We start from the raw sequence: 115343 nt of genomic DNA on the forward strand, positions 1-115343 counted from the left end.
GCCATCGGATCACGCATCGGCCCCATGCCCGCAAGCAACAGAGACTTGTCATCGGGGGTGAATCGCAGCGCAAAGATTCCGCCCAGGTAGCAGTGGCTTTTTATAATTCCCCAACTGGTGAAGTCAGCTGTCGAAATGGTTGAGATGCAATCGCCACTGTGTATGTCAAAGATGCGTACTTCACCCATCAAGTTGCCAGCGGCTACCAAGCGGCCATCGTTGCTGAATGCTACCGCTTGAACGGAAGGGACATGCGGTAGCCTGTGAACGACATCGCCAGTTTCGCAATCGCCAATGACGACGGACGGTTCAATTTCTTCGGCAGGCTCGTACTTGTATCCTCCGGCGATGTATTGCCCTGTGACCGAAGCATATCGATGGCGATCAGGCGAAATCGCAGCATCCCAGCTCCAGAATTGATGAAGCTTCTGGTGTCGGTTTTCTTCGCCAGAATCGAGTCGAAACCAACGTGCTTGGCCGTCATACCCTGTTGAGAATAGTTCGTTCGAAGATAGCCAAAATGCAGTCCTCGCATAGCTTTCGTGGGTGTAGTGCTTCTTGCGAACTCCCGATTGAAGATCCAGCGTATACACACCATCCATACAAGCCGCGGCAATCATTTCCCCGTCAGCGGAAAGTTCTCCGCCGAGAATTGCCATGGGCATCCGTTTGTCGTCTGTTCTTTCCAACTTGACATCCATTAGACGAGCACCTCTTTAATTGGGTGGGCATCCTCTTCGACGCGAAAAAATGTCGGCAGGCCAGGTAGGTCGTAGTCTTCGTGAGGATCAATGCCGAGCGCGGTAAAGATGGTGGCGAACAAGTTTCGATTATCGACCTTTCCATCGGTGACTTCGAATCCTTCAGCATCAGTAGCACCATGGACCACACCGCCTTTGATGCCGCCACCGGCCATCGCCAAGCTCCATGCTTTGGGATAGTGGTCGCGTCCGCGTGCGTCATTCAGCCAAGGTGTTCTGCCGAATTCACCCATGGCGATGACCAGCGTATCGTCTAGCATTCCACGCTGTTCCAAATCAGAAATCAATTGATACAGCACATTGTCGAGTTCTGGGACAAGCATCTGGTGCATTTCGTGCTGGAACACGTGGTTGTCCCAAGGCATCCCGTTGGCGACCATCACAAATGTCGATCCGTTTTCGATCAAGTGTCTGGCCTGCAAAGCATGCTGAGCGAATGCCCCTCCGCCATAGCGTTCCCGGTCTGATTGTGGAAGCGATTCCATATCAAACAGTGGCGCGCAGCTCATCAGCCCTTTAACTCGTTCAAAGGCCGCGTTGTGTGACGCCGCTGCGGCACTGCGGCGATCGTTTTCATATTTCTTGCTAAAGAATTTTCGTAGTGATTCACGATCCGAATGGTCTGCCTGACTGATCGAATCGAGCTGTTTGATGTTTGGGATGCCATAGTCCCCGCCGGCCCTGACCGGTCCGTATTGGGCTCCCAGCCACCCGGCCCAGTTGCCCGCTTTGAAAGCCTTGAATTCGTTGCCTTCGGGGCAAGGATCAAGCAAGACGAACTGCGGAACCGGACTGTCCAGTTGACCGAGCTGTTCCGCGATGACGGAGCCCAGGATTGGACGAGTAAACGGCGGACGAGGCATGTCGCCACGGGTGAGCGCGTCAATCCCTTGAAAGTGCTCGCTCGGCTTGGTGCTCATGCTTCGAATCACGGCAAGCTTGTCCATGATCGTTGCACACTTAGGCATCAATGAACTGATGTGGACGCCGGGAAGGTTTGTTGGAATGGCCGAAAAGGGGCCACCGGTCGCGGTGCCGGGTTTGGGGTCCCAGGTTTCGAATTGGCTGGGTGCACCGCAAAGCCAAAGCAGAATGCATTTTTTCCCATGCCGCTTCGTTTCCTCTGCCAACAGGGGAACGGAGAAAAGACCGTTGAAGCTGGCGACCGAAGCGGTGCTGGCTGCCATTGTGCCTTGTAGGAACAGGCGGCGGTGGATGGTGTGTTCATCACTACCGCATGAACTGCGACGCTTGGGCTGATTCATGTTCAAGCAAAAAGTGTTCTTGAGGACGAATGAACGCGTAAGTTTAAAACAGGTTCGAAATCACTAGGCTTTTGGGATGGCGACGATGTATTGCGTTCAATGATTGAATCGAAATTCGGCGCTGGTCAGAAGCGACCAAGCGACTTGCGAGATGCCCAATTGTCGCCGATCAGATCGTTGATTGAGGTAGTCCACGATCGCGTCAATTTCGGATGCTTCGGCTGGTCGTCCATAAATGGTTTTGATCAACAGTTCGGCTTGTTGATTCGGTTGCGCCAGCTGGGCAGCTTGCCAGACAAGATGATTCGGCGACGTACTTTGTTCGATGAACGCATTCAGCTTTTCGTTATTGCTGAAGTACAACGCGTCGGCCACTGTGATCTCAATCGCGTCGGGTAAAACGTCCAGGATCTGCTGTCGCAGTGCCTTAACCACATCAGCGTTGTTGTCAAAACCGCCTCGCATGACGAGCTGGATTGATCTGGCCAATTGCTCGGCGGTCAGAGGCCGTTCGATATACCAAGCGAACACATCTGGCGAAACTGACTCGCTACTTTTGATCGAACTGAGTTGATAAGCATCAGAGAGAACGATGCTACGGACCAGACGGCGAATATCAAATTGATGAGTCGCAAAATCATCCGCGAGCCAGTCCAGCAGCCGAGGGTGACTTGGATCATGCATGCTGTCGATTTCGTCGTGTGGGTGGACGATGCCTCGCCCCATCAGAATGGCCCAAATTCGGTTGACCATCGCACGCGGGACCATGGGATGCCCGTCAAGCACTTGGTTGACGAATTTTGCACGTCTTGAAAATAAAGGTTCGCGAGGATCACCGTTTACATCTGCAGAGACATAAAGCGTGTCGGAGTCTTCTTGCTTTGATCCTGCTTCGGGACGAGCTTCTGAAATGGTTCTCGAATCAAAAAAGGTGAGCAGATTGGGTGAGCTGGAACCTTCTAGATTTGCAAAGTCTGAAAAGCCACCAATTGCCGATTCGGAGATTCGCGGTCCGTTATCCGTTTGCGAGTTTTTGCCACGGTTAAAGAAAGCAACCAAGCCCCAGTAGTGTGCCTGTTCGATTTCGGTCGCCATCATGTGATCGTGACATTGGGCGCATTCGATTCGCATACCGAAAAAGGCTGGCGCGACGGCTTCCGCGATCGCTTGGTAGTTGTCTTTACGCTCATACAAGAACCAAACCGATCCATCCTTGTTTGGGTCTTCCGGGCGGGCGAGAAGTATTTCGCGGGTGACTTCGTCCCACGGACGGTTTTCACGAAACACCGTTTCCAAATAACTTCGCCAGCCATGTCGAACACGTTGGTCATAGACGTGTTCGTCTTTACGTCCCATCAAAATCGCATCGAAGAGGTCGGCGAAATGTTGAGCGTAGTCCTCGCTTTGTAGCAACCGATCTACAAGTTGCTGACGCCGATTCGAGTCCTCGATCGCAAGAAATGCTTTCGCTTCTTCTGCGGTGGGGACTCGACCAGCCAAGTCCAGATAGATACGGCGAACGAACGTTTGATCGCTACACGGTTCGGCAGGTGAAACTTTGCTGGTTTCCCATTTCGATGAGATCTCAGCATTGATCTGTTTTGTCGGATCGGCAGCCTGGAGGCCAACAGATAGCCCCATAAGGGCAATGGCGAAAATCAAATTTCGCATGATTGAATTGACAATAGGCGGGAAACTTGGCGGGATGGAAGGCCAAGTATAACCGATTTCCTTATCGTCAACGAAGGTCGGAGGCGAGAGATCTATTGGCAGCCGCCTGCAGATCTATTCCGCGATGTAGATGGTTGACGGAAATGCTCAGGTGAGTGTTTTGCATCCAGTGAGCTGCCGCAAACGCATCCGGGATAGGTTCTGCTACTGCCCGGTCAAGCGTCCGAGCGAATCTGGGTCAACAGTGCTTGTACGCCGTCTGATAAGGCCGTGCTTTGGCGTTCGAGATCATCGGATGCGTCACGCAGTTTTTCTGTTGCGGCGTCCGTCTGTGTTGCAGCACCGGAAACACCGAGGATATTTTCGTTGACCGATTCGGTGCACTTCATTGCCTGTTCGACGTTGCTGGTGATCTCTTCGGTTGCGAGCTTTTGGTCATGAACTAAATGAGTGACAGACTCGCTGGTTTTGCTCAAATCTTCGATCGCTTCACCAAACCGACCGATCGATTTGGCCGCATCGTCTGCGTTGCTCTGAACCCGTTGGATTTCTTCCTTGACCTGTTGCGTTGCCAAACGAGTCCGCTCGGCAAGGCTTCGTACTTCGGCTGCAACGACCGCAAAGCCGGCGCCTGCGGTCCCGGATCGTGCCGCTTCGATGGCAGCGTTAAATGAAAGTAGATGAGTTTGTCTGGCGACGTCTTCGATCGTTTCAACAACTTTGTCGATACTGGCCGAGGATCGCCCCAGTTCCTTCATGACAGCCATTGCGTTGGCTACCTCTTCGACGACTCGCTTGACTCGGTCGGAGGTCTCTTGCATTTCGACGTCGATTTCGTCCATCGACTTCTGCATTTGTTCGGTCGCGCTGGTGACCTCACGAACGTTTTCGACCGACCGGTTAGCGGTTTCCAGCGCGTTCTTGGATCGATTCGATGTTTGCTTTGCGGTGGTCGATAGCTCTGTCGAAATGGAATGCAGTTCGTGGGTTGCTTCCAGCAAAGAATCGGTAATCCCTTTGACGGTGACTTCGAACGAATCCGCCATTTCAAGGCGAGCATTTTTGGCGTTGGTCAGCGCGTCAGATTTCGCCTTCATTTGTTCCGAAGCGACATTGATCAGTTCGGACGCATGGCGAAAGGTTCCGTTCATCCCGCCCAATAAAACTCGGCGAAAGTACTTTCCTTCGGCAGCATAGCCCAATGCGGCCTTTGCTTCGCGAATAAACGATTCGGTATAGTCCAGCAGCGAATTGATCCCGTGATGCACCGCGTACAGTTCATCGTCTTGGTCGGTCAATTCGTCAAAACCAAGGATGCGCACCTCGAGATTGCCTTGTGAGGCTTGGTTGCAAATGCGAGCGACTTCGGAAAAGAATTGATGCTTGCGTTGATCATCAATCGCCAGTTGCGAATCGTTATCGGCTGTTTCGACTGGATCATCGGTAGGTTTTTCAAGCGTTACTTGTGTCACTGGAAAGACCTTCGGTTAGAGAGAAAAAACGAATTCGTCGTACTGCATTCCTGCTTCGTCCAAATGCTTCAAAAGCATTTCGGTTGAGGCTTGCATTCCTTGTCGCCAGTCTGAGTGACTGTTTTCACATTCCAGCAATGCCTGATAGATCGGGACCACTTTGGCAACCTTAGCTGGGTCGGGTACACGTCGGCTGGAGTGATAGCTGATGATATTCCCAGAACTATCGAAGCTAGGTGTGACGTGGGCGAGTACCCAATAGTGGTCACCGTTTTTGCAAAGGTTCACCACGTAGGCAAAGATCTCGTTTCCTTCAGAGATAACGTCCCACAGCAATTTAAAGACACAACGAGGCATTTCGGGGTGTCGAATGATGTTGTGTGGGCGGCCGAGTAGTTCCGCTTCGCGATAACCTGAAACTCGTGTGAAAACATGATTGGCGTACGTAATGATGCCTTTCAAGTCCGTCTTGCTAACGATGATTTCGGACTCTGCAAACGTTCGTTCACGGCCGGTTGGACGAATGGTGGTTTGAATCAATGTCTTTACGATCACCTCAAAAGCAGACGCCTAGTGGTTGAATTCCAAATGCCGAAGCAGATTGGCGTCCTGCCGCTTTAAATTGCGTGCCATGACGGCACACGATGTCGCCTTCGCATCCAGTCAAGTGAACATGTACGCTGGCAAGTCAAAGCGGCAGACCGGGTTAAGCATTCGATAGGGTTAAGAATCAACCATGATGTTGTCGGCGCATGTCGGACTTACCCCCTTGCACAATTGGCAATCAGTGACGATTAATCATCTCAAATCGATGACGCGCTGTTTCGACATTTTTGCTCATGGTGGTGATGTCATCGCGATGGTAAATTCCGTGCACTTACGCACTCTATAACCAGGAATAATGCGACCCATGGCCGATACTTTTCGTCAACGTCTTTCAATGGGGCATCCAGCGATCAGTCGTGGGACGCGCGATCAATTGTTTCGGCCATCTTTGTTCGGACGCTGCTTGTTCAGTCTTAACGCAATGTTCATGTTGTTCTGTTTTGGCGGCAATGTGGTCGCTCACGAGGGACACGCCGACCATCACCACGTGGAACCACCGAAACCTGCAGATGTTTATCTGCCTACCGCCATTCCAGATCGCGTCATTCTGACCTGGAATGGTGATCCTTCATCGACACAGGCCGTTACCTGGCGGACATCGAAGGGGGTAGCACAGTCGGTCGGCGAAATCGCGCTCGCATCGGCGGACCCAAAATTCACCACTCAGGCAGAACAGGTCCACGGAACGAAACAGACATTGCAATCGGATCTCAGTGAGGCCAATTATCACAGCGTTGTGTTTACGGGGCTGACTCCAGATACCAAGTACGCCTATCGCGTTGGCGATGGGGAAACCTGGAGCGAATGGTTCCACTTCCGGACAGCAAGTGAAGGATCGAAACCGTTCTCGTTCATCTACTTTGGCGATGCTCAGAATGATTTGCGTTCGATGTGGTCGCGTGTCATTCGTGAAGCCCACTCAGATGCTCCGAAGTCAGCATTCTTCTTACACGCTGGTGATTTGGTCAATCGCGCAGAATCGGATGCCGAATGGGGTGAATGGTTTTTCGCGGGAGGCTTCCTAAACGGAATGATTCCGAGCATCCCGGTCCCTGGCAATCATGAACAAGCGAAAGTCGATGATCAGAAAAGGTTGTCACACCATTGGCGCCCGACCTTCGAATTGCCAACCAATGGTCCTAGTGGGTTGGAAGAGTCTTGCTACACATTGATCTATCAGGGCGTTCGCTTCATCGGGCTCAACAGCAACACCATGCTTGAGGAGCAAGCGGAATGGCTTGATGGTGTTTTGTCTGAAAACGAGTGTCCCTGGGTGATTTGCACATTCCATCATCCGGTGTTCTCGACGGGGAAAGGTCGCGACAACGAGGCGCTACGCAAGCTGTGGAAACCTGTGTTGGACAAGCACAAAGTCGACTTGGTATTGCAAGGCCATGACCATACTTACGGTCGGACAGGCCTGGAAACGCCTTCAGAGTCAAACGTCTCTGCGGGCATCAACAAACGCGATACCGAAACGGGAACCGTCTACGTGGTTTCAGTCAGTGGGCCTAAAATGTACGACTTACAAGAGCAGGATTTCATGGTTCGCCAAAAGGCCGACACGCAGCTGTATCAGATCATTTCCATCGATGGAAATGAACTGAAATATGAAGCTCGTACCGCGGTCGGGGAGGTCTATGACGCCTTCAAACTGTCCAAAAAAGAAGGTGCGGTGAACACACTCACCGAACTGATTCCGCTGGAACAGTAGGTACCCTTGGCGGAATCGACGCCTTTCTCTGTCGACTTTGCACCAATCATTGGTGCGTTTGTGCAACGGCGTTGTGGAGTTTTGGCAACGCATCGGATCACGATGTTGCGATTCTCGCGTGAATTTGCCGATTAGCAACGCTGGCACACTCCGTGCTTTGCATCGAGATGACAACTTGCGGACATCTCGATCAACGGAAACTGCTAATGAACCGACTCGCTATCGCCGACCTCGCAGCTACCTTGGCAAGCCACGGCGAATCGCTCGCCAAAAGTCAACGACGTGTTTCGTCGGAGACGATCATGAACTACTGGACGGCATTCCGGACTCGCCACCAACAGTGGCATAAGTCCATGGCGGGGTACCGAACGGCCAAGAACTCGGGCGAATTCCCACAGCTACACCGTTGGTGGGAAGAAAACGAAGGCGTCCTGGATGACATTTTGGTTTCTGAACTGCTGACACGCGTGATCGCGACTTTGGGCAGCGTTACCGAAGCGACGCACGTCGGCGAATGCAACGATCGATTGGCTGCGGTGACGCACGGTGTCTTTCATTCTCAGCTTGAAGCCAGCTACCGCGTTGGGCAGATTCTTTTGGAAGCCACCGGGGCTCCATTGGCGATGACCGTCCGATTAAATCGGCTGCGTTTGGGAGTCGAACGTTGGTCCGACTGGTTGGTTGCACGCGTCAGCATCGATCCACAGCTACACATTGATTATTGCGTTGATCGGCAACGTGCGCACACGTTTCGAATGGAACTGCGAGAGTGTGCCAATGACCGAGATCGTTCGATGACTGGTTGGCTGATGATTGCGTCGATGCGAGACATGATTCATCGCAGGACGTCGGCAGTGGAAGGATTGGAAGACGCGAATGCACAACTGTTGTCTGCATCACTCGCACTATTCCGGCCGGACCTGTTTGATGATTATGGGATTCCAAAGTCGAATTGGCTGATGGGGCTTGGAATCGAATGGCCTGGACCAAAAGCACCTGCCCATCCGGTCTTCGGCGTCTGATTAGGTATCAATCGAATCACTGTTGCCATGCGTTCTTCGCGATCTGCTTCAGATCGGAAGAACGCTCGGTCGAATGACCCAATGTGCAATTGCGAGGTTGCCAAGTCTCTCGACTAGCGGTTCCAGCTAGCAAGAGACTTACATTCTTTGCGGGACCGTCTGCTTTAGGATGCACTATTGCATCGCGTATCGCTCGAAATCTCCGAGGTCCAAACTGTCTTTCATTTCCCGCTGAAGTTTGGCTAGCTCTCCAAACAGCGACTCCGCTGTCTCTTTCATTGCTGGGTCTTGACTCAAATCCTTCATTTCCAAAGGATCTGCCGCGACATCGTACAGGCGAATCGCGGGGGCGGCCGGATAGACGATCAGTTTATATTGATCGGTGCGAATACTGCGTTGTCGATCAAGGTACGCACCATAAATTGATTCGTACTTGCTTTCTTCACCTTTCAGGATCGGCAACAGACTGTTGAACTGAACGTGGTCAGGCTTGTCAACATTCGCAAGCTGCAATGTTGATGGCATGATGTCTTGCAAATAGACAGGCTCGGCAATCTTGTTCCCGGCGGCGACATCCGGACCGACAACAATCAAAGGAACTCGGACACTGTGGTCGTAGAGATTCTGCTTGCCCATTAACCCGTGTTGTCCGCAAGCCAAACCGTGATCAGCGGTGAAGAAAATCCACGTGTTTTCCTCTTTGCCGGACTCGGCAAGTGCATCCAAAATTCGTCCAATCATCACGTCCATGTGTGTGATGATCGCAAAGTACTCCTGCCGATTTGTCTTGATCGCCAATTCAGTTCTTGGGAACGGAGCAAGTCTTTCATCGCGTAGTCCTTTGCCAGCAGCCATCGCTTCTGCATAGGGGTACTCGGGCTGAAAGTTTGCCGGGACGGCGACGCTATCAAGAGGATACTTAGCGACGTATTCGGCTGGTGATTGCCGTGGATCATGTGGCGCATTAAAGGCCAGATACATGAAGAACGGATCATCGTTTGATTTGGCCTCTTCCAGAAAATCACAGGAGTGATTCGCGACGACTTCGCTCCAGTGGGTGCCACCCTTCCAATAGCCACCAAACTTTGGATCGCTTGGTGACCATGGATCGATCACTTCACCCGACTTTTCATCGATGCGAGGTCGGTTGTATCCGTCCTGGGTTTGCTGAGGCATTCCGCCACGAACATCACGCACGATGTCAAATGACTTTTCGGCACTCGCGCGGCAGTGCCATTTGCCGGTCATGTAGGTTTGGTAACCAGCGTCCTTCATGTATTCGCCCCACCATCGTCCTGCCTGGCGTTCTTTTTCCGCGTCTTTGTAAAGAGGTTCGGCATCCCATACAAATCGTCCGGAGTTCAGCATCATGCGACTGGAAACACAAACGGCCCCACTCCACGACCCCATGTTGTAGGCATGAGTAAACACGGTGCCACGACGCACCAGCCGATCCAAATTAGGCGTTTCGACTTCCTGATTGCCCAACGCCGCAATCGTGTCGAAGCACTGGTCATCGGCAAAGATAAAAAGGATATTGGGCTTTCCGTCAGCGTGCGTTGTCAGCGAGACGAGGCTCGCGATGAAGAAAGCGACGACGGAGAAGAACTGTCGATAGAGTTGGTTCATACTGATTTGCGGCGGGACGATTGGGTGGGAAAGGTGACCACATCAGTTTATCAGAACCAAGGTCGGCTTTGTGCAGATCGTTTTGACACAGCTCGCTGCGGCGTACCTCTGCCAGCTGGTGGGAAGGTGCGTCTGTGTTTGCAAAGTTCGTATTTCGGGTACCACCGTCTGCTTGTAGCCACCAAAAATGTGAAGTGATCTGGATCAACGATGAAACTTGACGTCTCTGATTTGTTTGATCGTTTCTACGATGTTGCCAACATCGCACGGAGCCAGTTCGATTTTTTGCAAACTAAAGAGGGCGATACAGAATCGAGGGATTGGGATTCGTTCTGTGAAACGCTTAGCGACAACTTGTTCCTGCCAGCTTGCATGGGTCGCGCATTCAACGTCACGCACATACGGATGGATGCCAGCGATGTGAAGTCTCGCCTCATCGCAGAACGCCGATCAGAGAATGGAGCCAAAATCAAGTTTTGTCGCTACCTTCGTCCTTGTTTCGGTCTTCTTCCTTGCTTTTACGCGGTCGCTGATCTTGATGAACCAGGGTCTGCGTTAACGTTTCGTCGCCCTACTGACAGGCTGAAGTTGTGGCTTGGTAAAATACCACCTAGCGAATTGAAACTCGATCCACCGGAATACCCAACGGAATTAATTGCACCGACCCGCTACTTCGCTCGCCAATCAATCGGATTCGTCTCACGAAGTCCCCGGACGGATTATTACGAATTCCATGGGGAATGGCTTCTCCGTCAAGTCGAACAATGTGACGCGTCTTTTGTCCGCCGCGAGGTGGGTGGGCAATTTCGACAAATGGAAGGACTGATAGAGATATCAAACAAACTATTCGAAACCATGTGGGTTTCGGCTGGCGAATCAGAATCACCCGATGGTCCGTGGTAGCAATTTCAAAAGCTTGGCAGAGGTTATGCGAGGAGACTCTTCAACATTCTGCTGCTACACAAGTAAAGTAACCGCTGATGGAGCACTACGATTTTATCTGCAAAGAAGGCCTTTCTTCACTGCGTTTACTACAACGGAACCCGTGCGAATTGGGGCAGCCGATTGAAGGGCTTCGCGTCCATATTCGAAGCTCCGATTGTGTTGCCGCGACCAATGTGGATGCTGACAACTGGTCCGGTTTCGTTCGACTCTTTTCCCATGACTACAAATCGTGCGGTGCCGCCGCATGGATTTCGCCAGCTGGAGAATGGACTCTTCGAATCGAACAAAATGACGATGGAACGTATGTCTTCACCAGCGTGCTTGACTCTCTTTTGGAGCATCATCGCTGGGTTGTTCAGACTCAGTTCGAAATGACGGCCGATCAGTTTCAGAAAACTGCCAACAGCGTGCTGCAGTTTCTTGGCGCGTGGGACTGAGTCGTTCCACTGAAAGAATGCCCAGCAATTGAATCGATGCAGCGCATAAAAAAAGGGCCATTGCTGGCCCTTTGGACGTTTAGCGGTTGTTCGATTCAGGCACTAAATCGATCGAGTGAACTGTGGCGTGTAGCGAATCTTCCACCCGGTGCTGATGACTGCCGGATCGCTGTCCGAATCACTTTCCGATGCATCGCCATTGGCAGGGCCGAGCAATTCTTCGGGGGCCGCTTGGGCGTCTTCGTCTTCAGTCGACTTGGGTGCTGGAAGAACCGATTCGAAGCTTTTCATTCCCGTTTGCGGCTCGTCGTTGAAGGATTCCGCAGGTTTTAAGCTCATTTGTTCCTCGGTTTCGGGCTCCAACTCTGGCTGGGCAATGACTTCGGAGTCCGCCGAGTCGCTACTGGAAACCGGTTCGGATTCCAAGGTGCTGTAACCGCTAAGGATCGCTGGGCTGTAGGGATCGTAGTAAGTCATCGGAACTCGCTGAACTACCTGGCGAGGAACCGAGATCGTGGTCGTGTAGGGTTCCATGACTTCGCGAACAACAGGCTTTCGCACCGTTTGTTGGACGGCTTCGTATTCGGTGTAACGAACCGTGTGTGGCACCTTTTTTGTGACGTAGTTCACACGCGTTTGTTGAACAGGAATTTTGCGAACGCGTTCTTCGGTGACCCATTGCTGGGTTGTGACTGGGATACGGCGTGTTTTCGTTTCGGTTACTGGTCGCTGAACGATGTAGGGAACCTTGCGGACCATGGTTGTCGGAACCATTCGAGTCGATTGCACCGGAACCTTTTGCGTCACAACTTCGGTTTCCATTCGGGTTCGCTGAACGGGAACGTTCTGAGTTACCGTTTCGGTTTGCATCCGCTGAACCTGGATCGGAACTTGGACCTGTTCAGTGACAGGCACGTAAGACGTTTGCGCGACTTGTTGTTGGACGTAATTAGGGCGATAGACGTACTGCGTTTGAGCTGTTGGCGGTGTGTAGTATGGTGCGACAACGTTGCCGCCACGAACTCGTGCGAACAGTCCAAGAGGTCCGGGGGTAGCGTAAAGGTCACGTTTGTATTGCAGTGCGTAACCTGATGTCCCCGGTGTCACGGTTGTTTGCGGCACGTAACCACCCGCGTCCACGGTTTGGTTGACCATCGTGGTTTGGGGACGCATCGTGGTGTATTGCTGCGTCTGCATCTGGGTTTCGACAACGGGCCGCTGCACCGAGTATTGCTGCTGCACGTAGGCCGTTTCCGTTACCGGACGTTGGACGGTGTACTGCTGCTGATAGTACGAGGTCTCGGTGACCGGCTTGAAGGTGGTGTATTGCTCTTCACGCTCAGCGGTTTCCGAAACGTATTTCGTTTCTTGATACGTTTCGTCACGATACTCGGTCTTGGTGACCGGTTTCCAAACGGTGTATCGCTCTTCGCGGAAGCTGGTCTCGACCGTGTTGACCGGCACAGTCACTTCGCGCATTTCGGTGCGTTCACGAACGACGGGACGGTATCGAGTGACTTCCTCTTCAACCATTTCCGTTCGCATCACGGGCCTCATTCGAGTCACCGTTTGCTCTTCGTAAATCGTCGTCGGACGATACCGGTAGGTTTGTGGGAAGCAGTAATTCTGCGCAAGCGCCGCAGTCGATGCGGAGGCGAGCGAAGTTGCGAATGCGGATATAAGTAATGTTTTCAAGCGAGGCATCGTAAGAATACCGTCGGGTAGTCAAGCTGAAGAAAGTCTAGATCGTTTCCCACGCTGATTGCGATGCGCAGGCACCTATAAAAGGTACGCAGGGCATTAGCGAAAAGCGAAAAAAAGCCCGGAAAAAGTGGCGTTTTGAGCTGAACTTGCCGCGCCAGCTTTACCAATTTGCCTGATCCTTTGCCCAGGTTGTCCAAGCATCGCGGCATTCACACTGGGACAATTTGCGGGATAATCCGACTATAGGGATTGGACAGCCCTCCGCTGGGGAGTGTCCGCGTGCGGTTACCAGAAACCTCGCTGGTGCATTCGAAACTGTTTTTGCGAGTTTGGCGGACGGTTCTGAAAAGTCACTGTCCAAGTTCACCGCCCAGCTTCACTGTCCAGGTTCGCTCGGATAATCCTCGATGCTAGTTTCGTCACCGGATGCCGAGTCGAACGTCTTCTCGATCTCTTGGTAGTTGGTCTGCATCAGATCAAGTTGCTCTTTGAGACGCTGCAAATCTTTACCGTTGTCAAGCGATTCTGACAGGATCGGGCGCAACCATTCTTGCATCAGGTGGAACTGCCCCTTGATCAAGTCGGCCAGCACGCGCGGAACCTTGTGCTGGACAAGCACTTTTTGTTCTGGCAGTTCAGCGGTGGCTTGCTGGTGATTGATTTTTTCCAGTTGTTCGCCGGTGGACCGAAGCGTTTGAGCGACTTGGTCAGCGGACGCCGACAGACTTTGTCGAAGCAAATCCATACGTGCATCCATGCGTTCTTCACGACCCTGTCCCGATGCCGCGATCGCTTTGGAGATCACCTGACGAATCGATTCAAGACCGTCACGCATTGATGCCAGTTGCCGCATCAATTGACCGGCCTGGTCTTCGCTATCGAGCCCCTGCATTCGGACACTTTCGACAAAGGCATATTTAATGCTGTCCCAACGCTCTTGGTCTTCAGGCGAAAGGATACCCATCAGTTCTTTGAACTTCAGGACGTTTGCTTCGTTGTCCGTGGTCAGCGTCTGCGAGTCTTGTTCGTAGGTTGCGACAATCAACGTTTGCAATTCTTGGTCGTTCATCACCGCCGCCACTTTTTCGGCGATGCGGTTCATGTTCCGATAACTTCCCTGCAGCTTGAATGGAGGCTCAGTACGATAGGCATCGGCCTGAGCAGCACTGCGAATGTACGCACGGTTCACACGCAAGACGACATCGCGAACCCGAAGCAATTTGCGCATTACTTCGAACATGTCGCGAGTTTGGTCGCTGGACAGATTACTTTGCAATTCGATGCCTTCGATGCTGTCACGCTCGGCAGCCCGAATGATCGCACGAGCGTCTTCGGGTGCTGCGGTGGACAGTGGAGCCAGAGTCGAATTGCTGGTTAAACAGTTTTCCAGGTAGCTCATTTCGAACGCTTCGGCAGAATCCCCGATGATTTCGCCAAGGTTGTAAACGTCTGCCCGGTTGGAAAGCATGTCGGGAACTTGGAACCGTTCGCCGCTTTCGGTGTAGGGGTTACCAGCCATGACAACGGCAACCCGTCGTCCGCGAAGATCGTATGTCCGCGTCTTGCCGTTGCTGACGCCTTCGATCTTTCTTGTCGCGTCACAGAGCGAGATGAACTTTTGCAAGAACTCCGGATGTGTGTGTTGGATGTCATCGACATACAGCATCACGTTGTCGCCCATCTCTAGTGCGAGATTCAGCCGCTCGACTTCTTCTTTGGCTGCCGCGTTGGGAGCTTCTGCCGGATCAAGTGAGGTGACTTGATGGCCAATCGCAGGGCCGTTGATCTTCATGAAGACTAAGCCAAGGCGATTTGCGACGTATTCCATCAATGTCGTCTTGCCGTAGCCTGGCGGTGAAATGAGCAGCAGCAAACCCATTCGGTCGGTACGTTTGTTTTCACCCGCCGATCCCATCTGTTTTGCGAGGTTGTCGCCGATCAGCGGCAAGTAGACTTCGTCCAACAACCGGTTTCGTACAAAGCTTGTCAGGACTCGCGGTTTGAACTCATCCAATCGCATATCATCACGGGCTTCGTCCACAAGACGACTTTTTGTTTGGTTGAGCATCCGATAACGAGGAACGACATCACCGATGTAGTTGCGAACTCGCCGTAAAAGCTCGTGGTAATGAACGACCAAGCTGCCGCTGGCAATGTTGTCGTGGCTGCCAACGAGGCCTTCGACCGACTGAGAAACCGGTGCCTCCGTTATCTGAAACTTTTCGGCACCGCCATTGAGAATGAGCCAAGCAAGTTCGTTGCGGTAAAAGCTTGCCGGATCAATGTTATTCTCTGTCGATACTCCCGTAAGAAATGCGTCGGCCCAGTTCCGCGCTAGAACAAAGGAGCGTACCGGATCAGCTTTGTTGCTCTTCAGTGCGGTCGCGAGAAGTTTTTCACGATCAATTTCTGGGACCGAATCACAGAACTTCTGCATCAAGTCTGATGCTCGTCCGCTGGCGATTGGCTTTTCTGGCGAAAACGTCAATTGGTCGAATAGATAGTACGCGATCGCTTGCGGACTGACATCGGCTGGGAACAACGGTCCCCAAATCGATTGGTCGTCTGTTGCCAATTGCGAAAGTTTGGCTCGAAACTGTTCAGCGGGTTTGGCATGTGGATAGGCCTTGGCGAGATTCGCGAAGCCCTCGATCCAATCCATCATGCCGCGACGCGTTTCGGGATCTAATAATTTGTCGAACCAGAACAGCGAGGCCGATCGAACGTCGGGCGCATGCGATAGTAGGCCGATTTGCTGATCGATCTCAACAACCGCCTTTAGGATCAGAGCCGCATCATGATCGTGAACACCTTTGGCGTAACCTTCGTCAAAACGCCCACCGATTTTTGATTGAACCCACGCCGCCGTAATTTCGTCGAGCTCAGGTGCGGCTTCACGCTGATCGTTCAACTTGTCAAACAGTTCGACCGCCAAAAATTCGGCGCGATAGACATGTCGGTTTTCACTGATCAGCTCTTGATGCCAAAGGTCGCGAGCCGCTTCTAGGGCTTCGTTTTCCAAGGCACGAAAATATTGCGTACCGGTGAGGTGCAAACACAACGCGTCGTTTCGGAGAACGGTTGTCAAATCGAGCGGTTGCGTGTTCACGGCAAATCGCTGGTTGCCCAGTCGGATGATGTCGCCGCCATCTTCGTAAAGGTCTTGGCGATCTTTTAGTTGCCGTACCGAGTCCTCGCGAATCGTCTTCAGACGGCTCTGCAGATCTTCGACGCGGACTGCATCATCAAGCTCTTGCAGTTGGCCGATGATGTCACGAACCTTTTCGACCATCAAGTCACCAGCGAAGTATGCAGCGATATCGTCTGCAGACTCCATTGATCGGACGCGATTGTCGATTCCTTTTAAGATACGGTCGGCAGCCGATGACAGTGATTCGGCACGACGGTTGCGTTTTTCAACGAGTTGAACTTTGCGAGATTCGAACGCCGCGTAAACTTCCTCGCGTCGAACGGCAAGCTGCTCGATAAAGTCATCGAACTCGGCGAATTTGCCTTCCAGTTCTTCGAGCTGCACCATGACTTTCGTCAAGTACTCGTCGCACCGTTCAGGGCTATCGCAAACATCGAGGTAGCCAGATGTCGTTTGCTCAAGCAATTTCAATTGAGAGGCGAATTCCGCTCGACCTTCAACGCCGACAAGCTCTTTTGTACGGGCCTTTAACGCACTGCGGACACGGTTAACCGATGCGAAAACGTCACCGATCGCATCGATGATTTCGGTCCGTTTCGTTGCGTCATCGATTCGTAGGTTACTAACCGTTTCGGTCAGCATCTCCAGCTGAGCCGCTGCGGCGTCAATCTTTTCGGCCAGCTCTTTCGATTCGGTGACCGTTTTGACTTCGTCGACTTGAGCTTTCGCCGATTCGATTCGCTCGATGTAAGGATCCAGCGATCCAGGCGTTAGCAGGAAGTCCACACAGCGTCGGCTGAGTCGTTCGCTGCGTTCGGCCGTTGTCTGTTCCAGTTTTTCGACAAGCTCGGAGTCGACATAACGCAGCTCTTTAAGCCCAAGGGCGTGGCCACGTTGGGACCGAAGCTCTGCTAACGCATCGACAAAGTGATCGATCGAATCGAACCGTTGGCGTTCGATCTTCTTGACCAAAGCCTCGATGTCGGACTCGACTTTATTGGTCCGTTCGTTTGTTTGTTTTCGGACCCGGACGACCTTTTCAAATTCTTCGACAGCTGCCGAAGCGGCTTCGCGGATTTTGGCGAGCGGTTCGTTTAAATGGTGCGTTTCCTCTTTGTCGATCCAGAAATAGCTATCGAGGATGTCGTTCGATTTTTTATTCAGGTCGACGTACAGGCCTTCGTAGCTGTCATCCTTATCGATCAACTGCAGCAGTTCGCTGCACTCGGCCATGCCGCGGACGATTTCTTTGTTTCCGATTTTGAATAGCAGCGAATCCGTTTGATTATCCGGGACGAAGTTGGGGCCGGTAAACGGAGTCTGCCAAATCTGGATCGCGTGGTGTTTTTGAGCTTCCTCGTGCGTCCGGAAGCAAACCATTTCGCCGCGTTCGAAGAAGGTTTGCCCGTGGCAGATCAACGGCGTGTCAACCGATTGGCGAATCAAGTTGTATCGCAGTTGGACGTAGGTGCCCGACTGAGGTGAATAGAACAAGTAGAGGAAATCTTCACCGTTGGACGAAGCGATGGTGCGCTGAAAACGCATGTCGCTAAGGCCCGTTTCAAAGCGTTTGTACTCACCGGTTTGTAGGTAGTAACCCCCAGGGAAGATCAAACCCTGGTCGCCGGGGAGCATGACGCAGGCTTCTGCGATCTCGTCGACTCGGACAACTTGCTGAATCTTGGAGTTGTAAACCAGATAGCGAGTCGTGTCTTCCTGATACGGCTTCATCCTTAGCAAGACCAAGTGCCCCAAGATGACGTAGTGGATTTCTGCGTCATCGAGCTTTTGATCAGGATTGTCGACCGGTTCGGCATAGATGCCTTCACCGCTGCCGGTATTGTTTTCGACCTTGATCGTTAAATCGCCACCGACAGTTTCGACAAAGACGATGTCGTCGATCGAAATGTGCGGGTGTTCGCCGTAGCGATGTTGGTCTCGGTTTGTCTTTGTCCAGCGGAATTCGTGTTGTGGCGGGTTCTTGACCTCATGTTCGCTGCGATTGTCAATGTACTCCAAGCGATCCGGGGAGACTCGCCATTTGAAGGACTTGATATCTCGTTCCGTTTTGCCGACTTGGAAAACCATGTGTAGCATCGGTCCGACACGAAAGAAACGCGAAAACGACGTGCCTTTATAGAATCGGTACAGTTCCGCGAAGTCATTTAAAAACCTCGCATCGCTGATAACATCGAGTGGCTTCTCGTGGAACTGGCCATCGGAAAATTGATACGCGGAGAATACGTCTGCGAGTTCAATTTCGGTCTTTAAACCGAACTGAACGTTGTATCCGAAAAGGAACTGGTCGCCGACGGAAACAAGGTCACGCGGAATGCAATTGTGTTCCGTCGTGACACGCTCGGTCGCGAGCAATTTCGTTTCGATATTACCGAAAACTTCCGCCCGTGATTCGTTAAGCGATGCCAATCGAGTCCGAAGATCGTTGGCGGCGTCGCGAAGTCGGTTTCGCAGGACTTCATAAGTACCTGCGGCCAGTTGGGAGTCGGTCATGATCGGGCTCCCGTCACCTATTCGAATGCATGGAAGTCTGGGAAGGTCACAAACAGAGGAGTGATCGGCGGATCAATCAACGATCGCAGAGGTAGCCAAAGCAGTGCTAACCAAAACTGAGCAATCGATTGATCCGCCGATGCGGGGCAGGCTTTCGCCTTATGCCTTTTTGCCGCTGTTGCTGGTCGCGGTAGCGTTCAGTACGCGACCTGCCTTGTGGTCGGCGATGTTTGCGGTTCCGGCCATACCTAGCAAACTGGTCAGTTGCGACCGAACATCTTCGGTTCCCGCCATGCCCATCATTTTGGCGATGAGGGCAGCAATTGACAGATCTTTCACGCCATCGGTGTCCAAATTGAACTGGCTGATCAAGCTGCTAAGTTGGTCTTTGAAGTACTCCGCATTTCCATCAAAGAACGTGTCTTTAATGTCCGTCGCCACTCGGCTGTTATAGACAAAGCGGTCGATCGCTTTGCCGCCCTTGACGGCTGAGGTGATCTGTTCGAAGAACTCTCCGTCGCCACCGACGATATCGATTCGGGCAGCCTTGAGTGCTTCGCCGACAACACCGGCTTGGCTTTCGGCGATCCCGCGTTGGGCATCGATCGCGGCGATCTCGACATCCTTTTCCTTGTTGAGACGCAGCTTGAATTCTTCGTGGTCTTTCCCGACGCTGTCGAGGACTTTCATCGCTTCGGCTTTCTCGGTGATACCGGTCGCTTCGGCACGATACTTTTCCAAGTCGACGTTGGCTTCGGCCATACCTTGCTTTTCGACGGCGGTCGCTTTGGCTTCGATGCCCTTGGCTTCGGCAACGGCTTTGCGTTCCAGGACGGTCGCTTCGGCGCAACCTTCTTTTTCCAAGCTGACGGCTTTGGCTTCTTGCACGCGAGCTTCGGCCAAGCCCTTGGCTGCCGATTGTGCGGCTTCGCCTTCGGCTAGCATCTTTGCAGCGGCGGTTTCTTTCTCCGCCGCATCGCGACGTGCTTCCGCTTCGATGCGAACCTTTTCGGCCAGCAATTCGCTGGATTCTTTTTCCGCCTGCGCAAGCTTGGTTTGACGGATTAGTTCTTCCTCGGCTTTCATTTCGGCCGCGGTGATTTGAACCTTCTTTGCACGTTCTGCTTTGGCGATTTCTTCGGTGTCTTTGATCCGCTCTTGTTCTTCGACAACGGCTCGTTCGACGGCCACACGTTCGCGAATGACTTCTTGAATGTTGCGGCGTTCGGTTTCGATCGCCTTTTCTTTTTCGACTTCGGCGACACCGACGACACGCAATCGTTCCGTCGCTTCCAGGTCACGATCGCGGTTGACACGTTCCAGTTCGACAGCGTCGGTCTTTTCTTTGTTTCGCTGGGCAACCAGGACCTGTCGATCTTTGTTTTGTGTCGCGACGCCGATTTCTTCTTCGGTCGCGATACGTGCACGTTCGGATTCCAAACGTTGCTCTTCCTGTACTTTCTTCGCAGATGCTTGTTCGCGAGCGGTGATTTCAGAGATCTCGCGTTTTTGTTTTTCGACGGCTTCGACGCGTTGACGTTCAAGGGCAAGGATCGTTTCTTCCGCTTCGACGTCTTGTTTCTTGAGTGTTTTTTCTTTGTCGCGAGTGAACTGGTTTTCTTTAACCTTTTCGGCCGCGGTCAGCTCGGTAATCTTCTTGATACCTTCGGCGTCAAGAATGTTGTTCGGCGACAACATGCTTAGCGGCGTTTGTTCCAGATAGTCGATCGCCGCGTCATCGAGGCAGTAACCGTTCAAGTCGGTGCCGATGACTTTCAAGATTTCAGCTTTGAATTTATCTCGTTCTTCGTACAGCTCGACAAAGTCAAACTGTTTACCGACCGTTTTCAATGCTTCGGAAAACTTTGCATCGAACAGTTCACGCAGTGTGTCGATTTCTGAACAGCGTTTGGCACCGATCGATGCGGCGACTTCTTTGATCTGTTCGATCGAACTGTCAACGCGAATGAAGAATGCGACTTTGATGTCCGCGCGGATGTTGTCGCGGCAGATCAAACCTTCACTTCCCTGTCGGCTGATTTCAAAGCTTTTCAGCGACAGATCCATCAACTCATAGCGATGGATGACTGGGAAAACCATCATCCCTTCGCCGGTCGCCACACGCATGGCGCCTCGTCCGGTCCGAACAATCGCTTTGTCGGGACCCACGACCATGAAACACTTTTTGAAGGTCGCGATGGCGGCAATGAACACCACGACGATCAAGCCGATCACAAATAGCGTCGGCTCCAGCCAGCCTTCGGCTAAGATCAAGATCCCTGGTTGGGTGATGGTCACGTTTGGTTCTCCGGTTTGATTTCAGTGACGGTGTAAATGCGTCGTGAAGGATCAAAGTCTACAATCCGTACCACCGTTCCTTTCGGAATCTCTGCTCCGGTTGTACGGACATTTAGCAGCAAAGGCGCAGCATTCGTCCGAAACTTAGCTTGCCCAAACGACGTGGTTGCCGTTAATGAGGAAATTTCACAACTCCCTCCCAACAGCCGGTCTTTGTCATATCCCGGTTGGGGATCAAATTTGCCAACCAAAGGCTCCGTCGCCAATTTCGTTGCGACGATCGCGATCACACCATTGCGGATCGTGAACAGCAACGTCGGTAGCAATGTCGGGGCATACTTGGCCGAATCGAGTCCATACCAAAGCCCGTATGAGACTGCCCAAAAGACGATCGTGAAGACGCCAAACCAGATGACCAATGGGACGCGACCGAAGTTGGTCAGACGTAACGTCATCGCCCCAACGCCTGTCATCAACCCGGTCAAACCGCCTTGTGTGATTTCAAAGTCACCCAAGTCGACGTCGCCTCCGGGAGCGTCCATATCGATGCCATCTAAATCCGGCGCAACATCCAGATCAGGGCCGGCATCGAACGATCCGTCCATGTCGACATCGCCATCGAGACCCAAATCGATCAGGCCGATCACTGCGACGAGTGCGTAAAGCACGAGCAGACAGACCATTACCGACGCAGGCCAAACGGGACCGACGAACATCCGATCTAAAAATTCTTTGAATGCCTCTTCCACAGCAATCACGCCTTTAGGAGTCATACGAGTCAGATACCGACTCGTTAGCGTAGGGCATCATTGCACGACAGTTGGGGCGCGACTCGGTCGTCGGAAAGAAAATTCCCCAGACTATTGTCTCTGAGAATCACTGACTATTGACTCAGCGAATTGCCGTTCCGCTGGGTTCTGGCGGATGATCCATCCGACGCGGGCGATCTGCCGACGGTCAGTTCTGGATTGATGATGGATCAAATCAACGGAATCGGTTCGCCCGCTTCGGAAGTCGAAGAATCGCCATCGTGAGGATCTTGCAAGCCAAGCCGATCTTGGACCGAATCTAGATCCAGCAGACCGAGAAGACGTCCATCAAAATCGGTGACTGGGAATTGGCGATAACGGGGCGGAAGCGTCGGAACGAGTGAATCCAGGGCTTCGTACGGTGGCAGTACCGGGATGTCATGTCTGGCCAATTCGCCACACGTCGTTGCCGGGTCAAGATTACGCCTTCGGGCATCCACGACATCCGAGATCGTTATCATACCGACGGTAAAGTTGGCTTCGTCAACAACCGGGATACAGCGTGTGACCGATCGCTTTGTCCATTCGATCAACTGTTCCAATGGCATCGAGGCCAACAAGGTTGGCGGTTCGACGATCATGCCTTCAGCGACGCTGTAGCCACGTAACGGTTCGACAACGTCTACATGGCGAGCTTCGGTAATTCCCGCATAACAAATGAATATTGCAACGAGGCCAGCCGGATAGGCTTGGTATTGAATGGCAAAGATGGCCATCAACACGGCGCAGACGATTCCGATGTTGGATGCGATCCTTGTCGCTTTTCGGTATTCCAACAACATCGCTAGGACGCTTCGCAAAACCCGTCCGCCATCCATGGGAAACGCGGGAATCATGTTGAAGAGAATCAGCACCGAATTGACCATGATCATCGCGATCATGTAGCCCTTCCACGACAGCGAGTTGAAGGCTTCGGCAAATTGCGCCTCGGCGACTTCGCTGGAAAAGATCAGCCACGGCGAAGGCAGCACCGTGTCGGGCAACAAAATCCAGATCGTGAATAAGACGACAAGGATCGCAACGTTGACCGCCGGTCCCGCAACCGCAACCAGAAACTCTTGCCATGGCACACGAGGAATTTTCATCAGGCGGGCGACACCGCCAATTGGGAACAGCGTGATGTCCAGCGTTTCAATGCCGAACCGCCGCGCCATCAGGGCATGACCGTACTCATGTAGCGTCACGCAAAAAAACATCCCCAGCAAAACCGCAATACTAAACAGCGTTCCGACCAAGCCATCTTGAAACCCTGCGTAGCCAATGTAGGCAACCAGCAGTGCAAACGACCAATGCACATGGACGCCGATGCGAAAGTATGTTCCCAGGTTAAGTCGTTGGTGCCACACGGCGACCGGCCTATACGGGTATGATCGGAATTGTTGAGACCGTTCGAACTCGATCAAGTTTGGATTCTGTCCCACCGGAGGGACGGTCGTTCGATGCACTCAGACGGTCTGTGAATACGGAATCCTGAATAGCACTCCATTATGTTACGCCACAAACTGATTCACCCCCAGATCTCTTCCATTTTGGCAGCCTCTGGCCATCACAGCACCATTTTGATCGCCGATGGCAACTACCCTGCGGCCAGCAAGCGGGGCCCCCGGGCGGAACTCGTTAGCTTGAATCTGATGCCCGGCGTTCCCACCTGCAATCAAGTGTTGGAAGCGGTGATCTCGGCGATTCCTGTTGAAAAAATCGAGACGATGAAAACGGAAACCGAAGGGCCGTACGCACTTGATGGCGATCCGCCGGTTTGGGACGACTATCGCGAAACCATCCGAGCCGAAGGTCTAGGATTGGACCTGCAGCCCATCGAGAAGTGGGATTTCTACAATGCGGTCAGTACCGATGACCATGTCCTGACCATTCAGACAGCGGACCAACAGCGATATGCCAATATCCTGCTGACCGTCGGAGTGCGAATGTAGGCAAGAAACTTGACGCGATTTTAGTAGCGACCGATTCGACCTTCGATCGGTGTAAAGCTCGTCTTCTAGCGCCAGAGCCAGTCGCGGAATCCCTCGACAACCTGCTGGCGTTCGGAGATCGCGCGAAACGCGGCGTAGCCTGCCATTCCGAGTGCGACCAATAGCATTGTCGCACCGCGAGTCGGTGTGGGTCTGGGCGTGACCGCGGCCTTCTGACGAAGATGCCCCAACAGGGTTTCCCAGAACGCCGAATTGATGATCGGCTCAAAGGATTCAACCGTGGAGGAATCGACAGCCTTGTTTCCGGCGGCGCGAAGGTGGATCTTCAGACGTGGAAGAAAGACCTGCATCAGTTGTTCATCGCAGCTTGCATCGGGATCCAGTTCGCGCGCCGCAGCGAGCAACGGTTCTAAAATCTGTTCTGGTGTTCGGCCATAGACAACCAGGCGCGGCCGAGTCGTCAACGCGATCAAGGTGACGATTAAGGCGTAGAAGGACGAAAGCGCGACCCAAACCCAGGGGCCAAATGTTGCCGCGGCTGCTTTCGGGAAAAACAGCTCCCCAGGCCCAACGGCGACCAAACCGCAAATTGCGAAGCCCATCGCGGCGATGTCACGCCCCCCCGTGGTCACCAGCACTCGCCCGCTCAGCCGAATGGATGCCAGCAGCAGCAGGTAGGCGATCAGCGGAAGCCAAGCGATCAACAGAAAAAAAGGCTCCAGCGGCATCAGACCTTAATCGCAAAGTGGTTAGCGGTGGATGTGTGACCAAATCAGCCGATCATCAGTACTTTTCGGCGACGTTCAGATTTTTTGTGACGCCGGTCGATTGAGCTCAGTTCGTTGCTTGGGCATCACGTTCTGTTTCGGCGAAGCACAATCGTCCTGCGTTTCAGCCCAACAAGATCTGTGAAACAAGAATCGGATTCGAACCGTACCTGTCGTGATCGCTTGCGTACATAATAGGGTTGGTGCGATCATTCGCGAGGGGAGGAGATGCGAATGACCGGTGCAATCGGACTATCTGACAGATTGAGGGTTTCTCGTCCGCCACGCAACCATGCTTCGCAAAGCGTTCCCCGCAATCAGACGCAAACCTTGTCTACGGACATGATTGTCCTCGGCCCAATCAAGGATTCCGTCACAATTTTGCACTGCGTCTCCGCATGAGTCATTCCAATCCAACGACGTTGAGCCAACCAGAAGTGTCCGCCTTTGAACCGAATTCCGCTGACACTCGACATCTGGTGGATCGAATCGATTGTGCATTGGCGGAAGTCGGCGAGCAAATTGAGCAGATCGACAAGCCGCAGTACGCGTTCGAAATCAGCATCATTGTTCCCGTCTACAATGAACGGCAAACCCTTCCTAAAGTGCTAGAACGCATCGAAGAAGTCATGCCGGCATCGACCGAAACGATCATCGTCGATGACGCCAGCACCGACGGTACGACGGTCTGGTTGGCCGCCTTGCCGCCACGAGACAATCGGCGAGTCGTCCGACGAATTCGAAATCACGGCAAAGGTTCGGCCGTCCGGCTCGGCATTCGACACAGTCGCGGGCGTGTCGTTGCGATTCAAGACGCCGACACTGAATACGATCCTAAAGACCTTTTGCAAGTCATCGAGCCCGTTCTTCAAGGCGATGCCGATGTCGTTTACGGCTCAAGGTATCTTGGCGAAATCGAAGACCCTTCCTGGGTTCATCGCCTTGGCAATTGGGCTTTGACGGCCGCGAGCAATTGCATGACAGGACAGCGTTTGACCGATATGGAAACCTGCCACAAAGCTTTCCGTGGCGATTTGGTGCGATCGATTTCGATCCGAGAATGTCGCTTCGGGTTCGAGCCCGAAATCACCAGTAAAGTCGCCGCCCGGGGCGTCAAGATCGACGAGGTCCCGACCGGCTATCAGTATCGCAGCTACGACGAAGGAAAGAAAATCACTTGGAAAGATGGTGTGGCTGCTTTCGCCTGCATGTGGCGATATCGAAATCCCGGATGGGTCGGACGTGGGTTCCAGGGCTTGGGGCGTCTTGCCAAACGATTGGTCGGATCGAGTCGAAAAACCAATTGAGTCTCTGGCAAAGCCAATATTAAAACCGGCACCTCAGTAAGGGCTTATTCCGGCAGGTGTCGCTGATAGCGAGGTGTTTCGGCGGGAGGCAACGGAACGCCGCGTTCTTCTTGGTACCGACGTCGCTCGACCGCACTGGCGTAGTAACGAAGCCAAGTTTCGGTGTCTTCAACACACATCCACTCGACAGCTTTGCCTGGCACATCGACCATTTTCTCGCAACATGGCAGGATGTCGCGATAGATGATCATGTACAGTTCGCGATCGCAAAGGTGATCGGTGTACCTCAGCACGATGTTCTTGCTGTAAAGCTGCTCGATCGTTTCGGTCAGCAAGGTTGCAAGTTGTGCATCGCTTAGCGAATCAGGAGCGTGCAATTCCAGCGGAGGATCGAACCACTGAGCGATCGGCAGTGCTGGTGCCCGTTCCCAAGCCAACATGGATGCCAAGTACTCGTTTTCCGCATGCAGGGGCATCCGATGGATCGTCCCATCAATCGATTCATCGCGATAGGGTTCCAGCTCGTCCCGTAGCCGTGCATTGGCCAGCAACAAATCGACTTCGTCGATCGTTTGTCGTCGGGTTTCTCGCATGTCCATTAGGGCGACAGGATCCAATCTTACGCGGATAGAGCTAACGTCAAACCGACAGCGGCTTCGCTGTGGCGTGCCAGCACCAATCGCGGCATTCACCAAAGTGCTGGCCCGATTGACGCTTTGATGTTATCTGTCCGCCCCCGCTACTCAACTTTGAACTGAAGTAAAACCAAGGTTTCATTTCATTTTCGCAGACCATCGCTTCGCGTGATCGTTACGAACGGAATGCCTTATCAGGGGTTGCCGTCAAAATTGGAGAATACGGTCAAGTCTGACGGGGGCCGCTTTTACGATGCCGCCAATCACTATCTGAAAACGATCCATCGCCAGCGGATCACGCCCGGATCGACTTCGGGGCGTCCGCCTGCTGAACGTTGGCGATCGGCACCAAATGGGAACTGGCCGACCGCAACCCGCTCATCGAAAGCCCTACGCCAGCTCGTTTCGCTTGGCTAAAAGCGTTTGATACAGCTCGCTGTGTTTGGCGACCATTCGCGACACCGAAAACTCAGTCGCGATACGATCCTTGGCTGATGCCGCAAGTGTTTTCGCTTGTTCCGGATCATCGAGCAATTCGATCGAATGGCGAGCGAAATCGGCGCGGTCACCCAGCGGGGCTAAGCGGCCGGTTTGCCGATCAATCACCAGGTCTCGATTCCCGGGAATGTCCGATGCGATGACGGGAACGGAGGACTGCATCGCTTCAATAATCGCGTTGCTTTGCCCTTCGTATTCGCTGCCATTCCAGAACAGGTCGGCGTGCGGCAGCAAGTCAGCAACATCATCTCGCCGCCCCACAAACGCAACGTGTTTAGGGGTTGTGACGGCATCGCGAAATCGTAGCAGCTCGGCTCGCTGAGGCCCGTCGCCGATGATGATCAATGTTGTGTCGTGCCGAGTCGCCGCGATCAATTCACCCGACCAAACCAAGTCTCGATAGCGTTTCTGTGGCCACAATCGACCGATCGCCAGAATCAGTTTGTTCGCGGGATCAACGCCCAATCTCGCAAACGCTTCGGCTCGATCGATGGATGAATCTTGTCGTGGCGGGATGCCATTGTTGATCACGTGAAATAGATCAGCGGGAATACCATGCGACTGATAAAAGTCGCGGATGCCGACGCTGTTGGTCGTGATCGCGTCAGAACGTTTGGCGAGCAATCGATCGATTTTGAAGTGCCACCAACTTTTCCACGGGTCCACACAGCGTTCGCTTCCGATCACCACGGGGACTTTTGCCGATAATGCAGCCGCACGGCCGAATGCGTTTGCCGCAAAGATCCATGTATGCGCAATATGGGGCGCAAAGTTTTGCAGTGCCGTGCGAAGCCGAAAGAACGCCGACGGATCGGCTTTGAATCGCTTTCCGATCACTGTGTAGGGCACGTTCTGTTGCTTCAGCATTTCGCTTCGCGGGCCCTCGCGCGTCAGCAGGAACACATGCACGTCAAATTGATCTTTGGGCAGCCCGGTGGCCAACAAAGCGAGCTGCTTTTCGGCGCCCCCGCAATCCATTGTCGGAATGATCAATGCGATTTTGATCTTCATGTTCCATCCTGAACGTCTAGTTGTCGATCACCTGCGGCTGCTTTGAATTGATCGACAAGCCTGCGAAATAGCTGCATGTATTGTCGCAACGAATCGTCTTCATTGCGAAGGCCTTGCATATGTTTTCTCAGCAGCACTGCCTGGCGTTTGGCCGCTTCGGGATCATCCAAGATTGACTCAATCGCCAACCGCAGCGATCGAGGACGCTCGGGATTGAACCACCGAATCGGCGAATCGAAATCGGCACTGGTTAGCTGTTGTTGGACTTCGGCGGATGACACGGCGAAGAATTCTCGGGCCACTTCGGTGTTGGCAATCACCAGAGGAATTTCCATTTGGATCGCTCGAGGCACATGACTTTGGTAGCCATCATCGCCGGTGTGAACCATCAAGTCCGACGCACCGAAGACGTCATCCATGATGCCGAACGATCCTGGCATCGCCATCGCTTGCCGAAGCCCTTCGCCTTTGAGGTGTGAGAAAATCGCATCTCGTTTTGGACCGTCGCCAATGAACCAGTACTGCAAACCGGAGATTCGTTCACTGAGAATCCTTGCGGTCTGCACCAGCGTGGATATCCCTGAACTGGTCTGCATCCGTTCGACCGAAAGGACCACCGACATGCCCTCGAACAAATGCAGGTCGCCGTTAATCCTAGCCAATGCGGTCCGTAACAGTGTTTTGTCCTGTAGGGGCGACTGGATCGCTTGGCCGATGCCGATGGGAATGCGGCATGTCTTTGCGTCTCCAAAACCATCGATGATCAACCGTCGCTGGATCGTGGCGTTGTTGACAACAATCGCATCGGCTTTCATTGCTGTAGAGACGCAATGCTTGACGTTTCGGCGACCCTGGGAATCACTTAGGTCGCTTGACGTTCCCATTCCGGCGATACGAACGACGGCCGGAACCTGTAAATGTTTTGCGGCTTGAACGGCCGCAATGCACTCTTCCTGTGCCGAATCACAGTAGATCAAGTCACAATCGCGTTGGGTCTGGCAAAGCCATTCTCGAAGCGACTTGATATACTTGGTTGCCGAACGATCGCCTCGTCCCGACCATCCTGTACGAAACATTCGCAGTGGTCGGTGGACATCAAATTCACGAAATTGAAACTTCTCGGAACAGGAATTTGCTTGGCGTGGAACGACGACTTCGACATGCTGTCCGAGCGAATGCAGGTTCGATGCCAACTGGATCAGGTGCCCAGCTGCATCGAAAGAACCATGGGGCCAAAAATGACGGCCTACCAGGACTAATCGAAGACGGCGATCCGAACGGCTCACTGCTTTGACTTGTGCTCGGTCGCTGCGATTTCTTCGGGTTCAAGGACGGCGAGGTACGGCAAGTTGCGATACATATCCATGTAATCCAAGCCGTACCCAACAACAAACTCATCGGGGATCTCGAAAGCGACGAAATCTGGACGCAGCGAGACTTCGTGTTGCCGGTGCTTGTGCAGCAGCACTGCCGACTTCACCGATTTCGCGCCGCGATCTTTGATCACGCCCGTCAAACGGTCCAGGGTCTTGCCTGTGTCAAAGATATCGTCGACCAGCAAAACGTCCCGGTCGGCAACGTCGATCAGCATGTCGCATGAGACGTCCAATTGGCCCGATTCGGTGCCGCCGCGATAGCTTGATGCCTGGATAACGCCGACCCGTTGGGGCATCGACAGTCGGCGGATCAAATCGGCAAACAGCACAATGCTGCCTGTCATGACTGCGATCACCGTCAGTGGCCGGTCGGAGCCATAAAATCGGTCAATTTCCGTCGCCAGACGTTCGACTCCGGCCTGCAATTGTTCTTCGTCTAGCAAAATTCGCATCGCGATACTGAGCCCTTCAGTTCAGTCCTGGATATTAAGTCAATTGTTGTGTTTTTCAGAAAAATCAGCTGCGGAGCCACATCTGCCCATGGTCTTCGCGAGACGGCATTCTGACTGAAACTCGTGCAATTCTCAGCCCAGATTGCCAATGATTTTTCGTGGAAAGATAGGCGATTTGGGTTCAGCTTGCGATCACCGAGCGGCAAAAGCGAAGCCTTCGGCAGCTTTAACCGATGAACGATACACCGACACGCATTGAAACACGAGTGTAGGAACACCGAACTCGGGGGCCATACCGAGTCGTAGAAACTCCCGCTGCAAGACGCACCGAATGACCAATTCCCAACGCCTAGCAACCGTACGCGACCACTTGCGCAGGTGGATCCAGTCCACCTATGCCGATGCCGTGAATGCGGACCAAGAGGAAAACTCTGTGGGAGAGGCCGGGATCGCTTCGGAGTCGATTTTGATTCGCGAAGGCTACTATGTCGGTCGCACATTCATCATCGCGACGGGGGAAGAGGAACTGCGGGCGACTTGGTTCATGGAACCAGACGAGCTTAAAATTCGCGACCTCGAAGGCTCGATTGTCGCCGTCTTTGCAGGCGAAGAAATCTATGCCCTCGAAGCAGAGGAAACTCAGCAAGTCACCGTGGAAGCTGATTCGCCAGCCGTCGCAGCAGACGAAGACGATTCTCCGGTTTCGATCCCAATGATCGCCGCACACAATGGTCAACAGGACGAAGAACAACAGGACGAAGCGGAAGCCGAATGCTCCGAAGCGGCAGCCGAAGCGAGCGAACCTGATGAGAATGAAGGGATCTCTAGAGCAGCGTAGTGACAGACCGGTTTTCTGTTTACTAATTCGATGCTAAGCTATCGCATGTTCAGCGCAAGCGAAGTCGCGGTGATCCCGGCAAGACTGGGGATTCAAAAGGTGACGGTCAATTGCGTGGCGACAAAACGTTGCCGATGAACGTATGAAATTAATGCCGGATGGGTGGCCGAGTGGACGAAGGCACTGGTCTTGAAAACCAGCGTAGGGAAACCTACCGTGGGTTCGAATCCCACCCCATCCGCTTCTTGAGGCAGCTCTTGCCGACGACCAACCTGAGCGTTCTTTCTGGTCTCGGCGATTCTTGAATTGATGCAGCAGTGGGCGGCGGGTATCGATTGATCCCGAACCATTCTTTCAGCTTCGGACGTCCCCATCGTTTTTCTGACGCGACTGATCAGGCCTTTAGCATCTTGCACCAATATGCTCGCATCGGCTTGTCTTCGGCGACTAACCGTCCTTGATATGAGCAGATGACAACCGTGTGAAAACTGCTGTTTCACTGACATGGAGGGGGGTGCTATCCTCCGCCCGTGCGGATTCAAGTTCTTAGCGGGTGAAACAAATGCGAAAACTAATGGTGGCGACGGTCCTGTCCACGCTCGTGTTCTCTGGAATGCTTCTTTCCGGTGCTCGTGCGGAAACTCAGGCTAAAAATGAAAAAGAGCTTCTCATCGTCAAGGTATACAAACTGAATGGCCTTCCGGTCTTTACCGAGGACAAGCAGTTTTCGCCTGACTTGTTGATGAAGTTAATTCAGTCGACCGTCTCACCGAGCAAATGGGAAGCGGCGGGTGGCACTGCGACGATGGCTCCATATCCGCAGAACACTTCATTGGTCATTTCTGCAAATGGCAAAACCCACGACAAAATTGTTGATCTGATCGAAGGCTTTCGAAAGTAAAACGCGGGAAGTGTTTTTGTAGCCAGTGGGTAGGGGTTTTTGAGCCAATTGATCAAAAACCCCTTTCTCCTTTCTTCAGCGATCGCGCGATTCAGGCTTTACTGCCACCCGCCGGTGGAGTGTGACGTAGCCTTGCCAATGTAGCAGCTTGCTAACGGTTTGCAGTTCATGCGGCCGGCGTTTTGCAACGAATTGGCTTTTCTAGATGCGCATCAACAACATCGTCCATGTGATCCCGGCTGCGATTCTGTTCGTAGTGGCAATGACTTCCGCAGTGTCTTCGGCGTCGGAGTCTGGCGATCAACCGGTTTCGCATAACATTGGAGACAACGCTGCAGAATCCAACCGGGGACTCTCCCAGCCGGACCCTTCCGCTGAAAATTCAGAGTCTGTGGATTTGGGCGAAGTTGATAGTGCAACTGCCAGCCCACTGGATAAGATCCTGCGCGAGTATTTCAAACGCATCAATCAATTCAATGGAACTCCCGATGTTCCTTACAGCGATGAACTTGCAGCACGCCATCTGCGATCAGCTGCGGGCCAGGGCTACGCATGGGCTCAAGTGATCACCGGGTGGTTGCATGTCAGGGGACAAGGTGTCGACCAAGATGACAAAGAGGCTGTGAATTGGTTTCGTCTCGCGGCAGAACAAGGTGACGCCGCTGGGCAAAATTGGTTGGGGTTCATGCTTCTAAAGGGATACGGTGTCGATCGAGATCCCGTGGCTGCGGTGATGCTATTTCAAGAAGCCGCCGACCAAGGACTTCCTGACGCACAGTTCAATCTCGGGCGAGCCTTTCGCCACGGTATTGGCATCAGTCAAGACTATTACCGAGCCGTTGAGTACTTAAGGCCGGCCGCGGAATCAGGTCATCCTAGAGCCCAATTCGATATGGGCTGGATGTGTGATCATCAGTTCGGCGAAGCAGGCGACGATGCGGATGCTGTCCGGTGGTATCGTCTGGCGGCAGACAATGGTTCAGCTGTCGCTCAATTCAATCTTGGGTTGATGCATGAGCAGGGCCGCGGAGTCACGGCAGACCTTGATCAAGCGATTTCGCTTTATCGTAAAGCAGCCATGCAAGATTACGTTCACGCCCAGCGGGCTTTGGGGATCAAGTACAGAGATGGCAAGGGTGTGCCGCAAAGTGATCAAATCGCGGTGGAATGGTTTCGAAAGTCTGCTGAGCAGGGCTATTCATTCGCACAAGGATCGTTGGGATGGATGTACTTGGAAGGCCGCGGTGTCGAGCAAAGCGACGAGGAAGCCGCCAGATGGTTTCGTGCCGCCGCGGTTCAAGGCAACACTTGGTCGACGACGCAGCTAGCGTGGATGTACCTTGTAGGACGTGGCCTGCCCAAGGATATCAATGCCGGGGTGGTTTGGCTCAAGCGAGCCGCACGGGACGGCGACGTTTGGTCTCAACGCGAGCTTGGTCGGCTGTACTTTTGGGGAACGATCATTCAACAGGACGATGCGGAATCGCTGAAGTGGTATCGACAAGCCGCCGAGCAAGGTGACCCCGAGTGTGAATACATGGTGGGCTTGCTGTATGCGGAAGGGCGCAGTGTTGAAGTCGATGACGAAGAAGCCATCAAGTGGTATCGCTTGGCCGCAGACCAAGACCTTCCCGCGGCACAAAACAATCTAGGGATGATGTACCAAGAGGGACGCGGTGTGCCGAAGGATGATTCCGTCGCAGCGCGATGGTATCGCAAAGCAGCGGATCAGCAGTTCGTGCTCGGCCAGACGAACTTGGGGCTGATGTATTTGTATGGCAAAGGAATCGCTCCCGACGAAGTACGTGCGATCGAGTTACTGCAAAACGCAGCAGACGCCGGTGAGCAGAATGCTGCGTTGGCATTACAACGGCATTCAGAGGCGAAAAAATCGGAAGCCCATCGGCGATTTTCGATGTTAGCATTAGCGGGGTCATTTATCGGATTGATCTATATGGTAGGCCGCCGTTTTTAGAATCCCCATTCCCCGCAGGCGCCAGCGTGCGGTTATCCCAGCACGTTCCAGCAACATCGCAACTTCATCAGCCGCGCAGCGCCAGCGTGTGGTTGTCTCCGGATCCGCAGATCTGCCTGCACAGGAACCGCGAGCTAACGCTCAGCGGCTGATGGAGGTTGGGCGGTCCCATCAGCCGCTACGCGCCAGCGTGCGGTTGTCCCGGGAATCGCAGATCTGCCTGCACAGGAACCGTGAGCTAACGCTCAGCGGCTGATGGAGGTTGGGCGGTCACATCAGCCGCTACGCGCCAGCGTGCGGTTATCCCCCGGAACCGCGGATCCGCCTGTGCAGGAACCGCGAGCTAACGCTCTGCGGCTGATCGAGGTTGGACAATCACATCAGCCGCTACGCGCCAGCGTGCGGTTACCACCGAATCTTCCTTGCCGGAAACATTCGTGAATCTCAGCACTGCTTACGATCCCAACACCGCGGCTGTTTGCAGCGTTCATACCGGCAGCCGTAACCTCAATGTTCTGGTCCGCCTACGTCGCTTTACGATCGTTGGCAATTGCGTTTGCCAGAATTTCTCGAAAAACGAATGTGACCTCTCTCCCAGATCGAACACAGCAAATCAACAAACATTCGGTGTCGTTGTGGTCAGCCCGCAGGGACGTCGATCGGCTGTCGATCTTCGCACCTGCTAACCGGGGCGTATGTTTCTCTCGAGGGTCAACAGAATCTGTGAGCTTCTCGGGAAACCGATGCAGAGAAATGACCAGATGACGGCGTCGCCCTCGAACAACATTTTCCCACCGATACCGTTATCCGTTCACGCAATACCATGCGAAATTTTCTCGGCTTTGAGACAAATCGATTCGCAGCGACAAAACATCCAGTCCCCGAATCAGCAGCGCACCAAACTACAGAGCAAGCTCAGCTGAAACTTCGAAAATCAGTTCGGCACGTCTTTCTAACACAGTTGACAATCAAGTTGCTGCGAGCCGCCGGTGTCTTGCTATGCCTGATTGGTGTGTTGAAAGGAGGCTACAATCTGTACTTCGAAAACGGAAAAGTTGGAATAGAGGGGACCGTTGTCGATCTTGTAGGGGCTAAAGCGAATCTCCCGAGCGTTGAATTTGTTGCGGGCGAATCAATTCGTACTGTCAGTGGATCAATGCCGATCTCGAAATTTTCGTATTCAATCGGCGACCAAGTCGGTGTGTTGTACGACCCCGCTGCACCAGACAAAGCACAGATCAACACATTTCGCGAGCGGTGGTTGTTCGCGGCGCTACTTGTCTTCGTTGGCTTCAATTTCCTTTGTCTTAGCTTTATCGCGCCGGTCGTACAGCAGATCGTTACCAACGTTGTGCTGAAAGGTTATCCAAAAGAGACCGAAGCGCTGTAACTCTCGGTTGCATCAGACGCAGGCACTAGCGTGCGGTTGTCTCGCAAACTGTGGATCTGCCTGTGTAGGAACCGCGAGTTGGCGCTCAGCGGCTGATGGAGTTTGGGTTGTCATATCAGCGGCAGGCGCGTTTAGCGTGCGGTTGTCCCCGGAACCACAGATCCGCCTGCATTGGAACCGCGAGCTTGCGCTCAGCGGCTGATGGAGGTTGGGCGGTCATATCAGCGGCAGGCGCGTTAGCGTCCGGTTGTCACAGAAACTGTGGGTCTGCTTGTGTAGGAACCGCGAGCTTGCGCTCTGCGGCTGATGGAGTTTGGGTTGTCATATCAGCTGCAGGCGCGTTAGCGTGCGGTTGTCCCCGGAACCACTGATCCGCCTGCATAGGAACCGCGAGCTTGCGCTCAGCGGCTGATGGAGGTTGGGCCGTTACATCAGCCGCTACGCACCAGCGTGCGGTTATCCCCGGAACCGCAGATTCTCCTGCATAGAAACCGCGAGCTTGCGCTCAGCGGCTGATGGAGGTTGGGCCGTTACATCAGCCGCTACGCGCCAGCGTGCGGTTATCCCCGGAACCGCAGATCCGCCTACGCAGGAACCCTGAGCTAACGCTCTGCGGCTGATGGAGGTTGGGGAGTCACACGCTCGACATCATTTTCTAAGAATTCACTTGACTTCAACTTTGAGAACCTAGAAGATGAAGACAGACAAGCTGTCTTTTTTCTTCCCAAATGGAGACTGTTGTGAATCAGCTCACAGATTCCGAAATGGAACTGTTAGAAAAGTTGTGGGAACTGGGACCGGCCACGATCCGTGCTCTGTCACGAAGCGTCTATCAATCGGAATCAGATTCCAAGACCGCGTCAGTACAGAAGTTGCTCGGACGCATGATGGACAAACACTATGTGGTTTGCGATTCCGGTAAGCGACCGAAAGAGTACACCGCCGCAATAAGTCGCGATGAGTTCTTGCAGCGGCAGCTCGAAAACCTTGCCACGCGACACTGCGGTGGCAAGCTGATGCCGTTAGCGACCGCGCTTGTTCAGACCAAAGGGTTTAACAAACGCCAACGCCAGCAACTGCGAAAGATGATTGACGAGCTCTTCCCTCCTGATCAGGAGAAGTAGCGAGTATGATCGATAGCTTCTTTTCAACGCTCTCTGGCGCAACTGCATCGGATATTTGGATCTGGGGACTCGGCAGCCTACCGATAACAGCATTGATCGCTGGATGTATTTGGGGATTTAGCCGAGTCTTTCGTCATCCCGCATTCTGGCACGCCGCTTGGCTTCTGCTATGTGTCAAGTTGCTTGTCCCGATCGCTTGGAATCTTCCACTTCCTAGTGTTCCGGAAATTCGATTCGATTCAACACGCATTTCCAGGGGTGACAACTGGTCGAGCGCAGGTAGGAACCCTGCCATTTCTCTTCGGCAAAATACAGACATCGGGACGGCGGAAACCGCAGGTGGCTCTTCCCAAAATGATGCGACTCGTCGACGTCTTGCCGAAGACAGCATGCACCATCGGCGACCTTTCTCGTCATTAAGTCTTGCTGCGATTTTGCTGAGCCTATGGGGAGTTGGGACTGCCGTGCTGTTTGCTTCATTCTTGCTGCGGTTGTTCCGGCTCCGACAGGTACTATGTAAGCATAGCGTACGCGCGGATGTGGAAACCTATCAGGCGTTTGACAAGGTCGCCAGCAAAATGGGGTGTCGCCGCCGCGTCGAAATAAGGTTCGGCAAGGTGTCTTTGCCGCCAATGCTTAGTTCAATTGGCTACTCAACAAAGTTGTATTTGCCGATCGAGCTTTGGGCGGATCTAGATCACACCCAGCGTGATTTGGTGCTGGCGCACGAGATCGCTCACCTTCGTCGTCGAGACGACCAAACCCGATGGGTCGTCGCATTGACTTGCATATTGTTCTGGTGGAACCCGATCGTCTGGCTGGCTTGTAGAGAGCTACGCCAACTGGAAGAGCACGCGTCCGATGCGGCGGTCGCGATGCAGAACGCGAGTCATCTCCGAAACTACGCCAAAGCGTTGATGCACACGATTGAATTTCTGTCTTGCGACACGAGTCCGGCGAAAGCCAACCGACCTTCTCTATCTCGAGTTCTCACACCGGCGGTCACCATGGCCGACGAACGCTCTTTTCAGCACCTTTCAAGGAGACTTGCTTTGTTATCCAAACCTGCAAATCTGAAATGGAGACCCATCCATTTGCTGGCGATCAGTCTGTTTTTCGTTGTACCGACGGGGACTGCGGCTAACAAGCGTCGCGATGGCGGAATCACCGCAAGCGAACAGCGAACAGGGTGAGAAGAAAGTCGCGACCGTAAAAGGAAAGCTGACTGACAAAAATGGCCAGCCAATCGCTGAGGCGACTGTAACGCTCGCCACACCCGAAGCTGACCTTCGCTATGTTTACCGACTTGGCGCTGAAACGATGCTGAAGCGAACCAAGACCGATTCGTCAGGTGAGTATGAACTTGAGGTCCCTGTGACGGGGCAAACGACATCTGCATCGATTGACTTTTCAAAGCCGGGATTTAAGCGTCTCGTCGGGACACCGATGTCCGTTGGTGATCCGAATCGAATAGATCTATCAGTTGGCAAGACAGCTATTTTTGACGCCCAGTTATCCCCGGCCTGGTATGTCGCTGGGACGGTGGTAAACACTTCGGGTGATCCAATGCCTGAAACGCTGGTTCATGCCTCTTTGAGAGGCAAAACATTCAGTGCAGGTGTTGCCTGGGTAGAGACAGATATAGATGGCAAGTTCGAAATCTTTGGATATCAAGACGAGTTGTTCGAGTTATTTTCGGGAGGTGATAAAGATTCAAAGGATAGTCTGACTGCAGACCTAGGGTTCCACAAACGAGGCTTTATCGACGGACACATGGAAAGCATCCATCTGTTGCCTAAGAGTGAACGATCAAATCTGAAATTTGTTCTGAAGGAAGGTTTGACCTATGAAGGCCAACTGTTGACACCGGAAGGGGAACCCGCGGCAGGGCGACTGGTCTCATTCCAAAATGAAGACAGCTATCAGTACAACGGCGTTTATTGCGACGACGACGGCCGATTTCGGATGATCGGTTTGAGTCCTGGGAAGCATTCTGTCACGGTGCGCGACGTGCCCCACTCCTCCTCGTTAAAGACCGAGCTGCAAATCGAACGTAGCGAAGATCAAAAAACGTTGAAGCTATCGAAGGTGACCGCGGCTATCCCTGACGTGATTGAATTTGCCGGGTTGAAAATTGGTAACGTCACACCAGAGATCAAGGAAGCGTATTTCATACCTTCTTCGGTGAATGGCGCCATTGTCTTGGATCAAGGCCCCAACTTGGAGTCCTTCAAGATCGGCAAACTTGCACCTGGCAATGTGCTGTATATGGTTGGCAATGAACGTGTGGACGGCGTTGAGGGTTTCATCCACACACTTCTCGCCGAATCTCTCAAACCCACAGTTCCTCTGGGAAAGCCTGGGAATACCACCGCATTTGCGTTGCCCGAAGGCGGGATGGCAGTTCGAGTCGTCTATACGTTTGCCGATGAGAACAGCTCGGGAACCAGTACTCGGTACATAAATTTGACCACGGCTCAGATTGATGAACTGGGAGAACTGTCGGCGAAGCTGAAATCGAAACGCTAAGACTGAAGCCCCAATGGCAGACACCGACAACAATTTCCGCGTGTTTCCTCGGAGACTTTATTCGTCGGAATGTTGATCGGTGGGGGCACCGCAACTGGAAAATGGCAAGTTCGTTTACACGATTGGGTTTGGCCTTGGACTATTCGGCTTTCAGATCGCGATGTCCTTTGTGCCCACTTCGGTGTGACGGCAAAGAGAATCTCGAAAGATGCCAGTTCAATGCCAAGATTGCCAATCGGTTAGCGAATGGACCAGATCATCGGTGAACTAAAATTCAAAACGATAATCTGCAAAATGCCAAAAGTGAATCTGATTGGGCTACTTCTATCTCAACTTTGCTTCCTAGTCGGATGTGGTGAGGAGGCGTCGCCGATCGGTGAACCTGTCGGGCGAATGACGGATCGGAAACTGGGATTTGGAATCACCGAAGGAAACATTGGCTACGAACTTGCATTTGCATCGGCGAAGAACGCCGGCATCCAGTTCATCGAATTGCCGCAGCAGTGGGATGAAGTTGAACTGGCTGACGGGGACTACCAAAGCCAATTTGTTGCCATGGCAAATGAAGTTTACCCGCAGCTGGAAACCTCGCTCGTCCTGTCGATGAATCCGATCGACACGGCGGCGAACCGAGTTCCGAAACACTTGCTGGATGCTGACTGGGATTCTCACGAACGAATCGATGCGTTCAATCGATGGTTTGATTGGACCATCGCTCAGCTATCAGACGCTCAGATTGTCGCTGTCAGTGTCGGAAACGAAGTTGATGCCTATTTCACATCACATCCCGATGAGATCGAAGCGTACGCCCGATTCTACGAACAGGTCGCCGGCCACATTCGCGAACAGATTCCCAATGCAGTCGTCGGATGCAAGATGACATTCCCAGGGCGGACGGGAAGTATCGAGAGTGCACTCGCGTCGATCGATTCGCACTCAGACGCAATCATGTTGACGTACTATCCGTTGAACGACCAGTTTCAGGTGCGTGATCCCAGCGAAGTGTCCCGCGACTTTGAGAAAATGGTCAGCCTGACTGATCAGCCGGTCTACCTGCTGGAAACAGGCTATCCCAGCGGTGCGAAGTGTCAGAGTTCCCAAGCGAGGCAAGCCGAGTTCGTTGATGCACTTTTCGAAGCCTGGGATAAGCAAGTCAATGAAGTTCCCGTCGTGAATCTAGTTTGGACCTGCGACCTGCCGAAGTCGCAAGTCGATTCGATGGTTCAGTACTATGCTGTCCAGCAACTGGCCTATCGCGAGTATCTCCAAACGCTGGGTTTACGTACCGCGGACGGCACCAATAAAGCCGCATTCGAAAGGGTCCGCGAAAACGTTCGGGAACGAGTGCAGTCGAGATGAAGCCGATTCAACGTAGTCCATTTCTTACCGTCCTGATTGGGCTACTGAATAGTTGAACGACCTATAGGCGTGTCGAGTGGTTGGAGTTCAGGGGGGGGATTGGATAGCTGCGTGGTGCGCGGGCAAAATTGGTTCTTTGATTCGGCGGTGTCTATCTCGCTGCTATGATGCCAAGACGAAACACCTCGCCAGCTTTCTTTCCGAATCCAAACTGAACACCATGATTCGCTACTGCCTTGCCCCACTCTGGTTGGCTCTACTGCTTAACTTGTCACATGCTGATGAGTGGACCGTTCCGCTTGCGGGCAATGCGTTTCAGACGGCGACTGATTTCAACGATCGTGGGATTCGTCGAGACGGTTCGCTCAACTTGAAAGATCCGAAGGTGGTCTATTCGGCATTCTTTCACGTCGATCGACCTGCCAGTTTGGATTTGAAAATCACCGCAAGCAGCAAAGCTGCGGGCGTGAAAATGATCACATCAGTTGGTGGAAAGCGGTTCGAAACCGAAGTTGGGCCAACACAGGAAATCTATCCAATCGGCAACGTCGATGTGGATCATGCTGGATATGTGCGAGTTGATTTCCAGCTCGCTGATGTGGCCGGACCATCGGCGCTGGAACTCGGCGATCTGATGGTTGCGTCGGACACGACAGGATTGGAAGTTGACTTTGTCAAGAACAACGACGGCAACATGTTTTACTGGGGACGTCGTGGGCCTTCGGTGCACCTGCGCTACGTGGTGCCGAAAGATCGCAACCTGCAGTACGCCTATTCAGAAGTCACCGTTCCAGTGGGGCAGGATACGTTGGGATCGTATTTCATGGCGAACGGTTTTGGTGAAGGCTATTTTGGATTCCAAGTAAATGGTTCGAATGAACGTCGCGTCTTATTTTCGGTTTGGAGCCCTTTCAAAACGGATCGTCCGAGCGACATCCCGGAAGACCAGCGAGTGAAGCTGCTCGCTCGTGGCGATGGCGTTCGAGTTGGCGAGTTTGGCAACGAGGGATCAGGTGGGCAGAGCTATCTGATTGAGCCATGGAAGTCGGGCGTCACCTATTGCTTTTTGACCGAGGTGAAACCCGATGGAAATGGCAGTACCGTCTACACGTCTTGGTTTTGTGAGAAGGAAAAGCCATGGCGTTTGATCGCGAGTTTTAGCCGTCCAAAGACGGACACGACACTACGAGGCTTTCACTCGTTCTTGGAAAATTTTATGCCGGCGACCGGGTTCATCGAACGCCGCGGGTTGTATGGCAACACCTGGGTATGCGACGAAAGCGGACAGTGGCACGAATGCACCAGCGCGATATTTAGTGTCGATGCCACCGGCGCCGGGAAGCACCGCCTTGATTTCGATGGCGGCGCCGAAGGCAGTCACTTTTTTATGCGGAACTGTGGATTCTTTGACCGAACAGGTCGGCCAGGGAAAACGTTCAAGCGAGAATCCACCAGCGATCAGAAACCGAATATCGAATTTGCAGAGCTGCCCCTGAATTCGTCCGAGTAAGGCGCAATTGACCGAGTAATACTCGGAACCTTCCAAGCAATAACGCGATCGCGTTTTACTTGGGACTGGCAATATCGATGTCCAGCGACAGAATCCCGACGGTGGTTTGATCGTGCTGCGGCACAAGTTGTAGCCTCAGTCGATCTGTGACGGTGGTTGTTGCCGGATGAATTGTGTTGTAGTTATCCGGCAACACGCTGTACTGGTCGGTGTTGTAGATCGGCATCGTATTCCAGTTCTCTCCGTCGGGAAGTTGAACGACCCAAGATTTGGGAACTTGGACACCGCCTTGGTCATCATAAAAATAGACGCCGACACTGCGGATCTGCATCGGCCTTTCCAGTTGAACTTCCACCCATTGCTCCTTGCCCTTTTCTGGCCAACTGGTCCAGCGTGGGATCGAAGTGTCAGCTGATGACTTTGGTGTATGTTTCATTCTCACTGCGTCGACGTTGTCTTGGGCAAACGTGTGAGAGGCTTTGACGGCAGCAAACCGTAGGTTGTCTGGAGAAGTCAGGTCGGGGGTCGCCAACGCCTCGGATTCTGGAAACCAAACTTGCATTGAACTGCGATCACGATTGCTCCAAGCGAAGTAGGGCAACAACCGCAGTTCTCGATCAGTCGCAGCAGCTTCCAGCTTTCGCTCTTTCGCTGGCACAACCAACTCAGGCCATCCTTTATCGGTAGCCACTTCTTTTACGTGTTCGGATCGAAAATCGGGAACGAAAAAACGCTGCACGGCGCCTTCGTTATCAATTCCTTCTGCACAGTAGACGATCGGTCCGCGTGAAAAACAAAACCTTCCACGGTTCGCTTCGACTTCATCAATGCATCGATTTTTGCGCACTGGCATCGGAAGGATCAGCTGCACTTGGTCGCCAGCATTCCATTGTCGTTCCAGGGTGACGAATCCCTCGACTGCCTCAGTCTGAATCGCTTGACCGTTGACTTTGACTTCCCACTTTGGTGCCGCATTCGCAAACGAATACAGCTCGCCGGGAACCAGTTGGCTTCCGGCCCAGGTCGGGATCCGCAGTCGCAGTGGAAACGCAATCGTTGACTTCGGATTGACATCGATTTTGATGCTTCCTGACCAAGGGTAGTCAGTTGTTTGCCGCAATTGCACGTGCGTGTTATCAATCGAGATTGTCGTTGAATTGCTGCCGTACAGCACGCAGTCGACGCTTTGATTGTCACTAGCGTACATGTAGCCGGATACCTGCGGGATCAGTCGAGCGATGTTTGACGGGCAGCAGGCCGTGCCGAACCAACCGCTACGTGGTTGATGCCTTTGATCGGCTTCCAGCGGATTGGGGTAAAAGAACGTGGTGCCGTCTTCGCCCATTCCGGCAAGGCAATTGTTTAGCAGTGCGATCTCCGCGACGTCGACATATTTAGCGTCCCGGTATTTAAGAAACATCCGCATGTTGAAAAACACATTGCCGACGGCCGCACAGGTTTCCAGGTAGGTGTCTTTGTTTGGCAGAACGTAGTCGGGACCGAAGCCTTCGATGCCATGGACAGCACCCAAACCGCCGGTGATGTGCATCTTTCGGTCGACAATGTCATGCCAGATATGATCCAAGGCTTCTGAATAGTCATCCGAATTTCGAAGGCTGTCGACTTCAGCCATCGCGGCGTACTGATAGGTCGCTCGGACCGCGTGTCCGGTGGCTGACTTTTGCTTTGCAACCGGAAGATGTTGTTGAGCGTAGGTTGCCGAGTTGACTCCATCTCCATCGGGAACGAATGTCACGCCGCGGATGTCCAGAAATCGCTTTGCCATTTGCAAGTAAAGTTCCTTGCCAGTGTAGGCGTACAACTTCAGCAAGCCGATTTCGATTTCCTGGTGACCTGGCGCCTGCATGATCGGCTTGCCATCGTTGTAGTTTGGGTCGCCATCAAAAATCGCTCGCTGCACATGAGCGGCGTTCTTTTCAGCGACTTCCAGTAGCTTGGTCTTACCGGTGGCCTGAGCGTAGGCAACAGCGGCTTCGTAGAGATGGCCAACGTTGTACAGTTCGTGACTGTGAATCAAGAAGCTGTAGGGGCGATCGCCCATTTCATTCTTGTAGATTGAACCTGTGATATGTGGAACATACAGGTAGCCATCAGAAGCTTGGGCTCGAGCGATGATGTGAATGATGTGGTCCATCATCGCTTCGATATCATCGTTGGGTTCTGACTGAATCATCAGAGCCGCACCTTCCATCACCTTATAAAGATCCGAGGTGTTGAAGCGATGCGGTTCGGGCTTTTCAGATTGACCTCCACTTTCCAACCATTCTGCACAAAGCCGAAGTCGACGCTGAGCGACTTCGGTGTTCTTGAAGGCGTGCGGTAACGTGTTGTTGACCAGCAGGCGAATCCGTGGCTGCCATATTTGATCGTCCATCTGGACCTGATCAAACGACACGAAACGCATCGGAGCTGTCGTTGGTTCATCCTGTGCATCGCTAATCGCACAGGTGCTGACTGCCAGCAGGCAAGCCGCTACAAAAGCCTTCAATCGAACAGGCATTGAGATTCTTTCTGGGAGAGCAGATATAGATTTCGGTTTCGGTGCTGTCGCACGCACAGGCTATATAAAGAGGCCTGGAAGTTCGATTGGATTCTCTGCGAAGGCAGGCGATGTTGCAAGAAGCAACGGCACAACCTGCTAGGAAAGGGGGAAGCGGTTTTACGCTGAATGCGTTTGTAACCTCGTTCCCCTGTCTTGGACTTTCCCCTTTGGTTGACTAGGCGTCGATGGTGGCAGTTTCGTCGATGTCGGGTTGGATAACGTTTTCCGCGAAAGAGGCATAAGCCTCGCCAATATCTTTTGCCATCGAATCAGGGAAGGCGTGGAACTGGCCACTTTGCAGAGCTTCGACGATCGCATCGGCAACCAGGCTGGGCGGCTCGGCGATTTCTTCGAGCCCAGCGGCTGATGCCATGTCTGTCGCGATCGGTCCCGGATGAACGCTGACCACGGCGATCCCCTGCGGATCCAGTTGAGCTTTCAGTCCTTGGGTGATCGAATAGGACGCCGCTTTGGATGCCGAATAGGTCGCGAAGTCGGCGAAGTTCTTTAGTGATGCGACCGAGTTGAGTTGCACCAAGGCACCACCGCCGTTGGATTTCAAAACCGGTGCGAATGCTTGTGCGACGCGGATCAATCCATAGACATTGATGTCCATCTCGAACTGCAGTGCGTCGATCGCTCCAGGATCCATTGCCGGAGCGTTCTTTAAGACCCCTGCGTTGTTGATCACCAACGTGACGTCGCTGGCTTTTTTAGCTGCCGCAACGATCGTTTCTGGACGCGACAGGTCGGTCTCGATCGCAACGACTTTATCGCCGTAGGTTTTGATCAAAGGTTCCACCGACTTGATGTCTCGCACGGCGGCGTAAACCTTTGCAGCACCACGTTCAAGTAAGCCTTCAAGGATTGCTTTGCCAATGCCACGATTTGCACCGGTGACCAGTGCAACGGAACCTTCCACTTGAAAAGACATTTTGATTCTCCAGTCTGAATTGATCGGTAGACGATCGAGAAGTTGCTTGACGCTGTATTGATTACTCGGCCCTGAGCATACCCTTTCAGCGCGGACCCTTTCAGCCGATGAGATTTTTTCCTGACGCATCGATATGCCAAATAAAACTCACCCCTTCTTTTTAACTGGAACGGAAGTTGCTCGGGTCATTGAGCAACAAATCGATTTGTGACCCAAGTTTGTGAGCGAGGCAATGGAGTTTTTGAAGCGAGTTTTCGGACAGTTTTCGAGCGACAACTGTTCAACATTGGCGGCGGCATTGGCCTATTACACGGCGTTTGCGTTGCCACCGCTATTGTTCCTGCTGCTCACCGTACTGACATTTGGCATGTCGACGGTGTACGAATCCGAGCAGGCGCAGCAGAAGGCTCAGCAGACGATCGAAAATCAAGCAGCCGCGATGATTGGCAATCAACAGATCAGTGATGAAATTTCCAGTATTCTGCAATCGAACCGAGATAGCGGCGGAAAGTGGTGGAAAACGATCATCAGCTTTGTTGGTATTTTGATCGGTGCTACCGGGGTCGTCGCTGCTCTACAGGCTGCCCTGAATCAGGTTTGGGAGGTGAAGCCGGATCCTGAAAAGTCGGGCGCGATGGACTTCGTTTGGAAACGGGTGTTCTCCTTGGGGATGATTCTTGGGCTCGCGTTTTTGCTGCTCGTGTCGCTTGTTGTTTCGACAGTGCTAACCGGAATAGGCGACCAGGTCGGGTCGTTGATCGGAATGGGCGGCTTCGCTGCTGAGGTCATCAACTTCACTGTGCAAGCGATTGTGGTCATGGTGGTTTTCGCAGCCATTTTCAAATTCATGCCCGACGCAGAAGTCGAATGGCGTGACGTCGCAGTCGGTGCGGCCATCACGACGGTGCTGTTCTTGGTTGGCCGATACTTGTTGCAGGTGTATTTTCAGTTTTCGGAGCCCGGTGCGCAGCTCGGTTCCGCAGCGGCCTCGCTCGCGGTCCTATTGGTTTGGATCTATTACACCGGAATGATCGTCTTACTTGGGGCTGAAGCGACTCAGGTTTACGCCAGCATGTATGGCGAAGGCATTCGTCCCGAGCCAAATGCGGTCCGTGTGAAAGAGTCCTATCAACGGCCTGATGCAAGAAAGGCGACACATGCGTAGCGCCTGATAGGCCTCCATTTTCAATCTTTTGAATCTCGATGCCTGGCCGCTCATTTGGGTGGTCAGGCATCTTTCTTTGGGCAGTGCAGTATTAATTGCCTTAACAGAGCGTTAGGATCTTGGTTCTTTCACCATGCAATCCTATCCGCATCGCTTGCCCACCATGCGTTTTTGCCCCTCAGGTTCGCGCCGGCTTTCTTGTGCTTCTATCGCGGCGTTTGTGTTTGCCGTGGTCATCTATTTGCCGTCGTTGGCGACAGCTCAGTCGGGTGAGTCGGCAGGAAAGCCTAACGTCTTGGTCGCACCGTCGGTTGTCCAGCGAGCTTCGGATAGTCGCTGGACACCACTGACAGCCGTCGGAGCGAACCGAACCGACAAAGATCGCGAAGAAATTGTTTCGGTCTATCTGGACGGAAACGCTGATATCCAATTCGCGACGAAGTTTTGGATCCCGGCGAATAGCCGGCGACAAGCTTGGATTCCGCTTTTGGTACCTCCCCAAGACGACTTTGACCGCGTCAACATTCCGTTGACAACCATGTCGATCGAATCCGGTCCCGATGGAGAGACGCTACGTCCCGATTGGACGGACTCGGCGACGGTTGATCGTTCGCTTCTGCTGACTCAGTTCGAAATCAACACGGGGCTGTTGATGGAGGCACCTGAGATCGACTTGGATGGAAAGCAAGTCGCCAGGATGCAGGAGCTGATGTCGCTGATCAACGCTGGACGATCGACTGCGATTCAACAGTCGATGGAGCTTCCGAACATTGCGTTCGCGTCAAACTTTTTACCTGATACCCAAGGCGGTCTGGATCAGTTGGATCAGATCGTCATAGCGGGCAACGCTTTGAAACAGGACAGCGCCGGTCTGTTGGCGGTGCGACGATGGCTGCGTCGTGGTGGTCGACTGTGGATCATGCTTGATTTGACAGATGCCGATTTGGTTCGATCGCTATTGGGTGACGATGCGGAATTTGACATCGCCGACAGGACCACTCTGAATCAGTTCACTTTAGAAACTGCTGATGTTGTCGCCACGCAAGCATTTGCGAGTGAAGAATGGGAATCAGAAACTCCGGTTGACTTTGTCCGAGTTTACACGGCGTCCAAAGATGTGACTTGTAATGTGAATGGGTGGCCAGCTGCGTTCTGGCAGTCAGTCGGCGACGGCGAAGTGCTTTTCACGACTTTGGGACACGCAGGATGGCTGACGGCAGAGTCAGCTCCTACGGTGGCACTGGGGCAATTATCACGAAGATTGTTCGAACCGCGAGCGAAACCGTTTGAATCCGTCACGGCAATGGTGCCGGTTGTGAATGATCAAATCGGCTATTCGATCCCATCTCGATCGATCGCCGCATCGTTGATGGGAGCCAACACTTTGTTGATTGCGCTCGGCGGCCTGTGGTGGATGAAACGCAAACGGCTTGAAATGCTTGCCGTGTTAATTCCTGCAGTCGCTCTTTTGACAAGCGCGGTCATGCTGTGGGTCGGAAATCAAAATTCTGGATCGATTCCCACAACGATCGCTTCGGGGCAATTGGTGGTAATCAATGACGCTACCGAAGAAGCCGATATCCAATCCACCTATGCGGTGTATTGCCAAGAAGAAACGCCGATCGAGTTGACGTCCGCACCAGACACATTCGTGCAGCCACTGGATTGGTCTGGAAGTCGGACGAAACGTGTTCAGTGGGGAGACAGCGGAATCAACCGATGGATTCAACCGGACCAGCCACCGGGAACGGTTGAAAACTGGTATTCCGATACGTCTATGTTTGTACGCTCCGCCAGCACCAAAGACTCATCTAAGCAGTCGTCTGCAATCGTTCGTTCGGTTGTCGGCACATTTGACGAATCAGGGTTTGTCGGTCGTTTTCCGACTGCGGGTGAAAGTCAGGTCGAGGATGCGTTCCTAGCCGGTTTTCCATCGCCAAGTTCGGCTGTTTCAATAAACCCAGCTGGCGGTGAAGTCGAGGTCCGAATCGGTCCATCGGACGTTCTTGCGAAAGATCAATTCGTCGCTGACACATTGCTGGATGATGAGCAATCCAAACGACAAGTCGTTCTACGTCGGCTTTTCGAAACCGCAGAGAAGAGTTTCTTAGTCAACGGTCCACAGTTGCTATTTTGGAGTGATCCGCAGTCGGTTGGCCTTAGCGTCGCCGACTCGTTTACTCGCAAAGGTACTTCGCTGATCTCGGTGCCCGTAAGGCTTGTTCCTCCAGAATCAGGAAGTCGAATCATAATACCCTCGACATTCATTCAGACCGAATCCTTTGCCAAGTATCGTGGGATCTCTTCGCTGTTCAATCCACGAAACGGGCAGTGGTTGACCGACGTGACGAAGTCGACCGAGACAGATTTATTATTCAAGTTCCCTGATGCTGTCGGACAAATCGAATTGGAACGTGTCAATGTGAAATTGAAAATCAACGCTCCCGAACGAAAGCTGACGATCAGCGCGGTTCACGGTGATGACAGTACCACGGTGTTTGAACAACAAAGTCCAACGGGAACGATTCAATTCGCGATTGATGATCCGAGCATTTTGGATGCGAAAACTCATCAGGGATTGGTCCTGACGATTGCCGTCAGTGCACCGGAAGGGTCTGAAGAAACGAAGGGCAGCTTTGTCGTTTCGCAGGGTGATCCGGGGCAGTCCAACGGGCCTGCACCGGGGGCACCTCAACCGATCATTGCGGAAACAGAAAATACCAGTAAGACCTGGCAGATTGATGCTTTGGCAATCGACGTCGAAGGTGTCGCGGCACCGTAAGTAATCGTCGCGTACAGTTCTGCCCGGTTGCAAGTTGCAATCTGTTTTCAATCGACAACCCATAGTCAACCTCAACACTTTCTCGCCTACCGATAGCCTCCGTGAACAAGCCTTCAATTTCTGACGATGCGGTCGTTCAAACGAATGGTCTGACTAAACGCTACGACGAATTCACGGCGCTCGATTCGCTGTCGATTCGTGTGGGACGCGGCCAGATTCTTGGCTTTATCGGGCCTAATGGTGCTGGAAAGACAACAACGATCCGTATTCTGGTCGGACTCTCGCGACCGACCAGCGGTTCGGCGTCGATTGCCGGAGCGGATTGTGTGACCGAGGCTCGCAAAATCAAAAGGCTTGTTGGTTACATGCCAGATGATTTTGGCAAATACAACAACATGCGTGTTGGTGAGTACCTGGACTTTTTTGGTGCCGCCTATGGGATCGGTCGCCGAAAGCGAGTCAGGCGGATCGACGAGGTGCTGGAAATCGCAGGCGCGACATACATGAAGGATCTCTTTGTCGACGCACTTAGTCGGGGAATGCAGCAACGCGTCGCGATCGCGCGAACGCTGATGCACGATCCCGAGGTTCTGATCCTTGATGAGCCTGCCAATGGTCTGGATCCACAAGCTCGTATCGACATGCGGACGATGTTGTTGCGTTTAGCCGATATGGGGAAAACGCTGATCGTCACCAGCCATATCCTGCCCGAACTTGCAAGGGTCTGTGACTTGGTCGCGATGATCACCAAGGGCAAGTTGCGAGCGTTTGGCACGGTTGATGAAATCATGCGGGACATCAAACAACGCCGCACCATGGAAGTCCAATTGGTGAATTCCGAATCAGTCGATCGAGTCGCACAGATGACGAACGACTGGTTGGAAGCGAGTGCACAACAAGCCACCGCGGAAACGGCGCACACCGAAGCAATCGTGCGTTTCTCGACCAGCCATAGCGATGCCGAGTTAGCGCCCTTGTTGGCCCATTTGATTGGCAACGGACAGTCGGTTGCCCAGTTCCGTGAAGTCCCGACTGACTTGGAAGACGCATTCCTTTCGGTTGCCAATCAAGGCGAAAGCAATGACGCACCTCAAGCGTCCGAAGCCGAGAGCGTTGAAAAGGTTGAGGCGTCCTGATGTCAGCACAATCAATTTCGCAATCTGATTTAAATGTGAACTCTCACGACGATGGTTCGGTTACCAATCCGGTCGCCAAACGAGAGTTCCTTGGCATTTTACGATCGCCCAAAGCGTTCGGCGTACTATTCGGGTTGACAGTGATCTTTACGATCGCGGTTTTAATTCGTTGGCCGTCTGCCGGAACTGTTGATCTGTCGGGGACACAATCGATCGCGGTCTTCCGGATGTTCGGCTACGGATTGTTGGCCGGCGTTGTGTTCTTGGTGCCCGCCTTTCCGGCGGTCTCGATCGTCAATGAAAAGAATGACGGCACACTGGCGTTGCTGCTCAATTCACCGCTGACACCGCTGAAGATTTACCTCGGTAAGTTGGCCGGGATTTTGATGTTCGCCGCTCTCGTCCTGCTAGCCAGTTTGCCTGGTGCGGCGGCCTGCTACGTGATGGGCGGCATCGATCTTTATAGCGGGATCGGCCGGTTCTACTTGTTGTTGATTCTGATGATCGTGCACTACGTAACGCTAGCCATGTTGATCAGCAGCTATGTGCACACGGCAGATGCGGGTGTGCGGCTGACCTACAGCATCATTTTTGCCTTAGCTTTAGTGACGCTATTGCCGGGGGCTTTCTTTGTCGGGGATAGCGGATTGATTGGAACGATTGCGGGGTACCTTCGCAGTGTTTCGCCAATCCCAGTGCTAACCGAGTTGATGCAGCAATCGAATCCTGGGCAGCGAGGCTTGATCGCACAGTCCACTTGGCCACGGTTCGTCGCCTTTGCAATCGTCAGCAGCATCGGATGTGCTGCTTGGACTCTGTCGCGATTGAACTATCGAATCTTTGATCGCTCTCGTGCCCAAGGTGTCATGACCGATGATCGCCGGACCAGCGAACGCGTTTTGCGTCGGCTGCTGTACATCGTCGATCCTCAGCGTCGAAAAGCAGGCATTCCTTGGTACATGAATCCTGTCATGGTCAAGGAGTTTCGGTGTCGAAAGTTTGGCCGATCGCAGTGGTTGTTTCGTCTCGTTGCTGTCTCTGCCGTCGTATCGATGGGGCTCACGTTCGCAGCGGCGACGAGTGTGACCGCGTGGGGAACTGAAACCATTGGCGGTTTGATGGTGATCCTGCAATGCATCCTGATCGTTGTGTTGACCCCCAGCTTGGCGTCCGGTTTGATCAGCGGCGAACGAGACGGCAGCGGATGGGAACTGCTTCGATTGACGCCCCTGTCGGCTAGCAAGATCGTACGGGGCAAACTGTTTAGCGTCCTATGGACACTGACACTCGTGTTGTTCGCGACGTTGCCCGGCTACTTGGTGATGATTTACATCCAGCCGCAGATGATCGTGCAAATCCAGTTGGTGTTGATCTGCCTGTTGCTTACGGTCGTTTACACACTTGCGGTTAGTGCGGCCATCGGCAGCCTCTTTCGGACAACTGCCACGGCAACCACGGTGACATACATCGTCGTGATTGGGATCTTCGTCGCACCGATGTTAATTTGGCTTGGGCGAGACGCACCCTTTGGACACCAACTGGTCAATTCGGCATTGATGACCAACCCTGCGTGTGCTGCCCTTTCAGTAATCAATACGCCAGGATTCGAAAACTACACCCTGCTCCCCGGGGCGTGGTGGATCTCAGGTGTGCTGTCCGCAATCATGTTTTGTCTTTTTGGATTTCAGGTATGGCGACTGACGCGGCCCGCTTAATTAATCGAACGACCTGCTTCTTAGTCGGTATGAAACATTACATTGCGATCGTTTTTGCAGTCCTTGTGGCCAGTTGCTGGGGTTCGTATGCGCAAGCACAAACGACTGATCCTCAGTTGGCTGCGTTGGGAAAGGAAATCCTTGACGTGGACTACGTCATGTTTCTTGATCCGGAATTCTTCAGCAATCCGCCCGTCATTGAGATCTCGTCTGCGCCCTTGGATTTGTGGCTGAAGGCTGTTAAACGATCCGATGCAAAGCTGCAACGCACGTCGTTGGATACGATCGCGATTGCAAAACGTCGTGGAATGCCTGAAATTGACAAGGCATTGCCGGTTATCGACGAATTGTTGCAAACGGACGACTTGGAAATAACGGTGCGACGAGCGGCTGTTTCGGCAATGATCCAGTTCGAAGATCCATCGACCGTCGCCAGGCTTGTTCAGCAAGCACGCGATTATGGCACACCGATCGCATCGATCGTTGAACCTGCAATGGTCGTTTGGAAAAACGCATCATTGAAAGAAGACTGGCAGAAGCGATTGACCGATCGCAGTGTTCGTTTAACGCCGCTGCGAACTGCGATTGAAGGTCTTGCCGCGATCGAAGATCAGGCATCAAGTGATTCGATTCGGTCAATCGTTAGCGATTCCATCCGCCCTGCGTCACTGCGAGTTTGCGCTGCACGAGCTTTAGGACAATTGCACGATGGCGGCCTAGAGGATCTCGCCGAAACTCTATCGGAAGATCGGTCATCAAAGGTAACGTCGCTTTTGGCAGTGGAACTGTTACGACAGCACACCAGTGAGAAGACGATCGAGATTTTGCTTAGCTTGGCAAATTCAGAAACCGACTTGGATCATGGGATGACAAAGGCCGCTGCGATGAAGCGGCTTTATCAGATCGATCCAGAGATCGTCAACGATGTGGCCAAAGCGGCCGTGCATCACGACGACTATGCAGTTCGTGACATCGCAGCGGGCATCTTGCATACCGTTGGTTCGAAAGAGAACATCGAACCGCTTGCTCTGCTGCTTGCAGATGAGAGTCCAACTTTGCGTCGTAGTGTCGCGACGATGCTATTCGAATTGGCTCAAAAGTCTGAGCTGACCGAGGAAGTGATTTCACAGTCGATGGCGATCCTTGATCAAGACGATTGGCGTGGATGCGAACAAGCGACCCGGGTACTGGTCAGTTTGGACTACAAACCATCGGGTGACCGATTGGTTGACCTGATTCGCCACCCTCGTGGTGAAACGATGATTGCGGCCGGTTGGGGGCTTCGTCTACTCTCGCAGGAACAGCATCTCGACGCGATGCTCGGTCGCGCTCAGGAGATTTACGATCGATATCAGTCGGGTGAATACACAACCGATACGCCTGGACCGGGAAAGTTACTGACCCAGTTATTTCTAGCGTTCGGACAAATGGATTTTCTGCCAGCCGAGCCATTGATGAGAACTTACGTTCCTCGGAATTTGATGCTGGGTGATTATCCACGCGGTGCCGCGTGTTGGTCTCTCGGTGTAATCCATGAGGGCGAAGTTGACGAGGACTTAGTCAAAATCATGGAAGGCCGTATCCGAGACACCGAAGCGTTGATCCCCGAATTCGACACGGTGCGTCAGATGTGTGCTTTAGCCATCGGACGCATGGGCGCCGAACAAGCAATGCCGACACTCCAGAAGTACGCGTCGATGCGTGCGGGAGGAGTCGGAATGGCGTGCTTCTGGGCGATCGAGCGATTGACCGGAGAGGCTCCGCCGCCGCTGCCGCCGGGCGAGGTGTTCGATTACAAAGACTGGTTCATGCAGCCATTGAAAGACGACGCGGAGTGATATCGCTTCGTCAAAACTGAATGCGACAAGTTGCAAACTCGTGTTTGTAGATCGTGGTCAGTCACCCTGCCACTGAGAGGGTTGAGTCGCGATCGACGTTACGAGGCACGTGCGGTCATTGAACGTCGATAGTACTTTCGGCCGGACTGTTCCGGTGCAAAGGTATGGTCCAGCTCGCTACGGTTTTTTCGAAACCATGACGCGACTAAACCCAATGTGTAGGGAAATGGCCCGTGGACTCGGTCGGTCGGCCCCTGCAAAGTCGCACGCCAGTGGCTGATTGTCGGCTTCATCGCGATATATGACTCGCGACCGATCGGAGTTGCGGCGACCGCGATGACTTCGCCTCCATGCAGCAGGTACCAGTTATGGCAACCGTCATAGCCAGCGACCGCGTAGACAAAACTGTATTTCCGCCTAGCTTCGGCCAGCATCGTCAGTTTGCGGTGGACGTATTGAAGCGATTTGAGAGTCCGGTGGGCGCGTCCGGCTAGCTCGTACTGTTGGTTTGCGGCAGCGTTTTGCATTTGTTCCTGCAGCATCATCAACGGTTCATCATTGAAACCATCAAGGAAGCTTTCCGCAGCGCTGACCTGTTCCATGTATTCACCGCGGGTGCATGCGGCGGCACAGGGCGCGGTGCAGGTGCCAAGTTCGAAACGCAAACAACCGGGACGATGATCCAGATCGAACAATGACAGTTGCTCGGAAAACTGGAATACTTGTTTTTGACCACAGTCGCGGAGCCGAAAAACTTTGTTCAGTGCATCGACGGCCACATTCATGCGGCTGGTACCGAAGAACGGCCCTTGGATCGCGATGTAGTCCGGGGGAATCTTTGCCGAAAGATAGAACGTCGGCACGGCACCGCGGCCAAGGCACAAATAGACCGGCCGTTGGCGTTTGGGGACTCCTTGGACATTCCAGCGAGGCGTAAACTGTCGAATCAGTTGCTGTTCGCGAAGCAACGCGGCAAACTCGCTCGGCTGAGTCTCCCACTGGATCGCGCGAGTATTCTCGATGATTCGGCCAGCTTTTTCATCCTCGTTTGCGGCTCCAAAGTAACTGAGCAAACGATTTCGAAGCGACTTGCTTTTGCCAACGTAGATCAATTCTCCGTTGCGATCCAACATCCCATATACCCCGGGGACTCGGGGGCAAGACTGGACGATTTGAAGCTTTAGATCGTCCTTTGTGATCGCACCGACAACTTCGATCGGACGTGCCGGACGCGGATTAAAAGGATCAACGCCAAAACCGAACTCCGTCCGACTGGGTGATAGCGCATCCATTGGCGTTTCCTCCTTGTGAAGATCCCTCTTAACCATCCCAGCATTATGCCCGATTTTGGCCGCACTGGGAAATCGAATTTGGAAATCACAAGGGTTGGCAAATATCCCTGGCCGATTTCTGTGAGGGGCCGGGAAGCCGTCAGGTACTTCCCAAGATGCATCGAGAGCGAAAAGCATCAATCTGTCAGATTTGCAAGAAAAGGCTAGGACCGGCGTCCGAGCGCGGAACCGCCGCAGCGTTTGGCTACTGAACCGTTTCGCGATCCAGAGTCGTTCTCGCCGACCTGCAAATTGCGAGCAAGTCGTTTGATTGACGAAGCATTTCGAGCCAACCAACCTCGGGAGTGGTTGCCTGATCGCGAATCTTTTCTGCTGCGGTCGCGATCAACTCGATTCCGGATTGCCGTGCGAACTTGGACAGTCGTTCCGCTAGAGGGATCAGGCTATCGGCGTCATGCGCTTCGATCGCTACGGCAAGCCGTTCGATTTGCAATTCAATTTGGACCGCCGCGTCGCGTTGATTGGCCGAATCGGAGGCGAGTTCTGGTTTGGACGTGATCACCGATGCAAATGCACGGACCACATCCGGGTCGAATTGAGTTCCAGCGGATCGCTTCAGTTCTTCGATAGCGAGTTCATGCGAACAGCCGCGGCGGTAGACTTGGTCGGAAACCAACGAATCGTAGCAATCGCTGATCGCAAGCAGACGAGCGGCTAAGGAAACTTCGTTGCGCGTCGATGTTGAATCAGTGTCAAGCGGATGGTCGAATCGCTTTTTGAAGCTATCTAGAATTTCAGTGAGCTTTGCATTTTCGAAAGCGGTGGCGACCAGTTCGACTCCCAGCCGATCGTACTGCGCGACCAACTCCAGTTCGCGTGGGGTTAGTTTATCAGGCTTCAGAAGGATTTCGTCTGGCACACCGATCTTACCGATGTCATGCAATAACGCGGCTGTCTCCACCAGCGTTTGTTGCTTCGCATCAAGCAGCTCGGGCGAAACACGGTTACACAATTCGGCAACGCGACGACTGTGGGCGACCGTCTCAGGATCACGATAGGAAAGTGAAGACAGGATCGCATTGACAGCCGGTGCCGGTATTTGAGCTTCAGGCTCATCACGTCCGGTGTTGTCGATCTCCATGTCATCCAGTTTTGGATCATATGGGACAACGCAGTTTCGACCGTTTCGTTTCGCGGCATACAAACAGACGTCAGCCTGGTTGATCAGATCTTGTGGCGTGTCGGCTTCGAATCGGGTTTCAGAAACCCCGATACTGGCGGTCAAACGCAGTTCTGCCGGTTCGTCAAACGTGATCGCTTCAATCGCTTTACGAGTGTCTTCGGCGATGCGAATTGCGACTTCGAAACTGATGCCAGGTAGCAGGACACAGAATTCTTCACCGCCATAGCGACAGACCAAACCTCGATCACCGTGCATTTCACGTAGGACACGCGAAACTTGGCGAAGCACCTCGTCACCAACGCCGTGGCCGTATGTATCGTTGACGTTTTTGAAATGGTCATTGTCGATCATGATGCACGACAAGGGCTTTTCTTGAATCGCAGCTGCGGTCCAAAGCTTTCCAAACCTTTGGAAGAACGCACGACGGTTCATGCATCCGGTCAAGGCGTCTTGGGTTGCCAAGATTTCCAGTTCACGATTCTTCTGTTCGATCTCGTCCCGACTTTCACGAAGCATCGTGAGCATCGTTTCAAGCTCGGCACGATGTTCTTCGATATGCGTTACATCACGGAACGTAGCCAAAGCACCACGACGTGAATCACCGCCACCGATTGGTGCGGCGTTAACAGAGAAGATCCTTCGTTTGCCGTTGTCGACTTGTAGGTGCAGAATTTGTTCGGTCACGGTTGCCGATTCGTCGATCGCGGTCATCCACGGGAACGTCGATAGATCTTCATCTTCGAATGACCAAGGCAGTTCGTTGGCACTCGATTCGACCAGCATCTCGCAGGAGACATTCACTGTGTCGGCGAAGGCTCGGTTTGCCAGAACGATGTTGGCATGTTCGTCCAAAACCAGCAGACCTTCGGCAAGCGTATCGAGAGCTTGCCGAACGCGATCAGGGACGACTTGGGTGTTCGTGAAGACTCGCATCACTTTGCCAACGAACAACGTGTATCCGAACAGACCGGTGATGGAGTAGAACGCGATCAAGCGAACGAGCGGGTGTTCGGTGATCGCGCCGAATTTAGATTGGTCGGGAGCACGGAAGCAGAATTCGACGTTTCCCCACGCGCGGCGATTGAGCGTGATGGGGACGGCAATCGCGTCAATGCCAGTCGGGTCGGACGCCACCCTTGACCAAAGTTCGTCATGGTGTCCGGCGTCGACTTTAAGCTGCCCTCGATTGCTGCGGACGCCTATCGACAGAAGATCTTCGTCACGATCGACAATGGTCTGCGTTCCGACACGTAGATCGATCCATTGCTGTTTACGGACATGCGAAGCCGCGTTGATCGCAACGGACTCAGCTAGCCGCCTACGCGAGTCAGCTTTGATCTGCGCAACATCAGGCAACAGCCCGAACCACTGGCTACCCAGGATCAGGCTGGCCCCCAGGCAGACTAGGGCGAACGCTAAGCGAATCGATTGGAAGTAGACCCTGCCCAAAACAGAAACGACGGTGCGGCGCGAGTGTGTAGTTAGTACCCCGATAGGAGTTGCCGAGTGGTTTGGTTAGTCCACACGTCAACGCCGAAGTTTTGCTCGCGCCTATAACGACGTCGTTGGCCGACGTGAAACCTTTCTAACAGTGTGCGAAAAGATATGAGCTGTGGTTCAACCTGATCGATCGCGACGATCATAGCGATGCGCATTTACGTCAGCATAGCGACGGCAGGGGGGGCAAAAATTCAAAGTTTTGGCAAACGTTCTTTAATGCCCCCACTTCAGCGCGGATCCGAATGCGTTGACTTTGCGGCCCTTGCGGATTATTCGCGCTTGCACGATCTCGATAGCTCTTTTAGGTCTTGCTGAAGAAACTACGGCGACACTGACGTCCGATTCAAAATCTGCGTGCCACCGGTCCATGAGGATTGCGCGGCACTGAGGGATTACGGACGAGGTAAGGATGCCTGCACTGCAACGTTGGTCTGCCATCATCGGATTGGTCACAGCTTCTGCTGTTGCCCTGCCGATGAAAGTGCGCGCCGACGAACCCACGCCAGCAGGTTTTCATTTACCAAGTGGCGTTGTCCCTCAAGTTGACGGTTCCCTGTCACAAGGCGTTACCGAACATGCCGCTGCGAGCGGTGCTGTTGACTCGCTACAGCATTCACATCCCGATGCGATTGCAACAGCGACGGCGCCATCGCAAACCGACCCCATGCGTTGGTGGAGTGACAAGGTTGTTGGACAGATCACGCCGCGTGAACGGTGGGTTCAGTTTGATCTCGAAACCGTCTTGCTAGACACGCTGGCAAACAGTCCTCGCATCAAAAGTGTGAGCTACCAAGCCAGCAGCACCTTTCAGCAAATCATCCAACAGGACGCGGCGTTTGATCCCTCGATTTTGTTGAGCACGGATTTAGGGGCAACGAACGATCCTGTAGGCAATACGTTGACCACAGGCGGTGCGGACCGTTTGCGAGAGCGATCGCTGAATTTCAATGGTGGAATGCGTCAAACGACGCGGCGTGGAACCGAGGTCGAATGGACGCAGCAATTAGGCTTTCTCGATAGCAACAGTTCCTTTTTTGTACCCACTGATCAGGGCAACGCACGCCTAAGCCTCGGCCTGACAAAGCCACTGCTTGCCCGCGGACAACAGTTCTACAACCAGCGTCTGATCACCCAAGCGAGAATCGAAAGCCGTGCCGCTTGGCACGAAATGCGGGGAGCCGTCGAGCAACGAATCGCGGATGTGATTTCGGCCTACTGGCAACTCTATGAGATCCGCGCTCAAGTCGCGCAGCAACGTGCTTTGATGGAACGCAGCAAAGAGCTGGTTGCGATTCTAAACAGCCGCAAGGATTTCGATGCCGCTCGAATCGAAATCGTCAAGGCGAGCCAGCGAATGGCACGACGCGACGACCAACTGATCGAACTTCAGGCGGAACTGAATCGTTTGCAAGCACGCTTGGCCACTTTGGTCGGAAGTGAGGCTTTGCAGACGATGAGCCAAGACTTGGAATTGATTCCGATTTCGGCTCCCGAGTTTTCAGACAGTCAACTCTCGTTGCGAGATGCGATGTCGCAAGCTTTGGAGTACCGCCCGGAAATTCGAGCGGCAATGCAAGATGTTGAACTGTCGGCGCTTGAGCTCAAGATCTCACGGGTCGAACTGCAACCACAATTGAATTGGGTTTTCAACGGATATCTGTCCCAGCTGAACGGTTCCAGCAAAGTGGCGCGGTCGTTCGGGGAGCAGTTCGCAAACGCGCCGGGCATTTCAACCGCACTTGAATTCGAATTGCCTCGAGGTCGCCGTGCGGCACGTTCGCAACAACGCGAAGCACTATTGCGATCAAGACAGCGAACCGAGCGACTAAGGGAAGTGATCAAGCAGACGCAATTCGAAGTTGAAGCTGCTTTGATCGATATCTCAAGATTTTCCCGTCAGCGTTCTATCAAGCGTCAGGTGCTGGAGATGGCGATTGATGAAGAGAACATCCTGATGGTCAACTGGCGAATTATCGGAGGCGATGATTCCCGCGTCGGAATAAAGCTTGAAAATTTGCTCGATGCGCAGCAACGACGAACGGATGCGGAAAAGGATTTGGTCGCGGCGGAATCGGCATACATGACCGCGACGATGCGGTTGCAACGTGCGATGGGGACTTTGCTGGTCAACGAAGGCATCCAGCCACACCAAAACCGATGCAGCGGTGAGATCGAGTTTTTCGCTGACGGAATGGAAACTGTGAATGAGGCCATTGCTGACCCAATCGCTGAGCCAAACTCTGGGGCAATTGCTGAGCAAACAGCGATCGTTGACCATGCGACGGTTGAACCTTCAACGCAGGACGGTGACGTCACGGAGACTGACGTCACGTCTGAGAATGATCTCCCCAGCGAAGCGGTTCCTTTGCCAACAGAGTCTCAAACGCCTTATGAAGAGCCGGATCCGCTGCAACTCGATCCACCTGCCGAACCGACATCCGAACCTCTTTCGGTGCCAGGGCCGGTTGAACGTGACTATCCGGCGCCTCGTCGCTTGCCGGCACTAAAGTCAAGTTCATCGAGTGAAATTCAATCGCAAAAGGGCCTGACCCCTTATGGCCGGGGCATCAATGAGGCCATGGGAACCGGTCATGTCCTAGCGTCGGGACAAAGCAGTTCACGAAGCGTTTCGCCATTTCAATTGCCGGTGAATGAGTCGAGCGAGACCTCTGCGGAGAATCCAGAATCGATTCGAGCGGTACCGCGACGGATCGGTACATCATCAGTCCGGCAGGGCATGCAGTTGCCCCCGAAAACGGCTCAATTCCCACAGCGAATTAGCTCGCCGGGTGCGGCAATCCCAACCAACGCAAAATCAATTCCTTATGGGGCTTGGCGATGAAAACACGACTAACCCAAAACTATGGTGTGTTCACGTCGATGATTGGTGCGCATGTCTGCAAACGTGCCAAACGCTACGGAAGTGTATTGATTGCCGGAACGTTGATCGCTTGCGCGACCCCCGGATTTGTTGACGAGGCAAATTCACAAACGGGCGAATTCAATTCCGTTTCACGAGGTCCGTCGACCTACCGATCACCTAGCTTGTCATTGGAATACGAAGGCTTTACCGAACCCCGTTTTGATTTAATGTTGGCCGCAACCGAAATCGGGCGACTTGAAAGCGTCATGGTTGAAATCGGTGACGTGGTCGAAAAGGGCCAAGTGATTGCGCAACTTGAAGACGGACTTCAAAACGAAGCTGTCGCGACGGCCCAGTGGCGCGCGCAGATGCATGGCGAAACAGATGCCGCCAATGCAGAAACCAAGCTGAAGGAATTGCGGCTGGAGCAGCTTCGTTCGCTTGATCAACAGGCGATGGCTCGTCCAGATGAATTGAAGCGAGCGATCGCCGATTGGGAAATCGCAAAGGCGCGGCAGTTGGCCGCGTCGGAGCAAGATCAGTTGCGTCAGCTTGAGCTTAGCCGATACCAGTTGCAACTCGACCGTCGCAAAATTAAAGCTCCGATGGCGGGTATCGTTGCAGAAATTTATCATGGCCCAGGCGAATACATTACGCCAGCCGATCCTGCCGTTGTGCGGTTGGTTGTGATGAACGAACTGTTGGGTGTGTTCAATATTCCGGTGGAAGAAATTGATCTCGTTAACGTCAACGATATCGTTTCTGTCCACCTGATGAGCGCATCGGAAAGCATTAATGGAACTGTCGAGTCGATTGCCCCCGACATCGATGGTGAAAGCGGTACGATCGAAGTGCGAGTCTTGCTCGACAATAGCTCGGGAAAGTTCCGTGCGGGTGATCGTTGTCAGATGAAGCCTATGAAGCGAAGTGCGAAACGAACACCATTTCGACCGCAAATTCAAATCGGGCGGTATCCTGGCGCGGCCGATTCTCCGGCAACACGTGGAGGCAACCAAGTTCGATGATCAGTCCGAACGCGGGGCAACCGATTGCCGGCAACGAGGTTCCGACCTCGATTCCTGCAATCGCGGAAGATCCGAATTTTGAAGCGGCTCCAAAGCAGACCGAGACGCAGGCAGACTTTCGTTCATTAGCATTGATCGAACGGATGGCTGAAACGTCAGATCGCTATGATGCGATCTCGATCATGGTACGTTTTGTTGCACATGAGTTTCCGACATGCAACGTGCGTTGTGGAATCGGTGCGGCTTCGATTCGACGATTCCTCGATAGTAAGTTAGGGTGGCTTGGACCAGCTAGTGACCTGTTCAGACAGGCTTCAGAGAAATGGGACGAAGACACCAAGCTGATCAATGCGGCGTTGGGTAGCGACGCTGCGTTTGATGGCGACGAGATGACTGCTGGATCTCTTTCTGGATCCGGCCAAAGTGTGCGTCTGAACATCGACGACGAAGTCGGGCTCGGCCGCTGTGTGCTTTGGATCGAAGGTGCTGATGCTGTTAAGCAGGACCGCGTTTGGCTTCGCAGAGCCTTACCGACGCTACGGTCATTGCTTTGGCATCGTAGTGGTGGTTTCATCTCCCAGACATTGCGTCATTTGAGCGGCTATGGCTATGTGGCTCGCTTGTATTTCGCACTTGTCGTTATTGCCGTCGTCGTGCTTGCTTCTTGGCCCGTCTCGTACCGCGTTCGTTGCACGTCGGTCGTCAAGCCGATGCATGCACGCGTTGTAGCGGCCCCATTTGAGTCGACGCTGCAGACTGCCAACGTCAAACTTGGCGATGCCGTCATGGCGGGCGATGTATTGATGACACTCGATGGGCGACCGCTCCGTTTGGAGATGGAAACGATCGACGCTCAGCTTGCGCAGGCGGACAAAGAACGTGACATTGCGTTGGCGTCAGGCAAAGTCGCTGAAGGCCAGCAGGCAGCGTTGAAGTTTCGCGAATTGAGCCGCAAGCGTGACTTGATCGAAAGTCGGCTGAGTCGACTGCAAGTTGTCAGCCCCATTGATGGGATCGTTGTCAACGGTGACTTGGAACGTTCGATTGGCATGACGATGGAAATGGGACAGGCGGTTTTGGAAATCGCTCCACTGGAACAAATGGTTGTCGAATTGGAAATTCCTGAGTCGGAAGTCGGGTTTGTCGAACCGAAAACGCCCGCAAGAGTACGACTGAGCGGTTTGCGTGATTTGGTGATCGATCAACCGATCAAGTCAATCCTTCCGGCGGCCGAGATTCGCGACGAGCAAAACGTGTTCATCGCCAAGATCGAGGTGCAGAATTCGGCTGGACAACTGCGACCGGGAATGCGTGGCGAAGCGATCGCTTACGGCCCGATTCGTCCCTGGCTGTGGTCAAGTATCCGCGATGTGTTGGAACGCGTCATTTGGTGGATCGGATACTAGTAGTCGGTAGTATGAGATCACGCTCCGCAGGGCTAATGTGATGAACCAATCCAATTCCACCGAGCCGGCGTCTGTCGCTGAAGATCCGCTAGCGATCTGCGTCAAAATCGATCCCGCAATTCATTTTTCGGCCCGGGGAAAAGGGACGGAGACGACGTACGTCGCCAACGATACTAGGACCGGTAAATTCTTTCGGTTCGGTGCACGTGAATATCACGCCGCCAATCTGATGGATGGATCGCGCACCCTCGGCGAAATCAGCGAACAACTGCAAAAGGATGCAGTGCTCTGGTCATCGGCTGATGTTTTAAATTTCGCTCGCGAGTTAGTGCAACACAAATTGGCGAGTGTTCAAGCCGATCAAAGCGTTGCACCCGCAACAACGAATGAGGCTCCACAGGGCCCAGCCCCCAACGCAGCAAAACCGAAGGGAATGCAGCGTGCAGTCGGATTGATGTCCAAGTTGTTATCTCAGCGATTCGCGATTGCTGATGGCGACCGTCTGGCAAGTCGACTATTGCGAACGTTCGGGTTTGTTTTTCATCCCGCCGCAACGAGTGCCTTCTTGTTCTTAATCTTCAGCGGCATCGGTTTGGTTTGGAACCACTATGACGCGTTCGGGTTGGAGATCAAACGGATCTTTGACCGTGGACTTTGGCTTTGGATGGGAGCATTATGGTGTGTTCTAAAGTTGGTCCATGAATGTGGTCACGCCGTGTGTGCAAAACGGCTGGGCGTTCGGGTGGGAAAGATGGGAGTGATGTTTTTCCTGTTTGCGCCGCTGGCCTATGTCGATGTGACCGATGCCTGGAAGTTGCATCGTCGACGCGACCGAGTGCAAATCGCGCTTGCCGGAGTTTACGTCGAACTGATTATCGGTGCGCTAGCCGCATGGGTTTGGTATTTTTCGCCGACCGGAATGGCAAAGCATTTTGCAGCCCACGTGTTTCTGATTGCTGGGCCGGCAACACTATTGGTCAATGCGAATCCGCTATTGCGACTGGACGGGTACTACGTCTTCAGCGATCTTCTGGAAATCCCCAACCTCCGTGAACATGGTCGCAAGCGTCTTGTCCAATTGATCGAACGTGTATTGTTCGGTTTGCCCATGCCGGAATGTCGCCTTTCGGGATGGCGACGTGATGTTGCGGTCATCCATGCGTTTTGTAGCGTGATCTTTCAAGTGATCTGGATGACTGGATTGATCGTTGCTGTATCCAGTTGGGCCAAGGGACTGGGGCTCGGGATCGCGGTGGTTGCCGGATTGTTGTGGGCAGCGATTCCGCTGATACGTTGGATGTGCAAGATCTGGACGACTGAGAAACGAAGTGGATGGTTTCTGACGTTTTATCAAAGGCGTTTGCTGACGCTGTGCAGTCTGGCTTGTGTTCTGGTGCATACGCTGATGGTGAATGCGTCGCCATTTTCACGGCGAGTTCCTGTGGTGGTCCGTTATCACAACGAACAAATCGAACGCGCACCGGTCGGTGCCTTTGTGACAGGCGTCTATGTCCGCTGCGGTCAACGGGTCGAGCGCGGGAAGTTGCTCGTTGAACTGGAGCAACCCGAATTGATCGTGAAGCGAAATCAGCTTTCGGATCAGTACGATGTGACGTCACGAAAGGTTATTCAGCATCGCCGTCGTGGTGATGTCGCTTTGATGGATGCCGCAATCGAAAAGTCTGAATCGCTGCTGCGACAAATTGAAGAACTGGACGATCAAATTGCCAGTTTGCGAATCGTTGCCGATCGCAGCGGACAAGTCACATCATCCGCAGTCGACAAGCTGTTAGGTAGCTTTGTCCAACAAGGCGACGAGATCGTTCGGGTATCGGACCCGCAGGAAAAAGAAATCTTGGCCGTCGTCGCTGAAGACAATATGCAGGCTTACCGAAAAGCTGTGGAGTCTTCCGATGTCGCCACGATTCGTTTGCGTGGTGGCGTTCGATTCGAAGCTCCTTTAGCGTCGTTGCAGCCTGCCGCGTCGCGTTCGTTGCCACACCGGGCTCTTGCGGCGTCCAACGGAGGTCCTTTGGCGATTCAGCCTGCGTCCAATTCAGAGCAGGTTTTGCTGGTCCAGCCTCAGCTGCAAGCGGTAATTCCTCTCGATGTGATGACCAGCATGTCGATTCAAAGCGGCCAGGTCGGACGGCTTACCATTCCCGATGACCGTAGCTTGATTGCACGTTTGACCGACTACCTTGCTGAAAAGCGTTAATCACGCGACTAATCTAGCTGTAAGCAATTGTTTGCGTGGCGGGTAGGTCAATCGATGCTGAACGGTCGGATGGAGCTTAACTAGACCGACGATGGATGACTTTTCAAGCGAAGGTGCTGTAGTGAGCACGACCGATCAAGAACCATCAATAGGCGAATCCACCGATTTGGGGCCGGCAACGAAGGACGCTCGGCCGTTTCAAAGGAAGCAGCAGTACTGGTGGTCGCGATTGTTGCTCGTTGGACTACGGGTGCTTTCGCTCATACTCGTCGTGATGACGATAGGCTCACTGGCGGCAAGGCAGTTGTGGTTGGCCGAATTGCTTGCCAGTTTGCGACTGCAACAAGTTCTCGGACTCTTCGTCGCGATCTTGTTATCGATCGCTTTGCGGCAGTGGCGTCATGCAGTGCTTTTGGTGGTGTGCGTGTTGGTCCATGCGACGTGGATTGTTCCCCAAATCGGAAATCCGATCGCCACAAAACGTCAGGCCAACTCGACGGATCATACGATCAAAGTGGTTACGATCAACGTGCTGACTCGCAATATGCAGCACGAACAGATCCTTGCTCAGATACGGGAATTCGACGCGGACATCGTCGCGATAGTCGAGCTAGGTTCACAACTCGCGAGCACTGTCGGGGATGAACTGGTCGACCAATACCCGCATCAGATACTGCTACCGCAAGACGCTGGGAATTTCGGAATTGGCGTGCTTTGTAAATCAAAACCGAATGGCCATACCGCCATCCAATTCAGCCATTCACTCAATTCGATCGAGGTCGACTTTGAAAGGTTTAAATTCATCGCGACGCATACGCTGCCGCCGATGGGCAGCGGAGGATTTCGAGTTCGCAACGAGCATCTTGCGAAGTTAGCCGAACATGTACGATCTGAAGTGAAAAGATCGAAGCCAATGATTGTTGCCGGAGACTTCAACCTGACACCTTGGTCACCGATCTTTAGTGACTTCGCCACGCAGTCTGGACTTCAACGTGCTTTTATCGGCTTAGGTGTTCAGCCAACTTGGTATGCTCGACGAGACTTATTCCCGCTGGGACTGGTGCTAGACCATGTGTGGGTTTCCGACGACCTTAGCTGTGATTGCTACGAGGTCGCGGAGCCGATGGGGTCCGACCATCGTGCTGTCGTCGTAACACTTTCACCGAGCGGGGAAACAGCGGGAGCCTCATCAGACTCCCATTGATCCCAAGCGGCGTTAGGAAAGGCACTTGGCGATTTGGCGAACGGCTTGTCGCAATCGATGTTCGTTTTCGACCAATGACATCCGCAAAAAGCCTTCACCGGCGGCGCCGAATCCACTTCCTGGACTGACGGCGACATTGCCTTCTTCGAGCAGCTTCATCGCAAAGTCCATCGTGGACATTCGGCTTCGCCATGGCTCAGGAACTTTGGCCCAAACAAACATGCCTGCTTTGGGTGTTTCCATTTCCCAGCCCAGTCGTCGAAGGCCGCTGACAAGGACGTCGCGACGGCTTTGGTAGATTTCCGACTGCTTTTCGACCGAGGCTTCCGTTTCGCGAAGCGCGACAATCGCGGCGATTTGAATCGCCTGGAACATTCCGTAGTCGTAATAGCCTTTGATGGTTCCAAGTCCACGTACCATGTCAGGGTTGCCGGCACAGAAACCGACTCGCCATCCGGCCATGTTGTAGCCTTTGCTCATCGTGGTGAATTCGACACCGACATCTTTCGCGCCTGGTGCAGCCAAGAAGCTCGGCGGAACGTATCCGTCGAAAGCCACGTCTGCATAGGCGAAATCGTGGATCACCATAAAGCCATATTTCTTGGCCAGGCGGACAACGTCGACGAAGAATTCGGGCTCGATGACGGCCGAGCTTGGGTTGTGCGGATAGTTGACGATCAACAGCTTTGGCGATGGCGTCAGATTTTCGCAGGTATAGGCGACGTTGCGAAGAAACTTTTCGGAATCCGCCACGTCAAGTGCGACGACATTGCCGGATGCCAGAATAACGCCATACATGTGAACCGGGAAAAACGGCGATGGGATCATCGCGGTGTCGCCGGGGCCCATCAGGGCCAAACACATGTGCGAGAAGCCTTCTTTGCTGCCTAAGCACGCGATGATTTCCGATTCCGGATCCAAGCGGACACCGTATTTGCGGTGGTACTTACCGGCCAGCTCTCGTCGCAGGTTCACAATTCCGTTGGACTTGCTGTAGCCATGGTTGCCCGGATCGGCTGCGGCATCCTGCAGTTTCTGAACCACAACAGGGTCCGGCGGATCCGAGGGGTTCCCCATTCCGAGGTCGATCACGTCGTCACCGGCGCGACGTTTCTGATACAGCAGGTTATTAATCCGCCCGAACATGTACGGCGGCAGACGATCGACTCGCGAGGCAAGTTTGACTTCGAACGGTGGTTGGACCGGATCTGTGGTCGGCGCACCGATCGCTGGGGCGTCAATGTTTGGCGAATCTTCACCCGATGTCGCGGCGGCCGCGTGGTCGGTCGGGTTGCCGGCCGCTTCGTGCGCCATTCTTTCGATTCCGTCGCTTGATTGTTCGTCCAGACGTGCTTCGCTGCTTGCTTCGCTCATAGTGACCGATCCACTTCGGTGTCGTTCGGTAAGTTGACTTAGGGAAGGGAAATGTGACGGGGAGTCGTTGATGATCCCCCTGCAGATCTTCCGTGTGCGGGATTCGACGCATTGTCGAAAACTTTCTTGGTCAAGCCCAGGGGTATTCGCGTGTTGCGTGAAAGATCCTCGCAAAAGCGACGATAAAGTAAATATCGCGACCAAGAATTCAGCCCGTCTCGGCGTACCCGAATTGGCTATCGGATCGACATACGGGCAACAACGAGTCGCTTTTGTTGTGTTTCAAGAGATTTTCGGGGCGATGAACGTTCGCGCATTGGCGACTATACTGCCGTAGATTTCTCTATCCACCTCCCACCGACTGCCCTGCCGCAATGTCAGTTGCCCTTTTTGTTCCCTGCTACATCGATCAACTTTATCCCGATGTGGCGATCGCAACGCTGGAGCTGCTCGAACGCTTCGGTGTCGAAGTGGACTATCCGCAAGGCCAGACCTGCTGTGGGCAGCCGATGGCAAATACCGGATGCGTGGAAGATACGCGACCGATCGCTCTGCGAACGGTGAAAATGTTCGCCGACTATGACGCGATCGTTTGCCCATCTGGATCGTGTACATCGATGGTGCGAAATCACTATGCGCCTTTCTTTGACGATTCAGATGCGGCATTCAACCACGTTCGAAGCAACACGTTCGAACTTTGCGAATATCTTCACGACGTACTTGAAGTCAAACACTTGGATGTGAGGTTTCCACACCGGGTTTCGTTGCACCAAAGCTGTCATGGACTTCGAGAACTTCGGTTGGGGCAGTCCAGTGAATCGATGACGCCGCGGGAAAACAAGGTTCGTAAGCTTCTCGATTTGATCGATGGGATCCAGTGGGTTGAACCGGAACGCCCGGACGAGTGCTGTGGATTCGGAGGGACATTCGCTGTCAACGAAGCAGACGTGTCGGCGGAGATGGGGCGAGCCCGAATTGCAGATCACTCTGGCAAAGGCAGCGAAGTATTGGTTTCTGCCGACATGAGTTGCTTGATGCATTTACAGGGAATTATCTCTCGGGAAAAAACGCCCATCAAAGTCATGCACGCCGCACAAGTCCTCGCCGGACGTCCGCTGCGATAAAGCGTTCGTGGCCGTACTGGTTGGTGGCTTTCGAATAGCGCTGTCGGCGGCAACGTTTATCGATCGTCTCGTTCTGCAACCGTATTTTGGTACTGGCGTTTGCTGGGTCGAGCACTTTGTGCCGTTGCCTGTCCGGTTTGCTGGCCCTTATGATCTTCCGTTCGGAATTGAACGAGACGCAAAACGGGTTGGTTGATCATGGAATATCGAAGACTAGGACGCAGTGGCATCGTCGTTAGTGACATCTGCATGGGAACGATGACGTTCGGATTGCAGTGTGATGAGAAGCTAAGCCACAAGATCTGCGATACGGCTTATGACGCCGGAATCGACTTCTTTGATGCGGCAGAACTGTACCCAGTGCCGCCGTCGGCCGAACTATTCGGTGTGACAGAAGAGATCGTCGGACGGTGGATCAAAACCAAGCCTCGACACACAGTCATCGTGGCAACCAAGGTTACCGGGCCAGGACACGGTTGGTTCAAGCCACCGGTTCGCGACGGGAAGACAACACTCGATCGCCATCAAATCATCAAGGCGTGCGAAGACTCACTGCGTCGACTTGATTTGGACTATATCGATCTTTACCAAACCCATTGGCCAGACCATGGGATGCCCTATGAAGAAGTTCTCGGCGTGCTGACCGAATTGCGTGAAGAAGGAAAAATCCGCGCGTTCGGTGCGAGCAATGAAACCAGCTGGGGCATGATGAAAGCTTGCTGGACGGCGGACGTCTGTCAGTTGAATCGCTATGAAACCGTGCAGAACAACTTCAGTTTGATCAACCGGCGCTGCGAAAGTGAACTTGCACAGGTCTGCCGTCAGGAAGGGATCTCGTTGCTTCCCTATTCGCCGCTAGGTGGTGGTGTTTTGACGGGGAAATACCAGGATGGCCGACCCGAGGGTGCACGCTTCACTGCCTATCTGAATGGTGACGGCGAACGTCAAAAGCGGATGGCGATGCGGTTCGTGAACGACCGGACTTTAGAAACGACGCGGCGTCTAACGGAAATCGCCAAAGACATCGGCGTTTCCGTGACCGCACTTTCGGTCGCATGGAGTCGCCAGCATGACTTTGTCGCGTCGACGATCATCGGTGCAACATCCGTCGAACAATTGAACGAATCTTTAGAAGCGAAAGATCTAATCTTGGACGCCGAGACAATGCAGCGGATCGATGACATCGATGCTGAAATCCCGACTCCAATGACCGAGGATGGATTGCGTCGACTGTAGGGCGATGTGTGCTTCGGCAAAGCGAACCATTCCGAGGCAACATTCGGTGGGCCAGTGAAGTTAGAATTTCAAGACGATGAACCCCTTCGCTTGACCTCTCTTCACTCCCACTTCGGTGCCTGCCATGTTTCGATTCACGACCGCCCTCACGATCGCTGCTCTTTTGTCTGGAGCTGTGTTTGCCCAAAAAGGAAAGACTGCGAAAGACAAACCGAACCCAGACCAAAAGGTCGTTTATAAAACGGTCGGTGGCGTCGAACTACAGCTGCACGTTTTCAAACCCAAGAATGAGGACGTTGAACATCCGCGCGCCGCGATTGTGTTCTTCTTTGGTGGCGGATGGGTCGGCGGGACGCCATCGCAGTTTTATTCGCAGTCGCGAGCCTTGGCGGATCGAGGTATGGTCGCATTTTGCGCTCAATATCGCGTCAAAAAGCAGCACGGGACTTCGCCGAAAGAGTGTGTCGAAGATGGGAAATCGGCAATGCGTTGGGTCCGAAAACATGCCGCAGAGTTCAATGTTGATCCGAATCGTATCGCGGCTGGCGGTGGTTCAGCAGGTGGGCACGTGGCCGCCGCGACTGCAACCGTTGACCACTTCGATGCCGAAGGAGAGGACACCACGGTAAGTTGCCAACCGAACGCATTGGCTCTGTTCAATCCAGTCTACGACAACGGACCCGATGGCTACGGCTACGATCGGGTAAAAGAGTACTACAAAGAGATTTCGCCGATCCACAATCTGGACGAAGACGTTCCACCGACCATCGTGTTTTTGGGAACCAAAGATAAGCTAATCCCGGTTTCGACCGGAGAAGCATTCCGTGACAAATCAAAAGCTCTGGGTGTTCGCAGCGAATTACACCTCTATAAAGACGCGCCTCATGGATTTTTCAATCGTGACGAAGCGTTCGATGACACGCTGGAAAAAACGATCGCTTTCTTTGATTCGCTAGGCTACCTAGACAACTAAGTTGCTGATGCAACAGCTTCGGGGCATCAGCCGACGGGCGTTCACACTGGTTATTGCACTGAAACCGTGGCTAACGCCTTGCGGCTAATCCTAAAATCGAGCTGGAACGAAGCACTGTATTTCCAGCAAGCACTGTATTTACAGTAAGCACAGCCCGGACAATTCGGATCAATGCAGATGACCCATGTGCTGGCCATTGTCGCCCAGTTTGCGCTTTCGGCGGCTTTGGTCATTTCGATCCGCTGGCGACCGTTTCCGATCTGGATGTTGATCGCCGCAGCGCCAGGGGCTGCGCTGGCGATCGCGGCGTGGTTCGGAATCGGGTTCCGCAACATCCGAATTCAACCGACCGTAACCGAAAAAACAACGTTGGTGACGAGCGGTGCCTACGCTGTCGTGCGTCATCCGATGTACGCAGGCTTGCTTTGGTTTACTGCGGCAAGCCTTGCTACACCGTTTGCGTTCGAGCGGTGCCTGATGTGGGGCTGTTTATTGATCGTTCTGGACGCCAAAGCCAGAACTGAAGAACGCGAGATGAGCCATCGCTTCGCTGAATATGAAGACTACCGAAGTCGCACCGGAAGGCTTTTCCCGAAGCTAATCCAGCGTCGTTGAAAACGGCTTCGCGGAATCTCGGTGGACCTATTGCCCTGGCGGAATCGAAGTGGCGTTGAAGCTTCCTCTTGCGCCCCCGCCGACAGCCGATTCAAATCGGCTGCTGCGCATAAAGAAAGGCAAGTGAACGCTAGTGAAATAGCGATCACTTGCCAATCGATTGCGAACGAGCGTTGACGATCGTTTTTTATTCGGAAATGACGACCGAATTCGAAACCGAGTTGCCAAGGTTTTCAAAGTCCATCAACGACCAGACAACTTTCTTGTCACGGGTCAGTTCGATGATTTGAGGTTGCCCTGGTCCGGCATGGCAGTTGCCAAACACAATGTTTCCGTTCGGCATGACTTGTAGGGTGGTCACCCAGGCCAAGGTGATTCCCGGCAGATCGTTCTGTTCAACTTTCCAAACGATCTCTTTCGCTGGTGTGACTTCCAGCAGGCTATGTCCATTACCAGTTGCGATCAGGGTGTTGCCATTTTCTAAACGGACTGCACTGAAGACCGCATCACCGAAGGCTTCGGGGCCATGTCCACCCTTCGCTTCCTTGCCGAACATCGGAACGTCGTAGTCCCAAATGATCTTTCCGTCACGGTTGTACTCACGCACAAATCCGTCGCCTTCTTGCGCGATTAGGTAGGTCCAGTCGTCACCTTTGACAATCGGGTGAACAAGACGCGTATCGCGGTGAGGGTGCGGGTTATCACGCTTGAGATCAAATTTACGATCGACCTTTCCATCGCGATCGATTTCGTAAATGGTCCCCTGGCCGCTGAGTGCAACCATCAGATTACCATTTGGCAGCGGTGCAACCGAGTGAAGTTCGACACGCCGCTTATCGGTCAGCTTGCGTGATTCGAATTTCCACACAACTTCGTGAGACTGGCCGTCCAGTTCAACGATTTCGGTGTTCTGGTGTGTGAGAATATTTCCGTTCTTGAGAACGTGGATGTCGTGCGGTGCACCACTCAGTTGTGCTTTGCCGGTGCAATTTCCATCGGCGTCGAACCAGCACAGCGTGCCGCCTTCGTTGGCGACAACAGGGTGACCAGCTTGTGCCACACCTAGAGTGCAAAGGGACAGAACAAGAGTCGAGAAGACACGTCGCATCGGTTTCAATACGGTCATAGATACGTTTTTAGAAAGGGAGGCAAAATGGGGACGCAGCGGAACGCTATTGATCGCTCGGCAATTGACCGTCGGATAGGTAGGTCGGTTTCTGCCAAGGGATCATTCCACCACGTTGGATATGGTGGCGTAGCGAACGTTTCATTTCATTCGCAATTCGCGGATTTTTGCTGATGACATCCTCAGTTTCATAGGGGTCATTCTGGATGTCATAGAGCTCCAGCGGCGAGAACGGATCATTGCGAAGCAGTTTCCATCGTCCTCGCACAAGTGCATGGTATGCCCCACCCACGTAGCGATTGTTTCCTTCGCGGCGAACGAAATAAAGCTCACGTTCGGCGGGGGGCATCGGCTGACCGTTAAGCACAGGGACGAGGCTGACCGCGTCCGTGCCGGGATCGGCTACACCTGAGGCAAGTTCGACAAAAGTAGCGTGCAAATCAAAGTTCAGTCCAGCATAATCGCTTGTCGTTCCCGCCACATTGTGATTTGGCGTGCGAATAATGAAAGGGACTCTCAAACCGCCGTCATAGTGGCTCTGTTTGCCGTCTCGCCAAGGCAGGTTTCGCTGGGCATGCGGGATCGAACCGCCGTTGTCGCTGGTGAACGCCACCACCGTATTTTCGCTAAGTCCAAGCTTCTCGATTCGATCAAGAAATCGACCGACATTGTGGTCCAAGTGCTCGACCAGTGCGACGTTCTTCGCACGCTTGAGGTCCATGTCGGGATACGCTTCGCGAGTTTTATCAAGCCAATCGTCTGGCGGCTGAATCGGAAAGTGTGGTGCGTTGTACGCCAAGTACAAAAAGAACGGCTGGCTTTCGTTCTGCGACCGCTCGCTGACATATTCCATCGCCCAATCGGTAAATAGATCAGTCGCATGACCTTTGGGATCGATCACTTGGTCGCCCAGACGCATAAAGTTCTTTCCGCCGCGCAGGTGGGTGTAGTAGTCATCCATCATGTCGCCAAGAAAGCCATGGAAATGATCAAATCCACGCTCCGGTGGAGTGTTCGGCGTGTCCAGGCCGAGGTGCCATTTCCCGACCGCCGCGGTGTGATACCCTGCATCACCCAGCCGATTTGCCAGAGTGCTTAGCGATGGTGACAGATAACCCCAATTGTTCTCGGGCTCGGTTCGGATGACACCTGGGACTCCAGAGCGGTCTGCATATCGGCCCGTCATTATCGCCGCTCTTGTCGGCGAGCAGACCGTGCAGTTCGCTCGCATCTGTGTGAAAGTAATCCCCTGTTGAGCCAGGCGATCGATGTTAGGCGTTTTGATGTCAGGTGCACCCTGGTAGCTCACATCTCCATAGCCAAGGTCATCCGCAATGATCAAAACCAAGTTTGGCCGAGTGGCTGATTCGGCTTTTGCGAGGGCAATAAACTTAGCGTTTGTGAACTGGCCGAAGACTGCGATAAGGAAAAGTGCAGCGGTTTTTGAAAGTGATTGACGCTGCAATACCCGGCGGCAACCGGAGTGCGTCGCGGCAAGGAGTTGAATCATGTTGAACCCATTCTTTGGAATGCTGGCGCTGTTGGTAGGCTGGCACTGGCTGTCAGTACCTGGCTTTCAGCATCACTAGCGCTCAAATCAAGTTTGTGGTCCGTCGTGAAAGTCGCGTTCGTGATGCGCGAAATAAAGAAGATCGCGGTCGGTAAACTGCGACAGTGATCCACTGGCGGTAAGGAACCAAGTTTAGCTCCCGCGCATAGTTTCTTATTTCTCACCCCCCAAGTCAAATCCTAGCGGCGATTGGGTCGATCTTAAGATATGCCATGGAGCGTACAGTGGATCAAATGCCGCGAGGGCAGCAACTGAGCTTGGTTGGCGTTTTGAAGCGACATGCCATAGGTATTGCACACCTTCACGGACTTGCACCGTGTCCCGCTTCGTGATTCAACTCAAAGTTTGCTACGGTTCCAGTATTCCAGCAGACCGGTTCTCGTCTCGTTGGGTTGCTTTCGCAATTCGTTCGAACATTTCAGCGGAAAGCCAGCCATGTTCGATCGCAATTTTGGCGGCTTGGACACTGTCGTCGATCAAGTACATAGGAACGCCAACTTCAGCAGCTTGGCGGACATACTGATCAACTTTCTCGTCATGGTTGCTGGCGAAACCTGGATCGATGTCGCGAATGAAGATGCCGGAGATTCGGTCTGGGAATTCTTTCGCGGCGTTCGCGTACAACCGAGCATCTTCCTGTCCAGAATCGCCAAACAGAAGAAACGGCAATTCATCGAACGTGTTAATTAAACGTCTTGCCTTGTCGAGTTTGTGATCGTGCCCCGATTTCAAAAACTTGTTCTCATCGAAGCCCAGATCACGCAACAGCAAGGGGCCAGGCGGAATAGCATTTAGTTCTAGAAAATCTTCGAGCACATCGTAGAGGTTCCAGGGCGAACTGGAGACGTAGAAAATCGGGTTCGTCGGGTAGTCGTCCCTGCCGTTCTGCAATCGATCGTATAGTTCGGCAACGCCGTTAAGCGGCGCTCGCGTTCGAGCATTGCCAAAGAACGTCAGCTTTGCCATGGTTGCGATATCCGTCGCACCGGTGTGAAGGATCGTGTCGTCTACATCGCTGATGATTCCAAACTTTGCTTCTTCGGGGACCATCATCACGGGACAGGTTGTTCGATCAGTTTGCCGCCGAGTGCTTGTTGATTCAATAATTCGCAAGCTCGCAACATCCCAGAAAACGTCAGCCAGTCCTTTCGGTCTTGGTAGCCGCAGATGAAAGTAGCCCTCGGCGTCACTTGTCGCCAAGTTTCGCTCCCCGCCAAAAGTTGCCTCAATCTGCACACCAGGTACTTCATCACTCGCAAAACGTCGGATGGTGTTTGTTAGATTCTCCCACCACTGATCTTCATGAAAGTCAGGATCGATCGGCGGGTTGGTGAGGACTCGGCCATGCAACTGAACTGTGTCTGACGATGCATAACCCATGTACGCTTGAATCTTCGGTATGCCCTCACGACCAAAGCGCTTGCGCAAACGGCGAATCCCTGCATCGGCCAAATCGTCGGCAGAGGAGATCGTTCTCGTCAACCAAGATTTCCATTGACGTTGCCAGGTCGATCTTGGTGGTTCATTCATGATGGCGTTTTTCATTGAGGCGAGGCTGCGGTTCGAGGGGAACATAAGCTCGCAAGCAATGTGCCAAACAATTCCTAATTTCTAGATGTGCTGCATTCCTGCATGTTTCAATCGGCTCGCAGGAATTTGAATTCCAGGGGCCATCGCGAATGGCATGGGACGAGAACGTTGTTCATCGAAGGATGACCATTGGTTCTGTATTGATTGAGCAAAGTCTCGATTGGGCAAAGTCCTTCCGGTATCAGTCTAAGACGGCTTTGTCCGGATCTCGATCGACTGCCTCACCGTCGATATCTTCAGCCTTGCGAGCCCGTTCCACCCTGAGTTGGACCTCCTCATCGTCCCCTTCCTTTTCTTCAATCACGTCGTGGTCATCCGAGTTCCATGGTTCCAGACGCAAGTCGATCATCATCGGGAAGTGGTCTGAGCCAACTTTGGGAAGACGCTGAATCTTCGAAACCGTGAAATGAGGTGAATGGAAAACGTGGTCGAGCGGGTATCTCAAAAACCAGTGATCGGCGTGAAATGTATTGAAGAAGCCGCGTCCGCGTCGCGGGTCTAGCAAACCGCTAGTTCTGAGAAATAACCGAGTTGTCGATGACCAGGCCACGTCGTTCAAATCGCCGCCGATGATAACTGGCATCGTTTCGTCCTCCAGCTCCTTGCCCCATATCGTCAGCTCAGCGTCACGAGCTGTCGCGTCGTTGCCACGCCATGGTTCTGGTGGCCGAGGATGGACCGCGACCACCCGCATTAAGTCGCCGTTCTCGAGTTCTATCATTGCGTCGATCGATGGGATGTCTTCTTGAACCAAGTATCTGACTTGATGTTCCTTGATCGGTAAACGCGAAAGCATGACCATCCCGTACCAATTGTCTTGCGGCCGGACAACACGATGTGGATAGCGTTCAATTAGCGGTTTAATCGCATCGACCCAAGCTTCGTCCGGCTCCAGCACGACCAACACGTCGGGGTCTGCGTTTTCGATGACTTCTAACCAACGATCGTATTGTTGGTTCTCCTTCTCAACATTGGACAGGACGACTCGAATCGTCCGAGCATCTTCCAGGTGTGATTTTCGTTCGGCAGCGGATGTCGCCTTTGCCTGCACGGGAAAAAGCGGTGTGTACGGAACGATTAGAAAGCCGTGCCAGAGAGTTAGAAATGCCGCAGGCAGCAAGAACCAACGGTATGAAAGCACCGCCGGTCCGAAACCACAAAGACGCCATATTCCAAAGGCGATGACAATCAACCAACCGATCACGATGATTTGGACGCGAGGGAAGTCCCACCCGCGGATCAACCAATGCGGGTGAGAACTTAATGTCAGCAACGAACCCAGGACGAGCACGGCGAGTAGCAGAAATAACACGATTTCGACGGCGGCCTTCATAGGTAGCGATGCCTAACGATCAATCAGAGTTGCGTAAAAATTCTTGGTATCAGTTCACGCTAATGCAATTCATGCGCCACGGCGGTTTTTGAAACGCGGAATGCGGCACCCGTCGTACCCATGTCGGTGTCCCGCGAGGTCTTCGAGGCCTGAGTTGGTCTAAATAATGCGAGCGAAGATCGTTGTCGGACGCTCTCCGACCAGCTTGGGCGATAGGGAGTCATCGCAGCCGCCATCGATCGAACGAGCGATAGTCGCATGTCGACTGAATCACGCCAGTACTGTCGATGGCATCCGGCTTCCAGCTGGTGAATCTTCTCAGGTGGCGAATCTTTTCTGTTGTATGGTCGAAAAGTGACCGCCAACGACGGAAGCGACAGTTCGCGCGTTTGAAGAAAGTAGGTGAAGCCGAGGAATGATGCGAATAGACCGAATCCAACTTCGCAATTGGTGTCGAGAGTCCGTTTACCCACTCGCTCGATTCAACCCATCAAGTGACACCCGATGTCAGTTGTCCAGAATCTCTTGAGGGCATTCCGTCAACGGTACGATGTGTCGCGCATGGTGAGCTAATTATTAACTGACCAACACCCTTTTATCGCTGGTGCAGACCATGGACTCAGGATCGAGCGTTCAGGACAACGAACTGTTTGACGAGCTGATCATCGAATTTGTTGATTCACTTCGAGGCTATCTTGAACGTATGGACTCGTTTGTCGAGAGCAAGGATCTCGAAGCACTCGGCCGGGAAGCTCATAAGTTGAAAGGGTGTTCGGGAACACTCGGTTTCCAAAAGATTCGTCTTCGAAGCGAGTTGTTGGAGCATCAAGTCCGCGCCGAATTCTGGGAGGAGATCACGCCTTCCGTCAAAGGACTCTGGGACGAAATTGGCGATGTCAACATCGACCATATCCGCGAACGTTATGCCTTGACCCAGCAGGGATAAATCCGCTTTTCCTCGCGATGCCTCCGTTCTTGAAAACTACCGGGTTGAAGGTGAGTGAGTATGACAGCGTCCCTCAACTTTCCAAGTTGAGAACGCTGAGTAGATTCTCTGTGCGTGCTGAAGGCCTCGTGGATGCGTTTTCGATTCGGAGAATCGATCGACATTAGTGTCCCTCAACTTTCCAAGTTGAGAACGCTGGGTAGTTGCTCTGTGCGTGCTGAAGGCCTCGTAGATGTGTTTTCGATTCGGAGAATCGATCGACACTAGTGTCCCTCAACTTTCCAAGTTGAGAACGCTGGGTAGATGCTCTGTGCGTGCTGAAGGCCTCGTGGATGCGTTTTCGATTCGGAGAATCGAACGACATTAGTGTCCCTCAACTTTCCAAGTTGCGAACGCTGGGTAGTTGCTCTGTGCGTGCCGAAGGCCTCGTGGATGTGTTTTCGATTCGGTGAATCGATCGACACTAGTGTCGCTCAACTTTCCAAGTTGAGAAGGCTGCGGAGGTACTCTCGATTCGGCGAATCGATCGACATTGGTCAGAGAACGCGTCTTGTCAGACCTAAACGCTTGCGCGGGTAATCGCAGCGATTCGCACCATTGATTCGATGAAATGGTGTCCAGTGGCCTCGCTAGCCCACGCCAGGGTGAAAATTGCGTATCTTAGCGCCCGAGATATTTCCAGTCGTCGCACGCTGAAATTCGATCGGTGTCATCCGCAAATGCAGCGTTTCGACAGTCGAAGAAACGTCGCTTGCACGTTCCTGAACGAGTGGGAATCTCTGCGGCCGATCTAACCCAAGGCCGCGTTTCAACATGCCCCTCCGTCCGCCAATCCCTTCGGCGGGCAACTGTTATTCCATCGTAAACGATCGAAAAAGAGGACACAGATGTCAAAACCAGTTCGCATTGCAATGATTGGCTTGGGATTCGGTGCTGAATTCATTCCGATCTATCAAGCGTATCCTGGCGCCGATGTCGTTGCACTTTGCCGTCGCAACGAGGCTGAGCTAAACAAGTCGGCTGATCAGTTCGGCATCGAAAAACGATACACCGATTACGATGCCGTCCTTGCCGATCCTGACATCGACTACGTGCATATAAATAGCCCGATTCCGGATCACGCATGGATGTCGCTTAAAGCGCTTGATGCTGGCAAGCACGTGATGTGCACGGTGCCGATGGCAACGACCATCGAAGAATGCCAGCAGATCGTCGAAAAGGTCAACGAGACTGGTTTGAAATACATGATGGCCGAAACCGTGGTTTACAGCCGCGAGTTCCTCTACATCAAAGATCTTTTCCAGAAAGGTGAGCTGGGCGAAATTCAGCACCTTGCCGCATCGCACCCACAAGACATGGACGGTTGGCCAAGTTACTGGGAAGCGATGATTCCCATGCACTATGCGACTCATGTTGTTAGCCCTTGTTTGGGGCTGACTGATTCATTAGCGGAGTACGTTAGCTGTTTTGGCTCTGGTCGTGTTCGTGATTCGATCGCCGAAAAATCTGGCAACAAGTTTGCTGTGGAGTCCTGTCACATCAAGCTTCAAGACAGTGATGTCGTTGCCCACATCTGGCGTTTCCTCTATGACGTCGCAAGACAATATCGTGAAAGCTTTGACGTTTATGGGACCAAGAAAAGCTTCGAATGGACATTGGTCGAAAACGAGCCGCATGTCATTCATACCGCGAAGAAGCCGGAACCCGAAATTCCAGAAAAGATCGAAGTGCCCGATTTCGCGCACTTACTGCCGGCCGAGATTCAAAAGTTCACAATGCCGTCGGAGATTCATGATGCCGATCACCTGTCATTCATCCAAGGTGGCGGACACGGCGGATCACACCCGCATTTGGTCCACGAAATGGTCAGCGCGGTGAAAGAAGATCGTGACCCATGGCCCAATGCTGTGACCAGCGCCAACTGGACCTGTGTGGGACTTTGTGCTCACGAGTCGGCGCTTCGTGGCGGGGAGAAAGTTCAGCTTCCCGAATTCACGCTCAAGCGTTAAGCGACGTTCTTTCGCGATCAATCGCGGCGTCTCTGTTCAGCCTGTTTCTCTCCATGATCGACCCTGTGATGTTCCCTATGAATTGGTTCCGAGTAGCCATCGGTGTGGCGTTATGCAATGTCCTGCTACCGATTTGGCCGTTATCCGCAGTCGATTTGGTTCCTCCGGTGATCGTGGAAGAAGGTTGGGAGATCGAACTGGTCAAAGCTGAACCGGATATCGTGACGCCTGTCATGTGTGTGTGTGATCACGAAGGTCGCTTACTGGTGATCGAATCTCACACTCACTTTCCGCCGGAAGGTTACGATGGTCCTGATCATGACCGCATCATTCGGTTGTCGGACAGCAATGGCGATGGCACGCTTGATCGTCGTGAAGTGTTTTTTGACCAAGGCAAGTTCACGATGGGTTTGGCAATACTGGACGACAATTGGATTGCCGTTACACATCGTGATAAGGTGCTGCGTATTCGCGATGCCGACGGAGACGGGCAGGCCGAACAGGTCGAAGTCCTCGCCGAACTGGATACCAACGCCAACTACCCGCACAACGGATTGGGCGGATTGGTAGCCGCAGCAGACGGTTGGCTTTACGTGGGCCAGGGCGAGAACTTTGGCGAAGATTACCAGCTTGTCGGTAAAGATGGCCGAACACAAAAGGGTGGCGGCGAAGGCGGCAATATCTTTCGCATCCGGTTCGATGGAACCCAGCTGGAACGCTTTGCGACTGGATTTTGGAATCCGTTCGGGATGTGCTTCGACTCCGCGGATCGACTTTGGTGTGTCGGAAATGATCCTGACGCGATGCCACCGTGTCGCCTGATGCATGTCGTGCGCGGTGGTGATTATGGATTTGAATTCCAATTCGGACGTGGAGGAACTCATCCGCTGCAGTCATGGATGGGTGAACTTCCTGTGACGATGCCGCCTGCCGCAGGCACCGGTGAAGCTCCTTGCGCCGTTGTTCCGATCGGCGACCGGTTGTGGGTTTCCAGCTGGGGCGACAACCGCGTCGAAGCTTATCGACTTCGGGAAAATGGCGGCACATGGGTAAGCGAAACTGAAACGGTGTTGCAGGGCGACACTCTATTCCGTCCGGTCGGAATAGCGCTCGCGCCCGATCATTCGATTTACATCACCGATTGGGTCCGACGTGACTACTCAGTCCACCAGACCGGCCGAATCTGGAGGCTGAAACCAGTGTCCGGTAAAGCTGCTTCGGGTGTCATTCCGGGACTCAGTTCTGTCGAAAAAGAATCGGCAAGTGCCGGTGACGAGATGGATCTGACGGCATTGTTACAGCAAGCCACTGACAACGACGTTTTTGTTGCACAGGCTGCTATCACACGTCTTGCAGAATTGGAAAGTCTGCCCAGTCCCGATGAGGTCGTCCAACACAAGTCCCCGCAAAAGCTTGCCTTGATGGCAGCATGGCGTTGGCGGGAGCTATGTGATCGAGATTCGCTAACCGAAGTCCAAAGGCGAATGATGTTATCGGATGCGTTCGAGGATTTGGACGAAGACACAACCTTGTTCGGATTGCGTTGGGCTGCGGAACGCAAAGATCGAGAATTGGTTGCTGAGATTCAGCAGGTGTTGAAACGAGATTTGCTGACGACACGTCTATTCGAAGTTGCCGTTGCCACCATTTCATTTCTCGAAAACGGGACTGCTCGCAGCGGCGTGCGTGATCCGGCTCGAGAGAAACTATTGGCGGAGTTAGCATCAGACCAGACAAGATCACCAGAGATCCGCGCACTGGCGATTCAGCGGATTCCTGCTGCGGCGGACCAACCTGGTGGCGATCAAATCACCGCTTGGGTAAAGGAATCCGAGTCGCCACAACTGCAACGCGAATCGGTTCGATTGTTGATTGATCGGGGAACGGAAGCTGACGCAAAACGATTGCATTCGTTTGCGGTTGATTCAAGTTTACCGATAGCCATTCGCGCCGACGCGATTTCGGGCTTGTCCAACTTTGTTGCGTCCTACGAATCGGGGCTTCGGGCACTTGAAATGAACGCATCCGAACCAAACGAGATTCGTGAAGAGGCAAGGCGAGTCCTGTCGCGAATCGAAGGTTCAAATCGTCAAAAGCGTCCGGCTGTCGATGATTTTGATGCTTGGTTTCGTTTGGTCGGAAATGGAGGCGACGCCGAAGCCGGCGCGCGTGTCTTTCAGCGAGCCACTTGCAGTAAATGCCACCTCAGCCATGGTCGAGGAGCAATGACGGGGCCTGATCTGACAAATTTGGTTGGACAACCACGCAAACGGCTGCTGCGATCAATTTTGTACCCGAGTGAGGAAGTCGGTCCGCTTTATGTGCCTTGGAAAATTGTCACAACGGAGGGCAACGTTCTGATTGGACTAAAAACGCCTACTCCCGGTGTGGGTGGGGCGATCGGATTCCAAGCAGCTGATGGAAGTTCGTTTTCGGTTAAACTCGAAGACATCGAATTTCATTCCTTCAGCGATCAGTCGATCATGCCGAAAGGTTTAGAGCAAACGCTGTCGATCGGCGAATTGCGTGACTTGCTCGCTTATCTTGAATCAACCGAAACTGATTAACGTAAACATCCGATGCGATGCAAAAGTTGACGTGGCTTGACGATCTTCTTGATGCCGCAAAGGAATTTGGGTTTTCGTTGATGGGGATCTGCCCTGCAGTCGATGCGGCGGGATTTCATCGACTGATCGATTGGGTTCAAGCTGGGAATTGTGCGGGAATGGAGTATTTCTCCAACCGCATCGACGCATACCGAAATCCCGATGGCGTCATGCCCGGTACAAAAAGCATCATTGCTTTGGCGTACCCGTATTTCGCCAATCCGAGTTCTAGTGGTGTATCTGGTCAGGGGCGTGTTGCGCGATACGCTTGGTCCGGGATCGACTACCACGACACGATACACAGCCACTTTAAAGCGATCAAAAAACTGGTTCGCGATTGTTCACCGGAGGTTAGCCTCCGCGGGTGTGTCGACACCGCCCCGCTGCTTGAACGTGAGCTTGCGGAGCTGGCGGGTTTAGGTTGGCGGGGCAAAAATACGTTGCTGCTCAACCGGGCTCAGGGCAGTTATTTCTTTCTCGCATGTTTGCTGGTTGACCAGCAATTGCCGTACGACCAGCCAGACGACAAGTCTTATTGTGGCAGTTGCACTGCTTGCTTGGATGCCTGTCCGACGGATGCATTTGTCGATGCAGGGATTTTAGATGCAAGAAAGTGCATCAGTTACCTGACGATCGAGCACCGAGGTGAAATCGATCCGAAATATCGGGATGCGATTGGAGATTGGGTGTTTGGATGTGATGTTTGCCAGGAAGTTTGCCCGTGGAACCGCAAGCCGACTCGCAACGCGTCGCCGATCGATGAAGCGGCCCTGACAGACTTTGTCGATCTGATCGCGGTTCTTCAAATGGACGAATCTGAATTTAGAACACGATATCGAAAATCACCGTTCTGGAGAACGAAATTACAAGGGATGCAGCGAAACGCGGCAATCGTGCTTGGTAATCAAGGCTGCCGCGATGCGATCCCCGTTTTGCAGGAACGATCACTCGGCGAAGATCCGGTCGTTGCCGAAGCGTGCCGATGGGCGATCAAGAAAATCGAAGGCGAATAAGCCAATGGCTTTCAGGTGCCTAGGTCGATTGGCTGAAGGCGGAGTACCGACTCTGATTCACCGACTCGCTCGATGACAAGCCGCATCGCCGATGAGGTAGCCCTAGTGGCGTGGCGAACGATTTCGGTACAATTCGTTTGATCTCAATTGCAACCACGATCAACTGCCAAAGGTACAAAACGGTCTGCAGATATGAACTGCCAGCAAACTTAAGAGGCTTGCACTCTTCGATTCCAAAACCGTCAGGTCGACAGGCTTCATATTGTTGTCGCAATCTGCGGCATTGGAGGTAATCGAAGATAAGTTTCGAAAGTGGAGCCGTTGGCAGTCTTGAGATCACTTCGACAACCGAACCACAGGGATGGAGCCCGACGACGACGGGTGAATTTTCAATGAGCGAGCTTCAACAAAATCGCGGACTCAATATCACGACCACGGCTGGCGCAGATAAATTGCTGCTCTCAAAACTGGTCGCCACGGAACGGTTAGGCCAACTGTTCGAATTTGACGTCGAACTGCTATCGACCGATCACAATATTGATTTGTCGGGCTTGCTTGGAACCGGAGCGACGATCGAACTCGAGTTGTCGTCCGGCGACAAACGCTACTTGCATGGGTTATTTGGTCGGCTTTCTTGGGCCGGGTCCCATGGGCATTTCTCAAAATACCGGGCGACGATCGTGCCGTGGTTTTGGATGCTTACCAAGACGGCGAATTGCAGGATTTATCAAAACAAAACTGTGGTAGATATTATCACCGACATTTTTAAAAATCAGAACCAATTTAGCGACTTTAGTAAAAAGTTATCGGGCACGCACGGCAATCGAGAGTATTGCGTTCAATACTGTGAAACCGACTTTCAGTTTGTCAGTCGCTTGATGGAAGAAGAAGGCATCTATTACTTCTTCGAACACTCAGAAGGAAAGCATGACCTCGTGTTGTGCGATTCAGCTAGCGGCCACAAGCCATCGGAGACACACGCCTCGCTTGCATATTTCCCGCCCGAGGCTCGCCGGATTGCCGAGTATGACCATGTCTACCATTGGGATGTCTCAATGGAAGTTCAGAGTGGTGAATACGTCTTAGCCAATTTCGATTTTGAAAAACCGAAGGCGGATCTTACCGCCAAAGCGATGATCCAACGCGATCATGCACTTTCCGGAATGGAAGTGTTCAATTATCCGGGCGCGCATACTGAGTTGATTGATGGTGAAAGTCGTTCTAAGGTTCGAATTCAAGAGCGGCAAAGTCAGTTCGTGCGAAGCCGAGGGACGACCAACGCGCGTGGACTGAGCGTCGGTTCGACATTCAAATTGACCGGTCATCTGCGTTCCGATCAGAACGCCGAATACTTGGTGGTTGCCAGTCGCATCGAAGCTCAAAACAGTGACTTTGAAACCGGAGAGGACACGGAGACCACGGAATTCAAATGTGACTTCGAGGCGATGGATTACAAGCAGGTCTTTCGCGCACCTAGTTTGACACCCAGGCCAATGATTCGTGGTCCACAGACCGCGATTGTCGTGGGCAAATCAGGTGAAGAAGTTTGGACGGACAAATATGGCCGAGTGAAAGTTCACTTCCACTGGGATCGTTTCGACAAACAGGATGAGAACAGCTCGTGTTGGGTTCGGGTCGCGCAATCCTGGGCTGGAAAACGGTGGGGATCAATTCACATCCCGCGAATTGGCCAAGAAGTCATCGTGGAGTTTCTTGAAGGTGATCCAGATCGGCCAATTGTCACCGGACGGGTCTACAATGCTGATGAGATGCCGCCCTACGCACTTCCGGAGAATGGTCTTGTCAGTGGGATCAAATCGCATAGTTCAAAGGACGCGACTGATGAAAACTTCAATGCCCTCACGTTTAACGATACGAAAGGCAAAGAAGAAGTCTATTTCCATGCGGAGAAAGATTTTCAGCGTCACGTCGAAAACAATGACAGCTTGAAAGTTGGTTTTGACAAGATGGATCCGGGCGATCAAAAGATTGAGATTTTCAACAATCAAGAAGTGATCGTCGGCGGTTCGGATGCCGACGACGGCAGTCAAACGGTGACGGTCTTTAACAACTTTACACACAAAACCAAGGAAGGTGATGCAACGATCGCGGTCGAAAAAGGCAGTCGCAAAACCACCATCGAGACCGACGAAACGCTTGAAGTGACTTCGGGCGACCGTAAAACGACCGTCAAAAGCGGCGACGATACGCTGTCGATCGATTCGGGGTCACAAACAACCGAAGCTGCAAACAAGATTCAATTAAAGGTCGGCTCGAGCAGCATCACGATCTTGCCGGATAAAATCTCCATTTGCTCTCCGACGATCGAATTGAACGCTGATACGGCGGTGAAGATCGAATCCGGCGTCAATGTCGATGTTGCCGGAGCCGTTGTTTCCGTTGCTGCCGACGGAAGTTTGAAACTTGAAGGCGGCGTCGTCAATATAAATTAGCCCCACAAGGCACTCGCGGTACAAACATGAAGTTGATCGTTCACGTCGTCTCCGGACCTGCCCGCGGACGCAAGATACCAGTGCAAGCTGGTGAGCGGACTCGTTTCGGTCGTAGCGAATCCGCCGATGTCTGTTTGCATGATCCAGACATGGCTGATGTTCATTTTGAAATTGTATACCAGGGCCAGTCTCCGCAATTGCGGTCGATCGACGCCGTCCTAGAGACATTGATCAACGACAAGCCTGTCGCCGAATCCGTGATCGCCAACGGTGATCAGATTGCCGCTGGGCAAAGCCGGATGAGCGTGTCGGTCGTCAGCGCCGGAGGCAAACTGCTGGAAGAATCCGAGAGCGAGGCGATTGGGGAGACAAGCGATCCACCGCTGTCGCTCGAAGAACTGATCTCGAAAGCCCAGCTGAGTGATAATGCACTGCAACTCGCAAACGAAACGCCCGCGATTTCAGTACCTGCTTACCTGGATTTGCTAAGCCAGCATGCTTTGCCGATCGACGCTATCAAGGTTATCGCGTTGTATCTTCCAAAAGTCGATGCGATCCGTTGGGCAAGCCGCTGCGTTTCCGAGCTACAAGGGACGCAGCGTTCTGAAACGGACAAACTGGCTGCCGAATGTGTCGAAGAATGGCTCGCTGAAGCCAGTGAGAACACACGCTGCAAGGCGATGGAGCTTGCAGAGCAACTGCAATACGAAACGCCCGATGCATGTGTCGCCGCGGCGGTCGGATGGAATGAAGGTAGCATGGTCTCATCCGACTATGCGCCCGTTGTCCCGCCGCCGTATCTGTATGCCCGCATGATAAGCGGTGCATTGATCAAGCTGGTTTATGCCGGTGGGCCATCAGCCGTCAAGCAAAGGGCCGACAGCATCATCGAACTCGGCTCCGTCGAATGACACCGTTCAAGAGGGCGAGGCAGATGGCCACTAGTTGTCTGTTGGCGTTCAGCTGTCGCTCTTCACTCCGGGTCGGCGGCGTTCTTCCGCACGGCTACTGCGAGTGAATGGCGACTTTAGAAGACAGCAAACCTGAAAATTGATGCGTCGCTAGACTGCATCTGCTAAACCGTCGCAGGTACGGCTGACTGCTGGTCCGAGTTAATTTGGTCGATCAACTCTTGTGACACTCGCTCGGCGTCACCATGTTCGACTTGGCAAGTGCCTGCTGCTTCGTGTCCACCACCACCGTATTTCAGGCAAAGTTCGCCGACGTCGGTTGTGCAGGAACGGTCCAAAATCGATTTTCCGATCGTGAACACTGTGTTCTGTTTTTGTTTTCCCCAAAGCACATGGATCGAGATATTGCACTGGGGATAAAGTGCGTACACGGTGAATCGGTTTGTCGCGTAGATCGTTTCTTCGTCGCGCAAATCAAGCATGACCAGATTGCCGTGAACGCTAGCGCACTCTTTGATCTGATTGACCGCCAACTGCTGGTGTTCGCGATACAGTTCGACCCGTTCACGAACATCGGGTAGCAATAGAATGTCTTCGATGTCTAAATCGCGGCAGCAATCGATCAAGTCCATCATAAGTTGGTAGTTGGACACTCGGAACGTATGGAATCGTCCGAGTCCGGTGCGAGCGTCCATCAGGAACGAAAGCAGTGGCCAACCCTGAGGGTTCTTGATTTCGTCGGCAGAGAATTTGGCGGCGTCAGCCTTGTCCACCGCTGTCATCATTTCTTCGCTGATCGCTGGGAATCTTTCACGTCCGCCGAAATGGTCATAGACGACTCTTGCTGCCGAATCGGCATTGGTCGAGAGAACGTAGTTGTCCGGTTGGATGCCTTCGTTTCGGAGCTCCTCACTGGAGTGGTGGTCGAAGCACAAGTGGCATCCTGGGACATACGGCAAGTTTGTCAGGATGTCATTTTCGGTGACTTCGACAACACCATCTTGCATATCCTTTGGGTGCACGAACTTGATATCGCCAAGGATGTCCAGTTCCTTCAATAGCAAGGCACAGACAAGGCCGTCGAAATCGCTTCGTGTCAGCAAACGGTACTTTTGATTGGTGTCGGTCATGTTATTGCGTCAGCGTCTCGGACATCGATTGGGATTGTTTTGGAAACACATCGGAATGAATGCTCGTCGCAGTCTGGTGTCGCGACGCGTCACCCTTCACGCTCGAACAAACGGCGGAAGTAATGTTGCTTTCGAGACACTGCGAGAGAGGCTTTTGTTGAGCTCGCCGCCTTCACGATCTGGCAAGTGACCGACAAGGTTGGCGTCAAAACAACAAATCACTGATGGAATCATCCAGCAGGTCTTGCACGCGGCGCTCCGTTGCTGCGTCGAAAAGCAGGCAACGCTTCATTTCAATGGCTGTCGAAACTTAGGACGCAGATTTGACCTATACACGGTCATTTTTCGGGGAACATTGAATCCGCTCGTCACTGCGATGCCCTAGTCGTACGTTCAGTTTCCAAATGCCGCTTTCACCATCCCTAAAGCATCGCCGATGGATCTTGAAAATCCGAAGCGTTGGCAGCGATAAACAAATGAAAACTGCATCGACAAAGTTCATTGATCAGTTAAGGGTTAGTCCTCATCTGCTTCTCAGATAGCTATTTGACTGTGTGTACGGATTTGGTTGTAAGACGATGATTTGTCTCGCCACGGTCGGATAGATTTTTGCCAAGTTAGTCCGCGTAGGATTGGAACGGTTGGAGCGGCCTTGCGAGATGCGATAGAATATTCGCATCCCACCTCCCCTCCTAATGCCCTCGCTAAAACGCCCGCCTATGAGACGCTCGATTTGCTCGCCGACTCATGTCTTCCGTTTCGTGTCGCTGTGGGTGATTGGTTTCGCAGTCCTTGCGTCTTCGACGACTCAAGCGGATGAACAAGTCCAGCGCGAACGCTCTTTCGACGTTCAAGCCATCTACAAAGAAAAATGTCTTCGTTGTCACGGGGATCATGGCCAGGGCACAAGCGAAGGCTATTCAAAGCCTCTTGATACTTCACAGTCCGTCGAAGCATTGACCAAAGTCATCGCCGAAACAATGCCCGAAGAAGACCCGGAGAGTTGCGTTGGTGAGGAAGCAAAAGCACTGGCACATTTCATCCTCGAAACTTTCGAGGGTTCCAAAGGGGAATTGAACTCCCCAGGAATCACGCGTCTGACCGTCGCCCAATATCGAAATTCGATCGCTGATCTATTGGGACAGTTCACTCCTCAGCCGAGCAACGAAAACCAAACCGATCGACGGCGACGATCGCGTCGCGATGGGAACGGAGTACCGGGGCTGCGCGGCGAATACTATCAATCCGAAGGGATGAACAAAGCCCAGCGTCTGGCTCACTATCGAAGTGACACTCGAATCGATTTTGACTTTGGAAGGGACGCTCCTGTTCCCAGTTTGACCGCAGACCAATTCGCCATTATCTGGCAAGGCAGCTTACGCGCCGATCATACCGGTGAATATGCCTTTCGGCTGACAACGCAAAACGGAGCTCGTCTGTACCTTAACTTTGATCCGCGTCCAAACACGGGGTCATTGCGTGACGACCGTTCATCGGGTGACAACGAAGCCTTCATTGACGATTGGGTCGGATCTGGAAAGGTGCGGACAAAGTCAGCAAGCATGTTTCTGCTCGGCGGACGTGACTACCCAATTCGATTGGAGTTCTTCAAATACCTTGAGGACGCCGCACAAATCAAATTGGAATGGAAGCCACCGCATGGCACTTGGTCAGTTTTGGACTTCAACCATGTGACAACGGAGTCTTCGCCAAGAACCTATGCCTGTGATGTCCCTTTTCCAGCGGATGACCGAAGCTTGGGCTTTGAACGTGGAAGTCACGTTTCACCACAATGGCAATCGGCAGTCATGGCTGGAGCCGTGCAAACGGCAGCTGAGGTGATAAGTCGTTTGCCGTTGCTGTCTGGAACCGCCGAAAGCGGCGATCGCGATGAGAAGATTTTACGATTCGTGCAGCGATTCGCGGAAGTGGCGTTTCGGCGGACGATTGAGCCCGAGGAGGCCGAGCTACTGCGGTCGATCACGCTGGCAAACCCCGATGACTTGGAGTCAGGCGTTCGCAAATCGGTGGTGTTGATCTTGATGTCGCCTCACTTCCTGTATCCTGATCTGACGAGTCTTGGTGACGAACCATCACAACTGGTCGTTGCTTCGCGGTTGTCGTTTGCGATGTGGGACAGCATCCCAGACGCGGAATTAATCGAGGCTGCGAAGGCTGGAAAGTTGAATCAGCGAGAAGGCATCGAAGATCAAGCGAGAAGGATGCTGCAAGATCCGAGAGCGAAAGCGAAGATCCGGCGTTTTTTCGGTCTGTGGTTGGAGATCGAAGAACGAGATCTTTCAAAAGACCGGGCTTTGTTTCCAGAATTTGACGAACAAGTTGTCGCTGATTTACGGCGATCTTTGGAGCTGTTCATTGATAGCGTTGTTTGGAGCCGCCGATCGGACTACCGCGAATTGTTGCTCGCAGACCATCTGATGTTGAACGAACGATTGTCGGAACTCTATTTCGAGCGACAGAATGATTCGGATGGGAAATTGTCTGGTGAGGAGATCAAGCAGCGCGCAAGAGAACGTGAGTTCGCTTCGTCGTTTCAACCCGTGGATTTCGATGCTGCTGAGCGATCGGGAATTTTAACGCATCCCTATCTATTGAGCGTCTTGGCGTATCACAACAACACCTCGCCGATTCACCGTGGTGTTTTCTTAACACGCAACATCGTCGGACGCGCGTTAAGTCCACCTCCAAACGCGATCGCGTTTAAGGACGATGAATTCCCGGATGACTTAACGATGCGTGAAAAAGTGACGTTGCTGACTCAGGACTCCGCATGCATGTCTTGCCACAGTGTTATCAATCCGCTGGGTTTTACGCTCGAAAGCTACGACGCAGTGGGGCGATGGAGAGTTTCTGAAAATGAGAAACCGATCGACACCGAAAGCAACTATGTCACACAATCGGGTGAGGTATTGAAGCTCGGGAGTGCCAGGGATGTAGCCGAATTCGCAGTCAAAAGTCCTTCCGCCCATCGAGCGTTTATCACACATCTTTACGAACACATGCTTCAGCAAAGTGCCCACGAAGCGGGCGAAGAACAGCTAGAGCAGCTGACACAATCCTTTGCCGCAGATGATTTCAATATTCAGAAACTTTGTGCCCGGCTTGCTGTCCTGGCAACCCAAAAGGCATCGCCCCGGTCCAACCATTTGACGGAGAATTCACAATGAGTCGACTTAATGATGGACGTCGTCGATTTCTGCGAGATCTAGGCGTGGGGGCTGCCGTGCTGCCATTCTTAGGACGCCTGCCAAGCCTGAATGCCGCTGAGTCCGGTGCGGCAGAGACGATCCGAGATGGCAAGCCAGTGCCTGCCCCGAAACGACTGGTGATTATGTTCTCGCCCAATGGGACGTTGCCCAGTGAGTTTTGGCCCGATGAGTTTGATCCCAACGGACGATTGGCGCTAAAGCCGATGTTGGCCGCTCTGGAACCGTTCCGGGACCAGACGTTAATCCTGAAAGGAATCAACAATCAAGTCGGTGGTGATGGCGACAACCATATGCGTGGCATGTCGTGTTTATTAACCGCTAGACAGCTTAATCCGGGTAATATCCAGGGTGGAGGCCATACGCCGGCGGGTTGGGCGAGCGGAATCTCGATCGATCAAGAGGTCCGAAATCATTTTCAATCCAGCGACTCCACACAAACCCGATTTGGATCTTTGGAATTCGGAGTCGCTGTACCCGATCGCGCAGACCCATGGACGCGGATGTGTTACGCCGGAAGCGATCGGCCTGTCGCTCCGATAGATGATCCGGAGCAGATGTTTCAGAAACTCTACGGCGGTGCTCAAGATCGTCAGACGGTTTCCAGCATTCTTGATCACGTCCGTGATGACATTGCCAAGGTGTCGAAACGTCTAAGTACAACCGATCGGCAGATGCTTGATCAGCATCTTCAAAACGTCCGCCAACTTGAACGTGAAATCGAAGCGGCCGCGACAGAAGCGACACTGGTCCACCCCGAACCGGAAATTGACCCAAACATCGAATTGGTTAATGACAATACCCCAGCGATCAGTCGTATGCAGATTGATTTGCTGGTCAACAGCCTCGCCAATGACATGACTCGGGTGGCAACACTGCAATTTATGCGGTCCGTTGGTCAGGCCCGAATGCGTTGGTTGGACATTGAAGAAGGGCATCACTCGTTGTCACACGAACCTGACAACGACGAGAACGCTCATCAAAAGCTTCATCGAATCAATTCTTGGTTCGCTGGCGAGCTTGCCTATCTGGCCAAAAGGCTTTCTGAAATCCCCGAGCCCGGTCGGGAAAACGAATCGATGTTGGACAACACTCAAATTGTTTGGCTAAACGAGCTGGGCAAAGGGAATTCGCACACCCTGGATAACATCCCGTTTCTTCTCGTCGGCGGCGGAAGTGGATTCCATACCGGGCGTGCGATTGACTTTAAGGGGGTCGCACACAATCGGTTGTGGTTAGCAATCGCTAACGGTCTAGGACATCACGAATTGAAGTCTTTCGGTTCACCGGAATTCTGCACCGATGGGCCCCTGGACTTGGTTGGCTAGTAATCTGTGACCGGCCCACGGTTGTGTCTGGGGTCACCAGTTTGTGTCGCCCCACTATCCAACAGAGTTCTCGAAAACAGGAACGAAAAAGATTCGAACAGCAGGTCCACTATCGAGAGACCTGTTGGTTTCCCTGTTTGAACTCTCTTCGAATTGCCACCCGGGCAACGATCTCCGCTGGAAAGACCGCTACGTTCACGGAGTAAAGGGCGACAATGAAAAAGCAACACGCTGCTAGGCGATGCACCAAGCTGTCGAAATCAGGCCTAGTGCGGCGATGCCGATCAGCCACTGAACCTTGGTATTCATTCGAACCGAATCAGGGATGGTCGTTGCGGCGGCTCCGATAATCACACCTGCGATTAATCCGAACACGTGCGCCATCACATCGGTTCGTTCGCCTCCGACACCAAGCATCGAAAGTAACATGATGCCACCAAGAATGGGCGTCCACTTACGAAAACTCTCTTGGCGGCTATAGGATCGAAACGCGTCCATCATCATTAAACCGATCGCGCCAAAGACGGCCGTTGATGCTCCAATCGATTGGTGCTCCGGTGCTTGGAAATAGGCGTTGGCTAGATTGCCAAGAAAGCCTGACAACACGATTAGCAGCCAGGTCAGGCCGCCACCGTATGTACGACCGAGCAAAAATCCAAAGAAACTGCCGAACAAAAGGTTGGAAGCCAAGTGCCCCATGTCCAAATGCAACGTCAACGCAGTAAAACAACGATACCATTCGCCTGCGGTGACATTTCCGGCGATCGAGGTACCGAGGTCGGCGAGGCGAACTCCATATCCCCAAGGGGCAGCCAAGACGCTTATCGAACCGACAACGAAGCAGTAGAACAGTGCGGCCCAAGCAGCTCCGGGCGCTTCGGCACGGCGAGCGACATCGACCGTGCGGCTGGTGTTTTCGGCTTGATAGTCCTGTAATTCGGCAATTGCCGAATCGCTATCATCGGGACGTACCAATAACTGCCAACCGCCATGACGCTGGACAGTCTGGTTTGGGATACCCGCAGCGGTCAGCACCAAACGTAGCTCTTTCACTTTCCGAAAGTCGCCAGCGCTAAAGACTGGAATTGTCATCGACTTATCCCCTCGCTTGTCAGGCGGATTTGATTCGCCCATCTTGGTTATCCGCCATTGAGTTCCTTCGTACCTACCGAATTCGCTCGATTCTTGTCCGATCACGCCGACTTCGCCGGTTGGGTTGTCTTTGTGTCGTTCATCGTTTTTGTCGGCGGAATGATTCTGGTTCCATGGCTAATCGTCAGGTTGCCTGCCGACTATTTCATTGCACCACGGCGTTCTTACACAGATACCCTGTGGCGACATCCAATCTTTCGGTGGATTGCTTTGATTGCCAAAAATCTTTTCGGAGTGATCTTGTTGATCTTGGGAATCGCCATGTTGGTTTTGCCAGGTCAGGGCTTATTGACCATCGCAGTTGCAATTTTTCTGCTGGACTTTCCTGGCAAACGGAAACTTGAGCGTAAATTGATCGAGCGAAAAGCAATTTTGAATTCTGCGAACTGGTTGCGAAAACGCGCCGGTGTCGCACCCTTGGTTGTCACTCGGCCCCGAGCAAACGGCTAAACGAAGAAGATCAGCGATGCGGGCGCAGCGGCGTTCGCGTTTTGAAAATCGATGATGGGTTCACGCCGATTCTGGTACCAATGTGCGACGACGTACTAGGGATCTCTCCGCAAATCGGAAACTTGCCCCATCAGCTTCTCCGCAAAGTAAAGTCTCCATCTCGCTTCGTCGTAGCGAAAGTCTGCTTCTGGGGCGATCTCCTTTAGGAGCGCAAGGGCATCTGGATTTTGCTGATTATCAATTTTCTCTTGCGGTTTACTTCCCATGTTCATGCCCATGCCGCCGGAACTATCGCGACCGACTTGCATGCCAGGTCCCGGTGCGATGATGGTTCTGTACTGGGTGTTTAAGGCTTCGACGTAATCTTCCCACAGTTCTGGATCGGGGAAATAAGTCAACCCGCGTAGCGCCATCGTCACCTCGGCCGGTTTCGTCTTGGAGTTACGCACGACGTTCAAATAAGTCGCTACTGCTGAAGGTGCACCATAGCTTTGCAGGTGGTGCAAGGCTTCACCACGGATCGCGCTGTCGGGTTCGAACATGCCACATTCGACCAAGGCCGCAACGGCTGGCGTCGTCTTAAAAGAGGCGAGCTTGTCGAGGTAAAGCCGGCGAAGCGATGGAGACTCATTCGTATTGCCGCGGGTCTCTTTCAATGCTTCTGCGAATGCGTGGGCGGCAAGTGGATCGTTGATCGATTTGATTTCTTCGAGGGCTTCGGCTGATCGTTTGTTGTTGCGAAGAACAGCCGTCCGTAGCTTGGTCAACTGAGTTGTTAGCCGCTTGATTTCACTTCTCGCTTCGTCCTGAGCTTCAAGCTTCATGTAGACCTCGGGGACTTGCCATCCCTTGGAAGTCATCATCAGGCCACGCTGCCGCTGCTGATCTTCGAATCGGATCCACGTGTTCCCATCGCGAACATAGTCCAATCCCGCACGAGCTTTGCTATGGTTCGGATCGATTTCGATTGCGCGTCGAAAGTGATAATCGCACTGAAGATGGAGCCGTCGTCCTTTGCATTGTCTGGCAAACTCGTAGTGGGCATCAGCGTTTTCAGGAAGTTTGGCCCGCTCGGTCTGATACCACAACAGATCTTCGTCGCTGTCATGGACAGTTTTGCGGACGCGGCTTCTTGGCACGGCAACTTTTAGATCGTTGTCGACTTCGATCACGACGGGACGTCGCCCATCGTCGCCTTCGCTGAGGATTTTTCCGTCGACAGAAGCACCGCCGCTGACTTCGACCGTGTCCGCTGAAAGTGATCCGAAGGGAGACGAGGCGAACGTCAGTATCGAAACAAAAACTGTGAGCCGACGCGAAACATTGCGAACCCTGCGTCGACGCGTCGAACAAATTCGATTCGATTCAGCAGTGCTCATTTCAGCAGTGCGCAATTTCACGTTGTTGGAATTCATGCTACTGGCGGATGTTCGATGGATAGCCCTTGCGAGCGGAGTTGGGCATTGCTGATGGGCGCTTCAAAGCCGGCGTTTTTCGGCAATTCAAACTTCGGCAACCCAAAGCCTTGGTCGGTGTTGGCAATGCCTTGAATTAGAGACCTGCGGAGTCGATTCACAAGTTAATTGTAGTGCGAAACAAAAAATCGGCTCACGCATTCCAAATTCTCCGCCGATATCAAACTTGACTAAACCGATCATATTTGTATCATTCCGCTGTCGAAACGGACACGTGTTCAGTAACGTGTCATCAGAATACTTGGCACAACTTCGCTTCTATTTGGATACATGACGATGTTGCCGGTCCTACCACCTGGCGATTCTGGCGAACCTCAAGACGATGGGCCTCAGGGGGCTCTTGCGGCCGATCCACCGCTGCACCCAACCGAAGACTTTCTAGCTGAGTTGGCAGATTCCAGTGCGATGCTGGAAACTGCAACGCCTCAGGAGATCTTGCAGTGGGCGGTCAAGCGATTTGCTCCGCGGTTTTCGATGGCGACCGCGTTCGGGCCCGAGGGCATGACCATCATTCATATGCTCAGTGAAATTGCCCCGGAAACACCGATTTTTAATCTGGAAACTGGGTACCAGTTCCAGGAAACGCTAGACCTGCGTGAGCGGGTCAAAGAACGATATGGCATTGAGGTCGAATACAAGTACCCAGCCGTCTCGGTCGAAGAATACGAAGCCGCCAATGGCGGTCCTGTTTACAAAACCGATCCCAACCGTTGCTGTGGTGATCGCAAGTTGAGTGTCCTTAAACAGGCAGCGAAAGGCTTACATGCGTGGGCGAGTGCGATTCGTCGGGACCAAAGTCCGGACCGAGCGAAGGCCCCGATCGTTGGGTGGGACAAGAAGTTTCAGCTTGTCAAAATCAGTCCCTTGGCCAATTGGACCAAGAAAGACGTTTGGAATCTGATCATCAACAACGACATCCCGTACAACCCTTTGCATGATCAGGGTTACCCAAGTGTCGGATGCTGGCCCTGCACCCGTGCGGTGCAGTTGGGGGAGGATGAACGGGCCGGGAGATGGAGCGGATTTCAAAAGACAGAATGTGGACTTCATAACTAGGACGGCGCTCTGCGATGTTGGTTTCCGCCCGAGTTCATTATGCATCCATCGCCCTCGCCGAATTGGCGCGATGTCAAACCAGTGCTACGCCTGTCGCGGTTCGTGAGATTACCAGCAAACACGACATCCCAGGGCCTTTCTTGGTTCAAATTCTGCAAGCCCTTCGCAGCGCGGGGTGGGTCCAGAGTATCCGTGGCAGCCAGGGTGGGTACCGTCTGATCGCGGACCCAAGTCAGTTGACTTTGCTGGAAATAGCCGAAGCGATCGGCTGCTCCGAATCGGCTGCTGGGAAAGATCCCGCGGCATCTGAGAAGACCTTGCTCGACAGCGAACTTCAATCGGCGTGGGATCGAGCCGGCGAGGCATGGCGTCGTGTGCTGGGCGGCATCACCTTAGCTGAAATCGTTGAACGCGCATCGACAGAAGATGGCACGATGTTTTACATCTGACGACGTCGGGCAAGCGAATTGACATCGTTTTGATTGCTAGCTCACGATTCTTAAGCGGACGGGATTATTCCGCAGAAAGTCGTTTGATTCTGAGGGACGGCGGACAGGCTGCACAACCCGAACGTACTTTGCGGCTTTCGTGCATTTCGACGCTGGTGACGGTTGCAAGGCTTTGTTGGCTGACTAGCGTGATGTGATTGGGGGATCTCTCAAACAAAGTCATCACCAACAGGTCGAAACATCATGAAACGCATTGCTCTTGCCGTCGCCGCATTGTTCGCGGTTGTCGCCGGCAACGTCGAAACCGCTTCGGCGAACAACCCTTTCGGTTATCCATTCGCTCCATTCGGTTTTTATCAGCCCTATGGCGCACAGTACGGATCCAGCTTGCAAACGCCTCCGTATTTCGCTTTGAATCCACCGGTTTATTACGGCGCCCGCTACGCGCGACCTTACGGGATGAGCCCATTTGCGGCACCACCAATGGTTGAAGCCGGTCCAGGCTATCGTGGGCGATTGGCCACTGACTTTGTCTACGCCGACTACGACAAGCCTGTCGAGACATGCAATCCATGCATCAGCCGCTCGAAATCGGTCACTCCCGTTCAGATGGGCGTTGTAAAGGCAAACCCATTCATGGCAGAGAATAAGATCGCCAATAACGAGTAATCAGCTTCGTTAGCGATTTGAAAACAGCCACTTCGGTGGCTTGTTGCGATGGAGCGCGGCATGAATCGAAGTTGCCGCGCTGTACGAAAAATCTGCGTGTGAAAGAATTCTCTGTGAAAGAATTCTGATCGAAAACACGACCAGCCATCACCCGCTGGTTGTCGAGCCAATAAAGGTGCTTTACCTCGTTGGCACAGGTCCTTGGGTCAACCGAGCGACCTCATGGATGAAATCTTTTGCGGTGTGGAATTCCTGGTACACGCTGGCAAATCGAATGTAGGCGACCTCGTCCAACTGGGCTAAATGCGCCATCACGATTTCACCGACTTCTTTGGCCGGAATTTCGGTTTCGTATTCGTTGTAGATGTTTGACTCGATCGACTGGACCAGCTGTTCAATTCGATCACTCGATACGGGGCGTTTCGAACAGGCTCGCTCGATGCCGCGGCGGATCTTTTCACGATCGAGTGGCTCGCGGGTGTCGTCGCGTTTGACAACCCGCAAGGTCTGCTGTTCGATCTTTTCGACCGTCACGAAGCGACGGCTGCAGCTGCTGCAAACACGTCGGCGACGAATCATATAACCGCCCTCGGCAGCCCGAGTGTCAATGACGCGGTCGTCGTCGCAGTGGCAAAATGGGCAGCGCATAAATAACGGTTGTTCGGCGGAGCGGACAGCTACAAATCGGACGCGAACCGACTGAGCTTACTCGCCTAGCATAGGCGACACGTTTGAATCCAAGTGTTTGGAAACGCGACTGAATCGGCGTGACTTTTCAGCTTAACAATGTCCAAAAAAACACAGAAAAAACAAGTCCGCAGAATCCAAGAGCCAGTTTGTAGCCTCGCCTGAGCCACGGCGACTGTGTTGGCCCCATGATCCGCACCGCGTTAGCGGCGGTTCTTAGATGGGAACCGTGGCTAACGCCATTCGGCTAATCGGAAAATCAGGCTTCCGCCCCATGAGCCGCACCGCGCTAGCGGCGGTTCTTGGATGGGAAACCGTGGCTAACGCCATTCGGCTAATCGGAAAATCGAGCTGCAGCCCCATCAGCCGCACCGCGTTAGCGGCGGTTTTCGCGGGGCAACTGGGGCTAACACCAAATCGGCAAATCCGATCGCGTCTACTTTGAACCGGTTTTTTAAAATCTGTCGAGCGTTCTGACTGCAATCGCGTGGCTTGCAGACGCTAAATGAGGCCAATTCGACAAGGAATGCGTTTCTTTGATAGACTGACCGGTGTGACACACCTGAATCGGGGGGCTGTCAGGCGATCCCGCTTCACACAAGGTTCACTTTTTTGGCGTCAGCCGTTCGAGATCGGCAAGTTTGCCGCCTAAGTTATTGGTGTACATCTCTTATTAGTCGATTCAGCTCGAGCGAACCCCCTTACAACGGAGCGATGGCAACCTGTGGCACTCTGGTTTTTGCAGCGAATGGAAGGGAACGTGAAGTCCGAGGTTGGCCCTTTGCAGCCGAAGGAGCTTTTGCAGCTTGTCCGCAAGGGCGAGGTGAAACCTGAAACGTTGCTCCGCAAAGACGATTCCGCTTGGTTCCCGGCGAAAGAGGTCGGCGGCTTATTCCAAGCGGCATACCGACCAGAGATCAACTACTATTGTCCTTCATGCGGCAAACAAGTCACGCAGCCACCAGTGACTTGTCCAAGCTGTTTGCGTGACATCGGAATTCGCGATGCTCGTGAAGTCAAACAAGCCGTTAGCGGCGTTGCGGCACCTGCCGGGACCGTTCCCGCCGAACCTGCTTCGAATGAAGCCGCCCGCAGCGTTCAAAATTGGCTCAAAAAGAAAGTCGCTCGGAAACAAAAATAGCCGCGGGCTTCTTTCCCTTTCGGGTCAGAAACCGGCGGCTACTGGGTGAACGATTGGCGGGGCGATTTGCCCGCTGGGTTTATTCGCTAAGTTTGCCCGCTGAGTTTGCCAACTGGGCGACGCTTAGAACTTCACTTCGGCTCCGACCGTGACGCCGACATAGAAAACATCGTCAAAGTCGAGTCGTGTTCCCAAGCGTTCGGTGATGACTGAGTCGATTTGTCCGGAAGCTGTCACGACATCGGTCAGGTACCACATTTCGCCCATCGCTCGGATGGAAAGGATTTCTCCGAGTTGGTATCGGAATCCGAGTCCCAGTTCGAACATGCCGCCGAACTCTTCGTCGTTGCGAATGTTGTGGATCAAACTGTTGCCGGTGTTCGTCAAACGGATGTTCGATTCGGCAAAGTTGAGGTAGCCACCGGCACGAAGACGCAAGTCAGTGTAAAGGTGAGGTCGGACGGGGTAACGCAGGTCCAACCCGGCTTGCAGAACCGCGATCGAGTTTTCGGGACGGCTTGCCAGAGTTCCGTAAGAGTTGAAAACGTTCTTCTGGGTAGCGTAGAGCAAGTCTTCGTCGATACGAATCAGCTTGCCACCAAAGAGAACCTTTGCAACATCCCAGCCGACCATCGTTTTGTTTAGTTCGGCACTCCAGTAGTCGCTGTCGTAAGTCAGCGTTTGCAAGTTAGCGTTCCAGAAAGGATCGATCGATTGTTGATTGATCGCGTTGCTTCCAACCAAAACGGTTGAAATGCGGCTGTCACCATCGGCCGCCACGACACGGCGATCGTATTCGATGGGGCCGGTGAAGGTGAATTCGTATCCGGTCACGCAGTTTGGCAAGTTGCCGATGGTAATCCGTGGTGCCAACTGAAAATCAAAGTCATCCAGTTCGGCACTGCGGATAAAGTTGGCGTTGACGTTACCGCGACGCTGCATGTAAACGCCTTCGACGTGAACGTAGCGGTATGGATCACAGGGAACACCACATGGGTTCGCAAGCGGTCCGTTGCCGCAACTGTTGCAACCGCCGTAGCATCCCGGTTGCATGCAGGATCGGCATCCAAATCCGACTTGTTGGATTTGGCCCAGATTGATGTCGGCTGTGTCACCCGTCGTCGAACTAAGGGCGTGTGAAATCGTACCCGGTGCCAACCGGGACGCAGCACTGTCTGCGGCCGTCGCGACTGCAGATGCCTGGACCACTTGAGTGTCCGGTCCCCATTGGTCGCCACCAAGCAAGCCGTATTGAACGCCTTGTGCTGAGGCGTCTCCGCCGCTCAAAGCAGCCATCGTTGCTGCGGCAGCGATCGTCATCACGCGAACGCATTTGCGCCAAGTGACGGAGTGGATCAGACAGATGTTCATGTCGAACCTCGTTGACAAAATCGGGGCGGAACGTTTCCGCTGGAATTCAATGGGTAGTTTTAAAGTCGTGGTGCTTGAAGTCGGATTCAAGCAATCAAATCAGGGTGTTTATTCGTTTGGCAGTCATGGCCCTAGCGAACGACTCCCTAGCGAACCATCAATTGGTCTTGGACAGGTATCAAACAGCTCTTGCGAACCATTCGGATGATCTGAGTCGCGGTGTTTTCCGATTCGCAGCTGCCTTCGACATACAGTTGGCCGCCACGCTGGTACACGACGACTTCTGATCGGGGAAAGGCTTGGCTAATCGAATCGGTCAACAGCTTTGTGTTCTCGGTTGCCTTATCGCCAGTCGCATCGACCGAGTCACTGACATCGATTCGAAAGACTTGTTTTCGAGTTGGCTGGCCGGGTTTGACATCCGCCCAAACGGTCAGTTCGGTCGAACCGAGCCCGGTTCCGATCAGCTTGAACTGATTCGCACTGGCTGCGAAAGCTTGGCAGACTGTCTTGTCGCCGATCGTTACCCCACGAAGCGTTCCGCCGATGGTCATCGAACGGACCTGAGCTTTCTTGAGGTTCAAAACAATCACGTTCTTAGCTGTTTCGGCCGGAGCCGGAATGTCCAGCTGTTGCCCTTCGGGTTTCGACGCAGCGTTGTTGTTCTGCGTTGCTGAATTGTGCGCGATCGATGTTCCGTGGTTCGATCTTGGTGGCGCCAGTGTGGGTGTCGGTGTTGGTAGGACACTTGCGGCTGCAGTGGCAGAACGTTTCGCCGAAGCGAGGTTCGCTGGCACTGGAGCAGGCTTCGTCGGATCATTGTCAACCGGCAGCTCAATCAGTGGAGCTTGCTGGCTGTCGATCAGATCGGTAATCGATGGTGGGCGTTCGGCGAATACTGGCTTGGGGGCCGTGTTGCCTGTTGGGCCTGCTACGGCAACCTGCTTCGGAACTGGACGCGATTGTCGAACGGCTTTCACCTCGGGCATCGGTGCAGCAACGACAATCGGTGGTTCTTCTGCACGGGGTGGCGGCAGCATCGGTAACTCTTCGATGCTGCTTCGAATCGATGCGTCTTCGGGATTGTTTGGCGGAGCACTGGCTACCGCCTCAGTAGCTTTCGCGACAGCCGGAGGTTCAACGACGCCGAGATGCAGCGGTTGCTTTCCGTCCTGTTGCTCCAACGTCATCTCGATTTCGATCGGAGGCATGGCGACGGCAACTGGGATGCGGCCGTCGTCAGGCTCTTGCGAAATCAGCGGTAGGGAGTTTTTCGCCGTATTGACTTGGATCGCTCCGGGACCATTCGTGTCCAAGGGCATGTCGGCCTTGGGAACGTTCGGGTTGACCTTGATGTTTTTAGGTTGGCTCTTCGCCTGATCTGGCGTTGGTACTTTCTGAGCCAAGTTCAACACGGGAGCCAACATGACCGGCGAGTCGACTTCGGCTAGATCGGCCGATGGTCCGTCATTCGATGCCGCACCAGTTTCGTCCTGTGTCGTTTCGTCTTCATCGAACGCCTCGTCAGCGACCAATTCGTCGAGACTTTCCAAGTCGACTTCGAGTTCAAGCTCTGGATTCGAATCAGAAGGTTCAACTTTCGCGGCAGGTTGTTCTTCAACTGGTTCAGTGGCGAGTTCGATTTTCGAGAAATCGATCAGCGGAGCTTCTTCGATCATCAAGCCCTTTGCGGCTGGCTTGACCGAGTCAGCTTGATCATCCGATTGCGTTTCTGCGGCGTTTGAGGCACTCGCTTGGGTCGGGACTTTCTTGTCTTCATCTGACTTGTTGTTCGATGTGTCATCTGTCGCGTCCGCTTCGACGCTATCGTCAGAGAGCGAAAAGAAGATGGGCTGAGTTTCTTCGATCTTCGCTGTTTCTGAGCGTGAATCGGCAACAGGAACGACTTGGTGGTCAACAACAGAATCGTTGCGCTGAGTCGATTGGACGGGCAGCAGATCCGGAGTTTCGGTTTCACTTGTTGCTGTCAGGCGACTACGTTTCTGGGTATCAAAGGCGTTTGCCTTGGGCGAAACCGATTGCTGCGTTTGCTTGCCTGGGGCGGCTTGGTTCGCGAATACATTCGATCCAGCTTGTTCGGCATTCGCTTCTGAAACGCTCGCGTTTGGTTGTCCGTTGAACAGCGGATTGAATTGCGTCTTGCCTTTGGCTGCATCGTTCGGTTGCACGTCCAACGACATGTCCAGGTCAATTCGGCGACCATTGGAATGGTCACCACTGGCCAGTTGGACAGGAGCGCTGGGATTGCGTCGATCAGTCGCTGTGAAAAACGGGTTTGCCTTGACGTTGCCGGCGGCATTGGATCCGGAATGCTGTTTCCGTGTAACAACGCGGTTGCCGTAAGACTTCGCAAACTCCGAATTTTGAATTAGACCTTGCGCTGGCGATTGGGTGGCCTGCGCTCGAGATCCAACCTGTTGGGCAAAAGCGACCGACTGAGTGTTCGCGAGACTTGACGACGCCAATACCAACGACATCAGCAACGCCCGCTTGGCGAGTCTGTTAGACAGTTTGACTGGTTTTGTCGTGATGTTGACGCTCTTTGCACGCATGCCGCGTTCCTGATCCGGTGATTTAGGGTCAAATGGCGAGGGAACTGCCATTCGGCCGGATGTGCCCCCCTCGGCACACCGGCGGCCCCCAGCGATGGCGCACTGAGGTCCGTTGGTTTACGTATCGGATTCGATTTGGCGTGACATTAACGATTCTCGGGCCCGCAAGGCTTGTAACGACCAAAACGCTTGTGCCGAAGGTGCCGTCAATCTGATGGAAAGCGGACAGCAAGCCCTGAACGAGTCAATCGGGATCGCCACTTGAGCTTGAGGGCACCCGTTGGTGTGGGATTTGGCGTCCCGTTGTGGCGTGGTCCGGCCATGGGGCTTCAAGGGCTGTGCGTTCCGCGATAATCTCCCCAACAGCGTTGATCAGCGAGAAAATCAAAACATGTCCGGGGACGGCAATATGACGGCAGCCCAGCCGAGGGCCGAGTTTCATCTCAGCAGCAATTTTGAGCCTGGCGGAGACCAACCTCAGGCAATCGAAAAACTGACCAAGGGATTCCAATCAGGCAAGCCTGCGCAGACTTTGCTGGGAGCCACCGGGACCGGAAAGACCTTCACGATGGCAAATGTGATTGCAAATATTGGGCGTCCGGCGCTGGTGCTCAGTCACAACAAAACCTTGGCCGCCCAGCTGTACAGCGAGTTCAAAGAGTTCTTTCCTGAGAACGCTGTCCACTATTTCGTCAGCTACTACGACTACTATCAGCCGGAAGCTTACATTCCGCAGCGCGACGTCTACATCGAAAAGGACTCGTCGATCAATGAGGAGATTGATCGACTGCGTTTGGCGACAACCAGTTCATTGGTCAGTCGCCGAGATGTCGTGATCGTCGCGTCCGTCAGCAGCATCTATGGTTTGGGATCGCCCGACGATTATCGCCAGTTGGTCGTTTCGCTAACCGTCGGCGAAACGATCCGCCGCGATCACCTGCTGCTAAAGTTGGTCGATGTCCTCTACGAGCGAAATGACTACGCGTTCGAACGAGGGAAGTTCCGTGTTCGAGGCGACAGTGTCGAGCTATGGCCCAGCTACGAAGAGTTTGCTTACCGCATCGAAATGTGGGGTGATCAGATCGAAAAGATCTCTTTGATCAAACCGGTTTCTGGTGAGACCATCAAGACAGTGAAGCAGGTATTTATTTATCCGGCCAAGCACTTCGTGATGCCTGAGAATCGCATCCAGCGAGCGCTCGCGGTGATCCGCGAAGAGCTGAAAATGCAGCTCGAAAAATTTGAAAAGCAAGGCAAGCTGCTTGAGGCTCAGCGTCTTTCGGCTAGGACGCGTTTCGATTTGGAAATGCTGGCCGAGGTCGGGCACTGTCCCGGGGTCGAAAACTACTCACGGCCACTGTCGGGAAAGCCGCCTGGGGCGACTCCGGACACGCTTTATAGTTTCTTTCCAAAGGACTTCATTACGTTTGTCGACGAATCCCACGTCACGGTCCCACAAGTTCGCGCGATGTATGCCGGTGACCGAAGCCGTAAAACGACGCTGGTCGAACACGGCTTTCGCCTGCCAAGCGCGCTAGACAATCGCCCGCTGAAGTTCGAAGAATGGGAAGAACGCACGGGGCAAATTTGTTTTGTCAGCGCCACGCCTAGTGACTATGAACTGAAACGGACCGAAGGTGAGGTCGTTGAACAGATCATTCGTCCGACGGGCTTGTTGGATCCAGAAATTGAGGTCGTTTCGGCGAGGGGCCAAGTCAACCATTTGGTCGGCGAAATTCGTTTGCGAGCCGAGCGAGATGAACGGGTGCTGGTAACGGCGTTGACAAAACGCTTGGCAGAAGACCTGTCAACGTTTCTGCAAGAACAAAACATTCGCTGCCGCTGGCTACATAGCGAATTGAATGCCTTTGAAAGAGTTGACCTGCTGCAAGAGCTTCGATCAGGTCATTTCGACTGTCTAGTTGGTGTCAACCTATTGCGTGAAGGGTTGGACCTTCCAGAGGTCTCCTTGGTTGCCATTTTGGATGCCGACAAAGAAGGTTTCTTGCGCAGCGAAACCAGTTTGGTGCAAACCATTGGTCGCGCGGCTCGGAACGCCAATAGCAAAGTCATCCTGTACGGTGATTCTGTCACCGAATCGATGCGACTGGCAATCGACGAAACGGAACGTCGTCGCGCGATTCAAATGGAATACAACGAAAAGCACGGAATCACGCCAGAAACCGTGCGCAAACGGATTAAATCCGGGATTGAATCGGAGGCAGCTAAACGGCGGCAGACCAATGCCGCCGCCCAGGAGGAATCTGAGGCAACTTACATCACCATCGAATTTATCGAGGCGCTGGAACAAGAGATGTTGGCTGCGGCCGAAGACTTGGAATTTGAACGTGCGGCACAACTCCGTGATCGCGTCTTACAGTTGAAGGAAAACATCGGCAAGCCTTTGTCTGAAGTCGAGCTTGATAAACCTAAGTCGACCGGGTCGGGACGAAATCAACGTCGCAAAGGTGCAAGACAAGTCAACAAAGGTCGCGGTAAGATTCCTCGACCCAAACGTGGCTAATCAGATCGCGTTGCTCAATGACTTTGCTAAGCAAAGGTGTCATTCGAACGATTCAATCATCGTCGACGATGGCACTCAGTTTGGACGTTTGAGGATCAAAACGGTTCATCAATGACTGAAACATTGTTGTCGCTTCATCAGGACTGTAGCGAGTTAACAACTTGAAGCGTTCAGGGATCTGAATTTCGTTCCACCACTCGTCTTTCGGCTTCCGCCATGGCGATTGCATCGTTTGACCCGGCGTTTGATTGACCCAGTCGTCTTTGAACCAGCCCCGGCGAACCTTAGTTAAATCGATGTCGGGATCAACTAGATAGGCTGGGCGACGCCCGTTAAGTGACACCAAATGCAGTGCATAGACCCTAGTTTGACTAGCGCCGATCCGTGATGCCATGCTTTGCAAGTGGTTTGCAGATTGTCGGATCAGTTCGGGATCATGCTGGCCATGAGTTAACTGATTGGGCGTCATGATGTGACTCGCCGGCACGAAGAGGTAGTCGTCGTCCGTTTCGATCTTGAACCATGTCAGGCATTCCTTGTGACGCAACATCATGCGCCAAGCGAATCTTTGTCCTCGCTCGTTCCAACTGGGCTGACCTGGCAATACCCAAGGCCGAAGCGGCAGCAACAATTGCACGAACACATAAGTGCCGGCAAGAACCGTTCCCATGCGATGCCAGCGGATCGGTTGCTCGGTGGACGAGGGTTCGCGAAGGATTGCGTCGTTTGTAAACCTCTTAGTCGCGGTGAGCAGATCGGATCCAGCATTTCTGCCCCAGAGTGACTGCGCGATTCTATTGAACAATCGTTCGATTGTTTTGGTCGGTATGAAAACAAACAGCGTTGCCAGCATGAACCAAGGGAAGACTCCGATGGTAAATATCGTCGCGTTGGTCAGATGGAAACCCAGAGCAGCGACAATTGCGAAAGGGCGAGTCCGACGGAAATAAAGTGCTGGTACGATGGCCGCATCGAAAATGATGCCTCCCCAAGCGACCAACAGGTTCATGTATGGAAGTGACATCAACGAACCCATCAGCGGCAAACCGGTACGAGCTTGGACCCATAACATCGTCGGGCGACCAGAAAGCCAATCGATGTCCAGTTTGGCGATAGCTCCGAACACATAGGGTAGCGCGAGCTGGAATCGAACTAGCCACCACTGCCACTGCGGAATCGGCGGTGGGATTTTATCGTTCTGTTTCCAGTGCCCTCGTATCCATCGGTCGGCACTGCAGCAGCGATTGCTGGGTAAAAACACACACAGCATTGCGGTGCATGCCAAAAGGTAGTCGTGGTTGTTGTAGTGTTGGCGATCAACAAGCAGAACATAGGCGACAGACAAAGAAAGGAATGCGGCATTGAGACGAGTCGCCAGGCCGATTGCAAACGCAAGTGCGGAAAGACGCATGATTTGCAGATGCCACCAGATACCGTCATTGGGCCAAATGTTGACCCAATTGAAACCGGCATACTTAAAGTACAGCTCCGGTTGCAAAAAAAGGATGCGCCAACGATCAAGTTGCAAGTATTGGTGAGCCCAGCAAAACAGCGTGACACCTAGGACCACTCGAAAGACAGCCCAGGGCGATGCGGTCATCGGCTGCAGCGCCGTTTTGGATAGCGATTCGAGGCCCGTTTGTTTGAACATCGCTCAGGAAATAAAAACGGCCAATGGATGCCGATCCATTGGCCGCGTCGTTGAATCATTGATGCAAAACGTCTATTGGTTCATGAGCGCTTCTAAGCCTGCGTCACCTGCGGCGGCATCTGGTGTCGCCGAACCATCAGCTGGCGGTGCTGGAGCATCATCCGATGGTGCACCGAAGAAGAGCGGCTGTTCGACAGTGGCTTTCTTAACCACCGATCGACCTTCGGCAAGTGCGTTCAACGCATCGACTTGCTCTTGTAGCTTTTTGGAAAACTCACGAGCACTGCCGACGGACTTGTCGTTTAAGGCGGTTTGAATATCGATCATCGCGGTCAACCATGGCTTGGTGTCTTCAAGTTCTGGTTGTGGAATCGCGGCGAGCAATCCGCCGGTGATGTTTGCAGGATTGGTAACCGAATCGGCATCTTCGATTGCGTCGAGCTTGCCGGTCAAACCGATGACGATTTGTTGCATCGCATAGTTGAGTTTCTTTCGACTCGCGGTGACTTCTGGCGGTTGTGGTTTTTCGGTCGGTCGCATCATACCGCCGCCCATCATGCTTCCTCCCATCATGCCACCCATCATCGCATCCATGTCGTATCCCATGGATGGATCTTCCATCATTTCGTCGTATGACCCGCCACCGTTCATCATCATTTCCATATCGGCAGATCGCCGCGCCCCCGATGGTTTGCTGGCCTCTTCGGATTGCTTGACGAATGATTCTGGAGGAGCCGGTTGCTGCTGTGACTGCTGCTTTTTCTCCATGCGATCAAGACGATCGATTTCGGATTGATAAGCTTTCGACAATCGGCCAGCCCATTTCTTCAGGACCTCGGCGGACTTGACATCTTCGGGCTTCAGCTTACCAGGTAGACCGCCGATTGCCGCAGCCGAGTGCAATCCGATCAAGTTTGGTTGCTGGTCGTCGGTGCTGATGCTGACCAATTGTTTTCCGATTGACGCATCTTCGCTGACATAGGTCAAAATGCTGACCGCATAACGTTGTAGGAAAGCGTGTGCGAGTTCCGATCGACCACTTGGCGGTGTCGACTGAAGCAAGTCGTTCATCGCTTGTTTCACATCAGCCAAAGCGGCTTTGTCCATGCGGGACACAGGTGTGAAGCGAGCGTAACGCTCCAAACCTTGTAGCGCCGCAGCACGAACGCCATCAGGATTGTTCGCGTCCACGTAGATGTCCCTCATGTCGGTCAAGATGAACCGATAAGGGACTGGCAGTCCGCGCTGGCCGGGGCTGGACAACTTCGAGATGAACGTGATCGCGTTGACCCGAGCAGGGATTTGATAGTTGCCGGTCGCGACTCGCTTCAATCCGATATAGAGCCACTCCATCGCTTTCTTGGTGCCAGCATTGGGAGCACGCATAGCCCGGCTGGCGATCGCGTAGGCGGGGGCCATCACGTCGTTGATTTGGTGTAACGCGTCCGGCTGAGTGATTTTTGCCGGGATGTAGTCGCGGTAATAACGCTGCAGAACGGCAAGCTCATTGGCCGGAAATGTCGAAATGTCATTGCTGGTCATGAACACACGCGTCTTGCGTTCAATTTCAGGCAAGTTGTTGTCAATCACCGGCTCGACCGGCAAAACCTCAAATTTGTTCTGCTGAGCTCGAACGTTACTGGCAAAGACGGCAAACAGGACCAACAGCAGCATTGTTAGACAGGCAACGACGAATCGCTGTTTTCCCTGCGATGCTGCAACCGCGACTGCGGTCGGCTCCGATTGGCTGGCGGAGTTGTTTGACGGTTCGAAAGAAGTCCTTGTCATGCCAAATCCATGTGAGTGGGTGATGAGTCGATTAGCCGTGGTGGGGGATGAGGAGAGGCCGGCTAAGAGCTGATGAGCCAATTTCCCTCGCATTATCCACTGATATAACGAAGGTCGTCAAACAAAATTAGGCCTAACTGCTGTAGTTCGGCGCGGTAATCACGGTTTTTTCCGACCAGATTGATCGAACTGTCGTCGATTCTGTAGATCGCGAGGATGTCCGCTGAAGTTTGATCCGCCGAATGAACGCTCATCGTAACTGAGCTGCAAGGCGGCTGTTGATCAGACCACCTAAAGGGGCGGTTCGCATGTGAAGTCGCGATGGAACCTCGCCAGAAGAGTACCCCCTGCCCGATTTGAACGAGCGTCTCAGGCGGAAAAGCCTGATGTCCTAGGCCAACTAGACGAAGGGGGCCGGCGTCGATGTTGGTGAACGGTTGATAGCTGATATGGCATCGAACGTTTTTCACCAAAGCGGCGGAATATAACGAGCTTTGCCGCTCTGGCGAAGGTTACATCACGCAGAGGCAGGAGAATTCTTAGGTGGACTGTACTTTATCAGGTCTGCGTCGTGTTCACCTAGTGTGTTCACTGACTTGGGCTAAATCGAAGGTCTGTAAGACGTAAGAACCGGCTTGGGCGGGTGTCGTTTTGCTGGGCTTAACGCGGACGCAGATCTGACACACGCCGGTTTAGTGCCTGGAATGAGCCGGTTTCCCAAATCGGGTGGCGAATGTCCGTCGACCAAGGCATGGAATGGTCAATTGGAAGTTGCTTACGGTGCAGAAAACCCCTCAGGTAGCCAACATTAGCGTCATCGCACTCGTTAAGCTTTAGTGTACGAATAATTTCAGTCGAACCTGATCTTGGGGGCGGGCAACGGAATTAAGTAGGATCGACCACGGATTGGCCCCAGAAGCAAAGTCACTACTTGCGAAGGTGAATCACAATGTCGGCAGAATGGTTTTTTATGGCCAGCGGTTGGCTGCGGAGAGCACGGCGTGTCGGACCGATTACGGAGACCGACCTATTGGCCCGAATCGACAAAGGAGAAATCTCTCCAGAAACCTTGGTTCAAAGCGTTAAAACGCGAAACAAGTGGGTGCCAATGAATAAGATAAAGCCTGCGATGGAGCGTTGGCGTCGCGCCCATCCCGAGAAAACGGAAAAGCAAAGGGCAACCTAGTCGAGGCCCACACGGCCGACGCCCGATTAGTCCCGCGTTAGATCGATTGCGGAGCAAACTATTGTCACGGCGTCCGGAACTGGCCGACTACGCGGCTATCGGTGTCGGCCCGGTGTTGATCTTCTTGATGATCAGCAGTTTGGCAACGTACTTCGTCATGTTGCTCAGTGGCGGTCGGTACGATGGCAACCTCTCTTATTTGATCATGATGTTTACGATGGGCGCCGTCGCGTGTGCTCGTATCGTCATCGAATTTGATCGCAACTACGCTGCTGTCTATACGTTCGGTCTCGGCGCAGCAATGTTCTTGGTGACATTTCGCTTTCTTGGGTCGCCGCTCTTTTCGCTGGGACTGATTGTTCTGATCTTTTATCTAGCAGACCGAATCGTTCACGATTGCACGTTGATCGATGAGAAGGTTGATGCTAGTGGTGAAGGCTTGATTGACCGCGGTTTGGATGAACTACAGACCATGCGTTATGGGGCAAAGGAAGACGCTGATGATCGTCCTCAATCGGAGCGACAGCAGAGGCGAAAGCGATCGCATCAACCCGGACGCACCGTATTTCTGTTGGCGCTTGCCGCGTTGCCACTATTCGGCTTCGGCCAGTTCATGTTGAAGGACCACCCCAGGACTTGGCAGAACGCTCAGTTGCTGCTGGGGCTGTACCTGTTTTCAAGTTTGTCTCTGTTGGTCACGACCAGTTTTCTGAACCTGCGACGGTACCTTCGCCAACGTGATGTGGACATGCCTGGCGACGTCACGATCGCTTGGCTGGCCGGAGGGATTGGGTTGATCGCCGCTCTGTTGTTGCTGTCGTACCTGATTCCGCTGCCGGGATCGATGTTGGCAAGTGTTTCGGTGCCGGAGTTTTTGAGTCCAGAGCCCACTACTGCTAGTCGGTATGGCTGGGGCGACGAGGCCGCTGACAAGAGTGCAAGCAAGGATGATGCTGAAACGGGCGCTGAGCAATCCGAACAAGGCAAACAACAGAAAGGCCAAGGCGACAACCAGAACGAGCCGACCGAATCAGGTGGCAGTCGCGCATCGGACAATGAGAACGCAAACAAAGGCGACAATCAGAATTCAAAGCAGACAACGTCGGGGGAAAGCAAGTCGAAGGATTCGCAATCACAGTCGGCATCGCAATCGGATAAGTCATCCAGTGATGATTCAAAAAACAAATCCGAAGACGCAAAATCCAGTCAATCAAAAAACAAATCAAACGACGATGCGGAGCAATCAAGTTCGCAGCAGTCGGACATGGAACAGTCGAACCAGCCGAAACCCTCCAGCGAAGGACAGGAAGACGAACAACAAGGGGATCAATCCGAGCCAGCTTCCAAACAGGAATCGAGAGAAGATGAATCGATCCCTCCCGATTCACTCGATCAATCGGACATCAAACGTGAATCACAACAGGATCGCCCAGAAGAGAATCGACAGTCCGAATCATCAACCGCTGAGTCGTCGGCGGCTTCATCCATTTCTTCGATGCTCCGCAACTTGGGATCGATACTGAAGTTCCTGATAATCATCGGACTTGTCTTCGTGGTCGCGTTCTATCTGTACAGAATTCGTGAGCAGCTTTTGAAATGGTTGCAGGGGCTGTTCGGCGATCGGGAAGCGAACTTGCCCTCGGCTGAAACACCCCAAGCGACCGCGAAGTCGGATCCGCCACGTCCCTTTTCTTCGTTTCAAAATCCGATCGGTGCCGGCGCGGACCCGCGACGAATTATCGTGGTCACGTTCCAGGCGTTTGAGGCTTGGGCGCGCGAAGGCGGATTCGTGAGGCGTCAGGACGAAACGCCTGCAGAGTTCATCACGCGACTGAATCTGCTTTCGCGTCAGCAACAGCAGGCTCAGCAACTTTTCGCGTCGACGGGCCCAGCCGCCGATCGGCTTGGAAAGGCATACGACCGGATCGTATATGGCAAGGGCAGTGCGAGTCGCCAAGATGTCGAAGCGGCTGAACGGCTATGGGATCGGATGTCCCGCCGTGAGGTGGTGGTGGGATGATCTTTGAAGCAGCAAAGCTTGTGACCTTCGACGTGTTTTTAGGCTGCTAGGTTCGATTTCCGGCCCAGAATCGAGGGCTAATAGGAACAGGCAATGTTTTTGCCCTCGGGGTTTCGCGATTGGGCGTCAACTATGGTGTTTTCGTGAGTAGAGCCGTAAACTTTTGATATGAGTTTTCGTGCCAACTTCACAGCCATCGATTTCGAAACGGCCAACCGCCGACAGGATAGCGCCTGCCAATTGGCTGCCGTGGTGGTACGAGATGGGCAGATCGTTCGCGAAAGGATGTGGATGATTCGTCCGCAGCCGTTCTTCTTCTCCGCCATTAATATCGGCATCCACGGAATTCGTCCTGGCGATGTGGAGCACGAACCCGATTTTGGCGAGCATTGGGCTGACATCTCCGAATTTGTTGGGGACGATTGCTTGATTGCGCACAACGCGATGTTTGACGTGGGTGTTCTGAAAGCTTGTTTAGAGCGACATGAATGTGAAATTCCCAGCCTGTCGTTTTCTTGTACCCGTTTGATCGCGCGGCAGGCTTGGCCTGACCGGCAGCGTTTTGGACTGAAGCCACTATCGAATTGGTTGGGTGTGGAGTTCCGTCACCATGACGCGTTGGAAGACTCCCGTGCTTGTGCCCAGGTTTTACTTGCCGCAGGTGTGTCGTCCGGTGCAGAGTCGCTGGACGATTTAGAAAAGCGATTGCGAATCAGTCGAGGGAAGTTCGGAAACTGGGGGATCAAAAACGCCAAACGTATCGATGGAAGACGATCAGGTTCCACGAAGTCTTCACCCAAACGAGCGTTACCCAAAGGCATCGCCAGTCGCCAGCTGCGACGCGGCACCGTTCGACCATTGCGGTTTCCTGCCAATCCATTTGATGAGCAGGCCATGATGCGAGAGTCATCGCCTGATTATCAATCGCCAAGCAATCGGTCATCTGGCCAGTCGCCGAAAGCAAGTTCAGGCGATGTAGCGGGTTCAGTTTCCAGCTCCGCAGCCGTTCCCGCAGCGTTCGATCATGTCGATTGGCAAAGGGTCGCGATCCGGTGCGAATTCATTCAGCCTCTGCGTGGCCGACAGGTCTTTTTTGTTGGTGAGCTTCAATCGATGTCGCAGACCCAGGCAAAGGAACTTACCAAGCGAGCAGGTGGTGAGCTTCACGATCAACAATCTGAAACGGTCAATTGTGTGATCGTTGGCCGAACGTCAACTTTCGATCGCAGCGGTCACCAAGGTGAAATCGAAATTTTATCTGAAGATGATTTTCTAAAGCGGCTCGGCGTCTGACGGTTGATTCAGACGTTTTTCGATCGCCGTTTTGATCGCATCAGCCATCGGCTCGATACCTTTATATCGCAGTGTTTCCGCAGGACAGGTTTCGATCACGCCCAAGAGCGTTTGAAGTTGTGAAGTTGACAGCTGACACAACTGGCTTTGCGTCGTACGGATGGTAAAAACGACACGCGACTCGGATTCACGTAAGTTGGCGTTGTCGCTGATGGGCACACTTGTCAACGTCTGAAACTCAACTCGGAAATAGCACCGATCCAAAGCGTTTTGAACGTTGATCGCATCACGCGATTGACTCAGCATCTTCGAATGTCGAGGCGACTGGTCTAAGGCATCTGAGGGGCGGATTCCCCAATTGCTTCGCCAAACGGTTTTGCCCGGTTTCAAACGACGAAAGAGTTTCTCGGTGGGATTCCAAAGAGCCGTTTTGAAATCTGGGACGTCGCGATGGACATCAAGAAGGGGCTTTCCCTGTTTTTCGAGAAGTGACCAGCCACTGGGAAAGCACACACAACCGCCGAGTGTTTCGAACGCATCGCGCGGCGACAGCACAACAAGATCTTCTTGAATGTTTTTGTGAAGCCATTCCCAACGTACGCAAGGTGAGGCGTCGTGCGAAACGGATTGAGTGCTACCGGTGAATGAATTGACCAGCAAGGAATCGGTTTGCTGCAAGTGATCGCTTCGGTCGATCGCCCATTTCAAAATCGGATCGATGCTTTCGTGGTCGATATCGATAAAGTAGTCATCGCGATGCGGGCCGCCGATCAATCGATTTCGTTGGGCAATCTCGTCGAGATAGTTTGCGTTCGTACCAAAGATTGCTTGGTCCGGAGTCAGGGCCGCGATTCCGAATTGATGTTCGAATG

General features: G+C 53.2%; 82 protein-coding genes and 2 tRNA genes (2 of these 84 cut by a window edge). 47 read left to right on the forward strand and 37 right to left on the reverse strand.

Annotated elements, in window-relative coordinates; genetic code table 11:
* The 5 genes from LOC67_RS21350 to LOC67_RS21370 all read right to left on the reverse strand — a co-directional run.
* Positions 1–689 carry the 5' portion of a WD40 repeat domain-containing protein gene (locus LOC67_RS21350; RefSeq protein WP_230264844.1) on the reverse strand. Its footprint begins 364 nt before the window's first position, so only the first 689 of its 1053 coding nucleotides appear in the window; the start codon lies at positions 687–689; its stop codon lies beyond the left edge, outside the window.
* 11 nt (positions 690–700) lie between these two features.
* Positions 701–2026, reverse strand: a complete 1326-nt coding sequence (locus LOC67_RS21355) for a DUF1501 domain-containing protein (RefSeq protein ID WP_230264845.1) — start codon at positions 2024–2026, stop codon at positions 701–703.
* Between the two features lie 96 nt (positions 2027–2122).
* The gene (locus tag LOC67_RS21360; RefSeq protein ID WP_230264846.1) at positions 2123–3697 is read right to left on the reverse strand and encodes a DUF1549 domain-containing protein; all 1575 of its coding nucleotides are present in this window, start codon (positions 3695–3697) and stop codon (positions 2123–2125) included.
* Between the two features lie 215 nt (positions 3698–3912).
* The gene (locus LOC67_RS27660) at positions 3913–5169 is read right to left on the reverse strand and encodes a methyl-accepting chemotaxis protein (RefSeq protein WP_230264847.1); all 1257 of its coding nucleotides are present in this window, start codon (positions 5167–5169) and stop codon (positions 3913–3915) included.
* Between the two features lie 15 nt (positions 5170–5184).
* Positions 5185–5724, reverse strand: coding sequence for a PAS domain-containing protein (locus LOC67_RS21370; RefSeq protein ID WP_230264848.1), 540 nt, complete (start codon positions 5722–5724; stop codon positions 5185–5187).
* Positions 5725–6079: 355 nt separating this feature from the next.
* On the opposite strand from LOC67_RS21370, the gene LOC67_RS21375 reads away from it, so the two are divergent.
* Together LOC67_RS21375 and LOC67_RS21380 are read left to right on the forward strand one after the other, a co-directional pair.
* A complete protein-coding gene (locus tag LOC67_RS21375) occupies positions 6080–7489 on the forward strand; it encodes a purple acid phosphatase family protein (protein ID WP_230264849.1) in 1410 nt (469 codons plus the stop codon).
* 206 nt (positions 7490–7695) lie between these two features.
* A complete protein-coding gene (locus tag LOC67_RS21380; protein WP_230264850.1) occupies positions 7696–8511 on the forward strand; it encodes a hypothetical protein in 816 nt (271 codons plus the stop codon).
* A 174-nt stretch (positions 8512–8685) separates the two neighbouring features.
* Here LOC67_RS21380 and LOC67_RS21385 read toward each other — a convergent pair whose 3' ends face one another.
* Positions 8686–10140: a sulfatase-like hydrolase/transferase gene (locus LOC67_RS21385; protein WP_230264851.1), complete on the reverse strand. Its 1455-nt coding sequence runs from the start codon at positions 10138–10140 to the stop codon at positions 8686–8688.
* Positions 10141–10350: 210 nt separating this feature from the next.
* Here LOC67_RS21385 and LOC67_RS21390 point away from each other — a divergent pair, with 210 nt between their 5' ends.
* On the forward strand, positions 10351–11043 hold the full coding sequence (locus tag LOC67_RS21390; RefSeq protein ID WP_230264852.1) for a hypothetical protein: 693 nt from the start codon (positions 10351–10353) through the stop codon (positions 11041–11043).
* A 77-nt stretch (positions 11044–11120) separates the two neighbouring features.
* Complete coding sequence (locus LOC67_RS21395; protein WP_230264853.1) at positions 11121–11522, forward strand: hypothetical protein; 402 nt, start codon at positions 11121–11123, stop codon at positions 11520–11522.
* Between the two features lie 102 nt (positions 11523–11624).
* Here LOC67_RS21395 and LOC67_RS21400 read toward each other — a convergent pair whose 3' ends face one another.
* From LOC67_RS21400 to LOC67_RS21420, 5 genes are all read right to left on the reverse strand, one after another.
* A complete protein-coding gene (locus LOC67_RS21400) occupies positions 11625–13217 on the reverse strand; it encodes a hypothetical protein (RefSeq protein ID WP_230264854.1) in 1593 nt (530 codons plus the stop codon).
* Positions 13218–13602: 385 nt separating this feature from the next.
* Complete coding sequence (locus LOC67_RS21405; protein ID WP_230264855.1) at positions 13603–18888, reverse strand: DNA repair ATPase; 5286 nt, start codon at positions 18886–18888, stop codon at positions 13603–13605.
* Positions 18889–19047: 159 nt separating this feature from the next.
* Positions 19048–21063: a flotillin family protein gene (locus LOC67_RS21410; RefSeq protein ID WP_315861081.1), complete on the reverse strand. Its 2016-nt coding sequence runs from the start codon at positions 21061–21063 to the stop codon at positions 19048–19050.
* 119 nt (positions 21064–21182) lie between these two features.
* Positions 21183–21959 carry an OB-fold-containig protein gene (locus LOC67_RS21415; protein ID WP_230264857.1) on the reverse strand — a complete coding sequence of 259 codons (777 nt, stop codon included), beginning with the start codon at positions 21957–21959 and terminating at the stop codon, positions 21183–21185.
* Between the two features lie 206 nt (positions 21960–22165).
* Entirely contained in the window at positions 22166–23416 is a 1251-nt protein-coding gene (locus LOC67_RS21420; RefSeq protein ID WP_230264858.1) for a site-2 protease family protein, read from the reverse strand.
* Positions 23417–23482: 66 nt separating this feature from the next.
* Here LOC67_RS21420 and LOC67_RS21425 point away from each other — a divergent pair, with 66 nt between their 5' ends.
* Positions 23483–23926 (forward strand): RbsD/FucU family protein, encoded by a 444-nt coding sequence (locus LOC67_RS21425; protein WP_230264859.1) that lies wholly within the window; start codon positions 23483–23485, stop codon positions 23924–23926.
* 65 nt (positions 23927–23991) lie between these two features.
* Here LOC67_RS21425 and LOC67_RS21430 read toward each other — a convergent pair whose 3' ends face one another.
* Entirely contained in the window at positions 23992–24654 is a 663-nt protein-coding gene (locus tag LOC67_RS21430) for a hypothetical protein (RefSeq protein WP_230264860.1), read from the reverse strand.
* A gap of 437 nt (positions 24655–25091) precedes the next feature.
* Between LOC67_RS21430 and LOC67_RS21435 the strand changes: the two genes are divergently transcribed.
* Positions 25092–26000 (forward strand): glycosyltransferase family 2 protein, encoded by a 909-nt coding sequence (locus tag LOC67_RS21435; RefSeq protein WP_230264861.1) that lies wholly within the window; start codon positions 25092–25094, stop codon positions 25998–26000.
* A gap of 44 nt (positions 26001–26044) precedes the next feature.
* On the opposite strand, the gene LOC67_RS21440 is transcribed toward LOC67_RS21435, so the two are convergent.
* The 4 genes from LOC67_RS21440 to hpt form a co-directional block, all read right to left on the reverse strand.
* The gene (locus tag LOC67_RS21440) at positions 26045–26593 is read right to left on the reverse strand and encodes a hypothetical protein (RefSeq protein ID WP_230264862.1); all 549 of its coding nucleotides are present in this window, start codon (positions 26591–26593) and stop codon (positions 26045–26047) included.
* Positions 26594–27025: 432 nt separating this feature from the next.
* Entirely contained in the window at positions 27026–28144 is a 1119-nt protein-coding gene (locus LOC67_RS21445) for a glycosyltransferase (RefSeq protein WP_261366992.1), read from the reverse strand.
* Positions 28141–29430 carry a glycosyltransferase gene (locus LOC67_RS21450; RefSeq protein ID WP_230264863.1) on the reverse strand — a complete coding sequence of 430 codons (1290 nt, stop codon included), beginning with the start codon at positions 29428–29430 and terminating at the stop codon, positions 28141–28143. Before LOC67_RS21450 ends, LOC67_RS21445 begins: the two co-directional genes overlap by 4 nt.
* Entirely contained in the window at positions 29427–29972 is a 546-nt protein-coding gene (hpt, locus tag LOC67_RS21455; RefSeq protein ID WP_230264864.1) for a hypoxanthine phosphoribosyltransferase, read from the reverse strand. Before hpt ends, LOC67_RS21450 begins: the two co-directional genes overlap by 4 nt.
* A 331-nt stretch (positions 29973–30303) precedes the next feature.
* On the opposite strand from hpt, the gene LOC67_RS21460 reads away from it, so the two are divergent.
* The 10 genes from LOC67_RS21460 to LOC67_RS21505 all read left to right on the forward strand — a co-directional run bounded on the left by LOC67_RS21460 (position 30304) and on the right by LOC67_RS21505 (position 41598).
* Positions 30304–30810, forward strand: coding sequence for a hypothetical protein (locus LOC67_RS21460; protein ID WP_230264865.1), 507 nt, complete (start codon positions 30304–30306; stop codon positions 30808–30810).
* Positions 30811–30966: 156 nt separating this feature from the next.
* Positions 30967–31051 (forward strand) — tRNA-Ser (locus LOC67_RS21465).
* 321 nt (positions 31052–31372) lie between these two features.
* Positions 31373–31711, forward strand: a complete 339-nt coding sequence (locus tag LOC67_RS21470; protein WP_230264866.1) for a hypothetical protein — start codon at positions 31373–31375, stop codon at positions 31709–31711.
* Between the two features lie 205 nt (positions 31712–31916).
* On the forward strand, positions 31917–33686 hold the full coding sequence (locus tag LOC67_RS21475; protein ID WP_230264867.1) for an SEL1-like repeat protein: 1770 nt from the start codon (positions 31917–31919) through the stop codon (positions 33684–33686).
* An 823-nt stretch (positions 33687–34509) separates the two neighbouring features.
* Positions 34510–35076 carry a DUF3592 domain-containing protein gene (locus tag LOC67_RS21480; protein ID WP_230264868.1) on the forward strand — a complete coding sequence of 189 codons (567 nt, stop codon included), beginning with the start codon at positions 34510–34512 and terminating at the stop codon, positions 35074–35076.
* A gap of 740 nt (positions 35077–35816) precedes the next feature.
* On the forward strand, positions 35817–36200 hold the full coding sequence (locus LOC67_RS21485) for a BlaI/MecI/CopY family transcriptional regulator (protein WP_230264869.1): 384 nt from the start codon (positions 35817–35819) through the stop codon (positions 36198–36200).
* A gap of 5 nt (positions 36201–36205) precedes the next feature.
* Positions 36206–37393 carry a M56 family metallopeptidase gene (locus tag LOC67_RS21490; protein ID WP_230264870.1) on the forward strand — a complete coding sequence of 396 codons (1188 nt, stop codon included), beginning with the start codon at positions 36206–36208 and terminating at the stop codon, positions 37391–37393.
* Positions 37356–38729 carry a carboxypeptidase regulatory-like domain-containing protein gene (locus LOC67_RS21495; RefSeq protein WP_230264871.1) on the forward strand — a complete coding sequence of 458 codons (1374 nt, stop codon included), beginning with the start codon at positions 37356–37358 and terminating at the stop codon, positions 38727–38729. The genes LOC67_RS21490 and LOC67_RS21495 overlap by 38 nt, the downstream gene beginning before the upstream one ends.
* Before the next feature lie 294 nt (positions 38730–39023).
* Positions 39024–40088, forward strand: a complete 1065-nt coding sequence (locus LOC67_RS21500) for a glycosyl hydrolase 53 family protein (RefSeq protein ID WP_230264872.1) — start codon at positions 39024–39026, stop codon at positions 40086–40088.
* A 220-nt stretch (positions 40089–40308) separates the two neighbouring features.
* The gene (locus LOC67_RS21505; RefSeq protein WP_230264873.1) at positions 40309–41598 is read left to right on the forward strand and encodes a DUF3472 domain-containing protein; all 1290 of its coding nucleotides are present in this window, start codon (positions 40309–40311) and stop codon (positions 41596–41598) included.
* A 55-nt stretch (positions 41599–41653) separates the two neighbouring features.
* Here the strand turns inward: LOC67_RS21505 and LOC67_RS21510 are convergent, their stop codons facing one another.
* Positions 41654–44119 (reverse strand): glycoside hydrolase family 127 protein, encoded by a 2466-nt coding sequence (locus LOC67_RS21510; protein ID WP_230264874.1) that lies wholly within the window; start codon positions 44117–44119, stop codon positions 41654–41656.
* Between the two features lie 217 nt (positions 44120–44336).
* Complete coding sequence (locus LOC67_RS21515) at positions 44337–45095, reverse strand: SDR family oxidoreductase (protein WP_230264875.1); 759 nt, start codon at positions 45093–45095, stop codon at positions 44337–44339.
* Between the two features lie 232 nt (positions 45096–45327).
* On the opposite strand from LOC67_RS21515, the gene LOC67_RS21520 reads away from it, so the two are divergent.
* From LOC67_RS21520 to LOC67_RS21540, 5 genes are all read left to right on the forward strand, one after another.
* The gene (locus LOC67_RS21520; protein WP_230264876.1) at positions 45328–46260 is read left to right on the forward strand and encodes a YihY/virulence factor BrkB family protein; all 933 of its coding nucleotides are present in this window, start codon (positions 45328–45330) and stop codon (positions 46258–46260) included.
* A gap of 163 nt (positions 46261–46423) precedes the next feature.
* The gene (locus LOC67_RS21525) at positions 46424–49042 is read left to right on the forward strand and encodes a hypothetical protein (RefSeq protein WP_230264877.1); all 2619 of its coding nucleotides are present in this window, start codon (positions 46424–46426) and stop codon (positions 49040–49042) included.
* A gap of 101 nt (positions 49043–49143) precedes the next feature.
* Positions 49144–50178: an ABC transporter ATP-binding protein gene (locus LOC67_RS21530; RefSeq protein WP_230264878.1), complete on the forward strand. Its 1035-nt coding sequence runs from the start codon at positions 49144–49146 to the stop codon at positions 50176–50178.
* Positions 50178–51893 carry an ABC transporter permease gene (locus LOC67_RS21535; protein ID WP_230264879.1) on the forward strand — a complete coding sequence of 572 codons (1716 nt, stop codon included), beginning with the start codon at positions 50178–50180 and terminating at the stop codon, positions 51891–51893. The genes LOC67_RS21530 and LOC67_RS21535 overlap by 1 nt, the downstream gene beginning before the upstream one ends.
* 29 nt (positions 51894–51922) lie before the next feature.
* Positions 51923–53731 carry a HEAT repeat domain-containing protein gene (locus tag LOC67_RS21540; RefSeq protein ID WP_230264880.1) on the forward strand — a complete coding sequence of 603 codons (1809 nt, stop codon included), beginning with the start codon at positions 51923–51925 and terminating at the stop codon, positions 53729–53731.
* Positions 53732–53829: 98 nt separating this feature from the next.
* Here LOC67_RS21540 and LOC67_RS21545 read toward each other — a convergent pair whose 3' ends face one another.
* Together LOC67_RS21545 and LOC67_RS21550 are read right to left on the reverse strand one after the other, a co-directional pair.
* Positions 53830–55023 carry a GIY-YIG nuclease family protein gene (locus LOC67_RS21545; RefSeq protein ID WP_230264881.1) on the reverse strand — a complete coding sequence of 398 codons (1194 nt, stop codon included), beginning with the start codon at positions 55021–55023 and terminating at the stop codon, positions 53830–53832.
* Positions 55024–55267: 244 nt separating this feature from the next.
* Entirely contained in the window at positions 55268–57562 is a 2295-nt protein-coding gene (locus LOC67_RS21550; protein ID WP_230264882.1) for a diguanylate cyclase, read from the reverse strand.
* Between the two features lie 553 nt (positions 57563–58115).
* Between LOC67_RS21550 and LOC67_RS21555 the strand changes: the two genes are divergently transcribed.
* The 5 genes from LOC67_RS21555 (at position 58116) to LOC67_RS21575 (ending at position 66422) form a co-directional block, all read left to right on the forward strand.
* Positions 58116–60548 (forward strand): TolC family protein, encoded by a 2433-nt coding sequence (locus LOC67_RS21555; protein WP_230264883.1) that lies wholly within the window; start codon positions 58116–58118, stop codon positions 60546–60548.
* Entirely contained in the window at positions 60545–61594 is a 1050-nt protein-coding gene (locus tag LOC67_RS21560; RefSeq protein ID WP_230264884.1) for an efflux RND transporter periplasmic adaptor subunit, read from the forward strand. Before LOC67_RS21555 ends, LOC67_RS21560 begins: the two co-directional genes overlap by 4 nt.
* Positions 61591–63000: an efflux RND transporter periplasmic adaptor subunit gene (locus LOC67_RS21565; protein ID WP_230264885.1), complete on the forward strand. Its 1410-nt coding sequence runs from the start codon at positions 61591–61593 to the stop codon at positions 62998–63000. The genes LOC67_RS21560 and LOC67_RS21565 overlap by 4 nt, the downstream gene beginning before the upstream one ends.
* Before the next feature lie 40 nt (positions 63001–63040).
* The gene (locus LOC67_RS21570) at positions 63041–65218 is read left to right on the forward strand and encodes a site-2 protease family protein (RefSeq protein ID WP_230264886.1); all 2178 of its coding nucleotides are present in this window, start codon (positions 63041–63043) and stop codon (positions 65216–65218) included.
* 91 nt (positions 65219–65309) lie between these two features.
* Positions 65310–66422 (forward strand): endonuclease/exonuclease/phosphatase family protein, encoded by a 1113-nt coding sequence (locus tag LOC67_RS21575; protein WP_230264887.1) that lies wholly within the window; start codon positions 65310–65312, stop codon positions 66420–66422.
* A gap of 12 nt (positions 66423–66434) precedes the next feature.
* On the opposite strand, the gene LOC67_RS21580 is transcribed toward LOC67_RS21575, so the two are convergent.
* On the reverse strand, positions 66435–67736 hold the full coding sequence (locus LOC67_RS21580; RefSeq protein ID WP_230265090.1) for an aminotransferase class I/II-fold pyridoxal phosphate-dependent enzyme: 1302 nt from the start codon (positions 67734–67736) through the stop codon (positions 66435–66437).
* A 434-nt stretch (positions 67737–68170) separates the two neighbouring features.
* Here LOC67_RS21580 and LOC67_RS21585 point away from each other — a divergent pair, with 434 nt between their 5' ends.
* The 4 genes from LOC67_RS21585 to LOC67_RS21600 all read left to right on the forward strand — a co-directional run bounded on the left by LOC67_RS21585 (position 68171) and on the right by LOC67_RS21600 (position 71744).
* Complete coding sequence (locus LOC67_RS21585; protein ID WP_230264888.1) at positions 68171–68920, forward strand: (Fe-S)-binding protein; 750 nt, start codon at positions 68171–68173, stop codon at positions 68918–68920.
* A 198-nt stretch (positions 68921–69118) separates the two neighbouring features.
* Positions 69119–70156: an aldo/keto reductase gene (locus LOC67_RS21590; RefSeq protein ID WP_230264889.1), complete on the forward strand. Its 1038-nt coding sequence runs from the start codon at positions 69119–69121 to the stop codon at positions 70154–70156.
* Between the two features lie 124 nt (positions 70157–70280).
* Entirely contained in the window at positions 70281–71129 is an 849-nt protein-coding gene (locus LOC67_RS21595; protein WP_230264890.1) for an alpha/beta hydrolase, read from the forward strand.
* A gap of 177 nt (positions 71130–71306) precedes the next feature.
* Positions 71307–71744: a methyltransferase family protein gene (locus LOC67_RS21600; protein WP_230264891.1), complete on the forward strand. Its 438-nt coding sequence runs from the start codon at positions 71307–71309 to the stop codon at positions 71742–71744.
* A gap of 187 nt (positions 71745–71931) precedes the next feature.
* On the opposite strand, the gene LOC67_RS21605 is transcribed toward LOC67_RS21600, so the two are convergent.
* The 5 genes from LOC67_RS21605 to LOC67_RS21625 form a co-directional block, all read right to left on the reverse strand.
* Positions 71932–72870, reverse strand: a complete 939-nt coding sequence (locus tag LOC67_RS21605; protein ID WP_230264892.1) for a PQQ-binding-like beta-propeller repeat protein — start codon at positions 72868–72870, stop codon at positions 71932–71934.
* Between the two features lie 46 nt (positions 72871–72916).
* Positions 72917–74380 carry a sulfatase-like hydrolase/transferase gene (locus tag LOC67_RS21610; RefSeq protein WP_230264893.1) on the reverse strand — a complete coding sequence of 488 codons (1464 nt, stop codon included), beginning with the start codon at positions 74378–74380 and terminating at the stop codon, positions 72917–72919.
* Between the two features lie 408 nt (positions 74381–74788).
* Positions 74789–75970: an App1 family protein gene (locus LOC67_RS21615; protein ID WP_230264894.1), complete on the reverse strand. Its 1182-nt coding sequence runs from the start codon at positions 75968–75970 to the stop codon at positions 74789–74791.
* A gap of 241 nt (positions 75971–76211) precedes the next feature.
* A complete protein-coding gene (locus LOC67_RS21620; protein ID WP_230264895.1) occupies positions 76212–77363 on the reverse strand; it encodes an endonuclease/exonuclease/phosphatase family protein in 1152 nt (383 codons plus the stop codon).
* A gap of 59 nt (positions 77364–77422) precedes the next feature.
* Entirely contained in the window at positions 77423–77836 is a 414-nt protein-coding gene (locus tag LOC67_RS21625) for a hypothetical protein (RefSeq protein ID WP_230264896.1), read from the reverse strand.
* Positions 77837–77976: 140 nt separating this feature from the next.
* Here LOC67_RS21625 and LOC67_RS21630 point away from each other — a divergent pair, with 140 nt between their 5' ends.
* From LOC67_RS21630 to LOC67_RS21655, 6 genes are all read left to right on the forward strand, one after another.
* Positions 77977–78309 carry an Hpt domain-containing protein gene (locus tag LOC67_RS21630; RefSeq protein WP_230264897.1) on the forward strand — a complete coding sequence of 111 codons (333 nt, stop codon included), beginning with the start codon at positions 77977–77979 and terminating at the stop codon, positions 78307–78309.
* Positions 78310–79196: 887 nt separating this feature from the next.
* The gene (locus tag LOC67_RS21635) at positions 79197–80318 is read left to right on the forward strand and encodes a Gfo/Idh/MocA family protein (RefSeq protein ID WP_230264898.1); all 1122 of its coding nucleotides are present in this window, start codon (positions 79197–79199) and stop codon (positions 80316–80318) included.
* Positions 80319–80395: 77 nt separating this feature from the next.
* Positions 80396–82885: a PVC-type heme-binding CxxCH protein gene (locus LOC67_RS21640; RefSeq protein WP_230264899.1), complete on the forward strand. Its 2490-nt coding sequence runs from the start codon at positions 80396–80398 to the stop codon at positions 82883–82885.
* 17 nt (positions 82886–82902) lie between these two features.
* Positions 82903–83937 (forward strand): tRNA epoxyqueuosine(34) reductase QueG, encoded by a 1035-nt coding sequence (queG, locus tag LOC67_RS21645; RefSeq protein WP_230264900.1) that lies wholly within the window; start codon positions 82903–82905, stop codon positions 83935–83937.
* A 392-nt stretch (positions 83938–84329) separates the two neighbouring features.
* Positions 84330–86390 (forward strand): type VI secretion system Vgr family protein, encoded by a 2061-nt coding sequence (locus LOC67_RS21650; protein ID WP_230264901.1) that lies wholly within the window; start codon positions 84330–84332, stop codon positions 86388–86390.
* A gap of 26 nt (positions 86391–86416) precedes the next feature.
* Positions 86417–87301, forward strand: a complete 885-nt coding sequence (locus tag LOC67_RS21655) for an FHA domain-containing protein (RefSeq protein WP_230264902.1) — start codon at positions 86417–86419, stop codon at positions 87299–87301.
* Positions 87302–87465: 164 nt separating this feature from the next.
* Here the strand turns inward: LOC67_RS21655 and LOC67_RS21660 are convergent, their stop codons facing one another.
* Positions 87466–88431: an exopolyphosphatase gene (locus tag LOC67_RS21660; protein WP_230264903.1), complete on the reverse strand. Its 966-nt coding sequence runs from the start codon at positions 88429–88431 to the stop codon at positions 87466–87468.
* 719 nt (positions 88432–89150) lie between these two features.
* Between LOC67_RS21660 and LOC67_RS21665 the strand changes: the two genes are divergently transcribed.
* Both LOC67_RS21665 and LOC67_RS21670 read left to right on the forward strand, forming a co-directional pair.
* Positions 89151–91619, forward strand: coding sequence for a DUF1592 domain-containing protein (locus LOC67_RS21665; protein ID WP_230264904.1), 2469 nt, complete (start codon positions 89151–89153; stop codon positions 91617–91619).
* Entirely contained in the window at positions 91616–92986 is a 1371-nt protein-coding gene (locus LOC67_RS21670) for a DUF1552 domain-containing protein (RefSeq protein WP_230264905.1), read from the forward strand. The genes LOC67_RS21665 and LOC67_RS21670 overlap by 4 nt, the downstream gene beginning before the upstream one ends.
* Positions 92987–93220: 234 nt before the next feature.
* Here LOC67_RS21670 and LOC67_RS21675 read toward each other — a convergent pair whose 3' ends face one another.
* Positions 93221–94078: a rhomboid family intramembrane serine protease gene (locus LOC67_RS21675; protein ID WP_230264906.1), complete on the reverse strand. Its 858-nt coding sequence runs from the start codon at positions 94076–94078 to the stop codon at positions 93221–93223.
* 93 nt (positions 94079–94171) lie between these two features.
* Here LOC67_RS21675 and LOC67_RS21680 point away from each other — a divergent pair, with 93 nt between their 5' ends.
* Positions 94172–94588, forward strand: a complete 417-nt coding sequence (locus LOC67_RS21680; protein ID WP_230264907.1) for a PGPGW domain-containing protein — start codon at positions 94172–94174, stop codon at positions 94586–94588.
* 95 nt (positions 94589–94683) lie between these two features.
* Here the strand turns inward: LOC67_RS21680 and LOC67_RS21685 are convergent, their stop codons facing one another.
* Positions 94684–95967 carry a HEAT repeat domain-containing protein gene (locus LOC67_RS21685; protein ID WP_230264908.1) on the reverse strand — a complete coding sequence of 428 codons (1284 nt, stop codon included), beginning with the start codon at positions 95965–95967 and terminating at the stop codon, positions 94684–94686.
* 372 nt (positions 95968–96339) lie between these two features.
* On the opposite strand from LOC67_RS21685, the gene LOC67_RS21690 reads away from it, so the two are divergent.
* From LOC67_RS21690 to LOC67_RS21700, 3 genes are all read left to right on the forward strand, one after another.
* Entirely contained in the window at positions 96340–97119 is a 780-nt protein-coding gene (locus LOC67_RS21690; RefSeq protein ID WP_230264909.1) for a phosphoadenylyl-sulfate reductase, read from the forward strand.
* A 14-nt stretch (positions 97120–97133) separates the two neighbouring features.
* Positions 97134–97568, forward strand: coding sequence for an Rrf2 family transcriptional regulator (locus LOC67_RS21695; protein WP_230264910.1), 435 nt, complete (start codon positions 97134–97136; stop codon positions 97566–97568).
* Between the two features lie 243 nt (positions 97569–97811).
* Entirely contained in the window at positions 97812–98237 is a 426-nt protein-coding gene (locus LOC67_RS21700) for a hypothetical protein (RefSeq protein ID WP_230264911.1), read from the forward strand.
* A gap of 180 nt (positions 98238–98417) precedes the next feature.
* Here LOC67_RS21700 and nrdR read toward each other — a convergent pair whose 3' ends face one another.
* Positions 98418–98885, reverse strand: coding sequence for a transcriptional regulator NrdR (nrdR, locus tag LOC67_RS21705; RefSeq protein WP_230264912.1), 468 nt, complete (start codon positions 98883–98885; stop codon positions 98418–98420).
* A gap of 763 nt (positions 98886–99648) precedes the next feature.
* On the opposite strand from nrdR, the gene LOC67_RS21710 reads away from it, so the two are divergent.
* Positions 99649–100065, forward strand: a complete 417-nt coding sequence (locus LOC67_RS21710; RefSeq protein WP_230264913.1) for a GYF domain-containing protein — start codon at positions 99649–99651, stop codon at positions 100063–100065.
* A gap of 123 nt (positions 100066–100188) precedes the next feature.
* On the opposite strand, the gene LOC67_RS21715 is transcribed toward LOC67_RS21710, so the two are convergent.
* Both LOC67_RS21715 and LOC67_RS21720 read right to left on the reverse strand, forming a co-directional pair.
* Positions 100189–101436 carry a hypothetical protein gene (locus LOC67_RS21715; protein ID WP_230264914.1) on the reverse strand — a complete coding sequence of 416 codons (1248 nt, stop codon included), beginning with the start codon at positions 101434–101436 and terminating at the stop codon, positions 100189–100191.
* Positions 101437–101582: 146 nt separating this feature from the next.
* Complete coding sequence (locus tag LOC67_RS21720) at positions 101583–104060, reverse strand: pilus assembly protein N-terminal domain-containing protein (RefSeq protein WP_230264915.1); 2478 nt, start codon at positions 104058–104060, stop codon at positions 101583–101585.
* Positions 104061–104418: 358 nt separating this feature from the next.
* Here LOC67_RS21720 and uvrB point away from each other — a divergent pair, with 358 nt between their 5' ends.
* A complete protein-coding gene (uvrB, locus tag LOC67_RS21725; protein WP_230265091.1) occupies positions 104419–106533 on the forward strand; it encodes an excinuclease ABC subunit UvrB in 2115 nt (704 codons plus the stop codon).
* Positions 106534–106585: 52 nt separating this feature from the next.
* Here the strand turns inward: uvrB and LOC67_RS21730 are convergent, their stop codons facing one another.
* The 4 genes from LOC67_RS21730 to LOC67_RS21745 all read right to left on the reverse strand — a co-directional run bounded on the left by LOC67_RS21730 (position 106586) and on the right by LOC67_RS21745 (position 110387).
* On the reverse strand, positions 106586–108184 hold the full coding sequence (locus tag LOC67_RS21730) for an HTTM domain-containing protein (protein WP_230264916.1): 1599 nt from the start codon (positions 108182–108184) through the stop codon (positions 106586–106588).
* Between the two features lie 72 nt (positions 108185–108256).
* A complete protein-coding gene (locus LOC67_RS21735) occupies positions 108257–109972 on the reverse strand; it encodes a hypothetical protein (protein ID WP_230264917.1) in 1716 nt (571 codons plus the stop codon).
* 92 nt (positions 109973–110064) lie between these two features.
* Entirely contained in the window at positions 110065–110226 is a 162-nt protein-coding gene (locus LOC67_RS21740; RefSeq protein WP_230264918.1) for a hypothetical protein, read from the reverse strand.
* Positions 110227–110313: 87 nt separating this feature from the next.
* Positions 110314–110387 (reverse strand) — tRNA-OTHER (locus tag LOC67_RS21745).
* 534 nt (positions 110388–110921) lie between these two features.
* Between LOC67_RS21745 and LOC67_RS21750 the strand changes: the two genes are divergently transcribed.
* The 3 genes from LOC67_RS21750 to LOC67_RS21760 all read left to right on the forward strand — a co-directional run bounded on the left by LOC67_RS21750 (position 110922) and on the right by LOC67_RS21760 (position 114471).
* Positions 110922–111158 (forward strand): DUF4339 domain-containing protein, encoded by a 237-nt coding sequence (locus LOC67_RS21750; RefSeq protein ID WP_230264919.1) that lies wholly within the window; start codon positions 110922–110924, stop codon positions 111156–111158.
* Between the two features lie 61 nt (positions 111159–111219).
* Positions 111220–113178 carry a DUF4129 domain-containing protein gene (locus LOC67_RS21755; RefSeq protein WP_230264920.1) on the forward strand — a complete coding sequence of 653 codons (1959 nt, stop codon included), beginning with the start codon at positions 111220–111222 and terminating at the stop codon, positions 113176–113178.
* 168 nt (positions 113179–113346) lie between these two features.
* Positions 113347–114471, forward strand: coding sequence for an exonuclease domain-containing protein (locus tag LOC67_RS21760; protein ID WP_230264921.1), 1125 nt, complete (start codon positions 113347–113349; stop codon positions 114469–114471).
* Here the strand turns inward: LOC67_RS21760 and LOC67_RS21765 are convergent.
* Positions 114451–115343: the 3' portion of a heme-dependent oxidative N-demethylase subunit alpha family protein gene (locus tag LOC67_RS21765; protein ID WP_230264922.1), read on the reverse strand. Its footprint extends 31 nt past the window's final position; the window shows 893 of its 924 coding nt (coding positions 32–924); its start codon lies off the right edge, out of view; it ends in the stop codon at positions 114451–114453. The genes LOC67_RS21760 and LOC67_RS21765 overlap by 21 nt on opposite strands.

The sequence above is a fragment of the Stieleria sp. JC731 genome (assembly GCF_020966635.1).
GTDB lineage: Bacteria > Planctomycetota > Planctomycetia > Pirellulales > Pirellulaceae > Stieleria.

Bases quoted from the DNA above. Each gene is read 5' to 3' on its own strand.
- LOC67_RS21355 (WP_230264845.1), bottom strand. From the start codon at position 2,026: ATGAATCAGCCCAAGCGTCGCAGTTCATGCGGTAGTGATGAACACACC.
- LOC67_RS21360 (WP_230264846.1), bottom strand. From the start codon at position 3,697: ATGCGAAATTTGATTTTCGCCATTGCCCTTATGGGGCTATCTGTTGGC.
- LOC67_RS21375 (WP_230264849.1), top strand. From the start codon at position 6,080: ATGGCCGATACTTTTCGTCAACGTCTTTCAATGGGGCATCCAGCGATC.
- LOC67_RS21380 (WP_230264850.1), top strand. From the start codon at position 7,696: ATGAACCGACTCGCTATCGCCGACCTCGCAGCTACCTTGGCAAGCCAC.
- LOC67_RS21385 (WP_230264851.1), bottom strand. From the start codon at position 10,140: ATGAACCAACTCTATCGACAGTTCTTCTCCGTCGTCGCTTTCTTCATC.
- LOC67_RS21390 (WP_230264852.1), top strand. From the start codon at position 10,351: ATGAAACTTGACGTCTCTGATTTGTTTGATCGTTTCTACGATGTTGCC.
- LOC67_RS21395 (WP_230264853.1), top strand. From the start codon at position 11,121: ATGGAGCACTACGATTTTATCTGCAAAGAAGGCCTTTCTTCACTGCGT.
- LOC67_RS21405 (WP_230264855.1), bottom strand. From the start codon at position 18,888: ATGACCGACTCCCAACTGGCCGCAGGTACTTATGAAGTCCTGCGAAAC.
- LOC67_RS21410 (WP_315861081.1), bottom strand. From the start codon at position 21,063: ATGGTCGTGGGTCCCGACAAAGCGATTGTTCGGACCGGACGAGGCGCC.
- LOC67_RS21415 (WP_230264857.1), bottom strand. From the start codon at position 21,959: ATGACTCCTAAAGGCGTGATTGCTGTGGAAGAGGCATTCAAAGAATTT.
- LOC67_RS21425 (WP_230264859.1), top strand. From the start codon at position 23,483: ATGTTACGCCACAAACTGATTCACCCCCAGATCTCTTCCATTTTGGCA.
- LOC67_RS21430 (WP_230264860.1), bottom strand. From the start codon at position 24,654: ATGCCGCTGGAGCCTTTTTTTCTGTTGATCGCTTGGCTTCCGCTGATC.
- LOC67_RS21435 (WP_230264861.1), top strand. From the start codon at position 25,092: ATGAGTCATTCCAATCCAACGACGTTGAGCCAACCAGAAGTGTCCGCC.
- LOC67_RS21440 (WP_230264862.1), bottom strand. From the start codon at position 26,593: ATGCGAGAAACCCGACGACAAACGATCGACGAAGTCGATTTGTTGCTG.
- LOC67_RS21445 (WP_261366992.1), bottom strand. From the start codon at position 28,144: ATGAAGATCAAAATCGCATTGATCATTCCGACAATGGATTGCGGGGGC.
- hpt (WP_230264864.1), bottom strand. From the start codon at position 29,972: ATGCGAATTTTGCTAGACGAAGAACAATTGCAGGCCGGAGTCGAACGT.
- LOC67_RS21460 (WP_230264865.1), top strand. From the start codon at position 30,304: ATGACCAATTCCCAACGCCTAGCAACCGTACGCGACCACTTGCGCAGG.
- LOC67_RS21470 (WP_230264866.1), top strand. From the start codon at position 31,373: ATGCGAAAACTAATGGTGGCGACGGTCCTGTCCACGCTCGTGTTCTCT.
- LOC67_RS21475 (WP_230264867.1), top strand. From the start codon at position 31,917: ATGCGCATCAACAACATCGTCCATGTGATCCCGGCTGCGATTCTGTTC.
- LOC67_RS21480 (WP_230264868.1), top strand. From the start codon at position 34,510: ATGCGAAATTTTCTCGGCTTTGAGACAAATCGATTCGCAGCGACAAAA.
- LOC67_RS21490 (WP_230264870.1), top strand. From the start codon at position 36,206: ATGATCGATAGCTTCTTTTCAACGCTCTCTGGCGCAACTGCATCGGAT.
- LOC67_RS21495 (WP_230264871.1), top strand. From the start codon at position 37,356: ATGGCGGAATCACCGCAAGCGAACAGCGAACAGGGTGAGAAGAAAGTC.
- LOC67_RS21500 (WP_230264872.1), top strand. From the start codon at position 39,024: ATGCCAAAAGTGAATCTGATTGGGCTACTTCTATCTCAACTTTGCTTC.
- LOC67_RS21505 (WP_230264873.1), top strand. From the start codon at position 40,309: ATGATTCGCTACTGCCTTGCCCCACTCTGGTTGGCTCTACTGCTTAAC.
- LOC67_RS21510 (WP_230264874.1), bottom strand. From the start codon at position 44,119: ATGCCTGTTCGATTGAAGGCTTTTGTAGCGGCTTGCCTGCTGGCAGTC.
- LOC67_RS21515 (WP_230264875.1), bottom strand. From the start codon at position 45,095: ATGTCTTTTCAAGTGGAAGGTTCCGTTGCACTGGTCACCGGTGCAAAT.
- LOC67_RS21520 (WP_230264876.1), top strand. From the start codon at position 45,328: ATGGAGTTTTTGAAGCGAGTTTTCGGACAGTTTTCGAGCGACAACTGT.
- LOC67_RS21525 (WP_230264877.1), top strand. From the start codon at position 46,424: ATGCGTTTTTGCCCCTCAGGTTCGCGCCGGCTTTCTTGTGCTTCTATC.
- LOC67_RS21535 (WP_230264879.1), top strand. From the start codon at position 50,178: ATGTCAGCACAATCAATTTCGCAATCTGATTTAAATGTGAACTCTCAC.
- LOC67_RS21540 (WP_230264880.1), top strand. From the start codon at position 51,923: ATGAAACATTACATTGCGATCGTTTTTGCAGTCCTTGTGGCCAGTTGC.
- LOC67_RS21545 (WP_230264881.1), bottom strand. From the start codon at position 55,023: ATGGATGCGCTATCACCCAGTCGGACGGAGTTCGGTTTTGGCGTTGAT.
- LOC67_RS21555 (WP_230264883.1), top strand. From the start codon at position 58,116: ATGCCTGCACTGCAACGTTGGTCTGCCATCATCGGATTGGTCACAGCT.
- LOC67_RS21560 (WP_230264884.1), top strand. From the start codon at position 60,545: ATGAAAACACGACTAACCCAAAACTATGGTGTGTTCACGTCGATGATT.
- LOC67_RS21565 (WP_230264885.1), top strand. From the start codon at position 61,591: ATGATCAGTCCGAACGCGGGGCAACCGATTGCCGGCAACGAGGTTCCG.
- LOC67_RS21570 (WP_230264886.1), top strand. From the start codon at position 63,041: ATGAACCAATCCAATTCCACCGAGCCGGCGTCTGTCGCTGAAGATCCG.
- LOC67_RS21575 (WP_230264887.1), top strand. From the start codon at position 65,310: ATGGATGACTTTTCAAGCGAAGGTGCTGTAGTGAGCACGACCGATCAA.
- LOC67_RS21580 (WP_230265090.1), bottom strand. From the start codon at position 67,736: ATGGCGCACGAAGCGGCCGGCAACCCGACCGACCACGCGGCCGCCGCG.
- LOC67_RS21585 (WP_230264888.1), top strand. From the start codon at position 68,171: ATGTCAGTTGCCCTTTTTGTTCCCTGCTACATCGATCAACTTTATCCC.
- LOC67_RS21590 (WP_230264889.1), top strand. From the start codon at position 69,119: ATGGAATATCGAAGACTAGGACGCAGTGGCATCGTCGTTAGTGACATC.
- LOC67_RS21595 (WP_230264890.1), top strand. From the start codon at position 70,281: ATGTTTCGATTCACGACCGCCCTCACGATCGCTGCTCTTTTGTCTGGA.
- LOC67_RS21600 (WP_230264891.1), top strand. From the start codon at position 71,307: ATGACCCATGTGCTGGCCATTGTCGCCCAGTTTGCGCTTTCGGCGGCT.
- LOC67_RS21605 (WP_230264892.1), bottom strand. From the start codon at position 72,870: ATGACCGTATTGAAACCGATGCGACGTGTCTTCTCGACTCTTGTTCTG.
- LOC67_RS21610 (WP_230264893.1), bottom strand. From the start codon at position 74,380: ATGATTCAACTCCTTGCCGCGACGCACTCCGGTTGCCGCCGGGTATTG.
- LOC67_RS21615 (WP_230264894.1), bottom strand. From the start codon at position 75,970: ATGAATGAACCACCAAGATCGACCTGGCAACGTCAATGGAAATCTTGG.
- LOC67_RS21620 (WP_230264895.1), bottom strand. From the start codon at position 77,363: ATGAAGGCCGCCGTCGAAATCGTGTTATTTCTGCTACTCGCCGTGCTC.
- LOC67_RS21630 (WP_230264897.1), top strand. From the start codon at position 77,977: ATGGACTCAGGATCGAGCGTTCAGGACAACGAACTGTTTGACGAGCTG.
- LOC67_RS21635 (WP_230264898.1), top strand. From the start codon at position 79,197: ATGTCAAAACCAGTTCGCATTGCAATGATTGGCTTGGGATTCGGTGCT.
- LOC67_RS21640 (WP_230264899.1), top strand. From the start codon at position 80,396: ATGAATTGGTTCCGAGTAGCCATCGGTGTGGCGTTATGCAATGTCCTG.
- queG (WP_230264900.1), top strand. From the start codon at position 82,903: ATGCAAAAGTTGACGTGGCTTGACGATCTTCTTGATGCCGCAAAGGAA.
- LOC67_RS21650 (WP_230264901.1), top strand. From the start codon at position 84,330: ATGAGCGAGCTTCAACAAAATCGCGGACTCAATATCACGACCACGGCT.
- LOC67_RS21655 (WP_230264902.1), top strand. From the start codon at position 86,417: ATGAAGTTGATCGTTCACGTCGTCTCCGGACCTGCCCGCGGACGCAAG.
- LOC67_RS21660 (WP_230264903.1), bottom strand. From the start codon at position 88,431: ATGACCGACACCAATCAAAAGTACCGTTTGCTGACACGAAGCGATTTC.
- LOC67_RS21665 (WP_230264904.1), top strand. From the start codon at position 89,151: ATGAGACGCTCGATTTGCTCGCCGACTCATGTCTTCCGTTTCGTGTCG.
- LOC67_RS21670 (WP_230264905.1), top strand. From the start codon at position 91,616: ATGAGTCGACTTAATGATGGACGTCGTCGATTTCTGCGAGATCTAGGC.
- LOC67_RS21675 (WP_230264906.1), bottom strand. From the start codon at position 94,078: ATGACAATTCCAGTCTTTAGCGCTGGCGACTTTCGGAAAGTGAAAGAG.
- LOC67_RS21685 (WP_230264908.1), bottom strand. From the start codon at position 95,967: ATGAGCACTGCTGAATCGAATCGAATTTGTTCGACGCGTCGACGCAGG.
- LOC67_RS21690 (WP_230264909.1), top strand. From the start codon at position 96,340: ATGTTGCCGGTCCTACCACCTGGCGATTCTGGCGAACCTCAAGACGAT.
- LOC67_RS21695 (WP_230264910.1), top strand. From the start codon at position 97,134: ATGTTGGTTTCCGCCCGAGTTCATTATGCATCCATCGCCCTCGCCGAA.
- LOC67_RS21700 (WP_230264911.1), top strand. From the start codon at position 97,812: ATGAAACGCATTGCTCTTGCCGTCGCCGCATTGTTCGCGGTTGTCGCC.
- nrdR (WP_230264912.1), bottom strand. From the start codon at position 98,885: ATGCGCTGCCCATTTTGCCACTGCGACGACGACCGCGTCATTGACACT.
- LOC67_RS21715 (WP_230264914.1), bottom strand. From the start codon at position 101,436: ATGAACATCTGTCTGATCCACTCCGTCACTTGGCGCAAATGCGTTCGC.
- LOC67_RS21720 (WP_230264915.1), bottom strand. From the start codon at position 104,060: ATGGCAGTTCCCTCGCCATTTGACCCTAAATCACCGGATCAGGAACGC.
- uvrB (WP_230265091.1), top strand. From the start codon at position 104,419: ATGACGGCAGCCCAGCCGAGGGCCGAGTTTCATCTCAGCAGCAATTTT.
- LOC67_RS21730 (WP_230264916.1), bottom strand. From the start codon at position 108,184: ATGTTCAAACAAACGGGCCTCGAATCGCTATCCAAAACGGCGCTGCAG.
- LOC67_RS21735 (WP_230264917.1), bottom strand. From the start codon at position 109,972: ATGACAAGGACTTCTTTCGAACCGTCAAACAACTCCGCCAGCCAATCG.
- LOC67_RS21740 (WP_230264918.1), bottom strand. From the start codon at position 110,226: ATGAGCGTTCATTCGGCGGATCAAACTTCAGCGGACATCCTCGCGATC.
- LOC67_RS21750 (WP_230264919.1), top strand. From the start codon at position 110,922: ATGTCGGCAGAATGGTTTTTTATGGCCAGCGGTTGGCTGCGGAGAGCA.
- LOC67_RS21760 (WP_230264921.1), top strand. From the start codon at position 113,347: ATGAGTTTTCGTGCCAACTTCACAGCCATCGATTTCGAAACGGCCAAC.